The 113,903-nt window shown below is 66.0% G+C and carries 106 protein-coding genes and 4 tRNA genes (2 of these 110 cut by a window edge); 40 read left to right on the top strand and 70 right to left on the bottom strand.

The features are described 5' to 3' along the window. The 3 genes from OY559_RS05355 to OY559_RS05345 all read left to right on the top strand — a co-directional run. Positions 1–1,396 carry the 3' portion of a M13 family metallopeptidase gene (locus OY559_RS05355; protein ID WP_277729931.1) on the top strand. The gene continues 686 nt to the left of window position 1, outside the view, so 1,396 of the gene's 2,082 nt are visible here — the last part of the coding sequence; its start codon lies off the left edge, out of view; the stop codon is at positions 1,394–1,396. Between the two features lie 186 nt (positions 1,397–1,582). Beyond that, on the top strand, positions 1,583–2,839 hold the full coding sequence (locus OY559_RS05350) for an aminopeptidase (RefSeq protein ID WP_277729035.1): 1,257 nt from the start codon (positions 1,583–1,585) through the stop codon (positions 2,837–2,839). Between the two features lie 169 nt (positions 2,840–3,008). After that, the gene (locus OY559_RS05345; RefSeq protein WP_277729034.1) at positions 3,009–5,027 is read left to right on the top strand and encodes a M13 family metallopeptidase; all 2,019 of its coding nucleotides are present in this window, start codon (positions 3,009–3,011) and stop codon (positions 5,025–5,027) included. A gap of 72 nt (positions 5,028–5,099) precedes the next feature. On the opposite strand, the gene OY559_RS05340 is transcribed toward OY559_RS05345, so the two are convergent. Next, positions 5,100–5,750: a rhomboid family intramembrane serine protease gene (locus OY559_RS05340; RefSeq protein WP_277729033.1), complete on the bottom strand. Its 651-nt coding sequence runs from the start codon at positions 5,748–5,750 to the stop codon at positions 5,100–5,102. Positions 5,751–5,794: 44 nt separating this feature from the next. Next, entirely contained in the window at positions 5,795–6,133 is a 339-nt protein-coding gene (locus OY559_RS05335; protein WP_277729032.1) for an MGMT family protein, read from the bottom strand. 41 nt (positions 6,134–6,174) lie between these two features. On the opposite strand from OY559_RS05335, the gene OY559_RS05330 reads away from it, so the two are divergent. Further along, the gene (locus OY559_RS05330; protein WP_142123758.1) at positions 6,175–6,585 is read left to right on the top strand and encodes a hypothetical protein; all 411 of its coding nucleotides are present in this window, start codon (positions 6,175–6,177) and stop codon (positions 6,583–6,585) included. Positions 6,586–6,698: 113 nt separating this feature from the next. Here OY559_RS05330 and OY559_RS05325 read toward each other — a convergent pair whose 3' ends face one another. Next, complete coding sequence (locus tag OY559_RS05325) at positions 6,699–7,820, bottom strand: inorganic phosphate transporter (protein ID WP_277729031.1); 1,122 nt, start codon at positions 7,818–7,820, stop codon at positions 6,699–6,701. A gap of 12 nt (positions 7,821–7,832) precedes the next feature. Next, complete coding sequence (locus tag OY559_RS05320; RefSeq protein WP_277729030.1) at positions 7,833–8,459, bottom strand: DUF47 domain-containing protein; 627 nt, start codon at positions 8,457–8,459, stop codon at positions 7,833–7,835. A 331-nt stretch (positions 8,460–8,790) separates the two neighbouring features. Here OY559_RS05320 and OY559_RS05315 point away from each other — a divergent pair, with 331 nt between their 5' ends. Continuing rightward, positions 8,791–10,074: a hemolysin family protein gene (locus OY559_RS05315; protein WP_277729930.1), complete on the top strand. Its 1,284-nt coding sequence runs from the start codon at positions 8,791–8,793 to the stop codon at positions 10,072–10,074. Position 10,075: 1 nt separating this feature from the next. Beyond that, entirely contained in the window at positions 10,076–10,699 is a 624-nt protein-coding gene (locus OY559_RS05310; protein ID WP_277729029.1) for an exopolysaccharide biosynthesis protein, read from the top strand. A gap of 119 nt (positions 10,700–10,818) precedes the next feature. On the opposite strand, the gene OY559_RS05305 is transcribed toward OY559_RS05310, so the two are convergent. The 3 genes from OY559_RS05305 to OY559_RS05295 all read right to left on the bottom strand — a co-directional run bounded on the left by OY559_RS05305 (position 10,819) and on the right by OY559_RS05295 (position 14,722). Continuing rightward, positions 10,819–12,939 (bottom strand): putative bifunctional diguanylate cyclase/phosphodiesterase, encoded by a 2,121-nt coding sequence (locus tag OY559_RS05305; protein WP_277729028.1) that lies wholly within the window; start codon positions 12,937–12,939, stop codon positions 10,819–10,821. Further along, positions 12,936–13,829, bottom strand: a complete 894-nt coding sequence (locus OY559_RS05300; protein ID WP_277729929.1) for a phosphate/phosphite/phosphonate ABC transporter substrate-binding protein — start codon at positions 13,827–13,829, stop codon at positions 12,936–12,938. The genes OY559_RS05305 and OY559_RS05300 overlap by 4 nt, the downstream gene beginning before the upstream one ends. Positions 13,830–13,915: 86 nt before the next feature. Continuing rightward, positions 13,916–14,722, bottom strand: a complete 807-nt coding sequence (locus OY559_RS05295) for an RNA methyltransferase (protein ID WP_277729027.1) — start codon at positions 14,720–14,722, stop codon at positions 13,916–13,918. A gap of 95 nt (positions 14,723–14,817) precedes the next feature. On the opposite strand from OY559_RS05295, the gene OY559_RS05290 reads away from it, so the two are divergent. Then, complete coding sequence (locus OY559_RS05290; protein WP_277729026.1) at positions 14,818–15,639, top strand: inositol monophosphatase family protein; 822 nt, start codon at positions 14,818–14,820, stop codon at positions 15,637–15,639. A gap of 163 nt (positions 15,640–15,802) precedes the next feature. Here the strand turns inward: OY559_RS05290 and secF are convergent, their stop codons facing one another. The 7 genes from secF to OY559_RS05255 all read right to left on the bottom strand — a co-directional run bounded on the left by secF (position 15,803) and on the right by OY559_RS05255 (position 22,294). Beyond that, complete coding sequence (gene secF, locus OY559_RS05285) at positions 15,803–16,777, bottom strand: protein translocase subunit SecF (RefSeq protein ID WP_277729025.1); 975 nt, start codon at positions 16,775–16,777, stop codon at positions 15,803–15,805. A gap of 13 nt (positions 16,778–16,790) precedes the next feature. Continuing rightward, the gene (secD, locus tag OY559_RS05280) at positions 16,791–18,674 is read right to left on the bottom strand and encodes a protein translocase subunit SecD (protein ID WP_277729024.1); all 1,884 of its coding nucleotides are present in this window, start codon (positions 18,672–18,674) and stop codon (positions 16,791–16,793) included. Between the two features lie 101 nt (positions 18,675–18,775). Next, a complete protein-coding gene (gene yajC / locus OY559_RS05275) occupies positions 18,776–19,114 on the bottom strand; it encodes a preprotein translocase subunit YajC (protein WP_192200526.1) in 339 nt (112 codons plus the stop codon). A 303-nt stretch (positions 19,115–19,417) separates the two neighbouring features. After that, complete coding sequence (tgt, locus tag OY559_RS05270) at positions 19,418–20,554, bottom strand: tRNA guanosine(34) transglycosylase Tgt (protein ID WP_277729023.1); 1,137 nt, start codon at positions 20,552–20,554, stop codon at positions 19,418–19,420. Continuing rightward, positions 20,551–20,763 carry a hypothetical protein gene (locus OY559_RS05265; RefSeq protein WP_277729022.1) on the bottom strand — a complete coding sequence of 71 codons (213 nt, stop codon included), beginning with the start codon at positions 20,761–20,763 and terminating at the stop codon, positions 20,551–20,553. The genes tgt and OY559_RS05265 overlap by 4 nt, the downstream gene beginning before the upstream one ends. Beyond that, complete coding sequence (gene queA / locus OY559_RS05260; RefSeq protein WP_277729021.1) at positions 20,760–21,809, bottom strand: tRNA preQ1(34) S-adenosylmethionine ribosyltransferase-isomerase QueA; 1,050 nt, start codon at positions 21,807–21,809, stop codon at positions 20,760–20,762. Before queA ends, OY559_RS05265 begins: the two co-directional genes overlap by 4 nt. Positions 21,810–21,862: 53 nt before the next feature. Next, complete coding sequence (locus OY559_RS05255; protein WP_142123745.1) at positions 21,863–22,294, bottom strand: Lrp/AsnC family transcriptional regulator; 432 nt, start codon at positions 22,292–22,294, stop codon at positions 21,863–21,865. A 119-nt stretch (positions 22,295–22,413) separates the two neighbouring features. On the opposite strand from OY559_RS05255, the gene OY559_RS05250 reads away from it, so the two are divergent. Next, positions 22,414–23,910, top strand: a complete 1,497-nt coding sequence (locus OY559_RS05250) for an aminotransferase class III-fold pyridoxal phosphate-dependent enzyme (protein WP_277729020.1) — start codon at positions 22,414–22,416, stop codon at positions 23,908–23,910. A 131-nt stretch (positions 23,911–24,041) separates the two neighbouring features. On the opposite strand, the gene OY559_RS05245 is transcribed toward OY559_RS05250, so the two are convergent. From OY559_RS05245 to OY559_RS05235, 3 genes are all read right to left on the bottom strand, one after another. Further along, positions 24,042–24,632 (bottom strand): inorganic diphosphatase, encoded by a 591-nt coding sequence (locus OY559_RS05245; RefSeq protein ID WP_277729928.1) that lies wholly within the window; start codon positions 24,630–24,632, stop codon positions 24,042–24,044. Positions 24,633–24,765: 133 nt separating this feature from the next. Continuing rightward, the gene (locus OY559_RS05240; RefSeq protein ID WP_277729019.1) at positions 24,766–26,130 is read right to left on the bottom strand and encodes a purple acid phosphatase family protein; all 1,365 of its coding nucleotides are present in this window, start codon (positions 26,128–26,130) and stop codon (positions 24,766–24,768) included. Positions 26,131–26,150: 20 nt separating this feature from the next. Then, positions 26,151–27,227 (bottom strand): phytase, encoded by a 1,077-nt coding sequence (locus OY559_RS05235; protein ID WP_277729927.1) that lies wholly within the window; start codon positions 27,225–27,227, stop codon positions 26,151–26,153. A 256-nt stretch (positions 27,228–27,483) separates the two neighbouring features. Here OY559_RS05235 and OY559_RS05230 point away from each other — a divergent pair, with 256 nt between their 5' ends. Then, positions 27,484–29,859, top strand: coding sequence for a TonB-dependent receptor plug domain-containing protein (locus OY559_RS05230; protein WP_277729018.1), 2,376 nt, complete (start codon positions 27,484–27,486; stop codon positions 29,857–29,859). Between the two features lie 111 nt (positions 29,860–29,970). Next, entirely contained in the window at positions 29,971–30,603 is a 633-nt protein-coding gene (gene upp / locus OY559_RS05225; protein WP_277729017.1) for a uracil phosphoribosyltransferase, read from the top strand. 85 nt (positions 30,604–30,688) lie between these two features. Here upp and OY559_RS05220 read toward each other — a convergent pair whose 3' ends face one another. From OY559_RS05220 to rsmD, 6 genes are all read right to left on the bottom strand, one after another. Next, positions 30,689–31,579: an MBL fold metallo-hydrolase gene (locus tag OY559_RS05220; protein ID WP_277729016.1), complete on the bottom strand. Its 891-nt coding sequence runs from the start codon at positions 31,577–31,579 to the stop codon at positions 30,689–30,691. Positions 31,580–31,729: 150 nt separating this feature from the next. Next, on the bottom strand, positions 31,730–33,472 hold the full coding sequence (gene ggt, locus OY559_RS05215) for a gamma-glutamyltransferase (protein ID WP_277729015.1): 1,743 nt from the start codon (positions 33,470–33,472) through the stop codon (positions 31,730–31,732). Between the two features lie 49 nt (positions 33,473–33,521). After that, entirely contained in the window at positions 33,522–33,770 is a 249-nt protein-coding gene (locus tag OY559_RS05210) for a YfhL family 4Fe-4S dicluster ferredoxin (protein WP_055940809.1), read from the bottom strand. A 191-nt stretch (positions 33,771–33,961) separates the two neighbouring features. Continuing rightward, positions 33,962–34,456 (bottom strand): hypothetical protein, encoded by a 495-nt coding sequence (locus tag OY559_RS05205; RefSeq protein ID WP_142123738.1) that lies wholly within the window; start codon positions 34,454–34,456, stop codon positions 33,962–33,964. Positions 34,457–34,502: 46 nt separating this feature from the next. Further along, complete coding sequence (gene coaD, locus OY559_RS05200) at positions 34,503–35,012, bottom strand: pantetheine-phosphate adenylyltransferase (protein WP_277729014.1); 510 nt, start codon at positions 35,010–35,012, stop codon at positions 34,503–34,505. Continuing rightward, complete coding sequence (gene rsmD, locus OY559_RS05195) at positions 35,009–35,653, bottom strand: 16S rRNA (guanine(966)-N(2))-methyltransferase RsmD (RefSeq protein WP_277729926.1); 645 nt, start codon at positions 35,651–35,653, stop codon at positions 35,009–35,011. The genes coaD and rsmD overlap by 4 nt, the downstream gene beginning before the upstream one ends. 243 nt (positions 35,654–35,896) lie before the next feature. Here rsmD and htpG point away from each other — a divergent pair, with 243 nt between their 5' ends. After that, the gene (gene htpG / locus OY559_RS05190) at positions 35,897–37,795 is read left to right on the top strand and encodes a molecular chaperone HtpG (protein WP_277729013.1); all 1,899 of its coding nucleotides are present in this window, start codon (positions 35,897–35,899) and stop codon (positions 37,793–37,795) included. Positions 37,796–38,006: 211 nt separating this feature from the next. Here htpG and OY559_RS05185 read toward each other — a convergent pair whose 3' ends face one another. Further along, positions 38,007–38,306 carry a hypothetical protein gene (locus OY559_RS05185; protein ID WP_277729012.1) on the bottom strand — a complete coding sequence of 100 codons (300 nt, stop codon included), beginning with the start codon at positions 38,304–38,306 and terminating at the stop codon, positions 38,007–38,009. A 123-nt stretch (positions 38,307–38,429) separates the two neighbouring features. Between OY559_RS05185 and ftsY the strand changes: the two genes are divergently transcribed. Genes ftsY through OY559_RS05170 form a run of 3 tightly spaced genes read left to right on the top strand, consistent with a single transcriptional unit; the run spans position 38,430 to position 40,935 of the window. Next, a complete protein-coding gene (gene ftsY, locus OY559_RS05180; protein WP_277729011.1) occupies positions 38,430–39,623 on the top strand; it encodes a signal recognition particle-docking protein FtsY in 1,194 nt (397 codons plus the stop codon). Continuing rightward, positions 39,613–40,662, top strand: coding sequence for an A/G-specific adenine glycosylase (gene mutY, locus OY559_RS05175; protein WP_343228763.1), 1,050 nt, complete (start codon positions 39,613–39,615; stop codon positions 40,660–40,662). Before ftsY ends, mutY begins: the two co-directional genes overlap by 11 nt. A 3-nt stretch (positions 40,663–40,665) precedes the next feature. Next, a complete protein-coding gene (locus OY559_RS05170) occupies positions 40,666–40,935 on the top strand; it encodes an oxidative damage protection protein (RefSeq protein ID WP_142123731.1) in 270 nt (89 codons plus the stop codon). A gap of 90 nt (positions 40,936–41,025) precedes the next feature. On the opposite strand, the gene OY559_RS05165 is transcribed toward OY559_RS05170, so the two are convergent. Continuing rightward, entirely contained in the window at positions 41,026–41,481 is a 456-nt protein-coding gene (locus OY559_RS05165) for a DUF6491 family protein (protein ID WP_277729009.1), read from the bottom strand. 179 nt (positions 41,482–41,660) lie between these two features. On the opposite strand from OY559_RS05165, the gene OY559_RS05160 reads away from it, so the two are divergent. Beyond that, positions 41,661–41,736: transfer RNA gene (locus tag OY559_RS05160), tRNA-Phe, on the top strand. A 92-nt stretch (positions 41,737–41,828) separates the two neighbouring features. Here OY559_RS05160 and OY559_RS05155 read toward each other — a convergent pair. Further along, positions 41,829–42,683, bottom strand: coding sequence for a PA4780 family RIO1-like protein kinase (locus tag OY559_RS05155; RefSeq protein ID WP_277729008.1), 855 nt, complete (start codon positions 42,681–42,683; stop codon positions 41,829–41,831). Between the two features lie 95 nt (positions 42,684–42,778). Here OY559_RS05155 and OY559_RS05150 point away from each other — a divergent pair, with 95 nt between their 5' ends. Then, positions 42,779–43,489: an rRNA pseudouridine synthase gene (locus OY559_RS05150; RefSeq protein WP_277729007.1), complete on the top strand. Its 711-nt coding sequence runs from the start codon at positions 42,779–42,781 to the stop codon at positions 43,487–43,489. A 147-nt stretch (positions 43,490–43,636) separates the two neighbouring features. Here OY559_RS05150 and OY559_RS05145 read toward each other — a convergent pair whose 3' ends face one another. Continuing rightward, the gene (locus OY559_RS05145) at positions 43,637–43,897 is read right to left on the bottom strand and encodes a hypothetical protein (RefSeq protein ID WP_277729006.1); all 261 of its coding nucleotides are present in this window, start codon (positions 43,895–43,897) and stop codon (positions 43,637–43,639) included. A 342-nt stretch (positions 43,898–44,239) separates the two neighbouring features. Here OY559_RS05145 and OY559_RS05140 point away from each other — a divergent pair, with 342 nt between their 5' ends. Beyond that, the gene (locus tag OY559_RS05140) at positions 44,240–44,650 is read left to right on the top strand and encodes a hypothetical protein (protein WP_277729005.1); all 411 of its coding nucleotides are present in this window, start codon (positions 44,240–44,242) and stop codon (positions 44,648–44,650) included. A gap of 13 nt (positions 44,651–44,663) precedes the next feature. On the opposite strand, the gene OY559_RS05135 is transcribed toward OY559_RS05140, so the two are convergent. The 4 genes from OY559_RS05135 to OY559_RS05120 all read right to left on the bottom strand — a co-directional run bounded on the left by OY559_RS05135 (position 44,664) and on the right by OY559_RS05120 (position 52,541). Next, positions 44,664–45,179 carry a Rid family hydrolase gene (locus OY559_RS05135; RefSeq protein ID WP_277729004.1) on the bottom strand — a complete coding sequence of 172 codons (516 nt, stop codon included), beginning with the start codon at positions 45,177–45,179 and terminating at the stop codon, positions 44,664–44,666. Between the two features lie 324 nt (positions 45,180–45,503). Beyond that, positions 45,504–46,967, bottom strand: coding sequence for an MFS transporter (locus OY559_RS05130; protein ID WP_277729003.1), 1,464 nt, complete (start codon positions 46,965–46,967; stop codon positions 45,504–45,506). A 124-nt stretch (positions 46,968–47,091) separates the two neighbouring features. Then, entirely contained in the window at positions 47,092–49,635 is a 2,544-nt protein-coding gene (locus tag OY559_RS05125) for a glycoside hydrolase family 3 protein (protein WP_277729002.1), read from the bottom strand. A gap of 131 nt (positions 49,636–49,766) precedes the next feature. Further along, a complete protein-coding gene (locus OY559_RS05120) occupies positions 49,767–52,541 on the bottom strand; it encodes a TonB-dependent receptor (protein WP_277729001.1) in 2,775 nt (924 codons plus the stop codon). Positions 52,542–52,753: 212 nt separating this feature from the next. Between OY559_RS05120 and OY559_RS05115 the strand changes: the two genes are divergently transcribed. The 5 genes from OY559_RS05115 to dxs all read left to right on the top strand — a co-directional run bounded on the left by OY559_RS05115 (position 52,754) and on the right by dxs (position 59,382). Beyond that, on the top strand, positions 52,754–54,205 hold the full coding sequence (locus OY559_RS05115) for a glycoside hydrolase family 30 protein (protein WP_277729000.1): 1,452 nt from the start codon (positions 52,754–52,756) through the stop codon (positions 54,203–54,205). 82 nt (positions 54,206–54,287) lie between these two features. Next, positions 54,288–54,761, top strand: a complete 474-nt coding sequence (locus tag OY559_RS05110) for an LEA/WHy family protein (protein WP_277729925.1) — start codon at positions 54,288–54,290, stop codon at positions 54,759–54,761. Between the two features lie 42 nt (positions 54,762–54,803). Continuing rightward, a complete protein-coding gene (locus OY559_RS05105) occupies positions 54,804–56,600 on the top strand; it encodes an acyl-CoA dehydrogenase C-terminal domain-containing protein (RefSeq protein ID WP_277728999.1) in 1,797 nt (598 codons plus the stop codon). 94 nt (positions 56,601–56,694) lie between these two features. Continuing rightward, positions 56,695–57,348, top strand: coding sequence for an HNH endonuclease (locus tag OY559_RS05100; RefSeq protein WP_277728998.1), 654 nt, complete (start codon positions 56,695–56,697; stop codon positions 57,346–57,348). 126 nt (positions 57,349–57,474) lie between these two features. Continuing rightward, a complete protein-coding gene (gene dxs / locus OY559_RS05095; RefSeq protein ID WP_277728997.1) occupies positions 57,475–59,382 on the top strand; it encodes a 1-deoxy-D-xylulose-5-phosphate synthase in 1,908 nt (635 codons plus the stop codon). Positions 59,383–59,403: 21 nt separating this feature from the next. On the opposite strand, the gene OY559_RS05090 is transcribed toward dxs, so the two are convergent. From OY559_RS05090 to uvrB, 13 genes are all read right to left on the bottom strand, one after another. Continuing rightward, positions 59,404–60,426: a TraB/GumN family protein gene (locus OY559_RS05090; protein WP_277728996.1), complete on the bottom strand. Its 1,023-nt coding sequence runs from the start codon at positions 60,424–60,426 to the stop codon at positions 59,404–59,406. Between the two features lie 89 nt (positions 60,427–60,515). Continuing rightward, complete coding sequence (locus tag OY559_RS05085; RefSeq protein ID WP_277728995.1) at positions 60,516–60,986, bottom strand: cupin domain-containing protein; 471 nt, start codon at positions 60,984–60,986, stop codon at positions 60,516–60,518. Positions 60,987–61,088: 102 nt separating this feature from the next. After that, positions 61,089–61,165, bottom strand: a tRNA-Pro gene (locus OY559_RS05080). Between the two features lie 86 nt (positions 61,166–61,251). Next, positions 61,252–61,608 carry a MerR family transcriptional regulator gene (locus OY559_RS05075; protein WP_055936060.1) on the bottom strand — a complete coding sequence of 119 codons (357 nt, stop codon included), beginning with the start codon at positions 61,606–61,608 and terminating at the stop codon, positions 61,252–61,254. Then, on the bottom strand, positions 61,589–61,888 hold the full coding sequence (locus OY559_RS05070; RefSeq protein WP_055936063.1) for an integration host factor subunit alpha: 300 nt from the start codon (positions 61,886–61,888) through the stop codon (positions 61,589–61,591). Before OY559_RS05070 ends, OY559_RS05075 begins: the two co-directional genes overlap by 20 nt. A gap of 58 nt (positions 61,889–61,946) precedes the next feature. Next, positions 61,947–64,340: a phenylalanine--tRNA ligase subunit beta gene (gene pheT / locus OY559_RS05065; RefSeq protein WP_277728994.1), complete on the bottom strand. Its 2,394-nt coding sequence runs from the start codon at positions 64,338–64,340 to the stop codon at positions 61,947–61,949. Between the two features lie 71 nt (positions 64,341–64,411). Then, a complete protein-coding gene (pheS, locus tag OY559_RS05060) occupies positions 64,412–65,407 on the bottom strand; it encodes a phenylalanine--tRNA ligase subunit alpha (protein WP_277728993.1) in 996 nt (331 codons plus the stop codon). Positions 65,408–65,596: 189 nt separating this feature from the next. Then, the gene (gene rplT, locus OY559_RS05055) at positions 65,597–65,956 is read right to left on the bottom strand and encodes a 50S ribosomal protein L20 (protein ID WP_142123715.1); all 360 of its coding nucleotides are present in this window, start codon (positions 65,954–65,956) and stop codon (positions 65,597–65,599) included. Positions 65,957–65,966: 10 nt separating this feature from the next. Beyond that, on the bottom strand, positions 65,967–66,164 hold the full coding sequence (gene rpmI / locus OY559_RS05050; RefSeq protein ID WP_014160066.1) for a 50S ribosomal protein L35: 198 nt from the start codon (positions 66,162–66,164) through the stop codon (positions 65,967–65,969). 355 nt (positions 66,165–66,519) lie between these two features. After that, positions 66,520–67,002 carry a translation initiation factor IF-3 gene (gene infC / locus OY559_RS05045; protein ID WP_277729924.1) on the bottom strand — a complete coding sequence of 161 codons (483 nt, stop codon included), beginning with the start codon at positions 67,000–67,002 and terminating at the stop codon, positions 66,520–66,522. Positions 67,003–67,092: 90 nt separating this feature from the next. Continuing rightward, the gene (gene thrS, locus OY559_RS05040) at positions 67,093–69,000 is read right to left on the bottom strand and encodes a threonine--tRNA ligase (protein WP_277728992.1); all 1,908 of its coding nucleotides are present in this window, start codon (positions 68,998–69,000) and stop codon (positions 67,093–67,095) included. A 258-nt stretch (positions 69,001–69,258) separates the two neighbouring features. After that, positions 69,259–69,333, bottom strand: a tRNA-Val gene (locus OY559_RS05035). A 75-nt stretch (positions 69,334–69,408) separates the two neighbouring features. Beyond that, positions 69,409–71,430, bottom strand: coding sequence for an excinuclease ABC subunit UvrB (gene uvrB / locus OY559_RS05030; protein WP_277728991.1), 2,022 nt, complete (start codon positions 71,428–71,430; stop codon positions 69,409–69,411). 114 nt (positions 71,431–71,544) lie between these two features. Here uvrB and OY559_RS05025 point away from each other — a divergent pair, with 114 nt between their 5' ends. Then, the gene (locus OY559_RS05025) at positions 71,545–72,150 is read left to right on the top strand and encodes a GspH/FimT family pseudopilin (RefSeq protein WP_277728990.1); all 606 of its coding nucleotides are present in this window, start codon (positions 71,545–71,547) and stop codon (positions 72,148–72,150) included. Between the two features lie 70 nt (positions 72,151–72,220). Further along, positions 72,221–72,297 (top strand) — tRNA-Asn (locus OY559_RS05020). A 121-nt stretch (positions 72,298–72,418) separates the two neighbouring features. On the opposite strand, the gene OY559_RS05015 is transcribed toward OY559_RS05020, so the two are convergent. The 6 genes from OY559_RS05015 to OY559_RS04990 all read right to left on the bottom strand — a co-directional run bounded on the left by OY559_RS05015 (position 72,419) and on the right by OY559_RS04990 (position 78,830). Beyond that, positions 72,419–72,826 carry a type IV pilin protein gene (locus OY559_RS05015; RefSeq protein ID WP_277728989.1) on the bottom strand — a complete coding sequence of 136 codons (408 nt, stop codon included), beginning with the start codon at positions 72,824–72,826 and terminating at the stop codon, positions 72,419–72,421. A 4-nt stretch (positions 72,827–72,830) separates the two neighbouring features. After that, the gene (locus tag OY559_RS05010) at positions 72,831–76,328 is read right to left on the bottom strand and encodes a pilus assembly protein (protein WP_277728988.1); all 3,498 of its coding nucleotides are present in this window, start codon (positions 76,326–76,328) and stop codon (positions 72,831–72,833) included. Between the two features lie 147 nt (positions 76,329–76,475). Continuing rightward, a complete protein-coding gene (locus OY559_RS05005; protein WP_277728987.1) occupies positions 76,476–77,009 on the bottom strand; it encodes a pilus assembly PilX family protein in 534 nt (177 codons plus the stop codon). A gap of 5 nt (positions 77,010–77,014) precedes the next feature. Beyond that, entirely contained in the window at positions 77,015–77,881 is an 867-nt protein-coding gene (locus OY559_RS05000; RefSeq protein ID WP_277728986.1) for a prepilin-type N-terminal cleavage/methylation domain-containing protein, read from the bottom strand. Further along, positions 77,878–78,372 carry a type IV pilus modification protein PilV gene (pilV, locus tag OY559_RS04995; RefSeq protein ID WP_277728985.1) on the bottom strand — a complete coding sequence of 165 codons (495 nt, stop codon included), beginning with the start codon at positions 78,370–78,372 and terminating at the stop codon, positions 77,878–77,880. Before pilV ends, OY559_RS05000 begins: the two co-directional genes overlap by 4 nt. Next, entirely contained in the window at positions 78,363–78,830 is a 468-nt protein-coding gene (locus OY559_RS04990; protein ID WP_277728984.1) for a GspH/FimT family protein, read from the bottom strand. Before OY559_RS04990 ends, pilV begins: the two co-directional genes overlap by 10 nt. A 248-nt stretch (positions 78,831–79,078) precedes the next feature. Between OY559_RS04990 and OY559_RS04985 the strand changes: the two genes are divergently transcribed. Then, entirely contained in the window at positions 79,079–80,146 is a 1,068-nt protein-coding gene (locus tag OY559_RS04985) for a sensor histidine kinase (RefSeq protein ID WP_277728983.1), read from the top strand. Here the strand turns inward: OY559_RS04985 and ppnN are convergent. The 5 genes from ppnN to grxD form a co-directional block, all read right to left on the bottom strand. Continuing rightward, positions 80,128–81,510 carry a nucleotide 5'-monophosphate nucleosidase PpnN gene (gene ppnN, locus OY559_RS04980; RefSeq protein ID WP_277728982.1) on the bottom strand — a complete coding sequence of 461 codons (1,383 nt, stop codon included), beginning with the start codon at positions 81,508–81,510 and terminating at the stop codon, positions 80,128–80,130. The genes OY559_RS04985 and ppnN overlap by 19 nt on opposite strands. A gap of 124 nt (positions 81,511–81,634) precedes the next feature. Further along, positions 81,635–84,865 carry a TonB-dependent receptor gene (locus OY559_RS04975; protein WP_277728981.1) on the bottom strand — a complete coding sequence of 1,077 codons (3,231 nt, stop codon included), beginning with the start codon at positions 84,863–84,865 and terminating at the stop codon, positions 81,635–81,637. 263 nt (positions 84,866–85,128) lie between these two features. Next, the gene (locus OY559_RS04970; RefSeq protein ID WP_277728980.1) at positions 85,129–85,731 is read right to left on the bottom strand and encodes a YhgN family NAAT transporter; all 603 of its coding nucleotides are present in this window, start codon (positions 85,729–85,731) and stop codon (positions 85,129–85,131) included. Further along, positions 85,728–86,474 (bottom strand): SDR family NAD(P)-dependent oxidoreductase, encoded by a 747-nt coding sequence (locus tag OY559_RS04965; RefSeq protein WP_277728979.1) that lies wholly within the window; start codon positions 86,472–86,474, stop codon positions 85,728–85,730. Before OY559_RS04965 ends, OY559_RS04970 begins: the two co-directional genes overlap by 4 nt. Then, positions 86,471–86,791, bottom strand: a complete 321-nt coding sequence (gene grxD, locus OY559_RS04960) for a Grx4 family monothiol glutaredoxin (RefSeq protein WP_142123702.1) — start codon at positions 86,789–86,791, stop codon at positions 86,471–86,473. The genes OY559_RS04965 and grxD overlap by 4 nt, the downstream gene beginning before the upstream one ends. A gap of 157 nt (positions 86,792–86,948) precedes the next feature. Between grxD and OY559_RS04955 the strand changes: the two genes are divergently transcribed. Further along, positions 86,949–87,527 carry a superoxide dismutase gene (locus OY559_RS04955; RefSeq protein ID WP_277728978.1) on the top strand — a complete coding sequence of 193 codons (579 nt, stop codon included), beginning with the start codon at positions 86,949–86,951 and terminating at the stop codon, positions 87,525–87,527. A gap of 79 nt (positions 87,528–87,606) precedes the next feature. On the opposite strand, the gene OY559_RS04950 is transcribed toward OY559_RS04955, so the two are convergent. Then, positions 87,607–88,749: a 5-(carboxyamino)imidazole ribonucleotide synthase gene (locus tag OY559_RS04950; protein WP_277728977.1), complete on the bottom strand. Its 1,143-nt coding sequence runs from the start codon at positions 88,747–88,749 to the stop codon at positions 87,607–87,609. Beyond that, positions 88,746–89,255 (bottom strand): 5-(carboxyamino)imidazole ribonucleotide mutase, encoded by a 510-nt coding sequence (gene purE / locus OY559_RS04945; RefSeq protein ID WP_277728976.1) that lies wholly within the window; start codon positions 89,253–89,255, stop codon positions 88,746–88,748. The genes OY559_RS04950 and purE overlap by 4 nt, the downstream gene beginning before the upstream one ends. Before the next feature lie 62 nt (positions 89,256–89,317). Between purE and OY559_RS04940 the strand changes: the two genes are divergently transcribed. Genes OY559_RS04940 through OY559_RS04930 form a run of 3 tightly spaced genes read left to right on the top strand, consistent with a single transcriptional unit; the run spans position 89,318 to position 90,793 of the window. Next, positions 89,318–89,587: a Trm112 family protein gene (locus tag OY559_RS04940; protein ID WP_277728975.1), complete on the top strand. Its 270-nt coding sequence runs from the start codon at positions 89,318–89,320 to the stop codon at positions 89,585–89,587. Beyond that, positions 89,584–90,450 (top strand): carboxylating nicotinate-nucleotide diphosphorylase, encoded by an 867-nt coding sequence (gene nadC, locus OY559_RS04935; RefSeq protein WP_277728974.1) that lies wholly within the window; start codon positions 89,584–89,586, stop codon positions 90,448–90,450. Before OY559_RS04940 ends, nadC begins: the two co-directional genes overlap by 4 nt. A 7-nt stretch (positions 90,451–90,457) precedes the next feature. Then, positions 90,458–90,793: a DUF3301 domain-containing protein gene (locus tag OY559_RS04930; RefSeq protein WP_277728973.1), complete on the top strand. Its 336-nt coding sequence runs from the start codon at positions 90,458–90,460 to the stop codon at positions 90,791–90,793. A gap of 43 nt (positions 90,794–90,836) precedes the next feature. Here the strand turns inward: OY559_RS04930 and OY559_RS04925 are convergent, their stop codons facing one another. The 6 genes from OY559_RS04925 to OY559_RS04900 form a co-directional block, all read right to left on the bottom strand. After that, the gene (locus OY559_RS04925; protein WP_277728972.1) at positions 90,837–91,289 is read right to left on the bottom strand and encodes a ClpXP protease specificity-enhancing factor; all 453 of its coding nucleotides are present in this window, start codon (positions 91,287–91,289) and stop codon (positions 90,837–90,839) included. 70 nt (positions 91,290–91,359) lie between these two features. Further along, entirely contained in the window at positions 91,360–91,995 is a 636-nt protein-coding gene (locus OY559_RS04920) for a glutathione S-transferase N-terminal domain-containing protein (RefSeq protein WP_142123694.1), read from the bottom strand. A gap of 186 nt (positions 91,996–92,181) precedes the next feature. Next, on the bottom strand, positions 92,182–92,928 hold the full coding sequence (locus tag OY559_RS04915; protein ID WP_277728971.1) for a cytochrome c1: 747 nt from the start codon (positions 92,926–92,928) through the stop codon (positions 92,182–92,184). Continuing rightward, positions 92,921–94,180 (bottom strand): cytochrome b, encoded by a 1,260-nt coding sequence (locus OY559_RS04910; RefSeq protein WP_277728970.1) that lies wholly within the window; start codon positions 94,178–94,180, stop codon positions 92,921–92,923. The genes OY559_RS04915 and OY559_RS04910 overlap by 8 nt, the downstream gene beginning before the upstream one ends. Positions 94,181–94,183: 3 nt before the next feature. Beyond that, positions 94,184–94,795: a ubiquinol-cytochrome c reductase iron-sulfur subunit gene (gene petA, locus OY559_RS04905; protein ID WP_142123691.1), complete on the bottom strand. Its 612-nt coding sequence runs from the start codon at positions 94,793–94,795 to the stop codon at positions 94,184–94,186. Between the two features lie 167 nt (positions 94,796–94,962). Next, complete coding sequence (locus OY559_RS04900) at positions 94,963–95,865, bottom strand: lytic transglycosylase domain-containing protein (protein WP_277728969.1); 903 nt, start codon at positions 95,863–95,865, stop codon at positions 94,963–94,965. A 215-nt stretch (positions 95,866–96,080) separates the two neighbouring features. Here OY559_RS04900 and miaB point away from each other — a divergent pair, with 215 nt between their 5' ends. Next, a complete protein-coding gene (gene miaB, locus OY559_RS04895; RefSeq protein ID WP_277728968.1) occupies positions 96,081–97,517 on the top strand; it encodes a tRNA (N6-isopentenyl adenosine(37)-C2)-methylthiotransferase MiaB in 1,437 nt (478 codons plus the stop codon). Positions 97,518–97,523: 6 nt separating this feature from the next. On the opposite strand, the gene OY559_RS04890 is transcribed toward miaB, so the two are convergent. From OY559_RS04890 to OY559_RS04870, 5 genes are read right to left on the bottom strand one after another with little or no spacing between them, the layout of a single operon-like run. Then, entirely contained in the window at positions 97,524–97,955 is a 432-nt protein-coding gene (locus OY559_RS04890) for a hypothetical protein (RefSeq protein WP_277728967.1), read from the bottom strand. A 36-nt stretch (positions 97,956–97,991) separates the two neighbouring features. Further along, positions 97,992–99,077, bottom strand: a complete 1,086-nt coding sequence (locus OY559_RS04885) for an ABC transporter permease (RefSeq protein ID WP_277728966.1) — start codon at positions 99,075–99,077, stop codon at positions 97,992–97,994. Beyond that, complete coding sequence (locus tag OY559_RS04880) at positions 99,074–100,000, bottom strand: ABC transporter ATP-binding protein (RefSeq protein ID WP_277729923.1); 927 nt, start codon at positions 99,998–100,000, stop codon at positions 99,074–99,076. Before OY559_RS04880 ends, OY559_RS04885 begins: the two co-directional genes overlap by 4 nt. Before the next feature lie 31 nt (positions 100,001–100,031). Further along, positions 100,032–100,946 (bottom strand): HlyD family secretion protein, encoded by a 915-nt coding sequence (locus tag OY559_RS04875; protein WP_277729922.1) that lies wholly within the window; start codon positions 100,944–100,946, stop codon positions 100,032–100,034. Positions 100,947–100,980: 34 nt separating this feature from the next. Further along, a complete protein-coding gene (locus OY559_RS04870) occupies positions 100,981–101,712 on the bottom strand; it encodes a TetR/AcrR family transcriptional regulator (protein ID WP_277728965.1) in 732 nt (243 codons plus the stop codon). A 103-nt stretch (positions 101,713–101,815) separates the two neighbouring features. On the opposite strand from OY559_RS04870, the gene OY559_RS04865 reads away from it, so the two are divergent. The 10 genes from OY559_RS04865 to OY559_RS04820 all read left to right on the top strand — a co-directional run bounded on the left by OY559_RS04865 (position 101,816) and on the right by OY559_RS04820 (position 112,100). Next, positions 101,816–102,157, top strand: coding sequence for a hypothetical protein (locus OY559_RS04865; RefSeq protein ID WP_277728964.1), 342 nt, complete (start codon positions 101,816–101,818; stop codon positions 102,155–102,157). Positions 102,158–102,187: 30 nt separating this feature from the next. Further along, the gene (locus tag OY559_RS04860; protein ID WP_277728963.1) at positions 102,188–103,174 is read left to right on the top strand and encodes a PhoH family protein; all 987 of its coding nucleotides are present in this window, start codon (positions 102,188–102,190) and stop codon (positions 103,172–103,174) included. A 94-nt stretch (positions 103,175–103,268) separates the two neighbouring features. Then, entirely contained in the window at positions 103,269–103,757 is a 489-nt protein-coding gene (ybeY, locus tag OY559_RS04855) for an rRNA maturation RNase YbeY (protein ID WP_277728962.1), read from the top strand. A gap of 4 nt (positions 103,758–103,761) precedes the next feature. Further along, on the top strand, positions 103,762–104,352 hold the full coding sequence (locus OY559_RS04850) for a hypothetical protein (protein ID WP_277728961.1): 591 nt from the start codon (positions 103,762–103,764) through the stop codon (positions 104,350–104,352). 38 nt (positions 104,353–104,390) lie between these two features. Continuing rightward, positions 104,391–105,266, top strand: a complete 876-nt coding sequence (locus tag OY559_RS04845; protein WP_192200443.1) for a CorC family transporter — start codon at positions 104,391–104,393, stop codon at positions 105,264–105,266. Positions 105,267–105,312: 46 nt separating this feature from the next. Continuing rightward, the gene (locus tag OY559_RS04840) at positions 105,313–106,437 is read left to right on the top strand and encodes a lipoprotein N-acyltransferase Lnb domain-containing protein (RefSeq protein WP_277729921.1); all 1,125 of its coding nucleotides are present in this window, start codon (positions 105,313–105,315) and stop codon (positions 106,435–106,437) included. Positions 106,438–106,482: 45 nt separating this feature from the next. Further along, positions 106,483–108,510: a glycoside hydrolase family 97 protein gene (locus tag OY559_RS04835; protein ID WP_277728960.1), complete on the top strand. Its 2,028-nt coding sequence runs from the start codon at positions 106,483–106,485 to the stop codon at positions 108,508–108,510. 149 nt (positions 108,511–108,659) lie between these two features. Continuing rightward, complete coding sequence (locus OY559_RS04830; protein ID WP_277728959.1) at positions 108,660–109,673, top strand: magnesium and cobalt transport protein CorA; 1,014 nt, start codon at positions 108,660–108,662, stop codon at positions 109,671–109,673. Between the two features lie 111 nt (positions 109,674–109,784). Beyond that, positions 109,785–111,872: a carbon starvation CstA family protein gene (locus tag OY559_RS04825; RefSeq protein WP_277728958.1), complete on the top strand. Its 2,088-nt coding sequence runs from the start codon at positions 109,785–109,787 to the stop codon at positions 111,870–111,872. Positions 111,873–111,875: 3 nt separating this feature from the next. Next, positions 111,876–112,100 (top strand): YbdD/YjiX family protein, encoded by a 225-nt coding sequence (locus tag OY559_RS04820; protein ID WP_142123676.1) that lies wholly within the window; start codon positions 111,876–111,878, stop codon positions 112,098–112,100. Positions 112,101–112,242: 142 nt separating this feature from the next. Here OY559_RS04820 and OY559_RS04815 read toward each other — a convergent pair whose 3' ends face one another. Both OY559_RS04815 and OY559_RS04810 read right to left on the bottom strand, forming a co-directional pair. Further along, positions 112,243–113,502 carry a DUF819 family protein gene (locus OY559_RS04815; RefSeq protein ID WP_277728957.1) on the bottom strand — a complete coding sequence of 420 codons (1,260 nt, stop codon included), beginning with the start codon at positions 113,500–113,502 and terminating at the stop codon, positions 112,243–112,245. Positions 113,503–113,570: 68 nt separating this feature from the next. Continuing rightward, positions 113,571–113,903 carry the 3' end of a S9 family peptidase gene (locus tag OY559_RS04810; RefSeq protein WP_277728956.1) on the bottom strand. Its footprint extends 1,734 nt past the window's final position, so only the last 333 of its 2,067 coding nucleotides appear in the window; its start codon lies beyond the right edge, outside the window; it ends in the stop codon at positions 113,571–113,573.

Genomic DNA, 113,903 nt, shown 5'->3' with positions numbered 1-113,903 from the left:
CGCGGCCGATGCGCAGAAGCAGGCCGCCGACATCATGGCGTTCGAGACGCGCCTGGCGAAGGTATCCAAGTCGAACGAGGAAATGTCGCGCGACGTGTCGCTGTACTACAACCCGGTGACGCTGGCCGATGCGGACACGCTGACGCCGAACTTCTCGTGGACGAAATTCTTCGAGTCGCAGGGCGTGGCACCGCAGGAGAAGTTCTCGCTGGCCGTGCCCGCCTTCCACCAGGAAGTCAGCACGATGCTGGGCGACACCGATCCGGCTGCGTGGCGCGCCTACCTGCGCTTCCACACCATCGATGGCGCGTCTCCCTACCTGAGCGACGCCTTCGCCAACGAGAACTTCAACTTCTACGCCAAGACGCTGCGCGGCCAGAAGGAGATCGAGCCTCGCTGGAAGCGCGTGCTGGGCACCATCGAGAACCAGAGCGGCGAAGCGCTGGGCCAGATGTACGTGAAGGTGGCCTTCTCGCCGGAGTCGAAGGCGAAGATGGAAACGCTGGTCGCCAACCTGGGGACCGCGCTGAAGGCCCGCATCCAGAACCTGGAATGGATGAGCGACGAGACCAAGGCCAAGGCGATGGAGAAGCAGGCCGCCTTCACCACCAAGATCGGCTATCCGGACAAGTGGCGCGACTGGACCGGCCTGTCGACCGGCCGCGACAGCTACATCGGCAACGTGATCTCGGCGATGGCGTTCAACTACAAGTGGAACCTGGGCAAGATCGGCAAGCCGGTGGACCGTACCGAATGGGGCATGCCGCCGCAGATGGTCAACGCGTACTACAACCCGCTGCAGAACGAGATCGTGTTCCCGGCCGCCATCCTGCAGCCGCCGTTCTTCGACCCCAATGCGCCGGATGAAATGAACTACGGCGGCATCGGCGCAGTGATCGGCCACGAGATGACCCACGGCTACGACGACCAGGGCAGCCGCTTCGGACCGAGCGGCAAGTTCGAGAACTGGTGGACCCCGGCCGACGCCAAGGGCTTCTCGTCCCGCACCGACAAGCTGATCGCGCAGTTCAATGACTATCGCACCAGCGACGGCCAGAAGATCAACGGCAAGCACACGCTGGGCGAGAACATCGCCGATCTCGGTGGCCTGGCCACGGCTTACGACGCGATGAAGGCGGCGGCCGGCGATACGCCGGATCCGAAGACCGACGGCCTGACGCGCGACCAGCGCTTCTTCCTCAACTGGGCCACCGTGTGGCGCCGCAACTTCACCCCGGAGGAACTCAAGAACCGCATCGCCACCGACGAACACGCCCCGGCGCAGTTCCGCGCGATCGGTGCGCCGTCGAACCTGCCCGCATTCGCGGCGGCATTCTCGTGCAAGGCAGGTGATGCGATGGTGCGCAGCGGCAACCAGCATGTCGTGATCTGGTAAGCCCCGCATAATCGCGCAATGCAGGAAAGGCCCGGCGATGTCCGGGCCTTTCCTTTTGCGCATCCGCGGTTACGGTCCGCCCGACGGTCGGCCGTTCGACGGTGCTCCGGGCGTCCCCCCCAGTGCTGGCCACGCATCGAGGGGGCGTTGCACGGCTGTGCTTCCATCCATCGAAGGAGGACTGCCATGACCCGTCTCACCGTGTCGATACTGGGCGCCGCGATCGCCTGCGTCGTGCTGGCCGCGTGCCAGAAACAGGAAACACCGCCTCCTGCGGACACGCAGGCCACAGCCGAACCCGCCACCGACATCCCCGCCGAACCCGCCGCCCCGCCGGTCGACCTGGAACAACTTGCCCAGCGCCTGGTCGCCAGCGCAGCGGTGAAGGAAGGCGATGCCGTCATCATCGTCGGCAGGACCCACGATGCCGAACTGCTGGAAGACATCGCGCTGCACGTACGCCGCGCGGGGGCTTTCCCGATGATCGAGTACACCAGCGACCGGCTCGCCAAGCGGATGTTCTTCGATGTACCGGCGCAGTTCGACAGCCAGGCACCGGCGCTGGATCTGGCGCTGTCCAAGGTCTTCGACGTGGTCATCTCGTTGAGCAACGGCACCTCGGAAAACCTGTTCGAGGGCGCCGACCCGCAGCGCGTGGCGGCACGCGGCAAGGCCGGGGAAGCCATCGGCCAGGCGTTCATGAAGGAGAACGTGCGCCAGGTGGAGATCGGCAACGGTCTGTATCCCACGCCATGGCGCGCGCAACGGCTGGGCATGTCCGAAACCGAACTCGCCAGGACGTTCTGGGAGGGCGTCAACGTGGATCACGCCGCGCTGCAGACGCGTGGACAGGCGGTGAAAGGCGCGCTGGCCGCCGGCAACGAACTGCACATCAGCCACCCCAACGGCACCGACTACCGGATGCGGATCCAGGGACGCCCGGTGCTGGTCAGCGATGGCGTCATCTCGCCAGAGGACATCCGCAGCGGCGGACCTGCACTGCAGGTCTTCCTGCCCGCCGGCGAGGTCTACACCACGCCCGTCGCGGGCACCGGCGAAGGCCGCATCGTCGCCAGCCGCGACTACTTCCGCGGGCAGGCCATCGATGACCTCGCCGTGACCGTCGCCGGCGGCAAGATCACCGCACTCACCGGGACAGGGCCCGGCTTCGCGGCACTGAAAGCCGAGTTCGATGCAGTGGGCGATGCCCGCAAGAACGAAGTCTCGTTCTTCGACATGGGCATCAATCCGAACGTCAAACTGCCCTCCGGCAGCCAGGTGGGCAACTGGGTGCCGGCCGGCACGGTGACCCTGGGCCTGGGCAACAATCTGTGGGCTGGTGGCGACAACGCCATCACGTACGGCATGAACTTCTTCCTGCCCGGCAGTACGGTGACATTGGATGGCAAGGTCATCGTGGACAAGGGCCAATTGACCTTGTGAGGTCGCAGGTGGGCGGCCGCGCGGACGGCCACCCACCGTTGCATGCGCGCTCTGTGACACAGCGCATGAATCCGTCGCCAAGGCCGTTGGCAGATGTGGGGAAACGTGACCGGGCAGATGGGGCACGCTTGCTAGAATCGCCCGACCCCTGAACCCCTGGATTCTCCTGATGCCCAGCCCGCGCCCCGCTCTCGGCCGCCCCACCCTGATCGCCTTCGCCCTCGTCATCGCACTGGGCGCCCCCCAAGCCGAAGCGCAGCGCAAGAAGCGCGCGACCACCCCTGCCGTGAGCGCGCAGTGCACCGACTTCTACGCCGCCACCAATGCGGACTGGCTGAAGAAGAACAGCCTGCCTGCCGGCGTCGGCAGCGTCAGCGTGCTGGGCGCCTTCCGCGAGCGCACCCTTGAGCAGCAGCGCGCCCTGCTGGATGGCGCCATGAAGGCACCGCAGGGCAACGTGCAGAAACTGCTCGGCGACTTCTGGGCCAGCGGCCTGGACGAAGCCGCCGTGGAAGCGGATGGTTCCAGGCCTATCGCGCCGCTGCTTGACCGCATCAACGCCATCAAGAAGCCCAAGGACGTAGCGCCGGCCATCGCCGCGCTGCACCAGGTCGGCGTGCCGGTGACCTTCAACTTCAGTCCGGACGTGGACCTGCAGGCACTGGACCGCCACATCGGCTACTTCATGCAGGGCGGCCTTGGCCTGCCCGACCCGGCCTACTACACCCGCACCGATGCCGACACCCGCGAACTGCTGGGCCGCTACCGCACCTACGTGAAGCAGGTGCTGGCCCTGACCGGTACGCCGGCCAACAAGCTGGATGCCGAATCCGCGCTGGTCATCGACCTGGAGACCAAACTGGCGCAGGTGTCCAAGCCATTGGTGGACCTGCGCAGCCCGTTCGCCAACTACGCTCCCGTGCCCACGAAAGATCTGGGCAAGCAGTACCGCAACCTGCAGCTGGATGCCTTCCTCAAGGTGCAGGGCGTCACCGACGACACCGTGTCGATGGCCGACCCCGCACTGTTCAAGCGCCTCGATGGCCTCGTCGGCAGCCTGAAGCCGGACCAGTGGAAGGCCTACCTGCGCTGGCGGGTGGGTGATGCGATGGCACCGTACCTGGCAAAGCCCTTCCGCGATGCCGAATTCGAATTCCGCGGCCGCGTGCTGCGTGGCGAAGCCGCCCCGGCACCACGCTGGCGCCAGGTGCTGGATGCCATCAACCTCGCTGCCGGTCCGATGCTGGGCAAGGAGTACGCCGAGCGCTACGTGCCCAGCGAGCACAAGCGCCGGGCCGAGCAGATCGCCGGACAGGTGCGCGATGCACTGGGCCGCGGCATCGAACGCAGCACCTGGCTGAGCGACGCCGCCAGGACCGAAGCCAAGGCGAAGCTGGACAAGCTGAAGATCGAGGTCGGCACGCCCAGGCGCGACCTGGACTACAGCGTGCAGCCGATGGGCCGCGGCAGTTTCGGCGGCAACATGCTGATCGCCTCCACCTGGCGCCATCGCGAGGAGATGAAGCGCATCGGCAAGGGCAACGCCGACCGCCGCTGGGACGTGCTGCCACAGCAGCCCGCGCTGGCCTACGACCTGGCCCAGAACCGCTTGATCGTGACCGCCGCCGTGCTGCAGGAAGAGATCTTCGACGCAAAGCAACCGGCTGCCGTGCAGTACGGCGCGTTCGGCGCACTGGTCGGCCATGAGCTGAGTCGTGGTTTCGATGGCAAGGGCCGGATGGTCGATGCCAAGGCCCAGTTGCGCGACTGGTGGAGCGCAGCCGATGTGGCCGCATGGAATGCGCTGGGCAGCAAGGTGGCGACGCAGTACGGCGCTTACGCATACCCGGGGCTGAAGAACGTCAAGGTCAACGGCACGCTGACCCAGGACGAGAACCTGGCCGACCTGGCCGGCGTGGAACTGGCGTGGGATGCCTTCACCACCGCCGAACCGCAGGCCAATGCCGCCGCCAGGCAGTCGTTCTACAAGGCATGGGCCACGCTGTGGGCGCAGAACCTGTCGGAAACCGAGGCCGCCCAGCGCGCGGCCGTGGACGTGCATGCACCTGGCCAGTGGCGCGCCAACGGTCCGCTGACCCAGCAACCGGCCTTCGCCCAGGCCTTCACCTGCAAAGCGGGCCAGCCGATGCAGGCGAAGGAAGCGGACCAGGTCCGGATCTGGCGCTGAGCCTCACCCTGGCAAGACAGGAAAACGGCGCGGAATTCCGCGCCGTTTTTCTTCATCCCCTTCCGGTACGGCCTATTTGACGGCGCGCAGATGCGGCGGCTTGGGCTTGCGCGGTCCCTTGCGGAACGGCGGCTGGCCACGCCAGTAGCGGATCATCAGCCACCCGAACAGCATGCCGCCGAGATGCGCGAAATGCGCCACGCCAGGCTGCAGGCCGGTGAAGCCGAGCACCAGGGCGAGGACCGCATAGAAGATCACCAGCGTGCGTGCCCGTATTTCCATCGGCAACGGGAACATGATCATGCGCTGGTTCGGAAACAGCATGCCGTAACCCAGCAGCAGGCCGAACACGCCACCGGACGCACCGACCGTGCGATACGGCAGCGCACCGGACGACACCATCCACCATCCCACGACCAGCTGCAGCAGGCCCGCGCCCACGATGCACACCAGGAAGAAGGTCAGGAAGCGCCTGGGGCCCCATGTCTGTTCCAGCGACGACCCGAACATGTACAGCGCCAGCATGTTGAACAGCAGATGCGTCAGGCCGCTGGTGTCGTGGAGGAATCCGTACGTCAGCAATTGCCAGGGCATGAAGCCGTGGCCTACCGGCCACAACGCGAACCATGCCTGGAACGCATTGCCCAGCATGAGCTGCAGGAGGTAGACGCCGACATTGGCGATCAGCAGGTTCCGGGTGACGGGAAGCAAACGGGGAAACATGGGAAACCTCATGACGGTCAGCTCACATCATAAGGGGCCGCGTGTCACCGCGCGCCAGGTCCCCACAGGGCGGCATCGAGATCGTCTTCCCTGCGCGGGCGTTTCACTCGTCCGTTCTCCACCTTCACGCCTTCCGCACGCAGGCGCTGGCTCTGTTCGCGGAACGCCTTCGAGCCTTCCGGGAATGCGATGCGGCCATCCGACCGCAGCACGCGGTGCCACGGCAGCGTGGCATCGTCGTTCTGGCTGAGGATGCGTGCGGTCAAGCGCGCACGGCCGGGCAATCCGGCACGGTGCGCCACTTCGCCATAACCCGCCACCTGCCCGCGCGGAATGGCGCGGATCGCGGCCAGGATGCGATCTTCGGGAGACTTGGCGCTCATGGCGGATTAGCATAGCGGCATCGGCAACACGGGAGTACACCATGCAGAACTTCGAACAGGTGCGCGGCCACCTGCATTCCTCCGGCTACAAGGTGGCGATGCACGACGCCTACGTGGCCTGCGTGGAACTGTCGCTGGACAACGGCAAGCGCCACCAGTCCATCTTCCTTTCCGAACTGGGCAACGACGACGAACGCGGCTACCTGCGCGTGAGCACGGTGATCGCACCGATGACCGGCATCGACGCCAAGCGCGCCCTGAAGTTCAACTGGCAGAGCAGCGTCGGCTATCTGGCCATCGGCGAACTCGACGGCGTGCCCTACCTGCAGTTGTGCGAGAACCGCCCGTACGAAAGCCTCAGCCCTGCGGAAGTGGATCGCCTGGTGCTGGAGATCGGCGGCCTCGGCGACAGCATGGAGCGCGCGCTCTCTGCGGAAGGCGACCTGTTGTAGGGCGGGCCCAGGCCCGCCATCGCGGAGCAAAAAAGCGCCGGAAGAACCGGCGCTTTTTCGTTTCCCCCGGCGCTCGCACGTGGTGGGCCGAGGCCCACCCTACGACGCGTGCCTCACGCCCAGCCGATCGCTTCCAGCAGGCGCAGCAGGCCGTAGGCGATGCCGCCGGCGGCGGGAATCGTCAGCACCCACGCCCACAGGATCCTCTCGATGACACTGAACTTCAGCGCGCGAGGATTCTTGGCGAAGCCCACGCCCATGATCGCGGTAGAAATGCTGTGCGTGGTCGAGACCGGCATGCCGAAGTGCGCGGCCACGGTGAGGATGGTGGCCGAACTGGTCTCCGCGGCGAAGCCATTGATCGGGTGCAGCTTCACCATCTTGTGCCCGAGGGTCTTGATGATCTTCCAGCCGCCCGACGCCGTGCCCAGGGCCATCACGATGGCGCAGGTGATGACGATCCACATGGCGATGTCCTGCTCGCCCGCGGCGCCGGGATGCAGGAACGCCAGCCAGCCCGGCAGGTCGTCCAGCGCACCGCTGGCTTCGGCACCGAACAGCGTCAGCGCGATGATGCCCATCGTCTTCTGCGCATCGTTGTGGCCATGCGCATAGCCCATGTAGGCCGCCGACAGGATCTGCGCCTTGCCGAAGAACCTGTTGACGAAGTGCGGACGCGCCAGCCGTCCCAGCCAGCCGCCCGCCCGCGACAGCATCGCGATCAGGCCCCAGAGCGCCACCATCACCAGGATGCCGAGCAGGAAGCCCGCCACCGGCGAAGTGACCATCGGCAGCACCACCTTCCACAGGATGCCCTTGTTCTTGGTCCAGTCGCCCACCGTCTCGGACCAGATCAGCGCCGCCCAGTCGTTGTGGGCGGCGGCAAGCGCGGCCCCGCACAGGCCACCGATCAAGGCGTGCGACGACGACGAGGGCAGACCCTTCCACCACGTGATCAGGTTCCACACGATGCCGCCGAGCAATGCGCACAGGATCACCTGCGAGGTCACCTGCACCACGTCGGTGTTCACCAGGCCGGACGCGATCGTCTTGGCCACTGCCGTGCCCATCAACGCGCCGACCAGGTTCATGCCGGCGGCCAGCATCACCGCCTGGCCAGGTGACAGCACCTTGGTGGCGACCACGGTGGCGATGGAATTGGCGGTGTCGTGGAAACCGTTGATGAACTCGAAGACGAGCGCGGCCAGGATCACCACCAGCACAAGGGTAAGCATGATGGAGACCCGTCAGCTGTTCTTGAGGACGATCTGGTACGCCACCACGCCGGCTTCACGGCAGCGGTCGATGGCCTTTTCCAGGATCTCGAAGAACTCCTTCAACAGGAACATCTGCAGGTGGTCCAGGCGGCCGGAGTAGATGTCGCGGTACAGCTCCAGCATCAACCGGTCGGCCTCGTTCTCGATCGCGCGCAGCTTCTCGTTGAGCGAGGTCATGCGATCGATGTTCATCTTCTTGATTTCGTGGACCATCTCCACCACCACGCTGGCCGCCTGTTCCAGCATCGCCGCGCGTGGCGCGAAGTCGATCCCGTCCAGGTGCTGGAGGGCCAGCGAATAGCGGTCGGCGAACTTCTCGACCTGCTTGGGGATCTTGTACAGCGCCGACCCCAGGGCTTCGATGTCCTCGCGCTCGATCGGCGTGATGAAGCTGTCCACCAGCGCCTTGCCGATCTTGTCCGAGGCCGCGCGCTCGCGCAGGCGCGCCAGCTTGAAGGCATCCAGCGCCGGCTGGCGGTCGGTGGCCTTCATCATGGTGTGCAGGGCCTTGGTGCTGTCGTGGGCGGCTTGGGCGGCCTCGTCCAACAGCGTGTAGAACTGCTGGCCGGAGCCGAAGATCGTCTGGAGGGAGAACATCGGGCGGTCCCACCGTCACGGGATGGACGGCTTCAGGGGCGGAATTATGACCGTTTCATGACGCCCCGCGACAGCCCGGCGGCGCAAAGGCCGGGACACGGGGGCCTGCATTGGCCGAATGCCTCGTTCAGGTTCACGCCTCGGCCCGCCGGCCGTTTGCTAAACTCGCCACGCGCCTCCGGGTGCACCCTATGGACGACGACCCTACTTCCCCCCACTGTCCCCGCGACAGATCCCCCCGCCCGCCGGCCCTCCCCGCCCTGAACGGAGGTTGCCGTGCTTGAGCTAATTGTCGTATTCGCCTTTGGTCCTGCTGAACGGCTTCTTCGCCATGTCCGAGATGTCGGTCATGACCTCGCGCAAGAGTCGCCTCAAACAGATGGCGCAGACCAGCCACCGCGCCCAGCGCGCGCTGGACCTGTCCGAGAAGCCCGAGAACTTCCTGTCCACGGTGCAGATCGGCATCACGCTGATCGGCGTGCTGACTGGCCTGTTCGGTGGCGAAGCCATCGGCATGGCCATCGCCGACCGGCTACAGGGCGTGTTTCCATCACTCGCGGCCAGTTTCACCCTTGTGGGTGAGCCACAGCCTTGGTCGGAGCTGATCGGCAAGACCCTTGCCGTCGCGCTGATCACCTTCCTCACGTTGATCTTTGGCGAACTGGTACCCAAGCGTCTTGCAATCACGGCGCCGGAAACGATCGCCGGTGTCGTCGCGGTGCCGATGGGCTGGCTGGCGAAAGCCGCCTTCCCCTTTGTCTGGCTGCTCTCCCACAGCACCCGCTTGGTTCTGCGCCTGCTGGGTCTGGGCAAGGACCAGGTATCCACCATAAGCGAGGAAGAAATCCGCATGCTGGTGTCCGAAGGACACGAGGCCGGCGTGATCGACGTCGACGAGCGCAACATGATGAATCGCGTACTGCGCCTCGGCGACCGTACCGCCGACAGCCTGATGACGCCGCGCAAGAAGATCACATGGCTGGATGCGTCGGCGTCGTACGAGGAGAATCTGCAGACGATGCACGAGTCCGCGTTCTCACGTTTCCCCGTGTATCGCGGCAACGACCAGGACGTTATCGGCGTGCTGGAAGTGAAGTCGCTGCTGGACCGTTTCGGCATCGACAAGCCCGATCTTTTCATCAAGCTGCGCGAGCCGCTGTTCGTCTCCGAATCAACCCATGCGATGAAGTTGCTGGAGATCTTTCGCGAAGAGCAGCAGTCGCTGGCGCTGGTCGTGGACGAATACGGCGAGATCCAAGGTCTGGTCACCCAGAGCGACCTGATGGGTGCCGTGGTCGGCCGCCTGCAGGCCAGCGAGAACACCGAGGATGCGCCGCTGGTGGTGGTGCGCGACGATGGTTCGCTGCTGGTGGACGGATCGCTGCCGAACGATGACCTGCGTGAGCTACTCGGCGGCGTAGCCCTGCCGGACGATGACGAATACAACACCGTCGCCGGCATGATGATCGAACGCTTCGGCCGCATCCCGCATGTCGGCGAACGCCTGGACTGGGCGGGCTGGCGTTTCGAAGTGGTGGACCTGGATGGTGCGCGCATCGACAAGCTGCTGCTGCAGAAGCTGCCGGAAACCGACGGCGAAGACCTGGCCGTCTGACATGGCACCCGATGCGACACCCCATACCAGCACCGTCGCCCTGCTGGACGGCTTCGCCACCGGCGATCCAGACGATGTACTGCGCCTGGGCGACCTGCTGAAGGACTTCGGTCCCGCCGCCTTCGGCATGCTGCTGTTCCTCGGCGTACTCCCCGCCTTCATCCCGGTCCCGGGCGTGGGCGGCGCCATCGGCGGCCCGATGGTCATCCTGGTGGGCGTGCAGCTGCTGCTGGGCATGCGCAAGTTGTGGCTGCCGCAGTTCCTGGCCCGCCGTGGTCCTCATCGCAGCGCGATGATGCGCTTCCGCCAGCGCATGGCACCGTGGCTGCACCGACTGGAGAAGCTGGTGCGCCCCCGCATGTCCGCATTCCTGGACAACCGCATCGCGCTCAGTTTCACCGGCCTGCTGCTGATCCTGCTGGGCCTGCTGCTGGCGCTGCCCATTCCGTTCACCAACTACGTGTTCGGCATCCTGCTGCTGCTGTTCGCTTTCGCACTGCTCGAACGCGACGGCGCGCTGCTGCTGGTGGCCTGGGTGACGGGCAGCATCGCGGTCATCGTGTTCGGTTTCCTGTCCGGCAACCTGGTCGAATCGCTGACCGCACTGTTCGCGCGCTGGTTCTGAGTCTTCAAAGTCGGGCAATGATGTGGATCGGGATGCTGGTGTGGGAGCGACGTAAGTCGCGATTGCCTGTCGACGCCGATAAAAGCTCGCGACTCACGTCGCTCCCACAGGAAACAACTTCAGGCCACGAGCTGCGCGAATTCGGCCGCTGTGACCGGATACCCCAGCCAGTAGCCCTGCGCCAGGTCGCAGCCGCGCTCGCGCAGCAGGTTGAACTGGCCTTCCTTCTCCACGCCCTCCGCCACCACGGTGATGCCGAGCGAATGCGCCATCGCGATGATGGCCGTGGTCAGCGCGAGATCGTCGGGATCGCGCAGCATGTCGGCGATGAAGCTGCGGTCGATTTTCACGCCATCCACCGGCACGCGGCGCAGATGGCTCAGGCCTGAGAAACCGGTGCCGAAATCGTCCAGCCAGACCTTCACGCCGGTGCGATGCAGCGTGGCCAGCAGCGCACTGGCGTGCGCTTCGTCGCTGATGACGGCGGTCTCGGTGAGTTCCAGATGCAGACGCGACGCCGCCAGACCGGTGTCGCGCAGGCACTCCGCGACCACCTCGGGAAGATCACCGCTGCGCAACTGGCGCGGCGACACGTTGACCGAGACGAACAGCGGATCCAGCGCGTCACGATCGGTACCCCAGCGCGCGGCTGCCGTGCAGGCAGCACGCAGCACGCGGGGGCCGATGCTCTCGATCAGGCCGCTCTGTTCGGCCACGTCGATGAAGACGGATGGCGCCACCATGCCCAGTTCCGGATGCTGCCAACGCAGCAGCGCCTCGGCACCGACGATGCGGCTGTCCGCCATGCGGAACACAGGCTGGTACATCAGGCTCAGTTCGCCCCGTTCCCACGCGCCACGCAGTTCCTGCTCCATGCGCACGCGCCGCTCCACGGCCTGGTCCATCGCACGGCTGTAGAAGCGGTAGCAGTTCTTGCCGGCCACCTTGGCCTGGTACATCGCGATGTCGCCGTTCTTCATCAGCGCGGTCGCACCGGAGGCGTCTTCCGGGAACAAGGTGATGCCGATGGAGGTGCCCAGGAAAACCTGGCGATCCTGCACCACGATGGGACGGCCCAGCTCGGCCACGAGCTTCTCCGCCAGGCGCGTGGCGCTGCCGCGCACATCGCCGTCCTGGATCAGGATCACGAACTCGTCGCCGCCGAAGCGGGCGAGCAAGGCATCGTCGCCCCCCATCTGCTCCACGGCATCGCGGATGCGGTGCGCGAACAGTTGCAGCACTTCATCGCCCGCTTCGTGACCCAGGGTGTCGTTGACGCGCTTGAAATCATCGATGTCGGCGAACAGCAGGGCCAGCTGCCGCCCCGCACCCCGCAGCATCATCAGTCGGTGATCGAGGCTTTCCCGGAACGCCAGCCGGTTGGTCAACCCGGTCAGCGAGTCGGTGTACGCCATGCGGCGCACATCGCGGTCGTGCCGCGCGATGCTGTCGCTCATGGTGCCGAATGCACGCACCAGTTCGCCGACTTCGTCCTGGCGTTCGCTGGTCATGCGCTCGCCGTTGTAGTTGCCCACCTCGATGTCATGCGCCGCGCGCGCGAGTTGCCGGACCGGACGGATCAGCGTGCGCTGCACATACAGCATGGTCGCCACGCAGGCCGCGACCAGAGCGGCCAGCAGCAAGGCGATCCAGCCGAGGTGGCGCGCGCCGAGTTCGTTGAGGCGCGCCCGCGCGGCCGCGATGGCCTTCTCCTCGTACGCCCGCACGGAGGCCACCGAGTACCCGACGCGTACCCCGCCGATGCGTTCGCTGCCGATCATGATGGGTTCGGACACGTCCACGATCTGCGCCGACCACTGCGTATGCATGCTGCGCGCGTTGACGGCCTCGTAGGCCAACGGGTCGGTCATCGTCTGCCCATAGACGGCGATGTCCGCCGTGCCGTCATGGATGATCCTGCCCTGGTTGTCGTACACCAGCACGTAACTGACGTCAGGCTCCTTCTGCGCCGAACGCACGATGCTGCCGATGGCGTCCAGATCGAAGTAGTACAGCGGGTTGGCCAGCGCATCCCCCAACTGGTCCACCGTGGCCTCGCCGTGCCGGCGCAGGCTGTCCTCGACCATGCCATGCATGGCGTCGCGCCCGAGGTCGGCGACTTCCTGCTGCATCATCTTCTGGCGCTGCAGCAGCGTCGCGAGCAGGGCGATGACCACGACCAGCATGATCGCCATCGCCGCCAGGAAGCGCGCCTGCAGGCCGAAGCGTAGCGCTCTCACTCGACCTGCTCCCTGACGCGCGCGACGCCACGGCGCAGGTTGTCCAGCGCCTGTTGCGATGCCGGATCCACCGGCAGGAAGCGGGTGGTGCGGAAAAAGACGTTGAGCGCGTCGCGGGCAGCAGGATCGTTTGCGGCTTCCAGCAACACCTCGCGCAGGCGTGTTTCCACCCTGGGATCAAGGTCGCCGCGCACCATCTCGAGTGCGCGCGGGAAATCCTGGGTTTCGTGGATCACGCGGAAGTCGCGCCTGAAGCCCGGTGGCATGCGGCGCACATCGTCCCAGTCCAGGTTGCTGACCACGCCGGCATCGACCAGGCGTTTGTGCACCCAGGCCGCGATGTTGAGCTCGGACCTCGCGAAGACATAGCCCACCGAATCGGCAGACGGACGATCCATGGGGGAGAGCAGGATCTCCATCCGCTGGCCCGCTTCCATCAGGGCCACGGAGGGCGCGAAATAGGCGCTGGTCGATGCGGTGTTCTGGAAGGCCACCGTGCGGCCCTTGAGATCGGCCAGCCGCTCCAGCCCGCTGTCGCGGCGGACGAAGAACACACCGTGGTAGCGGCTCACGCCCCCGCGTTCGGTCAGCAGCATCGGGCGCGCGCCTGCGCGCTCCTGCAACCGCATGCCGGTGCCCGCCGTCTCGGTGACCCAGTCCACCCGGCCGCGGCGCAGGTAGCTGGTCATCTGCTGGGCATCACGCGCCATCAGGATGCGGCCTTCAGTGATGCCCACGTCGCGCATCCGCGGCACCACGTAGTCGAGCAGCGGCTTGAGCTGCTCGTAGTGGGCCTTCGGATCGTCGCTGATGCGTCCCAGGACCAGGACGCGTTCGTCTCCGGCAGCGCTGGCCGGCGTGATGCTTGCGGGTAGCGATGCTGCGCCGATCACGGCCAGCGCCAGGCTGAACCAGGTTGTACGCAACGATAGACGCCCGCCAGAACGATGGCGGCAGCCTATCGGAAAACGTGAGGTTAAGACAGTGATCCGGATCCGCCAACGCCCGCCAAGCGCGCCATGCGCTGGGCATCGGCGAGGATGCCGCGCAGCAGGCGGACCTCCTGTTCGTTCAGGTCGGCCTTGGCGAACAGGCGACGCAGCTTGCGCATCGCGGAGTCGGGCGTGCGCCCTTTGTGGAAGTCGATCGCATCCAGCGTATCGGCCAACTGGGCGAAGAACCCTTCCATGTGCGCGTGGCTTGCGGGGATGTCGTCCGGGTGTACCGGGAAAGCCGCTGTCGCCGGCGCCCCGTCCAGCAATGCCATCCTCAGCTCGTAGGCCAGCACTTGCACGGCCGCGGCCAAGTTGAGCGAGCTGTACTCGGGATTGGCCGGGATATGCACCGCCGCATGGCAGAGCTGCAGTTCCTCGTTGCTGAGCCCGGTGCGCTCACGGCCGAACACCAGCGCCACCTCGCCCCCTGTCGCGGCCCGGCCGACCGCGAGTGCAGCTGCCTGCCGCGGCGGATGTTCTTCCAGTTGCACGCGTCGACTCCGGGCGGTACAGCCCAGGACCAGCTGGCAGTCGGCCACGGCCTCGGCCAGCGTTGCCACCACGGCGGCATCGGCCAGCAGGTCGTCGGCTCCGGCCGCACGCCGGTATGCCTCTTCCGCGGGGTAGTTCTCGGGCGCCACCAGCACCAGCCGCGCCAGGCCCATGGTTTTCAGCGCGCGGGCGGCCGCACCGATGTTGCCGGGGTGCTGGGTGCCCACCAGCACCACGCGCAGGCGGGCGGAGGCGGCCAGGGAAACGGGATTGGAGAAGGAAACGGGCGTGTTCATGGGGGCAAATGGTAAACTGCGCGGGCCGGTCTACGCGCCGTGCTGCTCTTTTCCACTTGTTCGCCCCACCCCACGCCTGTCCGAGGTTCGTTCGCATGCAGAAGCCCGTCGTCACCGTCATGACCAAGGCAGCCCGCCTGGCAGGCAACGTGCTGTTGCGCAGCATCAACAAGCTGGATGCACTCAACGTGGTGCAGAAGGAGCGGATGGATTACGCGAGCGAAGTGGACGCCGACGCCGAGAAGGTGATCATCAAGGAACTGCGCCGGGCCTACCCCGATTACGGTTTCGTCGGCGAGGAAAGCGGCGCCCAGATCAACGGCCGCTACACCTTCGTCATCGACCCGCTGGATGGCACCAGCAACTACCTGCGCGGTTTCCCGCACTACTGCGTGTCCATCGCCCTGGTGGACAACGGCGAGCCGACCGATGCGGTGATCTTCGATCCGCTGCGCAACGACCTGTTCACCGCCAGCCGCGGCGCCGGCGCCCAGCTCAACGAACGCCGCATCCGCGTGGCCGACCGCAAGGAACTGGCCGGCACCGTCATCACCACCGGCTTCCCACCGCGCGAGCGCGCCCGCGCCGGAGCACAGCTGGAATGCGTGCGCGAGCTGCTGGTGCACGCCGAGGACATCCGTCGCACCGGATCGGCCGCACTCGACCTGGCCTACGTGGCCTGTGGCCGCGTCGATGCCTATTTCGAGGCCGGCGTGAAGGACTGGGACATCGCCGCCGGCGTGTTGCTGGTACGCGAGGCCGGCGGCAAGGTCTGCGATTTCCGCGGCGCCGCGCTGGGCAAGATCGACGGCCGCACCGCCCTGCCCCGCCAGATCGTGGCCGGCAACCTCAAGATCGCCGAGGCGCTGCAGAAGACCATCGTCGGCTCGGGTTACGCGGCGGCGTTCAACGGCTGACAGTAACCCTTGTAGGAGCGCCCCTTGGGCGCGATGCTGTTGCAAATGCCCGGGTGAAGCATCGCGCCCAAGGGGCGCTCCTACGGGCATCCACCAGACGTTTGGGTGACCACGAAAAAGGCCGCGCAATGCGCGGCCTTTTTCTTTCCGTTGAACGTCCCGCTTACGGACGACGCGCCAGCAGCGCCTCGTCCTTCGCCTTCGGCATCAGGTCCTGCTTGGTGACCGTCAGGAAGCCGATGGTCAGCAGCGGGCACGCCACGAAGATCGACGAGATCGTACCCAGCACGATGCCGATCATCTGCGACAGCGCCATGCCTTCCAGCGAACCGCCGCCATACAGGTACAGCGCGAACACGGTCAGGAACGCCACGAACGACGTGATGATCGTGCGCGACAGCGTCTGGTTGATCGAGCGGTTCAGGATTTCCATCGGCTCGGCGCGCAGATTGCGGAAGTTCTCGCGCACGCGGTCGAACACCACGATCTTGTCGTTGATGGAGAAACCCATCACCGACAGCAGGCCGGCCAGGATGGTCAGGTCGAACTCGATGCCGCTGAAGGCGAAGAAGCCGGCCACGATCAGCACGTCCGCCAGGGTCGTGATGATCGCCGAGACCGCGAACTTCCATTCGAAGCGCACGGCGATGTAGATCAGGAAACCCACCACCACGAACAGCAGCGTATACAGGCCATTGAGCGCGAGTTCCTTGCCGACCTGCGGGCCGACGAACTCGCTGCGCATCACGGTCGCCGTGTTGCCTTCGCTGGAAGCCAGGCGCAGCACGTCCTGCGCGGTGCGGTCGCTGGCCTCGGCGCCGACCGCCGTGCCGGCGTCCTCGCGGGGCTGCAGGCGCACCAGCAGGTCGCTGCCGGTACCGAAGGTCTGCACCTGGGCGCTGCCATAGCCGCCGGCCTCCAGGCGCTCACGCACGCTGTCCACGTTCGGTGGCGTCTGGAAGCGCAGTTCGACCACCGTGCCGCCGGTGAAATCCAGTGCGAAATTGAAGCTCTTGAACGCGATGGCGCCGATCGCGGCGATGGCGAGCAGCGCCGCGATGCCGATGGACACCCAGCGCACGCGCATGAAGTTGAAGTTGGTGGTGTGCGGGATCAGCCGCAACGGGAAAAGGCTCATCTTCTGTCTCCCGTCAGATGGCGATGGACTTGATCTTGCGGCGGCCGCCGTAGATCAGGGTGGCGATGCCGCGCGACACGGTGACCGCGGTGAACACCGACGTCAGGATGCCGATGACCATCGTCACCGCGAAGCCCTTCAAGGGTCCGGTGCCGAAGGCGTACAGCGCCACGCCGGCCAGCAGCGCGGTCATGTTCGAGTCGAAGATGGTGCCCGACGCCTTGTCGTAACCGGTCGCGATGGCGGCCTGGGGAGGCACCCCCGCCCGCAGTTCCTCGCGTATGCGTTCGTTGATCAGCACGTTGGCGTCCACCGACATGCCGATGGTCAGGGCCAGGCCGGCGAAGCCGGGCAGCGTCATGGTGGCGCCGAACAGCGACATCACCGCCACCACCATCACCAGGTTGAGCAGCAGCGCGATGCAGGTGATCAGGCCGAACATGCGGTAGTAGACCAGGAAGAACGCCAGCGCGAAGACGAAGGAGAACACCACCGCCTTGGTGCCGCGCGCGACGTTCTCGGCGCCCAGGCTGGGGCCGACCACGCGTTCTTCGATGAAGTCCATCGGCGCGGCCAGCGAGCCGGCGCGCAGCAGCTTGGCCAGGTTGTCGGCCTCGGTCTTCTCCAGGCCGGTGGTCTGGAAGTTCTTGCCGAACACGCCGGCGATGCGCGTCGGCGCCAGCGCTTCCTCGCGCACGCGCACGCTGCGTACTTCCTTGCCGTCGACCATGGTCACGGTCGGCACGCGTTCGATGTACACCACGGACATCAGCTTGCCCACGTTGGCGCTGGTGTAGTCGAACATGCGCTGGCCGGCGATATTGTTGAGGGTGACGTCCACGGCCGGCAGGCCGTTGTTGTCCACGCCGACGCGGGCATTGACCATTTCGTCGCCGGACGCCAGCACGCGCTTGTTCAACAGCACCGGACCGGCGTTGTCGCGCAGCTGGTAGACCTTGGCCTCCGGCGGGATGCGGCCGCTGGCCACGGCGTCGGCGGCATTGCCTTCCACCACGGCGCGGAATTCCAGCGTCGCGGTCGCGCCGATCAGGCGCTTGGCCTCGGCCGTATCCTGCACGCCGGGCAGCTGGACGACCACGCGGTCGTTGCCCTGGCGCTGGATGATCGGCTCGGCCACGCCGATCTCGTTGATGCGGTTGCGCAATGTGGTGAGGTTCTGTTCGATCGCCTCGCTGGCGATCTGCTCCAGTTCCGCCTGCGGCAGGCCGATGGTGATCTGCTGGCCCGCGGCCTGGTAGGTCAGGCCCGAACCCGTGGCCAGCGTGCCGGCCGTGTTGCCACGCGAACTGAGGGTCTGCGCCAGTGCCTGCTGCGCGGCGGCAACGTCCTCGCCATCCGCCAGCGTCACCACGATGCTGTTGTTGGGTCGGCGTTCGACCGAGGTATAGCGGACGCGCTTGTCGCGCAGGGTGACCCGGGTGTCTTCCAGATAGCCGTCGACACGCTTGTCCAGCGCCGCCTTCTGGTCGACCTGCAGCACGAAGTGCACGCCGCCCTGCAGATCCAGGCCCTGCACCATCGGACGCGCGCCGATGTTGCCCAGCCAGTCCGGCACGGTGGATGCGAGACTCAGCGCGACCAGGTAGTCCTGGCCGAGCGCCTCGCGCAAGGCATCGTTGGCCGTGGTCTGCGCTTCCAGGCTGGGCAGGCGCACGAGCATGCTGGCGGCCTCGGTATCGACCTCCCTGGCCTGCACGCCCGCATCCTTCAACGCGGCATCCACGCGGCTGCGCAGGGCGGCGTCGATGGCGAAGCCGCGGTTGGCGGTGATCTGCACGGACGGATCCTGCGGATACAGGTTGGGCAGCGCATACAGCGCGCTCGCCAACACGACGATCAGGATCAGGACATATTTCCAGCGTGGGAATTCAAGCATCGTGGCGACCCGCGCAAGCCCTTCCCGGGCACGCGCTCAACAGTGGTTCGGAACAACGGGAATCCATCCCGCCGCAGGCGCGGCGGAACGGAAGAAGCGGATCAGGCGGACTTCAGCGTGCCCTTGGGCAGCACGTTGCCCACGGCGGCCTTCTGCACGCGCACGCGCACGTTGTCGGCCACTTCCAGGGTGACGAAGTTGTCGCCGATATCGGTGACGGTACCGGCGATGCCGCCGGAGGTGATGACCTCGTCGCCCTTGGACAGCTTGTCCAGCATCGAGCGATGTTCCTTCGCGCGCTTCATCTGCGGGCGGATCATCAGGAAGTACATGACGGCGATCAGGGCGATCGGCATCAGCAGGCCGAAGCCACCCATGCCCTGCGGGGCCGGCGCGGCCTGCGCGAACGCGGGGGCGATGAAGAAATCAAGCAGATTCATGGACTTGTCCATTGGGTATGAAAAGCAGCCGGGGATTATGCCACGCGTCGGGAAGCCCCGCCCGGACTTCCCCATCGGCCCGGACCGGAAAAGACCGCATCGGCGCCGGATGGTTCCCGGCCGATGATGGAAACCGCCCTGCGCCGGGGCGCCATCGGCCCGTCAGCGATGCTCGTTTGCCTCCTGTAGGAGCGCCCCATGGGCGCGATGCTCTTCCGGACCGCCCAAGGAGAGCATCGCGGGCATGGCCCGCTCCTACAAAGCCTCCCGAATGACGCATGCGGGCGCGACCCCGGTACGCGACTAGGGCGCCGGATCGATCCCCCGGGCCGCATAGAAGGCAGCCCGGAAATCCGAGAATCGCCCTTCCGCGATGGCCGCCCGCATTTGCGCCATCACCTGCTGGTAGTACCAGAGGTTGTGCAGGGTGCCGAGCATCGGGGCCAGCATCTCGTTGCAGCGGTCCAGGTGGCGCAGGTAACTGCGGGTGAAGCCGTTGCGGCAGGCATAGCAGCCGCAGCCGGGCTCGATGGGCTGCAGATCGTGTTCGTACTTGGCGTTGCGGATGCGGACTGTGCCGAACGAGGTGAAGTAGTGGCCGTTGCGCGCGTTGCGGGTCGGCATGACGCAGTCGAACATGTCCACGCCGCGCGCCACCGCCTCCACCAGGTCTTCGGGCCGGCCGACGCCCATCAGGTAACGGGGCTGGTCCGCCGGCAACTGTGGACAGGTATGTTCGAGCGTGGTGTTGCGCTCCTGCTCGGTCTCGCCGACCGCAAGGCCGCCGATCGCGTAACCATCGAAGCCGATCGCTTTCAGGCCATCGGCCGAACGCGAGCGCAGGTCATGGTGTACGCCGCCCTGCACGATGCCGAACAGCGCCGCGTCGTTGCCCTCGTGGGCGCGCTTCGAGCGTTCCGCCCAGCGCAGCGACAGTTCCATCGAGCGCTCGATCACCCGCGGATCCACCGGCTTGCCGTCGACGGTCACCGGCGGGCACTCGTCGAAGATCATCACGATGTCCGAACCCAGCACACGCTGGATGTGCATGCTCTCCTCGGGACCCAGGAACACCTTGCTGCCATCGACCGGCGAGGCGAAGGTCACGCCCTGTTCGGTGATCTTGCGCCGGTGCGCCAGCGAGAACACCTGGAAACCGCCGGAGTCGGTGAGGATCGGCTTGTTCCAGCGCGCGAACCCGTGCAGGCCGCCATGCGCGCCGATCACGTCCAGGCCCGGCCGCAGGTACAGGTGGAAGGTGTTGCCGAGGATGATCTCGGCGCCCAGGTCTTCGACATGCTCGGGCAGGATGCCCTTCACCGAGCCGTAGGTGCCCACCGGCATGAAGGCCGGCGTCTCGATGGTGCCGCGCGGAAACGTCAGCCGGCCACGGCGCGCGGCGCCATCGGTGGTCAGCAGGTCGAAGGACATGCGGCTCATGCGGCCAACCCCGCGTCGTCATGCTCCCGCCCGTCATACCTGCATCCGCCGCTCCCCGCGCCGTCATTCCAGCGCAAGCCGGAATCCATCTTGATGTTTGCTTCTACCAGCAACGGCAACATGGATGACCCGCCATTCGGCGGTTGAAAGCCCGGCTTGCGCCGGAATGACGGTGTTGATGATGTCGTGGCGACGCCGACATAGCTCATTTGTTGCACTCCGGGAACAACAGCATCGCGTCCCCATACGAAAAGAACCGGTATTGCTCGCGGACCGCGTGGGCGTAGGCCGCCATGATCCGGTCCTTGCCGGCGAATGCGCTGACCAGCATCAGCAGCGTGCTTTCCGGCAGGTGGAAATTGGTGACCATCGCATCGACGCTGCGGATGCGGTAGCCGGGGAAGATGAAGATCTGCGTCTCGCCCGCGAACGGCTGCAGTTCGGCGCCGCCTGCTTCTGTACGGTGTGTGGCCGACTCCAGCGCGCGCACGACGGTGGTGCCCACTGCGATGACGCGTCCGCCGCGCGCGCGCGTCGCGCGGACCTGCTCGACCAGCGCCGCGCCGACGTTGAGCCACTCACTGTGCATGTGGTGCTCGTGGATGTTGTCCACGCGCATCGGCTGGAAAGTGCCGGCGCCCACGTGCAGCGTCACGTGGCCGAATTCCACGCCGCGTTCGCGCAGCGCCGACAGCAGCGCATCATCGAAATGCAGACCGGCGGTGGGCGCGGCGACCGCGCCCAATTCGCGCGCGAAGACCGTCTGATAGCGCTCATCGTCGTCCCTGCCGGGATCGCGCTGGATGTAGGGCGGCAGCGGCAGGCGCCCGGCCGACAGCAGCCAGCTCTCCAGCGAATCCGGGACGTGGAAGCGCAACTGGTAGAACTCGCCGTCGCGCCCCATCACTTCCGCCTCGCCGCCGGCATCCAACTGGATGCGGCTGCCTGGCCTGGGCGACTTGCTGGCGCCGATCTGCGCCCGCGCGGCGTTCTCCGGCAACAGGCGCTCGATCAGGATCTCCACGCGTCCGCCGCTTTCCTTCTGGCCGAACAGGCGCGCGGGAATCACGCGAGTGTCGTTGAACACCAGCAGATCACCGGGCTGCACCCATTCCGGCAGGTCGCGTACATGGCGGTCAGCGAACGGCACATCGCCTGGCGGCACCACGAGCAGCCGGCTCGCGGAACGCTCGGGCAGCGGCGCCTGGGCGATCAGCGCCTCGGGCAGGTCGAAATGGAAATCGGACTTCTTCACGGTCGGGGCCTTGCGGGGGCGTGCATTGTACGGGAGCCCGCCGGGACGCCCCGTCAGCGTTCGAACTTGGTCGACAGCACGATCGACGAGGTGGTGCGCTCCACGCCGTCGAGCGCACCGATACGATCGGTCAGCACATCCATGTCGCCCACCGTCGGCACCGCGCCGATGGCGATCAGGTCGTGGCTGCCGCTGACCGAATGCAGCACGCGCAGCTCCGGCATCGCGCGCAGCGCCGCGACCACCGAGGTCATCTGCTTGGGATGCACGGCGATCATGATGTGCGCACGCAGGTGGCTGCGGTCGTATTCGTCATGGACACGGACGGTGTAACCGCTGATCACGCCCTCGCGCTCCAACCGCTCGATCCGGCTCTGCACAGTGGTCCGCGACAGGTTCAGCCGCCGCGCGATCTGTGCCGTGGAGGCACGTGCGTTCTCACGGAGCATTGAGAGCAGTTGCTGGTCGGCGTCAGTGAGCTTCATTGAACAGGCGCGATTCGTCGAATCGACGAAATATCCTCCAAATCCGCGCAGTTCACAACTGTCAAACGACGAATTAATCCCGATAATACGGGTTTGCCGTTTCCCGCCGGAGGATTGCCATGGCCCTGATCGACCATCTCGCCCCGTTGCGCGCCCACCCGGGCCAGCGCCTGACCCGCGGCCTGGACGATGCCGCCATCGAACGCCTGGCCAAGGGCCATCCGGACCTGGCGGCCGTCATCGAGGCCGCCGCCGCAGAACATGCGCGACTGAAGGACGAGTTCGCCGAACTGTTCGACCTCGACGAAGCCGAGCAGCTGCGCGCCGTGCAGGCCGGCTACGTCAACTTCTACGCCGAAGACGCCATCAACCCCTACATTGCGCTGGCTGCACGGGGCCCGTGGGTGGTCACGCTCAACGGGGCGGTGCTGTACGACGCGGGCGGCTACGGCATGCTCGGCTTCGGCCATACCCCGGCCGCGGTGATGGAGGCGATGGCCCGCCCGCAGGCGATGGCCAACATCATGACCCCCAGCCTGTCGCAACTGCGTTTCGACCGCGCCCTGCGCAAGGAGATCGGCCACACCCGCGGGGGCTGTCCGTTCGCGAAGTTCCTGTGCCTGAATTCCGGCTCCGAGTCCGTCGGCCTGGCCGCGCGCATCGCCGACATCAACAGCAAGCTGATGACCGACCCGGACGGCCGCCACGCCGGCCGCACCATCAAGCGCATCGTGGTGAAGGGCAGCTTCCACGGCCGCACCGAACGCCCGGCGCTGTATTCCGATTCCTCGCGCAAGTCCTACCAGCAGCACCTGGCCAGCTACCGCGGCGAGGATTCGGTCATCGCCATCCCGCCGTACGACGTGGACGCGCTGAAGCAGGCCTTCGCCGATGCGGAGACCAAGGGCTGGTTCGTCGAAGCCGTGTTCCTGGAGCCGGTGATGGGCGAAGGCGACCCGGGCCGCTCGGTGCCGCCGGCGTTCTACGCCGCCGCGCGCGAACTGACCCGCAGCCACGGCAGCCTGTTCCTGGTGGATTCGATCCAGGCCGGCCTGCGCGCGCACGGTGTGCTGTCCATCGTCGACTACCCGGGCTTCGAAGGTATGGACGCGCCGGACATGGAGACCTATTCCAAGGCGCTCAACGCTGCGCAGTACCCGCTGTCGGTGCTGGCGGTGAACGAGCGTGCCGCCGGCCTGTATCGCAAGGGCGTGTACGGCAACACGATGACGACCAATCCCCGCGCACTGGACGTGGCCTGCGCAACACTGGCCCAGCTGACCCCGCAGGTGCGCGAGAACATCCGCAAGCGCGGCGTCGAAGCCGTGCAGAAGCTGCAGCAACTGCAGGCGGAGCTGGGCGGCCTGATCACCAACGTGCAGGGCACCGGCCTGCTGTTCTCGTGCGAACTGTCGCCAGCCTTCAAGTGCTACGGCGCCGGCTCCACCGAGGAATGGCTGCGCCAGCAGGGCCTGAACGTCATCCACGGCGGTGCCAATTCGCTGCGCTTCACCCCGCATTTCGCCATCGACGGCGAGGAGCTTGACCTGCTGGTCGGCATGGTGGGCAAGGCGCTGCGCGAAGGCCCGCGGATCAGCCAGGCCGCGGCGGCCTGACGTCCGCCAGCGCTTCATGAAAAAGGCGAGCTCCGGCTCGCCTTTTTTGTTGTAGGAGGGGCTTCAGCCCCGACCGCCGCCCGACGAAGAGGTCGGGGCTGAAGCCCCTCCTACAGCCGCAAGCGACCTTTTCAGTCGTTCGCCGACTGGACGAAGCGCTCCAGCGATTCGCGGATCAGCGCCTTCGCTTCCTTCGCATCGCCGTAGCCGTTGAGCTGCACCGGATTGCGACCCTTCGGCAGGTCCTTGTAGACGCGGAAGAACGCCTCGATGCGCTGGCGCTCGATCTCCGGCAGGTCGGCAAGATCGCGGATGCCGACGTAGGTCGGGTCGACCTTGTCGGTGGGCACGCCGATGATCTTCTCGTCGTGCTTGCCGTCGTCGAGCATACGCAGCACGCCGATCGGCCGGAACTTCACCAGCACGCCGGGATGCAGCGGCTCCCGCGTCAGCACCAGCGCGTCCAGCGGATCGCCGTCGCCGGCCAGCGTGCGCGGCATCGAACCATAGTTGGCGGGATACGCCACCGGCATCGACTGGAAGCGATCGACGAAGACCAGCCCTTCGTCGTTGATCTCGTACTTGGTGAAGCTGCCCGCGGGAATCTCCACGGCCAGAAGCACTTCCTCCGGCGCGGCCTTGGGCTGCTGGGCGAGGAACGGATGGCGGATGTGCGCTTCGCGCGCGAGGGCGTTCCCCACGGAGAGGGCAAGCAGGAACATCAGGCAGACGAAACGCATGGAACACCTCGTGTAGGAGGGGCTTCAGCCCCGACCGGTGGGTGGAGAAGGTTTGGCTGTCGGGGCTGGCTTTCAACAGCCGAATGGCTGGTCAGCCCCTCCTACATGAAGCGACTCATTCCCAGCACCGATCGGTGCGGCCCTTCAGGGTCTCGGCACGGGTGCAGGTGCGTTCGTCGATGCGGCCTTCCGCGTGCTCGACGAGCTGCTTGCCCGCCACGCCATCATCGACGAGGTCGAAGGCATCGTAGAGGCGACCCGTCGCCGTGCGCGCTTCGTAGCGCAGGCGCGGACCGTCGAAGCGCAGCACCTGGAACAGTTGCGTATCTTCCGCGACCGGCCGCATGGTCTTGCGCGCTTCATCGGAGAGCCGGTACTGCTTGGCGCCAGTGACCGACACGACGAAAACGGGTGTGGGCACTTCGTTCTTCAGGCGACCGTACACATGGTCATGCCCCTGCAGCACCAGGTCGACCTTGCGCTTGCGGATCACCGGCAGCAGGTGCCGGCGCAGCAGCACGTTGTCGCGCCCCTCGCGTGGCGAGAAGAACGGCTGGTGCGTCAGCACGATGCTCCAGCGCTTCGGATTGCTGGCAAGGACACCCTCCAGCCACGCCGCCTGCGCCTTCGCCGTGCCCAGGTCGAGCGCGGAGGTGCCGTCGATCACCACCACACGCACATCCTGATAATCGAACCAGTACGTGGTCTGCTTCGCCTGCGCCACGCCATTGCCCGGCAGCGCGAACGTCACCGGCCAGTGCGCACCCAGCACGCGGCGCTCCTGCGGCGTGTCCTCGAACTCCTCGAAGTACTCGTGGTTGCCCGGCGCCGGCGCCACGACCAGCGAGGTCGGCAGCACTTCATTCGCCTCGAACCATTCGCCCCACTCGGTGTCGTCCTCGCCATCGCCGCCGCTGACCAGGTCGCCGGCGAACAAGGCCAGACGCGCCTCGGGCGCGGCCCGCATCGCTTCGCGGACGACACGGGTGGTCAGGCTGACGTTCTTGTTCTGGGTGTCGCCGAAATACAGCAGCGTCAGCGGCGCGTCTACCGCGGCAGCAGTACGGGTGTGGTGCCAGGCGCTCCAGGTGCGGTCGCCCTGCACGCGCCACGCATACAGCGTGTCCGGTTGCAGGCCATCGACGTCCGCGCGATGGTGATGGGCTTCGCCGTTTTCGGTCTTCAGCGGCGTGCTCGTCGCGTTGATCCGGCGCGGCTCGCCCATGTCGGGCGAGTCACCGGCGACGACGATCTCGAGCACGGGCGCATCGACCTTCGTATCCGTGCGCCATGCCACCGAGAAGCCGGAGGCGGCCTCCTGCGCCGGCGAGGCCACGATCCGGTCCGGAAAGCCGCTCGGCGCATAGCGCACCACGCCCTTCGGCACGCGCGTGTTCGGCTCGGGCTGGCGTGCCGTCGCTTCCTGCGCGAGCGGTGCCGCACAGGTCCCCAGCAACAGCACGGCCAGCACCCACTTCATCCCCGCATCCCCTGCCCGTCTCATTCGGCGCGGCACTCCGGCAGCGACAGAGCCTTGGCGATGTCGCGCCAGTCGAACGCGGCCACCGCCTGGTCGTCGTCGACGGCGTAGAACGCGCCCTGCGGGAAGCGTGCGTCGGCGCTCTGGTCCAGCCACACGCCATCGGTGTTCGCGGTCTTGTTGCCGGCGAACGCACCCTTGTAGGCCAGCGTCACGCGATCGAACACATGGAACACGCTGCGGTCCTTGAACTGGTCGGTGGCGATCCAATAGCCAGCGCCGCCCGCGCACTGCGCCAGCGCCATGCCCTCGGCCTGCGCCTTGAACAGGTCCGCGCCGATGTCGCGACCGCGATAGGTGCCGTCCAGGCCGTATTCGCGCAGGCGAGTGCCGACGGCGACATCCTCTTCGGCCAGCAGCAGGCGGTCGTTCGCCGCATCGCCGAATACGGACTCCGCGATGCGGATCGCGCCGGCTTCCCCGGTGTCGCCGAACGTGCCGGCGAGTACTGCCTTCCAGCCGCCCTCGGCGCGCTGCAGGTGGTAGCGCTTGAAGCGCTGGCCCAGTTCGGCCAGCGGTGGCGGCACGTCCTCGTTCTGCGGCGACATGTAGTTGTCACTGACGACGACCTCGTAGGCATCCTTCTGCGGGCGCACCCACAGCCCGTACGGCTGCTTCAGGTCTTCCGTGCCGAAGACGAGCAACGGCTTGAAGTCCGGCAGCTGGAACACCTGCACGCGCCGGTTGTCGCGCTCGACCACCAGCACCAGGTCGTCGATCACCGCGATACCGTTGGGCCGCTGCATCTGCCCGAGTTCGCTACCCGGGCCGGACACCGTGCGCAGTTGCTTGCCCGTGCTGCCGTCGTAGACGACCAGGCGGTGCGTGTCCTTGGCGGTGGCGATCAGCCAGCGCGTGCCATCGGCCGCGCGCCAGCTGGCGGGCGAATCGACGTTCTCCGCCGGCGTCGCCGGCGTGATGAAGGCTTCCGGTACGACGACGTGCGCGATCTTCGCCTCGCTCAGCAGTGGGTCCTTCTCGACGTTCTCGTCGGGCTCCTTTTCGCGCGCGGGTGTCTCTGTCGCCGCGGCGGGCACCGCAGGCGCATCGGGTTTTCCACCGCAGGCGGCGAGCAGGAGAGGAATCGCAAGCAAGACAAGGCGTGGTTTCACCGGTATCCCCATGACATGAAGGCGTCAACAAACTGCCATGTTCTACGCAGGCGCCATGACATTTTCATGTCAGCGCACTACACACGGATACCTGTCACCGCGCTGGAACCTGCCTGTCATGTTGCCGCCATGTGACGTGCTTACAAAGTCCCGTTTACTTTCGTCACGGGGACGACACACGATGAAACGCAATGCCTTGGCCGCCTCGCTCTCGCAGGTGCTGTTCTGCGCGGCCCTGCTGCCGGCCAGCTTCGCCGCCACCGCCCAGAACCAGGCGCCGGATGCCGGCGTCGCGGGCGATCCCAAGCAACTGGACACCGTGGTGGTGCAAGGCGAGATCGCCTACCGCGACCGCACCGATGACATCGCGCCCACCCTGGTCTACGACCTGGAATACTTCCAGCGCTTCGAGCCGAACACCGTCGGCGACATGTTGAAGCGCGTGCCCGGTGTCGGCTTCGTCGGTTCGGACATCATGGAATACGACGGCGTGCAGCTGCGCGGCCTCGGTGGCGGTTACACGCAGGTGCTGATCAACGGCAAGAAGGTGCCGGGCGCCGGCGACGACCGCTCGTTCTACGTCGACCGCATCCCGGCCGAAATGGTGGACCACATCGAGATCAAGCGCAGCGCCAGCGCCAACCGCAGCGGCGATGCTATGGCCGGCGCCATCAACATCGTGCTGCGCGATGCCTATGAATTCACCGGCAGCTACATCCGCGTCGGCGTGAACCGCTGGGACGATGGCGAGGTCAACCCGACCTTCGGCGCCGTGACCTCGTTCGAAACGCTCGGGGGCCGCCTGTTGGCCGGCATCAACGTGCAGGACCGCTATCGCGCCAAGACCAAGCGCTCCGACCGCTTCACCGACAATACCCAGGAAGAAAAGGTCAGCTGGGAAGACCAGACCGAAGTGAAGGATGGCCGCGACTATTCGGCCAACCTGTCCTACACCGCGGACGTCGGCGACACCGGCCGCTTCAGCATCGATGCCTTCTACGTCAAGACCGATCGCGACGTGACGGAAGTGTCGTTCGAAGAAGAGCTGGACGACGATGAGACCATCAACCTGCGCGTACCCGGCCGTGACCCGTACGACCAGAAGAACTACGGCATCGGTGCCGAATACACGTTCGACATGGGCGGCGGCACCACCGCCGTAAGCGTCGACTACGCCCGTTTCGAGAACTCGCAGGCGACCACCGAAGGCGAACACGTCTACGTGAGCGGCGCGGAGAACTGGGACGACACCTGGAGCATCCCTGCGGACGCGGAGTGGGACGAAACCGCCTACGAAGCCGAATCCGTGACTGCCAAGGATGCGGAGACCGGCTTCCGGCTGACACACGCGCGCCCGCTTGGCGGCGCCGAGCTGGAATTCGGCGTGGACTATCGCACCAAGAAGCGCGAAGGCCTGCTCGTGAGCTACGAGTGGGAAGCCGAGGAGGAAGACGAGGCCCCGGCGTCCCTGGCGGACTATGAGCTGGACGGCAGCGTGGCTTCGGTGATCGAGGAAAAGCGCCTTGACCCTTACATCATGCTCAGCAACAAGGGCGAAGCCTTCTCGTGGGAAGCCGGCCTGCGTTACGAGACCACCAAGTCGGAAGTGGAATACCTCGAGGACGAGGAAAGCGAAGGCCGCGTCAGCAAGGACTACAACGAACTGCTGCCGTCGGTGAACCTGCGCTGGAACCTGGGCGATGCGGACCGCATCAGCCTGTCGCTGGCCAGGACCATCAAACGTCCGAACTTCAACGAGCTGCTGCCGGCCCTGCTGGACGGCGAGTTCGGCGACAACGACTACATCGGCAACCCGGAGCTGGATCCGGAAACCGCCAACGGCCTCGACCTCGGCTTCGAACACCGCCTCGGCCGCAAGGGCGTGGTCGGCCTGAACTTCTTCTACCGCGACGTGAAGGACCTCATCGAGATCGTCAACACCGGCGAGCCCAGCGAAGAGATGCAGGACACCTGGGAAGAGATGATCGAGGACGGCGACGCCGTCGACCTGGCCGATGCGATGGCGCAGGAGCCTGCATCGAGCTGGCTTTACACCTCCTCCAATGTCGGCGATGGCAAGGTCTACGGCTTCGAGTTCGACGTGTCCACGCCGCTGTCCGCCATCGGGCTGGAGAACACCGGCGTCTTCGCCAACTACTCGTGGGTGAAGTCGAAGGTCGACGATTTCCTGGGCGAGCGCCGCTTCAACGACCAGGCCAAGTCCGTCTACAACATCGGCTTCATCCACGACCTGCCGACCCTGGGGGCCAGCTTCGGCGCCACGTACCGCAAGCAGGGCGATGCCTACGCGCGCGTGCTGGGCGAGGAAGCCATCATCCGCTACGGCGGCGAACTGGACGTCTTCGTCGAGAAGCGCTTCGGCACGAACGTGTCGGTGCGCCTGAGCGCCAACAACCTGCTGGATGCCAGCAAGGACGAGTTCTTCGACAAGTTCAACACCCTGCAGGACCAGATCGACCGCGACTACGACGAGTACGAGCTGGAAACCGAAGAAGCAGGCCCGAGCTACCAGCTGGTGATGCGCTGGGCGTTCTGATCCGTAGCGCCTCCACGCTCAGGCAGAAAGCCGGCTCGCGCCGGCTTTCTGCTTTGTGGGACCACCGGGTTTGATGCAGACTTCCCGCATCGCCTGCCGCCCTGCCCCGCCATGAAGACCGTCGAAGTCCGCCACCCCCTCGTCCAGCACAAGATCGGCCTGCTGCGCAACGCCGGCCTCAACACCAAGGATTTCCGCGAACTGGTCACCGAGCTGGGTACGCTGCTGGCCTACGAGGCCACGGCCGATCTCGAACTCACCACCGAGACCATGGCCGGCTGGGCCGGACCGGTCGACGTGAAGAAGATCGCCGGCGCCAAGATCACCCTGGTACCGATCCTGCGTGCCGGTCTGGGCATGCTGCCAGGTGTGCTGGCGCTGATCCCCACCGCGCGCGTCAGCGTGGTCGGCCTGCAGCGCGACGAGGAAACGCTGCAACCCGTGCCCTACTTCGAGAAGCTGACCGGGCGCCTGGAGGAACGCGACGCGCTGATCCTGGACCCGATGCTGGCCACCGGCGGCACCCTGATCGCCACCATCGACATGCTCAAGCGCGCCGGCGCGAAGCGGATCAAGGGCATCTTCCTGGTCGCCGCACCGGAAGGGCTCAAGGCACTGGAAGCGGCGCATCCCGATGTCGAGGTCTACACTGCCGCCGTCGACGAACGACTCAATGACAAGGGTTACATCCTGCCGGGCCTGGGGGACGCAGGTGACCGCATCTTCGGTACGCGGATCGGTTGAAGCCCTCTGCTGGTGTGGGAGCGACGTCAGTCGCGACGACAAGCCACCGCGTCGCGACTGACGTCGCTCCCACTTTCCTGCCGGTTCACGCCGCCAGCGTACGCGCGTGCAGCTCGGTGACCTCGTGGGCGACGCCAAACTTGCCCTTCTCGTCGCGCGTGACCTGCGCCAGTGCGCAGCCCGGGTCGTGGGTGAAGAACAGGTGGACGTTGCGGGCGAGCTTGTCGTCGAGGAAGGCGCGCTTCTCGTCGATCAGCAGTTCGGCGTTGCGGTCGTAGCCCATGGTGATGGGCACGTGCACCCAGGACCGGCCGGGAATCAGGTCAGCGCAGAACACCACGCCACCGTGCGCCTGTCCGTCCACCCTCTCCGGTCCGACGATCTCCGCCAGCATCAGGCCCGGCGTGTGGCCGTCGCTGAAGGTGAAGCGTACGGATTCGCCGAGCACGTTTGAGTGGTCGCTGGATACGAGTTCCAGTCGCCCACTCGCTTCCAGCAACGGCTGCAGTTCGGGAATGAAGCTCGCGCGATCGCGCGGATGCGGCTTCAGGGCACGCTGCCAATGGTCGGCACCGACGACGAACGTCGCGTTGGGGAACAGCAGTTCCGGCGCCTTGCCGTCCTGCCATGGCGCCAACAGGCCACCGGCGTGATCGAAGTGCAGGTGGCTGAGCACCACCACGTCGATGTCCTCGTGCGAGAAGCCGGCCGCCTGCAGCGAATCGAGCAGCACGTGGCGGTCTTCCTGCACGCCGAAGCGGGCGCGCATCTTCGGCTCGAAGAACGCGCCGATGCCGGTCTCGAACAATACCGTCCTGCCGTTCAGCGGCTGCACCAGCAGCGCGCGGCAGGCCAGCTCGATGCGGTTCTCCGCATCAGGCGGAGACCACTTCTCCCACATGGCGCGCGGCGCGTTGCCGAACATCGCGCCCCCATCGAGTTTCTGGGAATTGCCCAGCAGCGACCAGAGTTTCATGGGGCGATTCTACGCCCGACGGAGCCTCGGGACATTCCCGGTCCGACCCCCACCGTGCCCGCCCGCTGTAGGAGCGCCCCGTGGGCGCGATGCTTTCCCGCATCGGACAAAAGAGCATCGCGCCCATGGGGCGCTCCTACAAGCCCGGAATCAGCGTGTCGGCTCCGACTCCACCACCTTCGCCGCACCCACCGGATTGCGCGGGTCGCTGCCACCGTGCAGCGTATTGGTCGTCCTGTCCCATTCCACCGTCTGCAGGTTACCCCAGACATGGCTGGAACCGCGGCCGCCCTGTGCACTGTTGCCTGGCACCTTGAATTTGTGACCCATCGCTTCCAGCGCCTGCTGCGACGCGGGACTCAGTGCGTCGGTCTCCATCTCGATCAGGTCCGGCATCCACTGGTGATGGAAGCGCGGCAGGGCGGCGACCGCCTGCGGATCCAGACCGGCGTCGTAACCCAGCACGCCCAGCAGCACCATGGTGATGATGCGGCTGCCACCCGGCGTGCCCAGCACCGCCACCTTGTCCGGCGACTCCAGGAAGGTCGGCGTCATCGAACTGAGCATGCGCTTGCCCGGCTGCGGCGCGTTGGCGTCGTAGCCCATCACCCCGAAAGCATTCGGCGTGCCGGGCTTCAATGCGAAATCATCCATCTCGTTGTTCAGCAGCACGCCCGTGCCCGGCGGCACCAGGCCCGAGCCGTACAGCAGATTGACGGTCTGCGTGCCGGCAACGCGGTTGCCCTCGGCATCGATGATGGAGAAATGCGTGGTTTCCTCGTCTTCCAGCGGCGTCTGCTGGCCCGACAACTGGTCGCTGGGCGTCGCCTTCTGTGGGTTGATCGTCGCGCGCAGGCCGGCCGCGTAGTACGGGCTGGTGAGCGTCTTCATCGGGATCTGCACGAAGTCCGGATCGCCGAGATAGAAGGTGCGGTCACGGAAGGCGCGGCGCATCGCTTCGACGATCAGGTGCGTGCGCTGCGCCTGATCCAGCTTGGACAGATCGTAGGCATCGAGGATCTGCAGCATCTGCGTCAGCGCCACGCCGCCGGACGACGGTGGCGGCGCGGTCGTCACCTGCCAATCGTTGTATTCGAACGTCAGCGGCTCCCGCTCGCGCACCGTGTAGCCGGCCAGCTCCTTCGCCGTCCACTGCCCGCCTTCGGCCTTCACGCCGGCCAGCAGCAGCTTCGCGGTCTCGCCCTTGTAGAAACCATCGAAGCCCTGTGCAGCCAGACGCTCAAGCGTGCGGGCCAGATCGGGTTGCCTGAAGACATCGCCTTCCTTGATCGGCTGTCCGTTCGCGAGGAAGACCGCGCGCGTGCCCTTGTACCGTTCCATCACCTCACGGCGCGCCTGGTATCCGCGTGCCATGCGCGCGTAGACCGGGAAGCCCTCGCGTGCAGTGCGGATAGCGGGCGCCAGGGATGTCTTCAACGGCAGCTTGCCGTACTTCGCCGCCAGGTGGACGAACGCGGCAGGCAGCCCGGGAATTCCCGCGGCCCACGGGCCGTTCTCTGCGCGATCGCGGTTGAAGTCGCCATTCGGCAACAGGTACTTGTCCGGCGTAGCCGCTGCGGGTGCGGTCTCGCGCGCATCGATGAAGACGTCCTTGCCGGTCTTGCCTTCGTGCAGCAGGAAGAAGCCGCCGCCACCCAGTCCGGAACTGATCGGCTCGACCACCGACAGCGTCGACGAGACCGCGATGGCGGCATCGAAGGCGTTGCCGCCCTGCGCGATGACATCGAGACCGGCCTGCGTGGCAAGCGCGTGCGCGCTGGCGATGGCCACGCCCGGGGGATGCGGCGCAGAAGTGCGGGAAGCATCGGCCGCCCACGCGGCAGGCGCGAAGGCGACGACGAACAGCAATGCGAAAAGACGGCGTTGGATCACGATCGCTCCTGTTGCGGAAACCGGCACGAAGCGATGACGCGCGAGGGGATCAGCCGGCCTGCAGCCGGAGCATCTTCGCCAGCAATGCTTCGTGGGTCTCAGGATACGCCGGATCGGGGTCGATGCACTCGACCGGGCACACGACGACACATTGCGGTTCGTCATGATGGCCGACGCATTCGGTGCAGCGCGCCGGATCGATCACATAGATCGTCTCGCCCATCGAGATGGCCTGGTTGGGGCAGGCCGGCTCGCAGACATCACAGTTGACGCAGAGTTCGTTGATCTTGAGGGACATCTTGTTCCGTCATCCCCGCGAAGGCGGGCACCCAGTGACTTTCGACGCGGCATTCGTCGGAAGTACCAAACCCGGCGTCCAGTCGCTGCAGGCTGGCTGCGATGCGCGACTGAAAGTCACTGGATCCCCGCCTGCGCGGGGATGGCCTTTCCGCCAAGGCGTGGCCGCCGGAGCGGCCACGCGCGGAAAGGTCACTTGGCTTCGACGAACACGTACTCGGCGCTGCTCGGAGTGACGGCGGCCTTCACGCGCTCGCTGTCTTCCGCCTTGCCGATGAAGAGGATGCGCACGCCCTTGAACGTATCGGCTTCCACGCCTTCGAACGCGGCCACGGCCAGGTCGGCGATCTTGACGCTGGAGGGCGAGCCGAACGCGATCAGGTTGCCGCTGGTCACGCCGCGCGCCACGGCGCCCTTGGCCTGCTCCAACTGGCGGCCATACTTGGCCTCGAACTCCGGGTCGGTCTCGGCGGGCAGGTAGTACACGTACGGCGTGTTGGTGATCGTGCCCATGTTGGCGTCGACCACCTTGCTCAGGTACTCCTTCCACGCGCCATCTTCGGTCGTGGTCGGTGCGACCAGGGCGACTTCGGCCGGTTCGGCCGGGGCTTCATCCTGCTTCTTGCACGCCGCGAACGGCAGCACGAGGCAGGCGGTGAGCAGCATGCGGGTTGCGATGTTCTTCATGGGTGTTCCCCCTCCTGTTGGATCTGTTGTCGGAATCGCGGCGCGCTCAGGCGCCTTGTCTTTGTTTCTGCCATTGTGCCTTGAGCGCGGCAACGACGGCCGGCGGCACGAAACCGGACACGTCGCCGCCCAGCCGGGCGATCTCGCGCACCAGCGACGAGGAAATGAATCCGTACTGCTCGGCCGGCGTCAGGAACAGCGTCTCGACCTCGGGGATCAGGTGGCGGTTCATGCTGGCCAGCTGGAACTCGTACTCGAAGTCGGACACCGCGCGCAGGCCACGCAACAGCACGCCGCCGCCCACGTCCTTCACGAAGTGTGCGAGCAGGCCGTCGAAGCCCTGCACTTCCACGTGCGCGTGCTTGGCCACGGCTTCGCGGGCCAGCGCGACGCGCTGCGCCAGCGGCAGCGCAGGCCCTTTGCCCGGGCTCTCGGCCACGCCGATGATCACGCGCTCGAACAGCGGCGCAGCGCGGTCGATCAGGTCGATATGGCCATTGGTGATGGGGTCGAACGTGCCGGGGTACACGGCCGTCCGGGTGCGCGCCACAGTCATTCAGTCGTCGCCGGCGGATCGTCGGGGCGCAGTGTAGCAGTGGGCTGCGCGCCCGGGGTCCGGTACAGCGCATAGCGGACCTCGCGTGTCCGACCCTCGCGGTGCAGCGCCCAGGCCGGCGGGACCCCCGGCTGGACGTCCGCCGGCGATTCCACGTAGACCCAGGCACCGGGCGCCAGCCTCGGCGCCAACCCGTCCAGCGCGCGCGCCCACAGGCCATCGGCGAAGGGCGGGTCCAGGAATACCAGGTCGAAGGCGTCCCCACGGCCGTCCAGCCACGCCAGTGCGTCAGCCGCATGTACCTCGGCGGGCGCGGACAGCTTCGCCGCCGCCTCGCGCAGCGCCTCGGCCAGCCCGGAGTCGCGCTCCACCAGCACGGCGTGCGCCGCGCCGCGCGACAGCGCCTCCAGCCCCAGCACGCCGGTACCGGCGAACAGGTCGAGCACGCGCGCGTCCGGCAATGCCGGCATCAACCAGTTGAACAGGGTCTCGCGCACGCGATCGCTGCTGGGCCGCAGACCGGGACGGTCCGGCACCGCCAGCTTCGTGCCACGCCACCGCCCACCGATGATCCGCACCTGGCCGGTGCCGCGCGGCGCGGAGGCGGAAGTTGAAGAGAGGCGACGAGCGTTGCGGGCCATCAGGAAGCCGGAGAACGGGATGCCACGCATGATACGACCCCGCAGGAAGGGCTTCAGCCCCGACCACGCCCAACAGGCGGTACGCCCTGGAACGGTGAATGCCTGGCGCACGTTCCAGAGCACAGTCGGGGCTGAAGCCCCTCCTGCAGGGCATCGCGGGTTGAAATCGGCGGCCATACCCATACACCGGGATGCATCGGCCGCGCCTGCGGCCCGCACACCGATCCAAGGAGCACGTCCACGATGACCATCGAAACCCGCAAGGAAACACTGGGCTTCCAGGCCGAAGTGAAGCAGCTGCTGCAGCTGATGATCCACTCGCTGTACTCGAACAAGGAGATCTTCCTGCGCGAGCTGGTGTCCAACGCCGCCGACGCCGCCGACAAGCTGCGCTTCGAGGCGCTGAAGGAACCCGGCCTGATCGAGGAAGATCCCACCCTGCGCATCCGCATCGGCTTCGATGCCGCCGCGCGCACGGTGACCATCGACGACAACGGCATCGGCATGAGTCGCGATGAAGCCGTCGCCCATCTCGGAACGATCGCGAAGTCCGGCACCGGCGACTTCCTCAAGGCGCTGTCCGGCGACCAGAAGAAGGACGCCAACCTGATCGGCCAGTTCGGCGTGGGTTTCTACAGCGCCTTCATCGTGGCTGACCGCGTGGACGTGTTCAGCCGTCGCGCCGGCCTGCCCGCCAGCGAAGGCGTGCACTGGTCAAGCGCCGGCGAAGGCGATTTCGAGGTGGCCACGGTCGACAAGCCCGAACGCGGCACACGCATCGTGCTGCACCTGAAGGAAGGCGAGGAAGGCTTCGCCGATGGCTGGAAGCTGCGCGGCATCGTCAAGAAATATTCGGACCACGTCGGCCTGCCGATCGAGATGCCGAAGGAGCACCACGGCGAGGACAAGCCGGCCGCGCCGGAATGGGAGGCCGTCAACAAGGCCAGCGCACTGTGGACGCGCGCCAAGTCCGAGATCAAGGACGAGGAATACACCGAGTTCTACAAGCACATCGCCCACGACTTCACCGATCCGGTCGCGTGGAGCCACAACAAGGTCGAGGGCAAGCTGGAATACACCTCGCTGCTGTACGTGCCCGGTCGCGCGCCGTTCGACCTGTACCACCGCGACGGCGCCAAGGGCCTGAAGCTGTACGTGCAGCGCGTCTTCATCATGGACCAGGCCGAACAGTTCCTGCCGCTGTACCTGCGCTTCCTGCGCGGCGTGGTGGATTCATCCGACCTGTCGCTCAACGTCTCGCGCGAGATCCTGCAATCCGGCCCGGTGGTCGACTCCATGCGCTCCGCGCTGACCAAGCGCGCACTCGACATGCTGGAGAAGCTGGCCAAGGACAAGCCCGAGGACTACAAGGCGTTCTGGACCAACTTCGGCCAGGTGCTGAAGGAAGGCCCGGCCGAGGACTACGCCAACCGCGAGAAGATCGCCGGCCTGCTGCGCTTCGCGTCCACCCACGACACCTCCGGCGCGCCCAGCGTGTCGTTGGCCGACTACGTGGGTCGCCTGCAGGAAGGCCAGGACAAGCTGTACTACCTGACCGGGGAATCGCATGCGCAGATCAAGGACAGCCCGCACCTGGAGATCTTCCGCAAGAAGGGCATCGAGGTGTTGCTGCTCACCGACCGCATCGACGAATGGCTGATGGGCTACCTGACCGAGTTCGACGGCAAGTCCTTCGTCGACGTCGCCCGCGGTGATCTGGACCTGGGTGCGCTGGACAGCGAGGACGAGAAGAAGGCGCAGGAGGAAAGCGCGAAAGCGAAGGAGGCCCTCACCGGCCGCATCAAGACCGTGCTGGGCCCGGACGTGGCCGACGTGCGCGTCTCGCATCGCCTGACCGATTCGCCCGCCATCCTCGCGATGGGCCAGGGCGACCTGGGCGTGCAGATGCGCCAGCTGCTGGAAGCCAGTGGCCAGACGGCACCGGAGAGCAAGCCCGTGTTCGAATTCAACCCGGAGCATCCGCTGATCGCGAAACTCGATGCCGAGAGCGATGCGAACCGCTTCAACAACCTGACCCGCGTGCTGTTCGACCAGGCTGCGCTGGCCGCGGGTGAGAGCCTGAAGGACCCGGCCGGCTACGTGAAGCGGCTCAATGCGCTGCTGCTGGAGTTATCGGCGTAAGCGACGCCTGCTGTTGCTGCCCTCTCCCCGCGCAACGGGGAGAGGGTGCCGAAGGCGGGTGAGGGGCAAACGGAGACAAGACGCATTGAGCGCCGACAACGTGCCCGCGCGAGCGAGGCTGTCGCCTCAGCAGCGTCTCCGCGCGAAAAGCGCCCCTCATCCGCCCTTCGGGCACCTTCTCCCCGCAAGCGGGGAGAAGGGATCGTATGCGCTACGCCCTGACGTCCAGCAGGCTGCCCAGCGTCTGATCGGCCACTTTCAGCACGAACAGGTTCGCGCCGGCCATCGCCTTGTACGTCAGCATCGCGGCCACGTCTTCGAGCGGGGCGGCGGGATCGGCAGGCGCCTCGACCACGCGCGCGGACACGCCACCGGCCTCGGCCGACGACAGCGCCACGCCCTGCCGCGCCGCGTCTGGCGTAGCCAGGTTGGCGATGTTGTGCGCTGCGGCCTGCATGCCGAGCGAGGCGGCGCGCAGGCCGGAAGCAGCGATGCCGGCGATGGGGGTCATGCGATGACTCCACGGGGTTTCCAGCCTCGATATCGGCCGCCGCCGGCCCCACTTTAGCCCGGCGTCCACGGCCGCCCGACAGCCGGGTGGTAGCATGTCGCCCTCTTCGAGATACCCCCTGAAATGATCGGTTTTTTCCGCCGCAAGAAGCCCCAGGACGGCCCGGACGCCGCCCAGACCCGCCCCAGCACCGAAGAACTCGCCGCCGCCTTCCCGCGCGCGCCGGGCGAGATGCTGCCGACGGACGCACCCCCGGCCGCCGCTGCCGTAGTGGATGAAGCGGTATCGAAGACGGACGCGCCCAACGACGATGCCAGCGCCCTGTCCGAACCCGCCGCTGCTGCATCACGAGCAGATGAGCCGGAACCCGCCGATGCCGCGCCCGCCGCGCCGGCCGGCAAGTCAGGCTGGCGTGACCGCCTGCGCCGCACCAGCGCCGCGCTCGGCCTGGCCGGCCTGTTCACGCGCAACCCGCGCCTGGACGACGACCTGCTGGACGAGATCGAAACCGCCCTGCTGACCGCCGACGTGGGCGTGCCGGCCACCACCGCCATCATCGAAGACCTGCGCAAGCGCATGAAGGAGCGCGAGTTCGCAGACGCACAGGCCTTGCTGAAGGCGCTGCGTGCCGACCTGATCGCGCTGATCACGCCGGTCGCCAGACCGCTGGTGATCGACACCAGCCGCAAGCCGTTCGTCGTGCTGACCATCGGCGTCAACGGCGTGGGCAAGACCACCACCATCGGCAAGCTTGCGCGCCGCTTCAAGCAGGACGGCCACAGCCTGATGCTGGCCGCCGGCGACACCTTCCGCGCCGCCGCCGTCGCGCAGCTGCAGACCTGGGGCGAACGCAACGGCGTGCCCGTGGTCGCACAGGGCCAGGATGCGGATCCGGCGTCGGTTGCCTTCGACGCGCTCCAGTCGGCCAAGTCGCGCGGCTTCGACGTGCTGATCGCCGACACCGCGGGCCGCCTGCATACGCAGACCGGCCTGATGAGCGAACTGGGCAAGATACGCCGCGTGCTCGGCAAGATCGACGAGAGCGCGCCACACGAAGTGCTGATGGTCATCGATGGCACCACCGGCCAGAACGCGCTCTCGCAGCTGCGCCAGTTCCATGCCGCCGTCGGCGTCACCGGCCTGGTGGTCACCAAGCTGGATGGCACTGCCAAGGGCGGCGTGGTGTTCGCGCTGGCGCGCGAGTTCGGCATCCCGATCCGCTACGCCGGTATCGGCGAGCGCGTGGAAGACCTGCGCGTGTTCGATGCGGAAGCCTTCGTCGATGCGCTGTTGCCGGAAGCGCTGGGTGCCGGCTGACACCTTCGCCCAGCGCCTGCTGGCCTGGTTCGACCGGCACGGCCGCCACGACCTGCCCTGGCAACATCCGCGCACGCCTTACCGCGTTTGGCTGTCGGAAATCATGTTGCAGCAGACACAGGTGGCCACGGTCATCCCGTACTTCCTGCGCTTCGTCGAGCGCTTTCCCACCCTGCCCGACCTGGCCGCGGCTTCCACCGATGACGTGATGGCGCACTGGGCGGGGCTGGGCTACTACGCCCGCGCCCGCAACCTGCATGCGGCGGCGAAGGCCTGTGTCGCGCAGCATGGCAGCGACCTGCCACACGATTTCGACGCGCTGCATGCACTGCCCGGCATCGGGCGCAGCACCGCGGGCGCCATCCTGGCACAGGCGTGGAACGACCGTTTCCCCATCCTCGATGGCAACGTCAAGCGCGTGCTGTCGCGCTTCCACGGCATCTCCGGCTGGCCCGGCCTGCCGGCGGTGGAAAAGCCATTGTGGGCACTGGCGGAAAGGCACCTTCACGACGTGCCCGACGGCCGCCTGGCCGACTTCACGCAGGCGCAGATGGATTTCGGCGCCACGCTGTGCACGCGCACCAGGCCAACCTGTGCGATGTGCCCGCAGCAGGACGACTGCGTGGCGCGCCGCGATCGCCTGGTCGACAGGCTGCCCACGTCCCGTCCCTCGAAGATGCTGCCGGAGCGGGAAGCCGTGGCGTTGTGGCTCGAGAACGCCGACGGCGACATCCTGCTGCAACGGCGTCCGGAAACCGGCATCTGGGCGTCCCTATGGACGCTGCCGCAGGCGGACACCGACACAGGCATGCGCGACTGGTTCGCGCACGAAGTGCAGGGGTATTACGACGATGCCGAGGAACTTCCGGTGGTGGTGCACACCTTCAGCCACTACCGTCTGCATCTGCAGCCGATGCGGGTACGCGGGGTCGCCCTGCGCGGCAGGGTGCGCGACAATGACGATCTGCGATGGGTCGCGCGCGGCGAACTCGCCAAGCTGGGCCTGCCCGCGCCGATCCGCAAACTGCTGGGAAATTGACCGATGTCGCGCACCGTCTTCTGCCAGTACGAACAACGCGAAACGGAAGGGCTCGACTTCGTTCCCTACCCCGGCGACCTGGGCAAGCGCATCTACGCGAACATCGGCAAGCCGGCGTGGGCGGCCTGGCTGGCTCACCAGACCATGCTGATCAACGAGAACCGGCTGTCCCCGCGCGATCCCAAGCATCGCGCCTTCCTTGAAGTGGAACTGGAGAAGTTCCTGTTCGGCGGCGGCGCGGACAAACCGACCGGATACGTGCCGGAGTCCTGAACTGCGCCACCCCTGCTGTCCTGCCGGGACAGCGTGGTCCGGCATCGCGTCACGGGACGAGGCCAGGAAAGCGACAGCTTTCCTGCGCAATCACCGCTTTCCAGCTTCCCGCTCCACGGCCGCGGCTTCGCGCAGTTCCTTCTGGCTGGCGCGCAGGGCCTTCACGTCCAATGGCCTGATGGTCTCGATGCGGCAGGGAATATTGATGCTGGAGGTGCCAGCCCCCAAGGGGATCACGTCGTCGAACTTTGCCGACACCCGACTGCCGAACTGGGTCACGGATATCGCAGTGGCATAGTCCAGGTCCTGGCAGGGGCCGGACAGCTCCAGCAGATACCCTTCGCTGGGCTTGGTCCATACGGCGAGCGCACCATCGCCCAGCGGCGTCCAGCCATTGAGCCTGCCGAAATACTTGAAGTCCTTGACCGGCTCCCCGGCATGCCCGCGGTAGAAGGCGAGTTTTTCGGCATCGGTCTGCTGGCCGTCGGTCGCGCAGGCGACCAGTCCGGTCGCGATCAGCAGGGCGAAAGGAATCAGGCGTTTCATGGTCGTCCTCTGTCGGTGCGCTGAGAGGCGCACTCCCGAGGTGCATGATGCCCCCGCCCGGCGCAGCCTGCGGCGGCCGTCGGACCCGCCATTCAGGGGCTGTCCGGCTTGCCATCGCCTCCACCGGTCCGTATCATTGCCGCTCTTCGCGCCGGCACTGCCGCACCGCGACAGATCCTGGCCTGGTAGCTCAGTTGGTAGAGCAGCGGATTGAAAATCCGCGTGTCGGTGGTTCGAATCCGCCCCGGGCCACCATTCATTCCGAAGGGCCTGCCGCAAGGCGGGCCCTTTTGTTTTACCTGCGCCCAGGGCTGCGCTGACGCGCCCGATCCCGCACCCTCATCGTGTTACTCCGCAGCGGCCGCTTCCCTGCCCTGCTGGCGGATGATCGCTTCCTGCCGCGCGTCCTCGATGGCGTGCCGCACGCTGTCCACATCCACGCGCGACGCGTCGTGGGCGAACAGGCCGGTCAGCTCCGTATCCGGGCGCAGGGCGCCTGCTTCGTACAGCGCCCACATCTCCTCGCCATACCAGGTATCCAGCAGCTCCGGCGCGTAGCGGCCCAGGCGCGCCGTCAGGGCATTGACGTCGCGCAGCAGCAGGCGACGACTGGCGTTGTTGCCGGCGGCGCTGACCACCTGCGGGAAATCGATGATCACCGGGCCTTCCCCGCCGACCAGCACGTTGTACTCCGACAGATCCCCGTGGATCAGACCGGCACACAGCATCTTGACCACCTCGCGCACCAGGAAGCGGTGGAAGTCGCGTGCCTGCTCCCGGGTGAGGTCCACCTCGCCCAGGCGGGGCGCGGAGTGGCCGGTGGCATCGGCGACAAGTTCCATCACCAGCACGCCGTGCACATAACCGAACGGTTCGGGCACGCGCACGCCGGCATCGCGCAACTGGTACAGGGCGTCGACCTCGGCGTTCTTCCATGCCACTTCCTGCTGCTTGCGCCCGTAACGCGTGGCCTTGCCCATCGCACGCGCCTCGCGACTGCCGCGGACCTTGCGGCCTTCCTGATACAGCGTGCGCTGCTGGAAACTGCGCTGCGCCATGTCCTTGTAGACCTTGGCGCAGCGGACTTCCCCGCCCGCCTCCACCACATAGACGGAAGCTTCCTTGCCGCTCTTCAGCGGGCGCAGCACGCGGTCGATCACACCATCATCGATCAGCGCTTGCAGTCCTGGGGGCGTTTTCATGCGGTCCTGGCGGGAAATGAAGATGATCGACGAAGATTCGACGCGGGGCGTCCCCGCTATCTTTACACTAGCCGCCCTGAAACGCCGGTGTTCCCATGCCTGAACCCATCCGCCTTGCCAAGCGTGTCGCCGAACTCACCGGCTGTTCGCGCACGGAGGCCGAGCAGTACATCGAAGGGGGCTGGGTCACCGTGGACGGTGAAACGGTGGAGACGCCGCAACACCCGGTGACCACCGAGCGGGTGGAGATCGATCCGGCTGCCGAACTCACGGCCACCGAGCCGGCCACCCTGCTGCTGCACAAGCCTGAAGGCATGGCCTGGCAGGATACGGCCGCCCTGGCCACCCCGGCCACGCACCTGCCCGGGGACGACAGCGGCGTGCGTGCGCTGAAGCGCCACTTCCATCGATTGACCCCGCTGATGCCGCTGGATACCGAAGCCAGCGGACTCATGGTGCTGAGCCAGGATGGCCGCGTGTGGCGCCGCCTGACCGAGGACTATGCGGAGATCGAGCAGGAGTTCGTGGTGGAAATCCGCGGCAACACCGACCCGTACACCCTCAGCAGGATCGGCCACGTGGCCACCTACCAGGACCGTGGACTGGCGCCCTGCAAGGTCAGCTGGCAGAACGAGGTGCGGCTGCGTTTCGCGATCAAGGACGTACAGCCGGGCGAACTGAGCCATCGCTGCCGCGCAGGCGGGCTTGAGGTCGTATCGATCCGGCGACTCAGGATTGGCCGCATTGCGCTGTCGAAGATGCCGGTGGGCCAATGGCGCTATCTGCCGGTGGGTGCGCGCTTCTAGGCTTGCATCACGGGACCGGCGGCTCGCCGCGACGCCGGACGCCCTGCAAACGGCTATCCGCACCAGCAATACGCGGCCCCGGGTCGGCGGCTATCCCACTCGGCGCACCAGGTCGGGCCTGACAGACGGCAGAGCGCTGGCACGGGATTACGAGCGCGGGGTTGCGTTGCGCGCACGCAGGGCGCGACTCGGCGCATCGCGATCCATCTGCAGTGCATCTGCGTGCGACGCCTCATCGCGCTCGCAGGAGATGCAGTCGCGCGGTTGCTGCGCCTGCACCCCGCCCGCCTCGCAGTGCGACAGGGCCCGGTCCGGATTCCTGCCATTGCCATGGAACCAGGCCGCCAGCAGGATGACGGCAGCACTGCACACCCCGGCGATGAAACGGGAGTTCGCGTCGAGCGGCATGGTGGGAAAGTCCTTGGGAAGTTCGGGTGTCCAGGGCGGGCACTGTGCGTGCGCAGGCCGGGCGTCGAGATCAGATATCGCCGCACGCGGTCCGATCCGGACAACGGCGAACCCCATCGTCGACCACGGGAGGGGCGCAACGCTCTCCGGACTTTTGCGCAAGGCGGGTCGTACCCGATCAACCCGGCTCAACGCGCCCATCGTGGAGTTCCAGCTCCACCCTCCGGTATCGCCCCACTTTGCCGCATCGGGCCATTCGAGCCCTCATGCCACCGCGCCACGCAGAATCCGTCATGCTCCGCCTATCCTGCGTAGCTCCGTTCCCGACGTTTTCCGATCTCCATGACGAACGCCCCTGCCTCCGCCCCCTACGCTGTCGGCCAACGCTGGCGCTGTCGTGGCCGCGGCGCCAGGGAGACGCCGGTACTGACGATCAATCGCATCGATCCACACCCGCTGGGTGGCGAGATCCTGCACGTCAGCGTGAGCGAAGCGCGCATCCGCCACCCCGGTCTGCCTGCCGGCGTCATCACCACCTTCGCCCATCTGCCGATCATCGGCCAGGTACTGGAACGCAGCGGCGCCGAACGGGTCGGCCAGGGCGCCATCGACCCGGCCTACCTGGACGGCTACGGCGAGTGGAAGCAGGCCTTCGATGCCGGCCAGGCCGGCTCCTACGGCATCAGCCTCGCGGAGATCCTGGATCTGATCGAAGACATGCTGGCCAAGCGCAGCGGCTCGGCGGCGCGCTGACGCCAGCACGCACTCAGGGCGTAGCCGGGCGCGGCTTCGGCTTCGGAATATCCGCCTTCGGCGCACGCCCGGATCCGATCATCGCGATCGCGCGCATCTCCACCACCGCACCGGGTGCGAGCAGCGCGCTGGTGCCGACCGCACTCCACGCGGGGTAGTTCGCAGGGAAGAACTCGTGGTGGATCGGGGCGAAGCGGGCGAACTCGGCCTGGAAGCTCTGTGGATCAGTCGGGCCGGTGTGGAAGGTCGTCAGTTCCACGACGTCGGCGTAGGTCGCGCCGGCCTGTGCCAGTTGCTTTCCCAGCCCAACGAACATGCGGCGCACCTTCTCTTCGTACGTCCCCGGACCGGCGGCGGGAATGCCGGACACGATCACCATGTCGCCCACTTTCACCACGGGCGTGTAGTGCCAGTCGTGGTAAGCCGCTTCGTGGCCGGGAGTGGCGAAGTGTTCGCGCGTCGGGGCTTCCTGCGCCGTGGCGTGGAAGGCAACAAGCGATAGCAGCAGGCATGACAGGCGCGGCAACATGTGCGTGACTCCGGAGGAAGTTTCACAGTCTTGCTCCGCCCGAGGCCTGCGCCATGTCCCATCCGTCACGCCGCCGGCCCGTCCATCCTCAATGGCCGGCACGCAGCGATCGCACTTCATGGAGTCCCCCCAACAGTCTCCATCGACGCAGCCGTCTGCGTCCTTCGTCGCCATGCCTGCCCCGGAAGCCAGATCCAGGAGGGCGATGTTGCTCCTTTGCGCGCGAGGGCAAAGGGACGGCAACCAAAAAGAAAAGCCACCGGGCTGGAGAGTGGCCCGGTGGCTTGGGGATGCGCGCCGGCCTCTCTCCGGCGCGCACCGCACTCAGTGGCCGCTGCCCGCGGCGAGCTTGTCCAGGTCGATGCCCTGGTTGCGCAGCGTACGGGTCGCGGCGATGGCGTAGAACGCCAGATACGCAAAGCACGCCACGCCGACGATGAAGCTGTAGTGGATGCCGACCTTGTCCGCCAGCGCTCCCTGGGCCCAGCTGACGATGCCGCCGCCCATGATCATCATGATCAGCAGACTGCTGCCCTGGTTGGTCTTGTTGCCAAGGCCCGTAATGGCCAGGGCGAAGATGCACGGCCACATGGTGCTGCAGAACAGGCCGACGCTGATGAAGGCCACCACGCTGGTCCAGCCGGTGGTGAACATGCCGATCAGCAGCGCCGCGATGCCGCAGAGGGCGAAGTACAGCAGCATGCGGGCCGGGTTGCCCCCGCTGGCCAGCGTCGCCAGGATCATCAGCACGATCACCGCGGCGTAGCCGAAGAACTGCGACGGGTCGTGGCCGGTGATCGCGTTCACCGCCAGGAACACGCCGAACGCCAGGTACGGCAGGATCAGCATCAGCATCTTCTTTGCGCCTGCACCGATATCGAATGCACCGGCCGCGCCGCTCCAGCGGCCGATCATCAGGCTGGCCCAGTACAGGGAAACGAAGGGCGCGATCATCGAGGTATCGATGCCCAGCCCTCCCTTTTCTACGGGCAGCTCCAGATAGGCCGGCAGGTTGTCGATGGTCGAGACCTCGACACCCACGTAGAGGAAGATGGCGACCATGCCCAGCACCAGCTGCGGATACGAGAGCGCCGACTTCTTGTGGATCAGCTTGCCACTGTCCTGGGCTTCGCTTTCGGACAGTTTCTCCAGGTCGATATGGTTCGGGACCGACGAGAACTTCAGGAAGATCGCAACCAGGATGAAGGCCGCGCCGAGCACCAGATACGGCGTCTTGACGCTTTCAATGCTGGCCTCGGTGTTGCCGGCCGTGACGCTGCCGAAGATCGCCACGCTGACCAGCAACGGCCCGATGGTGGTGCCGAAGTTGTTGATGCCGCCCGCCAGGGTCAATCGCTGCGCGCCGGTCTTGGGGTCGCCCATCACGATGGCCAGCGGATTGGCAGCGATCTGCTGCAGCGAGAATCCCAAACCGACGATGAAGAGACCCGACAGCATCAGATTGAACGAACCCGTGTTGGCCGCGGGATAGAACAACAGCGCGCCGAGCGCCGAGATCACCAGGCCCAGGCAGATGCCGTTCTTGTAGCCGATCTTGTTGAGCACGTCCTGGCCCATCGACTTCGAGATGGCGACATAGATCAGCGACCCCACGGTATAGGCGACGTAGAAGGCCAGCGCCACGTACATGCTCTGCGCCTGCGTCAGGTCGAACGCTTTCTTGAACACCGGTATCAGGATGCCGTTGCTCGCCGCAACGAAACCCCAGAAGAAGAACACGGTGATCAGCACGCCGAACTGCGACCATCGGGTGGTTTGTGTGGTCATGGATTGGTATGCCTGCTGGTATGGGATCCGGACGGAACGGCCAGCCTACGGGGCGGCCGCGCGATTGCAACTTGCACTGCGTCAGCGCCCCACGGTGGTGCCGCGGGGCGCTGCTGGAGCCGTCTTACTGCGCGCACTTCACCGCATCGGCAGCGTCGGCCGCGCCGGCGACCACCTGGATGTTGGTGAAGGCCGCGGCGAATGGCGCGTCGGCGGTGATGCTGAAGGGCGTATCCACACCGCTCAGGTCCGCGCCCAGCTTGCCGAAGCACGCCAGCGGCACCTTGACCGTCTGCTTCCTGCCGACGGCATCCCCGGAGAAGGTCGCGGTGAGGTCCAGGCTGGCGCCGCAGTTCGCACCACACCGGACGGTGAACTGCACCGGCTTGGTCGGCGCTTGCCTGACGATCACGTCGAACTGCACGGCACCGCGTGCGGTCGCCATCGCGGCGAGGTTGTTCTTCGACGGATTGCGGGCGAAGAATCGCGCCGGTGCGAGCCAGGTCACTTCCTTGGCATCCTGCTGCGTGTTGACCTGCACGGTGGCGACCTGCAGCGCGGGCTTGGCCTGCGGCCAGTGCCGGGTCGCGTTCATGTCCGACCCCACGGCCTGTTCGTCGCTGCCTGCGCCCATCTGCAGGGTGAAGGGTGCGACGTCGGACTGGTTGAACACGCCCATCGCGGTGGCTTCACCGCAACTGGCCGCACTGTCTTCCGGCAGCTTGCCGACAGTGCTGTTGTCGCCATAGCGCAAGCCGGTATCCAAGGCGAACTGCGGCGTGCTGCCGGATTTCGGACAGGCCGCGGCCGGCCACGGGAAGGTCAGCTTGCCTTGGAAATCATGCGCCGGTTTGCCGTCCGCACCCGCGACCAGCACATCGGTGACGCCCTTGCCTTCCGTGCCCGGCAGCCACGCGGCGACGAAGCTGTTGGAGAGGTTGATGAGGTCGTTGGCGTACAACGCGCGGCCGGACAGGAATACGGTGACGACGGGCTTGCCGCTGGCCGCAGCCGCCTTCAGCGTGGCCAGGTCTTCCGGATGACGGCGGCTGTGCGCCATCGTGTCGGAAGGCACGATGTCGCCATTGGTCTCTGCATACGGCGTCTCGCCGATCGCGGCCACGATGACATCGTAGCTGGCCGGATCCACGCCTTCGGCACTGTCGCGCAACAACACGTTCGCCTCGCCCAACTGCTCGCGCAGGCCGGCGGCGATGCTGTCGGCATTCGGGAAGTCAGCGTTGGTGTTGTCGGTACCCTGCCATGTCAGCGACCAGCCACCGGTCTGGTTGGAAATGCTGTCGGCGCTCTTGCCGACCAGCAGCACGCGCTGGCCCTTCTTCAACGGCAGCGTGCCGCCGTCGTTCTTCAGCAGCACCAGCGACTCGCGCGCGGCGCGACGGGCCAGCTCACGATGTACCAAGGCCTCCGGCTTCCCAGCGTACTGGCTGGCCGATGGCTTGTGGTCCCACAGCCCGGCGCGCAGCTTGACGCGCAGGATGCGGGTGACGGCGTCGTCGATGCGCGCCTGCGGGATCTCGCCCGACTTCACCTGCCCGATCGTGTTGGTGATGAAGGACTTCCATTTGTCCGGCACCATCACCATGTCGATGCCCGCATTGATCGCTTGCGGGCAACTGTCGTCGCTGCAACCGGTGACCTGGCCGATGCCGTTCCAGTCGGAGACGACGAAGCCATCGAAGCCCATCTTCTCCTTCAGCGCCACCGTCAGCAGGTCGCGCGTGCCGTGCATCTTGCCGTAGTCCTTGCCTGCGGCGACGTCGTTCCAGCTGTTGAACGACGCCATCACGGTCTGCACGCCCGCCTCGATGGCGCCGTAGTAACCCTGCCCGTGGATATTGATCATCTGCGACTGCGTCACCGTCGCGTTGCCCTGGTCCTTGCCGCCATCGGTGGCACCGTCGCCGATGAAGTGCTTGGCGGTCGCGACGACATTGCCGTCCTTGTCCAGCACGCCCTGCATGCCCTTGACATAGGCGGCGGCGTACTCGCGGATCAGTGCCGGCTGCGAAGAGTAGCTTTCGTAGGTGCGCCCCCAGCGGGCATCCTGCGCCACGGCGACAGTCGGCGCGAACGTCCAGGCCACGCCGGTGGCGCGGGTGGACTGGCCGGTGGCTTCGGCGATGCGCTCGATCAGTTCGACATCATGCGCGGCACCCAGGCCGATGTTGTGGGGGAAGATGGTCGCGCCGTGGACGTTGCTGTGGCCGTGCACGGCGTCGGTGCCCCAGATCACCGGCACCGGGATCTTCGCATCGGTGGACATCGACGCGTCGTAGTAGGCATCAGCCAGCCTGACCCAATCCTCGACCCTGGCGTGCTTGTTCATCGCAGGCCATGAGCCACCGCCATTGAGCACCGAGCCGATGTAGTACGTCCGCACCTCGGCCGGCGTGATCGACTTGATCTCCGGCTGCACCATCTGGCCGATCTTCTGCTCCAGCGTCATGCTGGCGAGGATTTCCGCCGCACGTGCTTCCACGGCAGGATCCTTGGCGAAACGGCTCTTCAGCGCCGGCCAGTCCTTCAGTTCCGCGGCATCGCTCACAGTCGCATCGGCGGGCTTCTGTTCGGGCTCTTTCTTGGCCGTACACGACAGGCAGGCCAGCAGACTGGCTCCCAGCAGGGTCACTCGGATCGGATTCACTCGCTTCTCCCTTGGATGAAGGCGCTGACGACATCCCCGACAGGATCCGCGCCTTGACGAAAAGTCCGACGGGACGCAGGGCCAGGCCCCGCATCCCGTCAGGTACTGCGGCTATCGACGGACAGGCGCGGTCACAGCTTGTAGCGGAAGCCCAGCAGATACTGGCGGCCGTACTCGGTGTACTCCTCCGGGAAGAACAGGTCCGGATGCGTGCCGGAACTGACTTCGGTACGGAAGGGCTCGTTGTTGACGTTGTTCACCTGGAACAGGATCGACAGGCCCGACAGACGGCTGGATTCCGGGAAGTCGTAGCCCAGCTGCAGGTCGATCGTGCGCTCGTTCAACGTGTAGCGGTACGTGCGCTGGTTGAAGATCGAGCCGTACTCGCCGCGGTACGGGTCGCGGAAGCGCTGGCTGACACGCGCCGAGAAGCCGTGCTTCTCGTAGTACACCGTGGCGTTGGCGACGATCTTGGACAACCCCGGGAACGTGTCGGTGCCCGAACCGATGCCCGGGCCGTCAGGATCGATCGACGACTCCGTGTACGACGCGTTGAGCAACAGGCCGAATCCGTCGAGCGCATCGTGGATCAGCTCGCCGCCCAGTGCGGTGGAGAACTCGTAGCCGCGCATGTAGCCGCCGGTGCCATTGGCCGGCGTGGAGAACAGACCCATGTTGGACGCCGGCGGCTCATCACCCTCGTAGTCGTAACCGGAGAAGTCCCATGGGATCTCGCGCGTATAGATGTACGAATCCATGTCCTTGTAGAACGCAGCCAGCGCGACATAACTCGCTTCGCCGAAGTACTTCTCGATCGAAAGATCGTAGGCGTTGGCGCGGTACGGCTCGAGCGCCGGATTGCCACCGCTGCCACGCCATTCGGACGGACCGCCCTGCGACGTCTGCACGTAGACACTGGCGCGGGCGCCCATGTCGTTGATGCGCGCGCGCATCATCTCCCGGGCGGCACCGAAGCGCAGGTTCCATCCGTTGCCGAAGTCCGCCACCAGGTTGAGGCTGGGCAGGATGTCGCCGTACGACGCACCCGCAGTGCCGGCCACGAGCGCCTGGCCGTTCTCGTTCTGCTGGACGACGACGCCTTCGGACGTCTGCTCGGTGCGGATGTACTGCACACCGGCATTGCCGCGCAGGCGGACCGCATCGGTGAGGTCCATGTCGAGGTTGGCCTTGAAGTAGAACGTCTTCACGTCCTCTTCGGTGATCGCGTCCTTCTGCAGGTCGTCATTGGACTCGCTGAGGTACACGTCGTAGTAGCGTGACAGCAGGGCGCGCGGATCGTAGGTGATGACGCGGCCCATGCCGGCGAACCCGAGATCCGTCGGCGTGGACAGCAACGACGGATCGATCAGTGTCGGCGTGCGACCGGGAAGGTCGGCGAAGTAGACCTCCGCACTCTTCTCCTTGGTGCGCTTGCTGACGTGGACGCCGGCATCCCAGCTGCGCAGGAAGTCGGACGACTCGATGACGTGGTTCACGGCCACGCGGAATGCCTTCATCTCGTCCTTCTGGTGGCTGTCCTCCAGGCGGCCGTCATGGCCCCAGTTCTGCGGGTCGCGCAGGTACACAGCGGCGGGATCCGCCATGTCCGGCAATGCGTAGTAGCCATACCCGGGCGAGAGGCGCGCGCGGAAGTCGGCAGACACGCCGCCCAGGCGGCCCGCATAGGTCTCGAGTTTCGAGTCCTCGACCTTGGCGCGCGAGTAGCTGAGGTCGGTGGCCAGCGTCCACGTCTCGTTGAGCTTGAACTCGTTGTTCCAGCCGGCCGAGAACAGACGCGACTCACGGGTGTTGTTGTCGTTGCGGATCGCCGGCTGGATGCCGTTCAACGTGCCGCCGGTGACCACCGGCGTGCCGTGGTAGTCCGTCGTGCTCACGTTGCTGTAGCTGACCGCGCCGCCGTTGAACCAGGGGTCGTTGCTCCACATCGCACCGCGCATCCACTCTTCCTGGTCGAAGCGCGATGCGTACACGTCCAGCACGCTGTGCCAGCGGTCATTCGGCTTGAACTCCAGCACGGCCATGACGCCATCGCGCGTGGTGTCGCGCGATTTCACCCAGGCTTCGGCACCCTGCAGCGCGATCGCATCTGCAGGCTTGCCGGCCTGCGGCGCGCCCCACATGTCGGTGTTCGCCCACCACCACGACTTGTAGTGCTTTTCCTGGAAAGGCGCATCCATGCGCGCCACGCCGATCGCGAAGCCCACGGTATCGTTGGCGAACTGGTCGACATACGAGGCCGACACGCGGTAGCCCTTGTTGTTGCCGCCTTCGGTCAATTCGTCGAACGAGTTCACCTCGCCCTGGCCGGTGAACACGATGCGTTGCTCGCCGAACGACAGCGGGCGGATCGACTGCAGGTCGACCGTGCCGGAAATGCCCTGGCCGATCAGCGATGCATCCGGGGTCTTGTACACCGTGACGCCATTGATCAGCTCGGCGGGATACTGATCGAGTTCGACGCCGCGGTTGTCGCCGGTGGTCACCTGCTCGCGGCCATTGAGCAGCGTGCCGGCGAACTGTTCGGACATGCCACGGATGTGGATCACCTGTCCGCGGCCATCGAGACGCTGCATGGTCAGGCCCGGCAGGCGCGAGATCGAGTCCGCGATGCTGATGTCGGGCAGCTTGCCGATGTCTTCGGCAGAGATCGCCTCGACGATCGAGGCGGACTCGTTCTTGGTCTCCACCGCGTTGGCGATGGCGGCACGGATGCCGGTGACTTTCACGGTATCCAGGGTTTCGACGGTCTGCTCGGCAGGAGAAGCTGCCTGCTGTGCGCTCGCGAGGCCCGGCAATGCCAGCGCCAGGCAGCAGGCAGCGGCCAGATGATGTTTGCGCAGCGCGCGACGCGAGGATGGATTTGCGATGTGGTTCAAGTGCTTCATCTGGTCCCTCTCCGACCACTGTTGACAGCGCTGTCATATAGAAGCTTCAATGCACTGTCAACAAATTCCTAACAAACGTGACATATGGGCGCATGCAGGATCGGTTTTCCTTGTCGCGCGGCCATGCGCCTAGAAAATTGCGCTGCGCTGCAGCACCCACTTTGCGTGGACTCCGGGAGGGGTTCGCGTATCCCCAGCGAGAGGATCCCGCCATGACACGACAACGCATCCGACGACTTCGCCGCGCCTGCCTGACGTCCGCCCTTGCACTCATGTTCGGCCCGTTGGCGCACGCACAGGAGGTCTCGGTGTGGATCACCACGGCGGACCACGAGATCGCGCTGTCGCCGTCGACACCTGCCCGGTTCCGCGACGCTGCGTCGGCGGGAAAGTCTGGAATCCTGATCGATGACGCACAGCGATTCCAGGAGATGGTGGGTTTCGGCGCCTCGCTCACCGATTCATCCGCCTGGCTGATCCAGCACAGGCTCAACCAGCGGCAACGCGATGCCCTGCTGGAGGAACTGTTCGGCCGCGACGGCAATGGCCTGGGCTTGAGTTTCTCCCGGCTGACCATCGGCGCATCGGATTTCTCGCGGCACCACTACAGCCTGGCGGATGCACCCGACGGCAAGCCGGACCCCGGACTGAGGCATTTCAGCATCGACGAGAACCGGAGCGACGTGATCCCGGTGGCGCGCGCGATGCTCGCCATCAATCCGCAGCTGAAGATCATGGCGTCGCCGTGGAGCGCGCCCGGATGGATGAAGGACACCAACAGCCTGATCCAGGGAACGCTGCTTCCGCAGTACTACGATGCGTTCTCGCGCTACCTGCTCAGGTACGTGGATGCATACGCCGGGGAAGGCATACCGATCTTCGCGCTGACCGTGCAGAACGAGCCGGATTACGAGCCGAAGGACTATCCCGGCATGCGGTTGAACGCGCCGGCACGCGCGCGCCTGATCGGCGACCACCTGGGTCCGATGATCGCGGCGCGCGGCAATGGCCCGTTGATCTTCGACTGGGACCACAACTGGGACAAGCCGCAGGAACCGCTGGGCGTGCTGGCCGATGCGAAGGCCAATCCGCACGTCGCGGCGGTGGCATGGCATTGCTACGGCGGCGACGTGGCCGCGCAGTCGCCGGTGCATGATGCGTTCCCCGACAAGGACGCCTACATGACCGAATGCTCCGGCGGCGACTGGGAACCGGTGCGCAGTGGCGGCCTGCCCCTGCAGATGAAGAACATCATCATCCGCAGCGCACGCCACTGGGCGCGTGGCGCGCTTTTCTGGAACCTGGCGCTGGACGAGAACAACGGACCTTACGCAGGGGGCTGCCATACCTGTCGCGGCGTGGTCACCATCGATTCGCGTACGGGTGCGGTCACCCGCACCGACGAGTACTACGCGCTGGCGCACGCCAGCCGCTTCGTGCGTCCGGGCGCGCACCGGGTCGCCTCCAGTGAGGCAGCCGACGACCTCGACAACGTCGCGTTCCGGAATGCCGACGACGGTTCGCTGGTCTTGCTGGTCGCCAATTCCGCGGAGCAGTCGCGCCGCTTCAGCGTCGGACAGGAGGGACGGGTGTTCGACTACACCCTGCCCGCACGCAGCGTCGCCACGTTCGTCTGGAAGCCTGACGCAGTGCAGCACGACTGATCCGCCTCCTGCCCGGGGACTGTCATCCCCGCTGCCATACGCCGTAGTATCCTGCCGCATTCCCTCACGGAGCGGCGGCATGATGCGACGTACTTCCCTGCTGGCACTGCTGGCGGCCACGGCCCTGTTGGGCGGTTGCGGCGATGGCATGGTGCGGCGCGTTTCCGATCCCGCGGTCAGCGTGCAGCAGCTCACGGTGAAGGCCGACGGCCAGTGGTCCGTCGACCTGCGCCTGCAGAACTACAGCAGCATTCCCATGCGGTTCGACTCCGTCGACATGGACGTGCAGGTCGGCGACCAGAATGCGGGCAAGCTGCGCGCTACGCCTGGCCTTTCCGTGGGCCCCGAATCGGCCGACGTGGTCACGGTGGCATTCGCACCCAGCAGCGCCGGCCGCATCGTGGTGGCCGACGCCCTCGCCGGTCGCCGCGCCCTGCCCTACACATTGAAGGGCAGCGCCAGCGCGACACCGGAAGAAGCGAAACCCCGCACGTTCGACATCGACACCCGCAACACCCTCAACCCTGTCCCCGGCCTGGATGGCGTGCTGCGCTGAGCGCCGCCCCGCCCGCCCCTACACGTCTTCTCGAGAACCTGCATGCCTGCGTCCTACAAAGCCCCCCTGACCGATCTCCGCTTCGCCCTGTACGACGTGCTTGGCGTGGAACCCCTGTTCCAGCGCCTGGGCTACACCGAGGCGACCCGCGACATCCTCGATGCCGTTCTGGATGAAGCCGCGCGCTTCGCCGAAACTGCGCTGGCACCCCTCAACAGCATCGGCGACGAAGTCGGCAGTACGCTCGACAAGGCCACCGGCGAAGTCACCACGCCGCCGGGTTTCAAGGAGGCATACACGCAGTTCGTCGAGGGCGGCTGGACCGGGCTGACCTCGTCGCCCGAGTTCGGCGGCCAGGGATTGCCGCACACGATGGGCGTGCCGCTCAACGAACTGGTCAACGCCAGCAACCTGGCCTGGGGCAACTTCCCGCTGCTGTCGCACGGCGCCGTGGAAGCGCTCAAGCACCACGGCGAGGCATGGCAGCAGGAGGTCTTCCTGAAGCCGCTCGTGGAGGGCCGCTGGACCGGCACCATGTGCCTGACCGAGCCGCATTGCGGCACCGACCTCGGCCTGCTGAAGACCAAGGCCGAACCGGACGCCGATGGCAGCTACGCCATCACCGGCACCAAGATCTTCATCACCGCCGGCGAGCACGACCTGACCGACAACATCGTGCACCTGGTGCTGGCGAAGCTGCCGGATGCACCGGCGGGCGCGAAAGGCATCTCGTTGTTCGTCACGCCGAAGTTCAAGGTCGCGCGCGACGGCACGGTCGGCGAACGCAACTCGGTGGCCTGCGGCTCGATCGAACACAAGATGGGAATCAAGGCCTCGGTCACCTGCGTGATGAATTTCGACGGTGCGCAAGGCTACCTGGTAGGCCAGCCCCACAAGGGCCTGCAGGCGATGTTCACCATGATGAATACCGCACGCCTCGGCGTGGGCCTGCAAGGCGTCGGGCTGAGCGAACGCGCCTACCAGAATGCATTGCGCTACGCGCGCGAACGCCTGCAGACGCGCTCGCTCAGCGGCCCCAGGTTCCCCGACAAGCCGGCCGATCCGATCATCGTCCACCCCGACGTACGCCGCATGCTGTTGACGATCAAGTCGCTGATCGAAGGCAGCCGACTGCTCGCGCTGCACGCCGGTACGCTGATCGACATCGCCAACCACGCCGAAGACCCTGCCGAACGCGAGCGCGCCGACACCCTGGTGAGTTTCCTCACGCCCATCTCGAAGGCATGCCAGACCGAATGGGGCATCGAGAACACCTACCACGCGCTGCAGTGCTTCGGCGGCCACGGCTATATCCACGAACACGGCATGGAACAGCTGGCACGCGATGCGCGCATCACCACACTGTATGAAGGCACCACCGGCATCCAGGCGCTCGACCTGATGGGGCGCAAGACCGCGTCCACGCAGGCCGCCGGCCTGAAGCTGTTCCTGGCGGACGTGCATGCCTTCGTCCAGCAACACAAGGACGATGCGTCGCTTACCGAGTTCATCGACCCGCTGCAGCAGAAGGCCGCCGAATGGGCCGGCCTGACGAAGAACGTCCTGCAGCGAGCCGCCGCGAACCCTGAGGAGATCGGCGCGGCCAGCACCGACTACCTGTTCTATTCCGGCTACGTCGTGCTGGCCTACTGGTGGGCGCGCAGCGTGGCCGCCGCCGATGCCTCGACGCACGGCGATGCGTTCAAGCAGGCCAAGCGCGAAACTGCGCGGTTCTACTTCGCCCGCATCCTGCCGCGCACCCTGGCCCACGCCGCCGCCATCGAATCCGGCGCGGACACGCTGATGGCCATGGACGAGGCGCGCTTCGGCGAGGCGTAATCCGGCCCACGAGGAGCGCGGACAACGCGCTCCTCGTGTGAAAAGCCACGCGCGATACACATTTCGTCAACATTTGGGTATAACCTGCTCCTCCATGGAAGCAGACAGAGCTCAGCTTCACCTGGTCAAGACCGGTTCCCTCCCAACGCCGGTCCCGTCTCCGTCGTCGCCCCGTCCCCACCCCGCCACCCTGCGGCTGCTGTCGCTGGACGCGCATGGCCGCGTGCTCGACTGGATCAACTGGCAGGATGCGACCTGCCTGTACGCACGCGGCGCGGTCGCATGGACACTGGGCGACCCCTGTCTGCATGTGCACGGTGGCATCTCGCGGCTGACCGGCGAACAGAGCCTGATCGAATTGCATCCCATCGTGGCCTCGCGCGGCCACGCCCGTGCGCATGCCCTGTCGCCCACGCCGACGCTCACCAACACCGCCCTGTTCGCCCGCGACGCGCACCTGTGCCTGTACTGCGGCCACGAATACTCGCGCCCGCACTTGACCCGTGATCATGTGCTGCCGCTGTCCAAGGGCGGCCGGGACATCTGGGAAAACGTGGTGACCGCCTGCTTCACCTGCAATTCGCGCAAGAGCAACCGGACCCCGCAGCAGGCGCACATGCCGCTGCTTGCCGTGCCATACCGGCCCAGCTGGATCGAGCACCTGATCCTGTCGAACCGCAACATCCTGGCCGACCAGATGGCTTTCCTGAAGGCCCAGCTGCCGAAGAAGTCCAAGCTGTCCGCCTGAGCGGGGCCAAGCCCGGCCGCGACCTTGCTGAACCGCCCCGGCCGGCCCCATGCCGGCTTCACGTGCTTGCTTGCCCCACTTCACATCAGGGGGGGACAATAACGGCTCAGAACAAGCCTGCTGCCGATGATCGCCCCCGACCGCTACCCCCGTCTGTCCCGCATCCATGTCCCGGCCGACCTGCGCCAGTTCGATGAAGCCGAACTGCCCGCCATCGCCGAGGAACTGCGAGGCTACCTGATCGAGTCGGTCGGCAAGAGTGGCGGGCATTTCGGAGCCGGCTTGGGCGTGATCGAACTGACGGTCGCGCTGCACTACCTGTTCGACACCCCGCGCGACCGCCTGGTGTGGGACGTAGGGCACCAGACCTACCCGCACAAGATCCTGACCGGCCGCCGCGACACCATCCACACGGTAAAGCAGAAGGACGGCGTGGCGCCGTTCCCGAAGCGCGAGGAAAGCGAGTACGACACCTTCGGCGTGGGCCATTCGTCCACCTCGATCTCCGCCGCGCTCGGCATGGCCATCGCGCTGCAACAGCAGGGTGACGACCGCAAGGTGGTCGCCGTGATCGGCGATGGCGCGATGACCGCCGGCATGGCCTTCGAGGCGCTCAACCACGCTGGCGGCATGGAGCCGGAGCCGAACCTGCTTGTGATCCTCAACGACAACCAGATGTCGATCTCCGAGAACGTCGGCGGCCTGACCAAGATGCTGGGCCGGCTGAGCAGCAGCCGCACGCTCAACGCGCTGCGCGAGGGCGGCAAGAAGCTGCTGGGCGACAAGAAGAAGCCGCCGGCGCGCTTCATGCGCCGCTGGGAAGAGCACTGGAAGGGCATGTTCGTGCCGTCCACGCTGTTCGAGCAGATGGGCTTCCACTACACCGGGCCGATCGACGGGCACGATGTCGAAGCGCTGGTCGGCGCGCTCAAGACGCTGAAGACCCTCAAGGGCCCGCAGCTGCTCCACATCCTGACCACCAAGGGCAAGGGCTACGAGCTGGCCGAGGGCGACCAGATCGGCTACCACGCGGTGGGCCCGTTCGATCCGGAGAAGGGCCTGGTCAGCAAGGGCGGCGCGAAAAAACCGACCTACACCGACATCTTCAGCGACTGGCTGTGCGACATGGCCGCCGCCGAACCGAAGCTGCTGGGCATCACCCCGGCGATGCGCGAGGGCTCCGGCCTCGTGCGCTTCAGCAAGGAATATCCGGAACGCTACTTCGACGTCGCGATCGCCGAGCAGCATGCGGTGACGCTGGCGGCCGGCATGGCCTGCGAAGGCAGCAAGCCGGTGGTTGCGATCTACTCGACGTTCCTGCAGCGCGGTTACGACCAGCTGGTGCACGATGTGGCCATCCAGCAGTTGGACGTACTGTTCGCCATCGACCGCGGCGGCGTGGTCGGTCCCGACGGCGCCACCCACGCCGGCAACCTGGACCTGAGCTACTTGCGCTGCGTGCCGCACATGGTGGTGATGGCGCCTGCCGACGAGAACGAATGCCGGCAGATGCTCAGCACCGGCTATCACTTCAATGGGCCGGCGGCAGTGCGTTATCCACGCGGCACCGGTCCCGGCGTGGCGCTCGAATCGAACCTCGACACGCTGCCGATCGGCAAGGCCGACCTGCGCGTACGCGGCAGCCGCGTGGCACTGCTCGCCTTCGGCTCCACCGTCGCCGCCGCCGAGCAGGTCGGCCGCGAGTTGGGCCTGACCGTGGTGAACATGCGTTTCGTGAAGCCGCTGGATCGCGACCTGGTACTCGAACTGGCGAGGACCCACCAGGGGTTCGTCACCATCGAAGACAATGTGGTGATGGGCGGCGCGGGCTCCGGCGTCGCCGAACTGCTCAGCGCGGAAGACGTGTCGCTGCCGGTGCTTCACCTGGGCCTGCCGGACGAATTCCAGCACCATGCCAGCCGCGAAGATCTACTGGCTGAAGCCGGCATCGACGCCACCGGCATCCGTGCCGGTGTGCTGAAGCGCTGGCCGGCGCTGGCCGCCACGCAGCCGCCGAAGACCGCCGCGGGCTGACCGCCACGGCGGGGCGCCGCGTCATTCCGGCGCTTCCACCTCGTAGCCCTTGGCTTGCAGCGCGGCGAGGTAGCCGTCGGGCTTGACCAGCTGCCAGACGGGCAACGTGGCGAACGTGATCCGGTTCTTCGCCAATGCGCCTTCGGCCACCTCCATCCAGCGCGCCTGCATGCGGGCCTCGACATCGGAGATGCCGCGCTTGCGCGCCGTTTCGGTGCTGAACCAGGCGGTGGCGCACGCTTGCTGCCAGTCCTGGCGCGAACTCGAGCGCAGCGCGGGCCAGTCGCCGACGGCCCACGCATTCGCGCGCGCCGCCACCTGCGGCAGATCGCGCTCGATGACGTCCAGTGTCTTGCCGAAGCAGACCAGATCTTCGGGCCTGAGCGTTTCCTTGCGGAAATCCGCCAGCGCCGCACGTGGATCATCCAGCTTGAGCTTCAACAAGGTAGGGGTGCGCTTCATCTTGCGCTGTTTCAGCGCCGCGTCGATGACCGGATCAATGACACCGCCTTCGCGCAGTCCGGAATCCGACAACGCTTCGTTGTAGAGCTGATAGGCGGCGATCAATGGGCGCTTCTTCTCTATCCCGCCATCGCGCCCCATGTAGCGCTGCTTGAGCGAACTCCAGCGCGCGTAGAGATCCGCGGGCAGGACATCCTGCAGTTTCCGACCGTCCGGATTCCTGGAAGCCTTCATGGCCGAGGGCAACAGCGTCAGTCCCCGGAAGAATCCGACATCGGCATCGACGGTGATTCCGGGCGAAGCCAGGACTTCATCGGCGATCTGCAGGACCTGGTCGACTTCGTCCGAACGCCAGGTGATGCGCTTCGGCAGCGGTGATTGCGTGCCCAGCACGTACAACAGATGGTCGCCATGGCGCACCTTCCACAGCCCTGGCCCGGGTTGCACACCGGCCACGACCACCGCATCCATCTCGATCACGCCATCCTCGGCTGCGGTCGATGCCTCCCCGGCTTCCTGCGCACCTGCACACGGCACGAGCAACGACAACGCGCACAGCACCCCATAAAACGGCAGACGCATCCGGAAGACTCCATGCAGAAGGATCCGCCGGAGTGTGCCCGCTGCAAGCCGGCATGGCGCGCGACGGCGCGCGGCCGTGGGGGAGTTGTTCAGGCGACCTTGCCGCCGGCCTCGCGCAGCGTGCGCGCGACGTCGCTGCCGCTCTGCATCAGCTCGAAGCCTTTCCAGCTGAAACCCGGCGACACGGAGCAGTCGACCAGGGTGAAATCGCCAAGCGAGCGGGCGCTCTGCCAGACACCGGCGGGCACCACCTGGCTGGACTGCCCACCCCTGGCCGAGGTATCCAGTTGCACGCGGGTCAAGGTGCGCTGCTCAGGGTCGAACATCGACAGTTCCATCGCACTCCCTTCATGCCAGTCCCAGACCTCGGTCGCGTCGACACGGTGCCAGCGTGTCACTACGCCGTGCGGCAGCAGGAATTTGATGGCGGTGAGCGTGGGTCGCTCGATCCCGTTCACCTCGGTGCGTTTGGTCGACTCGTAGACACGACGAAAGTGCCCGCCCTCGGGATGCGGCACCAACTGCAACGTGCGGATCAGCTCTTCGCTGCGTGGATGCATGGGCCTTCCTGTAGACGGCGTCCGGGAGTTGCCGTCGCCAACGGCGCACGACAGGCACAAAAAAGCCCACGCGACAGCGCAGGCTTGATGTCGAACCGCGATTGGTCGGGACGGCCGGATTTGAACCGACGACCCTCTGCCCCCCAGGCAGATGCGCTACCAGGCTGCGCTACGCCCCGAATCTCGCGGATCGGCCCGCCTTGCGACGGGCCGCGCATTATAGCCGGAATTCTTCGGCGACTCCCAGCAGGAGCGCCGTGGTGCCTCAACGGCGTAGCAACTGGAGGATTTCCTCCAGCTCCATCCGCACCTGGCGCACGATCTGCGCGCTCATCGCGGATTCCTGTTTCGCACCTTCACCCTCCAGACGCAGGCGTGCGCCGCCGATGGTGTACCCCTGCTCGTAGAGCAGACCCCGGATCTGGCGCACCATCAGCACGTCATGGCGCTGGTAGTAGCGGCGGTTGCCGCGGCGCTTGGCGGGCTCCAGGCTGGGAAACTCGGTTTCCCAATACCGCAGCACGTGCGGCTTGACGTCGCACAGTTCGCTGACCTCACCGATGGTGAAGTAGCGCTTGGCCGGGATCGGCGGAAGCTCGCGGTTACTGCCCGGATCCAGCATAGGTCTCCACCCGCTCCTTGAGTTTCTGGCCCGGCCGGAAGGTCACCACCGTCCTCGCCGAGATCGGGATCTCTTCGCCGGTCTTCGGGTTCCGCCCCGGGCGCTGGTTCTTGCGGCGCAGGTCGAAATTGCCGAACCCCGACAGCTTCACCTGCCGGCCCTGTTCCAGGGCCTCGCGCAGCACGTCGAAGTAGGCGTCGACGAACTCCTTCGCCTCGCGCTTGTTCAGGCCGACTTCGTCGAACAGACGTTCGGCCATCTCCGCCTTCGTCAATGCCATGGATACTGCGTCCCCATTGCGGCCGTCGCCGGCCCCGCCACTGTCTTCTTCATCCGGTTCAACCGCGGATCCTCGCCCCGTGCACGCTGTCGATCGCGGCCACGACATTCGCCACTACCTGCGCCACATCGGCTTCAGTGAGAGTGCGTGAGTTGTCCTGCAAAATCAAGCCCATAGCGAGACTCTTTTGACCGGATTCGACCCCCTGCCCGACGTACCGGTCGAACAGCTGGACATCGCGCAGCAGCGGGCCTGCGGCGCTCCTGACCGTCGCCGCCAAGGCGGACCACGAGACCTCCTCGGCCACGACGAACGCGAGGTCCCGGCGGACGGACGGATAGCGCGACAACTCCGCCGCGCGCGGCACCGCCCGTGCGGTCAACGGCGCCAGATCCAGTTCGAACGCGACCACGTCGGCATCCAGGTCCAGCTGGCGCTGCAGGCGCGGATGCAGCTGCCCGATCCAGCCGATATGGACTCCATCGCGGTAGACGTCGGCCGACCGGCCGGGATGGCCGTGGGCTGTGCGCGAGGGCCTGAATTCGAGGCTGGCGCCCGCCAGTGCCGCGACGCTTTCCAGGTCGCCCTTGAGGTCGTGGAAATCGGCCTTGCGTGCCGGCACGCCCCATTGCTCCACCATCGCGTCACCGGTGATGGCGGCCGCGATGCGCAGCGACTCGACAGGCGCATCACCCGGCTGCGCCGGCGCATGGAAGACGTTGCCGATCTCGAACAGGCGCACGCGGCCGGCTTGCCGCGCGGCATTGCGCTGCACGGCCGCCACGACGCCAGGCAGCAGCTGCGTACGCATGATCGCCAGTTCCGCGCTCAGCGGATTGGCCAATGGCACGGCACCGTCCGCCGCATCCCAGTACGACAGCCACTGTGCGTCGACAAAGGCGAAATTGACCGTCTCGAAATAGTCGCGCGCGACCAGCTGGCGACGCACCATGCCGGACTCGACCCGGGTCTCGCTGGGCGCCGCGATACGGGTCGCGCCACCCGGGAGCGTGGTGGGTATGCGGTCGTAGCCGTGAATGCGCGCCAGTTCCTCGATCAGGTCCTCCTCGATGGCGAGGTCGAAGCGCCGGCTGGGCGGCACCACGCTCCAGCCCTCGGCGACGGCGGCCGCCTGCAGGCCCAGGCCGCGCAGGATGCGTTCGATGTCCGCATCGGGAATCTCGACGCCCAGCACACGCGCCACGCGCCCACGGCGCAGCAGGATCGCGGTCGGCCTGGGCAGATGCTCGGGCAACACGGCCTCGGTCGTCGGCCCGGGAACGCCCCCGGCGATGTCGAGGATCAGGCGGGTGGCGTACTCCAGCGCGATACGCGGCAGTTCCGGATCGACGCCACGTTCGAAGCGATGGCCGGCGTCGGTGTGCAGGCCCAGCTTGCGGCTGCGTCCTATGATCGCGGACGGAATCCAGTGTGCGGCTTCCAGGAACACGTTGCGCGTGGCGTCGGTGACGCGGGTATCGAGCCCGCCCATGATCCCGCCGAGCGCGACCGCGCGGGCGCCGCGGCCACCCCGGCCATCCGACACGACCAGGAAGTCGTCGTCGAGCGCCACGGTGCGGCCGTCCAGCAGTGCGACCGTCTCGTCCGCGCGCGCGGCACGCACGACGATGCCGCCTTCCAGTGCGTCCTTGTCGAACGCGTGCATCGGCTGGCCGAGTTCCAGCATCACGTACTGGGTCACGTCGACCAGGAAGCTGATCGGACGCACTCCGCTACGGCGCAGTCGCTCCGCCATCCATACCGGCGAAGGCACGGTAGCGTCCACACCTTCGATCACGCGGCCGACGAACCGGGGCACGCGCGCGCCGGCCTCCAGTTCGACGCTCAGTTCGGACGGGCTCTGTGCCGGAACGGGTGTGGCGTCGAACGGTTTCACTTCGCTGCCCAGCGAGGCTGCGACGTCGTAGGCGATGCCGCGCACGCTGAAGCAGTCAGCACGGTTCGGCGTCAGCTTGATCTCGATGCTGGCGTCGGGCAGCTGCAGGTAGTCGGCGATGGGCGTGCCCACCGGTGCGCTGGCCGGCAGTTCCAGCAGGCCGGACGCGTCGGCATCGATGCCCAGCTCCTTGGCCGAGCACAGCATGCCGTTGGATTCCACGCCGCGTAGCTTGGCCGCCTTGATCGCGATGCCGCCTACGTTGGCACCGACCATTGCCAGCGGCGCCAACAGGCCCGGGCGCGCGTTCGGCGCACCGCAGACGATCTGCAGCAGCCCGCCTTGGCCGGCATCGACCTGGCAGACCTGCAGGCGGTCGGCTTCGGGATGCCTGGCGCATTCCACGATGCGCGCCACCACCACGTTCGCAAGGCCGTCGCCCAACGCGGTGACCTCTTCGACTTCCAGGCCGATCGCGGTCAACGTCGCGGACAGTTCATCGCGGGTGGCCTGAGTGGGGACGTGGCTGCGTAGCCAGTTTTCAGAGAACTTCATCGTTCGTGATCCGTAGGGCGGGCCCGGGCCCGCCGTCTTCAAGAGTCAGGTGTCGTAGTGCCGCGGGAGCGCTACGCGAACTGCCGCAGGAACCGCACGTCGTTCTCGAAGAACGCGCGCAGGTCGTTCACGCCGTAGCGCAGCATCGCGAAGCGTTCCACGCCCAGGCCGAACGCGAAGCCGGTGTAGCGCTCCGGATCGATGCCGCAGTTGCGCAGCACGTTCGGGTGGACCATGCCGCAACCCAGCACTTCCAGCCAGCGCGTGCCGCCGTCGGGCTGCTGCCAGGCGATGTCGACTTCGGCGCCCGGCTCGACGAACGGGAAATAGCTCGGGCGGAAACGCATCTCGAAGTCGCGCTCGAAGAACGCGCGCACGAACTCGGCCAGCGTGCCCTTGAGGTCGGCGAAGGTGGAGTGCTCGTCCACCAGCAGGCCTTCGACCTGGTGGAACATCGGCGAATGCGTCTGGTCGCTGTCGCTGCGGTAGACCTTGCCGGCGGCGATCATGCGCAGCGGCGGCGTGTGGGCATCCATGTAGCGCACTTGGACGCCCGATGTGTGCGTGCGCAGCAGGCGACCGTCGCCGAAGTAGAACGTGTCGTGCATGGCGCGCGCCGGATGGTGCGGCGGGAAGTTCAGCGCCTCGAAGTTGTGCTGGTCGTCCTCGATCTCGGGACCGTCGGCCAGTTCGTAGCCCAGGCGGCCGAAGATGTCAGCGATGCGTTCGAGCGTACGGCTGATCGGGTGCAGCCCGCCGCGCGTACCGTTGCGGCCCGGCAGCGTGACATCGACGGTCTCGCCGGCCAGGCGCGCGTCGAGCGCGGCGTCTTCCAGGACCGCCTTGCGGGCGGACAGTGCGTCGCCGATGGTATCGCGCGCACGATTGATCGCCTCGCCCGCCGCCTTGCGCTGGTCGGCAGGCAACGCGCCCAACTGCTTGAGCTGTGTGGTGATGCTGCCACTCTTGCCCAGGAGGGCGACGCGCAACTGCTCCACCATGTCGGGTGTCTGCGCAGCGGCGATGTTGGCCAGCGCTTGCGTGGAGAGGGATTCGATATCGCTCATTGGAGGCCCATGAGAGGTGCCATCTTGTGGGAGCGACGTCAGTCGCGATGGGGCATCCGGACGCCCTCATCGCGACTGACGTCGCTCCCACAAAACAGAAACCACAAAAAACAATGGGGAAGGACTCGCGCCCTTCCCCACGTGTTCCCGGCGCTGGACTGCCGGAGTTCTGTACGGTGGAGACGCGGCTTACGCCGCGAGTGCGCCCTTCGCCTTTTCAGCCAGGGCCGCAAAACCCACCGCGTCGTGCACGGCGATGTCCGCCAGCACCTTGCGATCCAGGGTGATGCCGGCCTTCAGCAGACCGTTCATGAAACGGCTGTAGCTGAGGCCATTCATGCGGGCCGCCGCGTTGATGCGGGTGATCCACAGCGAACGGAAGTTGCGCTTCTTCTGCTTGCGGCCGATGTAGGCGTACTGACCCGCCTTGATGACCGCCTGCTTGGCGACGCGGAACACCTTGCGACGGGCGTTGTAATAGCCCTTGGCCAGGTGGAGGACTTTCTTGTGACGGCGACGCGCCGTCACGCCACGCTTAACTCGTGCCATGTCTCAGTCCTCAGAGGTAGGGAAGCATGCGGTTCAAACGGCCGCTGTCCTCGGCGCGAATGATATTCGTCGCACGCAGGCCGCGCTTACGCTTGGTCGCCTTCTTGGTGAGGATGTGGCTACGGTTGGCGTGGCCAGCCTTGAACTTGCCGGATGCGGTCTTGCGAAAACGCTTCGCCGCCGCCCGGTGGGTCTTGATCTTGGGCATTGCTATGTCCTTGACGGGTTTATGTCACTGATCGGGGCGGCGCCCTTTCAATGCTTTGCGGCTTTGCCGCGAAGCATTGAAAGGCCACTCTTTCCATCCATGCCCATATCGGCTTGTAAGTCGTTGATTCCAGAGCGGAACCCCCGACGGGTCCATCGGCTGCGAACAGCCTCCCGGCGTACCGGGCCGCGTATTATGCCCGCTGCCGTTTTTTCTTGCAAATCCGGCTACTTAGCTCTGCAGCCAGAAGGCGGAAAAGCGAAAGGCGCCTTGCGGCGCCTTCCCCTCACCCTTTGCCCTCTCCCCGCACGCGGGGCGAGGGGAACGGGTGGCGTCGGCGGCGGAGCCGCCGACATCATTTCTTTTTGGGGGCGATCATCATGACCATCTGGCGGCCTTCCAGGCGCGGACGGGACTCGATGACGATCTCGTCGCCCAGCTCGGCCTCGATGCGCGCAGCCATCTCGCGACCCAGCTCCTGGTGGCTCATCTCGCGGCCACGGAAGCGGATATTGACCTTGACCTTGTCGCCCTCTTCCAGGAAGCGGCGGATGTTGCGCATCTTGATCTGGTAGTCGCCCTCGTCGGTGACGGGGCGGAACTTCAGTTCCTTGATCTCGACCTGCTTCTGCTTCTTCTTGGCCTCATTGGCCTTCTTCTGCGCCTCGAACTTGAACTTGCCGAAGTCCATGATCTTGCAGACAGGCGGCTCGGCGTTGGGCTGGATCTCAACGAGATCCAGTCCTTCGTCTTCCGCCTTGGCCAAGGCTTCGTCGCGCGTGAGCACGCCGATCATTTCGCCGTCCGAACCGATCACGCGCACGCGCGGCACGCGGATCTCGTGGTTTTTGCGGTTTTGCTTGTTGTCAGGGATGCTGATGTTGCAGTCTCCAGGGAGGGGTGCGCCGGCCTATCGGGCCGGAACCAATTATCGCGCGGCGTGCTCGTTCCGCAAACGTTCGGCGAAGGCATCGACGGACATGCTGCCCAGGTCTTCACCGGAACGCGTGCGCACGGCGACGGCGCCATTCTCCTTCTCGCGGTCTCCGACCACCAGCAGGTATGGCACCCGCTGCAGCGTGTGCTCGCGAATCTTATAGCCGATCTTCTCGTTCCGCAAATCCGCCGCGACCCGGAAGCCTTGATTTGAAAGGGTTTTCCGGACCTCAGCCACGTAATCGGCCTGGGCATCGGTGATATTCATCACCATGGCCTGCTCGGGGGCCAGCCAGGACGGGAATGCACCAGCATGGTGCTCGATCAGGATGCCGATGAACCGCTCCATCGAGCCCACGATGGCCCGGTGCAGCATGACCGGATGCTGGCGCTGGCTGTTCTCGTCCACGTACTCGGCGCCCAGGCGGCCCGGCATCATGAAATCGACCTGCATCGTGCCCAGCTGCCAGGTCCGGCCGATGGCGTCCTTCAGGTGGTACTCGATCTTCGGGCCGTAGAAGGCGCCCTCACCCGGCAGTTCCTGCCACTCCACCCCGCAGCTGCGCAGGGCGGCACGCAGGGCGGCCTCGGCCTTGTCCCAGGTGGCGTCGTCGCCCAGGCGCGACTCGGGGCGCAGGGCGATCTTGATCTGGATGTCTTCGAAACCGAAGTCCGAATACACCTTCAGCGCCTGCTGGTGGAATGCCGTGACCTCGGCCTCGATCTGGTCTTCCGTGCAGAAGATGTGGCCGTCGTCCTGGGTGAAGCCGCGCACGCGCAGGATGCCGTGCAGCGCACCCGAGGGCTCGTTGCGGTGGCAGGCGCCGAATTCGCCGTAGCGGATCGGCAGGTCGCGGTAGCTGTGCAGGCCCTGGTTGAACACCTGCACATGCCCCGGGCAGTTCATCGGCTTGACCGCATAGGTGCGGTTCTCCGATTCGCTGAAGAACATGTTTTCCTTGTAGTTGTCCCAGTGGCCGGACTTCTTCCACAGGGCGACGTCGAGGATCTGCGGGCAACGCACTTCCTGGTAGCCGCTGTCGCGGTAGACCTTGCGCATGTACTGCTCGACCACCTGCCAGATGGCCCAGCCCTTGGGATGCCAGAACACCAGGCCGGGCGCCTCTTCCTGCAGATGGAACAGTTCCTGCTGCTTGCCGATCTTGCGGTGGTCGCGCTTCTCGGCTTCCTCGATGCGCTGGATGTAGGCCTCCAGCTGCTTCTTGTCGGCCCAGGCAGTGCCGTAGATGCGTTGCAGCTGTTCGTTCTTGGCGTCGCCGCGCCAGTAGGCGCCGGAGATGCGGGTCAGCTTGAATGCCTTCAGGAAGCGCGTGTTCGGCACGTGCGGGCCGCGGCACATGTCCACGTATTCCTGGTGGTAGTACAGGCCCATGGCCGTCACTTCCGGACCCATGTCGTCGATCAGGCGCAGCTTGTAGTCTTCGCCACGGGCCTTGAAGACCTCGACCACCTCGGCGCGCGGCGTCATCTTCTTGATGACGTCGTAGTCCTGCGCGATCAGTTCCTGCATGCGCTGCTCGATCGCCGCCAGGTCCTCCGGCGTGAACGGGCGCTCGCTGTGGATGTCGTAGTAGAAGCCTTCGGCGATGACCGGGCCGATCACCATCTTCACGTCCGGGTACAGCTGCTTGACCGCGTGGCCGACCAGGTGCGCACTGGAATGCCGGATGATCTCCAGGCCTTCCTCGTCCTTCGGCGTGATGATGCGCAGCGAAGCGTCATGGTCGATGACGTCGCTGGCGTCGACCAGTACGCCGTCGACGGCGCCGGCCACGGTGGCCTTGGCCAGCCCGGCACCGATGGACTGCGCCACCTGCATGACGGAAACGGGATTCTCGAACTCGCGGCGGCTGCCGTCGGGGAGCGTGATGGTGATCATCGGTAGGGCTATCCGGTTGCCTGCGAACAGGGCTCTGGCATTGGAAAGTCCGGCCATGGATGGCCGGGCTCTTGTTCAGGGACGAACGAATGACATGAAAAAAGCGCCACGAGGGCGCCTACGGGATGCAGTGCCTCGGGCAGTACCAGGTTCAGGCGTTGGTAGTGCTCATGTCGCACGCTCGGCCGGCGTTTCCGCGGGCCACCTCGTGATGCTGCAGATGGCGACAAAGGGAATCGATGCCACGCTGTGGAAGCGTGGTGGGCGGTACAGGGTTCGAACCTGTGACCCCTACCATGTCAAGGTAGTGCTCTACCGCTGAGCTAACCGCCCGGTCTGCCCTTTGCAGGGGCGCGAATTCTATCCCGGATACGGGGTCGCCGACAACCGGGCCACGATTTCCATCGCTCAGCCGCCCAGGCTGGCTTCCTTCAGCCGCTGGATCTGGTCGCGAAGGCGCGCCGCATCTTCGAATTCCAGGTCACGGGCGTGCTGGTACATCTGCTGCTCCAACACCTTGATGCGAGCGACCGCCTTGGCCGGATCCATCACCCCGTACTCGGCAGGCTCCTCGGCCACCCGGCGCGATTTGCCCCTTCCCGCCTTGCCCTCGCCGGCCGCCTCGCTGCGCGCGCCCTCCAGAATGTCGACGATGGGGCGCGCCACCGACTTCGGCGTGATGCCGTGTTCGAGGTTGTATTCCACCTGTTTCTCACGGCGCCGGCCGGTTTCGTCTATGGCGGCCTGCATCGACCGGGTCATGCGGTCGGCATACAGGATCGCCTTGCCGCGCAGATTGCGCGCGGCTCGGCCGATGGTCTGGATCAGCGAGCCGGTGGAGCGCAGGAAGCCCTCCTTGTCCGCGTCCAGGATCGCGACCAGCGACACCTCGGGCATGTCCAGGCCCTCGCGCAGCAGGTTGATGCCGACCAGCACATCGAACTTGCCCAGGCGCAGGTCGCGGATGATCTCTACCCGTTCGACCGTATCGACGTCCGAGTGCAGGTAGCGCACCTTCACCCCGTGCTCGCCCAGATACTCGGTCAGGTTCTCCGCCATGCGCTTGGTCAGCGTGGTCACCAGCACGCGGTCGCCCCAGGACACACGCTCGTTGATCTGCGACAGCAGGTCGTCCACCTGCGTGCCGACCGGACGGATTTCGACTTCAGGATCGATCAGGCCGGTGGGGCGAACCACCAGTTCCACGATCTCGCCGTTGGATTCACGCAACTCGTAAGGGCCGGGTGTCGCCGAAACATAGATGCTGCGGGGCGAACGGGCCTCCCATTCCTCGAAACGCAGCGGCCGGTTGTCCAGCGCAGACGGCAGGCGGAACCCGAACTCCACCAGCGTTTCCTTGCGCGACCGGTCGCCCTTGTACATGGCGCCGATCTGCGGAATGGTCACGTGCGATTCGTCGATCACCAGCAGCGCATCGGCCGGCAGGTAGTCGAACAGGGTCGGCGGCGGTTCGCCGGGCGCCTTGCCGGTCAGGTGGCGCGAGTAGTTCTCGATGCCGGAACAGAAGCCGACTTCCGCCATCATTTCCACGTCGAACTGCGTCCGCTGGGCCAGCCGCTGCGCTTCAACCAGTTTGTTCTGCGCGTAGAGCTGCTCCAGACGGTCCTTCAGCTCGATCTTGATGGTATCGATGGCGGCCAGCACACGCTCGCGCGTGGTGGCGTAGTGCGTCTTCGGGTAAACCGTATAGCGCTGCAGCTTGCGCAGCGATTCGCCCGTGAGCGGGTCGAACAGGCTCAGGCCCTCCACCTCGCCATCGAACAGTTCGATGCGCACTGCCTCGGCATCGCTTTCCGCCGGATGCACGTCGATGATCTCGCCGCGCACGCGGAACGTGCCGCGCTGCAGTTCGTACTCGTTGCGGGTGTACTGCAACTGGGTCAGGTGACGGATCAATTCGCGCTGGTCGATGCGTTCGCCCAGCGACAGGATCAGGCGCAGCGACAGGTAGTCCTCGGGCGCACCCAGGCCGTAGATCGCGGACACCGTCGCCACCACCAGCGCATCTGGCCGGGACAGCAGGGTCTTGGTCGCCGCCAATCGCATCTGTTCGATGTGCTCGTTGATCGAGCTGTCCTTCTCGATGAAGGTATCGCTGGACGGCACGTAGGCTTCGGGCTGGTAGTAGTCGTAATAGCTGACGAAATACTCCACCGCGTTGTGCGGGAAAAAGGCCTTGAATTCGCCATACAGCTGCGCGGCCAACGTCTTGTTCGGCGCCATCACCAGGGTCGGCTTCTGCACCTGCTGGACCACGTTGGCGATGGTGTACGTCTTGCCGGACCCCGTCACGCCCAGCAGGGTCTGCTTCGCCAATCCCGCCTCGAAGTTCTGCACGAGCCTCTCGATGGCCCGCGGCTGGTCACCGGCGGGGGAATACGGAGAAACAAGCTGGAAACGATCAGTCATCGCGCGTTGCCGGGAAGTCGACTGTTGAGTATAGCCGCGCAGGCGTGACGGCCCTTGCGGCGATTTCCTACACGCGGACAGGCACCGCCCTGATAGCGTGCCGCCGCTTGGCGGATGACTGTGGTAGCCGTCAATTGGGACAAGGAGTCTTTGATGGCATGGATGCCCTCTTCTCCCGGATACGGGACCCGCACGTGCGGGAACAATGGCAGGACGGGATTCACTCTGGTCGAGCTGTCGGTCTGTCTCGCCGTCCTGACCATGCTGGTCGCGATCGCCCTGCCGTCGTTCCAGCGATTCCGCGTGCGCCAGCAGGCAACGGCGACCATGCACCTGCTGACCTCGCATTTCGCGTCGGCCCGGATGGCCGCCATTGTCCAGGGGGTGCCGGTCGTGGTCTGTCCGAGCGCGGGCGATGGCCGATGCAGCCAGGACAGCGACTGGAGCGGGCACTGGTTGGCCTTCCGCGATCCGGATGGCAACCGTCAACCCGACGAGCAGATCGACATCTACCGGAACGATGCCGCTCCATCGGATCCGAAGATAAGGATCGTATCCAGCAACGGTCGACGTTTCCTGCGCTACCAGTCCTCGGGCCTGAGCTACGGCACCAACCTCACCGTTCGCGTCTGTCATGACGGCCTGGTAGCCGGAAGTGTGGTCGTGAACAGCACCGGCCGTGCCCGCACGGTCCGCGGCGACATGAGCACCCCCTGCTGAGGCCCGACCCGGGCTTGCAGATCATGGGAGACTTGTTCCCGCCTCACCGGCTGGCTACAATACGCGCCCCGCCCGAATAGCTCAGCCGGTTAGAGCACTTGACTGTTAATCAGGGGGTCGTTGGTTCGAGTCCAACTTCGGGCGCCAGACTCAAGAAAAAAGCCGCATCGTCGATGCGGCTTTTTTTATACCCCGGTTACGTAAACGCAAACTTCAGCCGGGTCGCACATCTATGGCGGTGGAACACCACCAGCCCCATGATCGCAACTTACCAGCAACCTGCCGTGCCTGGCGTCCTGTCGCCAGCCTGGTTGAGCGTCAGCGTGCCGCAGCTGTCCCCGGATTGCCTGCCAATAGGCGTGGCGCTCAAGGTGTAGGTCCTCGCTGCGGCGGCTGCAGGGACGACAGTGTAGAAATCCGCAGTATCGCCATCGCATGCAAATGCGGCGGGCGCATCCTCGTACGACAATTCCGTGGTGTAAAGACGCTCCATCTGCTGCGCAGCCTGCAGCAGGCACGCAGTACCCGCTGCGCGCCTGCTCTTGCGAAGATGTTCGTTGTAACTTGGCAGCGCGATCGAGGCGATGATCGCCATGATCGCGACCACGATCATCAACTCGATCAGGGAAAAGCCCTGGGCATCGCCACGCGACGCGCCGCTCTTGAAAGTAATCATTGCGTCAGTCTCTCCTGATCTCTCGCCAAGATGCACGGTCCCAACGCGGAGTGCTGGTCCGCGGAGACCGCAGATCACCACCACCCGTGCCGCCCACCACAACCAATCCACGCAACAGGTTGGGCAATGTCGGCATACCGATGCCCACATTCACCGAACCCACGGGCAGATTGTCTCCGCCCACCGCGGCGTCGTCCGTATGGCCGTCTCCGTCCAGGTCGAAGTAGGACCCACCCGCACTGGTGCCAGTGAAGGCGTCCAGTGCATTGATGAAGCCCGTGCCATCCGCATCGCACGCATTGCCTGTCGGCACCATGCTGGCCGTGACCAGGAACGTCGAGACCACCTGGGCGTCCTGCACGATGCGCTCGCCTGCCACCGGCAGATCGATGAACCAGCCCTTGGACGTCGCAGGCAAGCCCGTCCTCGCTTCGAACGCCCGCACGGGATAACCGTTGACGGTGTCGCCCGTCACGGCGATGGTGCGCTGGGTCAGGCTCGAGCGGCTGTATGCCGCATCCTCATCCATCACCCCATACATGCTCTGCACAGACGTGCTGGTCGAGTCCGCGTCACTCGCAGTGAGATAACGGCCCGTTCCGAAGAACACCCAGCGCTTGTTGGTCCTGGGATTGGTGGCAACGGCAACACCCGCGGTGATCGGTTGGGCGTTGCCATCCGGATCCTGGGCACTGAAGAGGCGAGCCACGCTCCACGAGCCGGGCGTACTGTCGCTCAGGTTGAACTTCCATACGTTACCGAGCATGTCGCCCGCGTAGACATAGGCCAGCGTCCTGCCATCTGCACCGTACACACCGGTGGGCGCGAAGAGGCCATTCGGTGCGAGCGCCGAGCCTACGCCCGTATCGATCTCGCGAATCACGGCGCCTGTTTCGGCATTGAGCACCACCAGCACCGCACGCTCGTTGGTGCTGTTGATGCCATTGCCGATGATGGCCGCAGTGCTGCCGCCCTGCACCCGGGCAAGAATCGGCTTGCCCAACACCAGCCCCATGTTGGACTCCGGCGTCTCCGCGAGTTCCCACTTGTGGATGCTGTCGGCCGTGGCCGCCGCAGGCGCTGACACGTCGAGTGCGTAAACGCCCTTGCCACCCTTGCCCAGCGTGCCGACCAGGATATTCCTGCCAGGCGTCAATGAGCGGCTGGTGACGCTGATGGGACCGTCCACGAAGAACTTGTGGGTGTAGTCCCCGCGACTGAGGGTCGACAGGTTGCCCATGTTCACGATTCGCGGCACATAGGCGAACTGCTCGACGCCCGTGCGCGCGTCGAACGCATGCAGCATGCCGTCGTTGGCGCCCACGTACAGCGTGTTGGTGTCCTTCACGTAGGCTGGCGACGAGCCGACGATGTCGCCAAGGACGGACGTGCGGTTGCGCAACAGCCCGCCATTGCGTTCTTCCTGCGTCGCGTCGCCCTTGATGTAGTTGGCGTTCTGCTCGCCCGTCGCCGGGTAGTTGACGGGTCCGCCGGTACGGGCGAGCGCAGCTGACTGCGTGCCGCTCGGGAATGTCGTGCCGGCCGTGCCGGTACTGGTGAAGACCTTGCGCGTGGTCCAGGCGGGTATCGAAGACGTCCAGCTGATCGTGCCGGATACACCGCTGGTGGTCACCGGACGCGCCGTCAGCTGGCCAGTCCATACGCCGGAGACATAGCTCGCGTTGAACACCTGGGAACCGGTATCGAGCGATACGGAGTTGGCCGCGACGTTGGAGAAGGAACTCGTGCGCTGGGCGATCGCGGCCAGCGCCTCGCCAAGGCCCGCGGTGAACTCGGACGGGTTCGACGCAGAGACAAACGTACCTCGCCCGTTCACGGCCGCGTGCAGCAGATCGTCGATGCGATCGGCGTCTTCCGTATCGGTGGGGTCATTCCAAGTCGCATTTGCGGGCACCGCCGCGACACTCGACCAGCCTTTTCGGCCACTGAGACCGATGGAAATGCCGAACGTGACCATGTGCTGCCAGAACGCCGGGTTTGCGGCGGTGGGTGGCACATTGTTGGTCATGTGCGACTCTGTTCGCAGGTCGGTCTTCCAGTACTTCATCGCCACGTCGGCCAGGGTGTTCGAATAGGCATCCTGATACGGCGCACCGGGCGAGTACTGGAAGCTCTGATTGTTAGGACCAGTAATGGCGTCGCCGGCAGCGTTGTCCTGGTTTCCGGCATCGATGTCGACATTGTTCCAGTAGCCGTCGGTCGTCAGGATGGCGAAGTTCTGGCGGCACGAATACTGATTCACGCCGGATTGCGGTCCATAGGGGCCCGACTGCGCGTTGCTGCTGAAGTACTGGCCCGCGCCGTCCAGGGCGCCATGCAGGGGCGTACCGTTGTAACCGATGACGTTCTGCAAGCGGCTGTACCATGTCGAACGCGAGGTGGTCACCACGTCCCCCGTGCTGTCGACAAACCGACCATCGTTGCCGTCATTGACGGGAATGTCGAAACGGCTTCCGCTACGGTCCCAGATGGTCCTGAAGCCGGCGCGCACCTTGCTGTCCAGGGAAGAGAACGCCTCGCTGGCGCCCGCCTTCGCAGCCTTCATGCGGCTCCGGTGATAGGAAAACCAGGTGGCGTAGTTGGTGTGCTCAGCCGTGACCGTACGCCCTGTTGGCGTCGTGTTCGACTGGCAGTTGATCCAGCCCGAACCGCTGGTGGCGCCATCGCAACTGTTGGTGGTGTAACGGATCGCGCTGAGCCGGTAGGCCGTGCTGCGGTCGTTGTTACGTTGCACCCACACGTGGTACTGGCCCGACGCGGTCGGGTTGACGGTACACAGCGCGTTGTTGCCCTTGCCCACCGTGCCGGTGCATACCTGCACGCCACCGGGACTGTAGACCCAGTAAGTCAGATTCCGCGTGTTGTTGCCCGTTTCCGTGTTCTGGATGGTGACCTCGAGCACCACATTTGCCGTCACCGTGGCCAGCGCATGATCCACCGCAGTGTTGTTGCCCAGCGTCCCGGAATACGGCGTAGCCCCATTGATGGCAACGTTCTGCTGGTTGGACCGGACAACATTGCCGTATTCCGAGCGAATGACGTCTCCGCCCGTAACGTGATACCGGTAGTAGTTGACGCCCACATCAAGATAGGCGGCATCCGTGCGCGACGTGTCCTTGGGGGCATAGAACACCTGGTCGCCACCGCACACCTGGCTGCCACCACTACTCAACTCATCCGTGGTGGCATTGCTGTTGTAGTTGTATCGACGGCAACTGGAGGCATCGCCAAGATTGATGGTGCCGCCGCCCACCAGATTGAAGCTACCGTACGCGGCCGTGAAGCTCGTGCCGCCTGTCATGCGAGTGCCGTCCGCCCTCATCCACGGCAGATAGGTCACCGTCGGGTTGTAGTACAGCGTATTCCGTGTATACGCGCGACTGGCCACGTTCGGTGTGCCCGTGCTCGGCGGGTTTTCCGGCATGCTCGTGAACGCCATCGACCCCGAATCGTCGAGGATGAAGAGGACGTTCGGCGCCACACGGCTGGCCGTGGTCAGCGGATCCTCCGGGATCGCGATGCCGGCATTGACCGGCAGCGCCAGAAGGGTTGCGATGAAAGCCGCCGGAGCCGCCCACCATTGGCGCGTGGCGCCAGACGACTTCTTGATTCGAATGTTCTTCATGGCTCAGGTCCCCGGTTCCGGGATGCGGCTTACGATATTGGCTTGGACCATCACATCCGCACGGCCGACACCTCGGCTGCGGGCGGTGACGCGATACATCGGACTTTGACAATCGACCGAGGGCGGAAGGGTGTCGCAGGCGCCCTTGTAGCCCGGCCCCACACCGAGATACTCGATCCAGTACTCGGGGGCCGCATCCGCCAATCGCACTTCGTCATATGCCCCAGGAGGCACTGGCACCCATACCGGATCCGAACCGGTGGGGCAGATACCATTGGCACAGTTAGCAGGGGTGGGGATCTGCGTGTCCCAGTTGCCCGCTCCCAGCACTTGGTCCTGCGCAAAGCGGAGCGCCCCTTCGGCTGCCTGGAAACCGAGGCTGCGGTCGCGCAGATTGGCGCTCATCCGTTCCTGCATGGCGGAACTGCGCATGATCACGATGCCCAGGATCGACATCACGATCAGCAGGATCAGCACGACGATCAGGGCGACACCCTGCTGACCCCGCGCCGCGGACACCGTCGGGATTCGACTCACGGAATTCATAGGGTACGCCCTCTCAGGCTGACGACATTCGACGACTGACGTGTAAGTGCCCTGCCCTCCACGTCCTGCCCTGTGAGCGTCATGGTGACGCGCACGGCCACCACGTCCACCCAGTTGCCGGGCGCGTTGGTGTACGCATTCGCACCGGACTCCAGGTACTCGAAGGCGAGGTTCTGGATGCCCTCTGCGACCTCTTCACCCGCGCCGCCGGAGCGGCTCACGTACAGAGAGCTGCCTCCTCTGGGATTGGCGGCAACAAACCAGCGGACATCGCGCATGCGCGACAGCACGACGGCGGCCGGCGGTGCGAACTCGTCTTCGCTGGGGTTGTAGCCATCGGGCAGGGCCGCGAAGCCGACCGTCATTCCCGCCACGCTGTCGGCGCGCACCAGATGGGTCTTGCGCGCATTGCACAACAACAGGATGTCGCCGACATCGAAGGCCTCGTCGGCCGCATCGAGTTCATCCGGATCCAGGCTGACGGAGGTGCTGGTGGACGCCAGCACCCGGTACGCTGTGTCGTCGCCCGACATCACTTCGAGCTCCGTGTCGCTGCCTGCAACCGGCGCGTCACGGAAGCTGTTCGCTTCGGCGCTGCCGCCTTCGACGACGGAGAAATTCGAGCACGCGGTACCCCCGGCTGCGCGGATGTCGCGCGACATCAGTTCGAAGGCGATGCGGGCGTTCTCCTGGATGCGGTTGAGGCCCTCGTTGGAGCGATAGGTCGTCTGGTTGGACTGCAGGATCGCCAGCGCAGCGCCTGCCACCAGCAGACCCAGCACCATGGCCACCATCAGTTCGATGAGACTGAAGCCCGCTTCCCGGTGCGGCAATGCCCCCATCCTGTTGCGAACCGGCTTCATATCGTGGTCCTCGTCACAACCTGCCGCGTGTTACCGCCACCGGCGCGCGAGTCGTCCCACTGCACGGTGATGACGCACGCCGCGGGGCAACCCGTTATCTGGCCGCAGACCGTGGGATCGTCAGCATCCGCACCGATGGTTGTCTTCATCGAGGTGATCCAGTCACTTACGTCCTCCTGCGCGAGGCTGCCGCCACCCGCCGCCGCACAGACCATGCCGGCCGTGTTGTAGTTTGCGGCGTTGATCCGGTTGGCCCGCATGGCCTCCAGGATCGCCGAGGTCTGGATAACGGCCTGGCTGCTTTCAAACGAACTCTGGCCACCGCGCAATGCGATGGATTGCATGGCCGCGACGCCCAGCAACCCGATGCTGAGGACCACCACGGATACCAGCACCTCGATCAGGCTCACGCCGCGCGCGTTGCGCAGCCCGCCACGTGGCGCGCGCAGGCGTCGGTCTGCTTTGCAGGAATCACCACGCTTCATGGACATGCACCTCCACCATTGTTCCGTCCTGCCAGCACTGCGCCGCTGACAAGCACCGTGATGACGCGCTGATTGTCTGCAGGCTCGTCGGTGGGAATGCACACCGTCAGGTTCTGCTGCGCGGCGATGAGGCCGGCGGAGTTGAAGCGGATCCCCGCGGCAGGCCCGCTGATCTGCAACCCATTCGGCAGCGTCCCGCTGCGCACGACTTCAATGGCCGCGTCCTGGTTGTTCTGTCCCGCGATGATCCAATTGGCCCAGTTGGCGCCATTGGTGCAGGCGAGGCCGTCGGCGCTGCCACACACGGTCACCGGCGCGCTGCGCCGGACGGCCTCGGCACGCGCGAGCTGCAGCGCGGCCGTCAGCTCTCCTGCCGTGCTGCTGAGCCGGTTGGAGTTCATCAGCGTCACCATGGCCGGGGCTGCCACGGCCGCGAGCAGGGCGACCACCGCGATGGTGACCATGAGCTCTATCAAGGTGAAGCCCCGCATGCGCCTGGGCGCGCAAGGCTTGCACCGGTTGCGGTCGGATGGACACGGGACAGGCATATCACTCCCCTTGTAGTCGAGCCAAGCTAGCCCGCGTGCCCCTGCCCGCACCAGCGTTTCCAGAATGAACGGCGGAATCCGGGGCCCGAAAGGCAAGTGATGCGCGAACCGCACGGTACCTTGCGGCATCATGGGCCGGACACACCCGCCACCCGAGCGAGCCCATGCCGCCCCGTTCCCCCACCCTCCTCAGTCCCCTCGACACCCTGTGGCAGGCCAGGACGCTGATCTGGATTCTGTTGACGGGGGAGACGTTGGCGGCGGTACTGGCGGCGGCGCCAGGGCTGGAGGCGGACCGCCTGACCTATTTCGGCGTGGCGTCGCTTGTCATCCAGTGGGTCGCGCTCGCGTCGTTGGGCCTGCTGTATATGCTTCGCCACAGACTCGCCAGGATGCGGCCACCTGTCGTGGCCCAGATCGGACTCGGTGCGCTACTGCTGAGTACATGGATCGTGCTGGGAGCCGGCTGGCTGGCGATGCGAGGGCTCGCGCTGGCGCCAGACGAAGGCTGGATGCGCTTTTCGCTTCAGGTCACGGCGATCTCCCTGATCGTGGGCCTGCTTGGCCTGGGCGCCTTCCAGGCCCAGTGGCGGGCAAGGCAACTCGCCGTCAACGCCGAACACGCCAAGCTGCAGGCCCTGCAAGCCCGTATCCGCCCGCATTTCCTGTTCAACACCCTCAACACCGGCATCTCGCTGCTGCACGCAAAGCCCGACACTGCAGAACGGCTGCTACTGGATCTTTCGGACCTGTTCCGGGCCGCGCTCTCGACGCGGGACACGATCCTCCTTTCCGAAGAGCTTTCCCTCGCGCGGCGCTATCTGGAGATCGAACAGCTCCGGCTGGGTGATCGCCTGCGCCTGACCTGGGAGCTGCCCGAGACGCTGCCCGACATCAGGGTTCCGACGCTGTCGATCCAGCCACTCGCGGAAAACGCCATCCGGCATGGCATCGAGCCCTCCACGCATGGCGGAGAGCTGAGCATCCGGGTCGAGGTAGGACCCACGGAACTCCTCGTATCTGTGACCAACACCCTGCCCGTCGACTCCGCGCGGGTCGCGACGGGCCATCAGGTGGGACTCAGTTCGGTGCGCGAGCGCATCCATGCACTGACCCACGGCATGGGCGGCGTCAGCATCAAGACGGCGGATGGCTGCTACCTGGCGACCATCCGCATGCCCTACGACGCATCCGTCATTGATGGTCCAACGCCTCAGGTCACCACGCGATAGCAAGGCTTGTACTCGCCGGCGATCTTCATCCGCCGCTGTTCGACGAACGCGCGCAGCAGGGCGTCCAGCGCCTGCATCATCGCCGCGTCGCCGTGGATCTCGAACGGGCCGAACTCTTCGATCCGGCGCATGCCATCTTCCTTCACGTTGCCGGCCACGATGCCGGAGAAGGCGCGACGCAGGTCGGCGGCCAGGTCGTGCACCGCGCGTCCCGGCCGCAGTTGCAGCGCTGCCATCGCTTCATGCGACGGGACGAACGGCTGCTGGTAGTCCTCGGGGATCTGGATGGCCCAGTTGAAGAAGAACGAATCCTTGTGCTCGATGCGGTACTCGCGCACGCGGCGGACGCCCGCGATCATCTTCTTCGCGACGGACACGGGGTCGCCGATGATGATCTCGTAGCGCTCGGCCGCCGCATCGCCCAGCGTCATGCGGATGAACGTGTCGATCTGCTCGAAATAGGGCGCCGCGATGGTCGGCCCGGTCAGGATGAGCGGGAACGGCAGGTCGGCGTTCTCAGGGTGCAGCAGGATGCCCAGCAGATAGAGGATTTCCTCTGCCGTCCCCACGCCGCCGGGGAATACGATGATGCCGTGGCCGATGCGGACGAACGCCTCCAGGCGCTTCTCGATGTCCGGCATGATGACCAGGTGGTTGACGATCGGGTTCGGCGATTCGGCGGCGATGATGCCTGGTTCGGTCACGCCGATGTAACGGGTCTTGGCGCGGCGCTGTTTGGCATGCGCGATCGTCGCGCCCTTCATCGGCCCCTTCATCGCGCCGGGCCCGCAGCCGGTACAGATGTCCAGCCCGCGCAGGCCCAGCTCGTAGCCGACCTGCTTGGTGTAGAGGTATTCGTCGCGCGAGATCGAATGACCGCCCCAGCAGACCACCAGGTTGGGGTCGCTCGGCTTCAGGATCCGCGCGTTGCGAAGCAGGCCGAATACCGCGTTGGTGATGCCCGCGGAAGACTCCAGATCGGTCGCGTACTCCGGGCCCAGCTCGATGGCGGTGTACGCCAGGTCGCGCACCACCGCGAACAGCAGTTCGGCCACGCCGCGGATGATTTCGCCATCGACGAAGGCCATCGAAGGCGCGTTGATCAAGTCGATGCGCACGCCGCGATCCTGCTGCAGTACCTGGATGTCGAAATCCGGATACAGATCACGCGCGGCGCGCGGATCGTCGGATGCACTGCCGCTGGTCAGCACCGCCAGCGCGCAGCGGCGCAGCAGTTCGTGCATGCCGCCGGAGGAAGCGTCACGCAGGCGCGCCACTTCGGCGCGGGAAAGCACGTCCAGGCCACCGCGCGGGTAGATCCGCGCGTCCTGCACCGGCAACGCCCTCGATGCCGTTTCACTCATGGGAGTTTCCTGTCTTCGTTCGTCAGAGGCGGGACTTTAGCGCAGTCCCCGGGGCCTGAGGAGCCCGTCCAAAAGAAAACGGCCGGGTTTCCCCGGCCGTTTCCAGTATCGACATGCAGATGGATCAGAACTTGTAGCGGAAGCCCAACTGCAGCGACCACTGGGACACACCGGTATTGAAGCCGTCGGCATCGCCGTTGGCGACCGAGGGCGAATCCGGCGAGGTGAAGTTGTACACGTACTTGCCCTGGTACATCCCCGAAACCGATGCCACGCGCTGATTGGCGAAGAAGCCGTAGTCGTAGATGTGGCCCCAATCCTTGTTCAGCAGGTTGCCGACGTTCTGGATGTCAAGCCAGATCTCCGACTTGTGGCCCTTGAAGAAACCGGGAAGCTCCTGCGAGATACGCACGTCGAAGGTGTTGACCCAGGACGCACGACCCGAGTTCTGCGGTGCGTACGTACCAGCAAAACGGCCCAGCTGCGGGTTCTTGGCCAGCCAGTCGAAGAACGCCTGTTCCATCGCGGGGTTGGCCGTGAATACACCTGCGCTGCTGAGCGAGCCGAACAGCACATCGCCCTGACCCGACGGCACGTAGAAGAGGTCGTTGGCGGAACGATTGTCACCGTTGGCGTCATTGAAATAGACGTAGCTGAACGGACGGCCGCTACGACCTTCGTACACCAGGCCCAACTCGGTCTTGTAGTCGCCGAAGAAGTTGTGACGCCAGTTCAAGGTGCCGAGGATGCGGTCCTTGATTTCATAACGCGACGTGGCGAGGTTCTCCTCGTTCGCATCGAACTGGTAGGTGTAGTTCCAGCCGGACGTTGCGGTGGAGCTCGTCAGACCCGCCACTTCCTCGGCGTTGGTGTACGTGTACGCCAGGCTCCAGGACCAGTCGCTATCCGCCATCCAGGGCCTGTCCAGGCCAACGGTCAGCTGTTCGGTGTGACCCTTGTCCGTGGTGTCGAGCAACAGTACCGAGTCGAAGCGGCGATCGCGGTTCGAGCGGTTGTTGCCGGAACTCCAGGGACGACCCACGTTCGAGGTAGCGTAGAACAGATCGCGGCCATCCTGACCTTGCATCGTCGGGGCGCCCAGGTTGAGGTTGCGATAGAACAGGGCACTCTTCACGCGGGTGGCCAGAATTTCGGCCGATGCCACGATCCCGTACCACGGCAGCTCATGTTCGAACGCCAGGTTCGCCTTCCACACGGAGGGCTGCTCGAAGTCGGCCGCGACGAAATTGACGTTCTGCAGCGCGGCGGTCGGATTCGTGGGTACCGGCTGGTTCAGACCGTCGCCACTGAACGGCAGGTCCTCCCAGTTCTCGGCCGAATTGAGGCGCTGCGAGTACTGGATGTAGTTGAAGCCGGTCGTGTTGTAGGCATTGCTGAGCCAGACCTGCGGGGACTCACCCTGGAACAGGCCGAAACCGCCACGCAGTTGCATCGGGCGGTCGCTGTCGAACGTATAGTTGAAGCCGAAGCGCGGCTGCACCAACCAGTCACCCGACAGCACCTTGCTGTTGTCGTAGCCGAACACCTGCTCGGCCAACGCGTTGTACTGCGGCACCTTGTTGACGTCAGGCTTGTCGGCGCGGAGGCCGAAGGTCAGTGTCAGGTTGTTGTTGACGTACCACTGGTCCTGCAGGAACAGTCCGTAGGACTTGTACTTGTAGGCTGCGGCCACGGAATCGAAGCCCAAGCCAGGCTGTGGCGTACGGACGTTGTAGGTGCTCCAGCGACCCGCGGCGAAATTGTCCAGACCCCAGAATTCATAGACGCCGTAAAGCTGCGGGCCGTAGATGTTGTAGATGTCGTTGGTGCTGTAGTCGACACCGAACTTGAGGTCGTGATCGCCGAGGGTCAGCGTACCGGAACCGAACGCGTTCCACGTCTCCGTGTACAGGGCGTTCTGGTGTGAATTGACCTCGGTACCCAGGTACAGGGAGTCGCCGGCAAGCGCGTCTTCCGTACCACCGAAGTAGATGCGGACGCTGGGCGCCGTCGTCGGCGTTTCACGCACGGCCGAGTAGTCGCGGTACGAAACCTTGAACTCGGTGGAGAAGTTGTCGGTCCAGTCACTGAACAACTGACCAACGTAGCTTTCGACCGACTTGACGTGCTGGTACCAGTAGGAACTCAGCGACACCGAGCTGCTGCTGATGCCGTTGACGCGCAACTTGCTCTGCTCGAGGTTGCTGTAACGCAGGCTGGCGCGATGGTTGTCCGTGATGTTCCAGTCAAGCTTCAGCGCGTACTCTTCCAGATCGGTATCGCCCGCACTCGTGAGGCCGCCGGCATCGAAGCCATAGCTCTGTGCGATCTGCTGTGCACGCGTGATGTCGTCCATGTCGATGACCGCATTGGCCTTGCCAAGGGCGCTGCCCGCGATATCCGCACCTGGCGCTTCCTGCTTGAACTTCTCGTAGTTGGCGAAGAAAAACAGCTTGTCCTTCACCAGCGGGCCACCGAAGGTCGCACCGTAGGTCTGCTCCTTGGTGAAACCGTTGAACGTGGCGCCGGTCGGATCGTCGCCAAACCACTCGCCGTCACGATAGGTGCCGTATACCGAACCGTGGAACTCGTTCGTGCCCGATTTGGTCACCGCGTCGACCACAGCACCGGTCGCGCCGGTGATGGTCACGTCGTAGCTGGCCAAATCGATGTTGATCGCCTCGATGGCATCCATCGCGACCGGCTGGCGGCGGGTCGGCATGTTGTTGCCTTCCAAGCCGAAGGTATCGCTGGCGGACACGCCGTCGATGCGGATCGCGTTATAGCGCGGATTCTGGCCGCCGGCACTGATGCCGCCTTCGGCGCGATTGACGTAAGCGACACGCGGGTCCAACCGCATGAAGTCCTGGATGTTGCCGTTGATCGAGGGCAGGGCTTCGATCGTCTGGCGATCCACATTCGTACCGGTGCCCATCTTGGTGGCGCTGAACACTTCCGACCCGCCGGCGAAGCCAACAGCGGTCACGGTTTCCAGGGTCGCGACATCGCCGGTCAATGCCGCATTGACCGTGCTTACCTGATTCAGTCCCAAGTAAACGCCGTCCTCAGTCTTGGTGCCAGCGCCGGCCTTGTTCACCGTGATCTGGTAAGGACCGCCCACACGCAGGCCGCGCGCGTTGTAGCGGCCGCTGGCATCGGTGGTGGCGCGGCTGACCGTACCGGATTCGACGTGGGTGATGGTCACCTCGGCGCCAGCGACGGGCTGGCCGCCGTTGTCGGTGACCAGGCCGCCCACGCCGGCCGTGGTGCTCTGCGCGAAGGCAGGCGCGGCAGCGAGTGCGACGACGAGGCCAAGGCTGAGCTTGGACAGGCGAAGACGACGGGATTGGTTCATCGGATAAACCTCGGTACGGGAGTGATGTGGCGAAGCTGGCTGACGAGACGTGCGGAACCACCCGGTGGGGGTCGGTTCTGAAGGGCGTGCTAGGGGTTCCCATGGCCCACGCGGCGTCCGCGGAGGTTAATAACAGGTTAACACGATAGGACCATTTTGTGACCGCGGCATGACAATCTTTCGCAGTGCAACATGACAGTCGGGCCGCCAACGCGCGGCGTTCCGCGGCGTCGTGGCGGCGACCTTCACCGGGGGGACGGCGGTCAGATGTTGGGCGGGGTCAACTTGAGGTAGGTGCCGATGCCGTCCAGGACCATTTGCACGGAAATGGCGACCAGAAGCATGCCCATTAGCCGCTCGATCGCGGTCAGTACGCGCCGGCCCAGCCACTTGTACAGGACGGTCGCGGAAAACAGGATCACTGCCGTCGCGCTCCAGGCCAGCAATAGGGCCAGGCTCCAGTCGCCGAGCCGCGAAGGGTCGTTGCTGCCCATCAACATCACCGCCGCCATGCCCGACGGCCCGGCCACCAGCGGGATCGCCAGCGGCACGATGAAGGGTTCGCCGCCGGGGAGTTCGCCCATCAGGCCCTCGGGCCGGGGAAAGATCATCCGCACGCCGATCAGGAACAGGACGATGCCGCCGGCGATGGCGACCGACTCCTGGCGCAGGTGCATCATTTCCAGCGCGTACTTGCCCCCCCACAGGAACAGCATCAGCACGACCAGCGCGATCAGCAACTCGCGCACCACCACGATGCGCTGGCGACGCGGTGGCAACGGCTTGAGCACGCTGAGGAACACCGGAATGTTGCCCAGTGGGTCCAGGATCAGGAACAGCAGCAGGGCCGCCGACAGGACGGTCATGCCCGTACCTTCCATATCTGCCCCCTGTGTGCTGCGCCGGCGGATGACAGCAGGGTGACGCAGGCCGCTGCGTAATCGGTGGCGTCCCGGGCCTGCGCATCGTTGTCGTCGGCATACGCGCGCGAGCGCAATGCCGTCCGCATCGGTCCCGGCTGCAGTGCGGCGACACGCACGCTGCTGCTGGCAAGTTCGGCGTGCAGCATGCCCACGAGCGATGTAAGCCCATGCTGGGCCACGCCATACGCACCCCAGTACGCCTGCCCCACCCGCGCAAGATCGTCGACGCTGAAGACCAGCGCCGCGTCGTCCGACTGCTTCAGCAGGGGCAGGCAGGCCTGCGACAGCCACCAGGGTGCGGTCAGGTTGACGTGCACGACGCGCGCAAATGCTGCAGGGTCGGTATGTTCCAGCGGCGTCAGTCCCTTGAACTCGGCGGCGCAATGCAGCACGCCGTCCAGACGACCCAGCTCGGCGTGCAGGCGATCAGCAAGCTCGGCATAGTCGTCGGGCGTCGCACCTTCCAGATCGAGCGGATACAGCAAAGGCTCCGCGCCCACCTGCGAGACGGCGTCGTAGATCCGGTTCAACTTCGGCACCTTGCGGCCCAGCAACACCACCGTGGCGCCCGCTTCCGCACAGGCGACCGCTGCCGCACTGCCCAGCCCACCATGCGCGCCACTGACCAGCACTACGCGCTGGTCCAGGGCGCGGGGTACACGCTTGGGCAACCCGATCAGGCTCACTGCGACAGCGCCTCGGCCACGATCCGCTGCAGTTCGCCGGACTCGTGCAGCTCCAGCGTGATGTCGCAACCGCCGATCAGTTCGCCATTGATGAAAAGCTGGGGAAACGTCGGCCAGTTGGAGAAGCGCGGCAGGTTGGCGCGGATCTCGGGCTCTTCCAGCACGTTGATGGTGTAGACATGCTCCGCGCCTGCTTCGCGCAACGCGTGTACCGCACGACTGGAGAAGCCGCACATCGGGAACTGCGGCGTTCCCTTCATGAAAAGGACGATCGGGTGGCCATCCACTTCGGCCTGGATGCGTTCCATCACCGGCATGCTGATTTCTCCTTCCTTGACGGTTTGGCAACCACCGTCGGGTACACTTTCGGTCCGTTCCGCCGGCTTCGCCTGCGGATTGCATAGTGTAAGCCCTCGCATCGCCCCGACGGTGCCAGCACACCCTTTTTACCCGCCTAGCGTAAGGAACCGAGCCATGGCCATCGAACTGCCCCCCCTGCCCTACGACCGCACCGCGCTGGAACCGCACATCTCCGGCGAGACGATCGACTTCCACTACGGCAAGCACCACAAGACCTACGTCGACAACCTCAACAAGCTGATCGACGGCACCGAGTTCGCCGATGCATCGCTGGAGGAGATCGTGCGCAAATCGCAGGGCGGCATGTTCAACAACGCCGCCCAGGTCTGGAACCACACGTTCTACTGGAACTGCCTCAAGCCCAATGGCGGCGGCGAGCCGACCGGCAAGCTGGCCGAGCTGATCAACAAGGCCTTCGGCGACTTCGCCAAGTTCAAGGAAGAATTCACCAAGACCGCCATCGGCACCTTCGGGTCAGGCTGGGGCTGGCTGGTGCAGCGTCCGGACGGTTCGCTGGCCCTGGCCAGCACGTCCAACGCCGCCACCCCGCTGACCGGTGAGGACAAGCCGCTGCTGACCATCGACGTGTGGGAGCACGCCTATTACATCGACTACCGCAACGCGCGACCGAAGTACGTCGAGTCGTTCTGGGCGCTGGTGAACTGGGACTTCGTGGCCGGCAACCTGCGCTGATCCACAGGCTCCGCTTCGAAGCAGAAACGGCCGGGGAGACCCGGCCGTTTTCGTTTCCATCCCTGCAGGAACCGCCAGGTCAGGCGGACAGTCGCCCCACGACAGGAGCCACCTGCGCTTCGCGCCCCAGCGCCGAACCCACGCGGCGCAGCGCTTCGGCCAGGATGGCGGCATCGTCGGCACGCAACGTGGCATGGCCGACCTTGCGCCCGCCTCGAGGCTCCTTGCCGTAATCGTGCCAATGCCCGCCCGCCTCCTGCAGGACTGCGCCGGACGCCGGCATTTCACCGATCCAGTTGAGCATGCACGCATGGCCAAGGACCTGCGTGTCGCCCAGCGGCAACCCGAGTACCGCACGCAGGTGGTTCTGGAACTGCGAGGTTTCCGCACCTTCGATCGTCCAGTGCCCGGAGTTGTGCACGCGCGGCGCCATCTCGTTGGCCAACAGCGCGCCGTCGCGATAGAACAATTCAAGTGCGAACACGCCGACGTAGTCGAGCGACTCCGCCAGCCGACGCGCGTGTGCGCACGCGGCCCCGGCCAACGCGGCGTCGACGCGTGCAGGCGCCAGGCTGGCGGACAGCACACCATCGACATGCCAGTTCTCGGTCATTGGCCACGTGCGTACCTCACCGTCACGACTGCGTACGGCGATCACCGACAATTCCCGCTCGAAGGGAATGAATGCCTCGACGATCAGGCCAACGGTCTCGGCCTGCGCGCCAAGCGCCTGCCAGGCCGCGTCGACGTCCGCCGGCGACTTGATGCGGAACTGGCCCTTGCCGTCGTAGCCCAGCCTGCGCGTCTTGAGGATGCACGCACCGCCCAGTTGCTCGACCTCCGCCTGCAGCTGTGCGTGCGTTTCGATGTTCGCGAAGGCGCCAACCGGAATCCCGAGTTCGCGGAACAGCGTCTTTTCCACCAGTCGATCCTGCGCGACAGCGAGCGCACGCGGATTCGGGAACACCGGAACGCGACGGGCGAGCCACTCGGCGCTCTCGGCCGGCACGTTCTCGAAATCGAACGTGGCCACGTCGACTTTCGACGCGAACTCGGCCAGGGCGGCTTCGTCGCGGTAGTCGCCGACGAGCAACGGAGCGAACTGGCCGGCGCACGCATCGGCCGCCGTATCCATCACCAGGAAGCGCAGGCCCAGCGGCGCGCCGGACAGTGCCAGCATGCGCGCGAGTTGCCCGCCGCCGAGGATACCGACCGTGGTCATAGCGGCTGGCGGGGATCGTCGTGCGCCATCACATCCTCGGTCTGGCGCGCACGGAAGGCGGCAAGCGCGGCGCCGATGGCCGGATATCCGGACGCCAGCAGGGCGGCGGCGAAGAGGCCTGCATTGGCGGCGCCTGCATTGCCGATCGCGAATGTCGCCACCGGTATACCGGCCGGCATCTGCACGATGGACAGCAGCGAGTCCATCCCGTTGAGCGCCTTCGATTGCACTGGCACGCCAAGCACCGGCACCGCCGTCTTCGCCGCCAGCATGCCCGGCAGGTGCGCAGCGCCACCCGCCCCGGCGATGATCGCGCGCAGCCCGCGTGATGCGGCCGAGTCCGCATATGAGAAGAGGACGTCCGGCGTGCGGTGTGCCGATACCACCTTCACTTCGTAGGGAACGCCCAGCGCATCCAGTTTCTGCGCGGCATGCTGCATGGTCTCCCAGTCCGAGCGGGAACCCATCACGATGCCCACCACGGGGCTGGAAACGCTGGCGGTCATGGCCGTCCTCAGTCGCAAAGACGTATTCTACCCTCCTGACCGAACCGCTGATCGAGTCCCCCATGGATCGCAAACTGCTCGACCTCCTCTGCTGCCCTGCCACCCGCCAGCCATTGGCCATGCTCGACGCCCGCAGCCTGGACACACTCAACCATGCGATCAGTGCGGGACAGGTCAAGCGTGCCGACGACACCGCCCAGACCGAACCCCTGCGCGAGGCACTGGTCACGCATGACCGCAAGATCGTCTACCGCGTCGAGGACGGCATCCCCGTGCTGCTGGCGGAAGAAGCGATCGCCACCGCGCAGGCCAGCGACTTCGCCAGCCGATGAGCGCGCGCCCGACGCCACCCGACGCGGGCGTGATTGCCGACGACGTGGCGCGTGCGCTGGCCGAAGACGTCGGCAGCGGCGATGCCACGGCGGCCCTGCTTCCGGACGTCGCCGACATCGCCTACCTGCTGTGCAAGGAAGAGGCCGTCATCGCCGGCCAGCCCTGGTTCGATGCCTGCCACCGCGCGCTCGATCCACAAGTACGCATCGACTGGCGTTTCCAGGACGGCGACCGTGTGCCGGCCGGCACGGTGCTGGCCACGCTGGAAGGTCGCGCACGCGCGCTGGTAACTGCGGAGCGTTCGGCGCTCAACTTCATGCAGACGCTGACGGGAACGGCCACGGTGACGGCCGCTTACGTCGACCTCGTGCGCGGTACCGGCTGCACGATCCTGGATACGCGCAAGACCCTGCCAGGCCTGCGCCAGGCGCAGAAGTACGCGGTCCGCTGCGGTGGCGGGCAGAATCACCGCATGGGTCTGTACGACGCCGTGATGCTGAAAGAGAACCATGTCCGCGCGGCGGGGTCGCTTACCGCTGCGATCCGCGCGGCACGCCATCTGCACCCTTCGTTGCCGCTCATCGTCGAGGTGGAGACATTGTTGCAGCTGGATGAAGCGCTGGCGGAAGGCTGCGACCGCATCCTCATCGATGACTTCGATGCAGGTACGCGGCGCGAAGCGGTCCGCCGCGCCAAATCAGCGCCGTATTCCGGGCGCATTCCGCTGGAGGTCTCCGGCGGGGTCGATCTGGGCACGCTGCGTGGCATCGCCGCAGATGGCGTGGATTTCGTTTCCATCGGCGGACTGACCAAGCATGTCCGTGCCATCGACCTGTCGATGAAACTCGGCCCCGCGCCATGAGGCCGGCATGTCTCCGTTGAGCGCCTTGTTGTGGTTGATCGCCGCAGCGGCGGCGTTCGCCTACTGGAATGCGGCGCGCGCCGCCGCCGAGCGCGCCGGCGCACTGGGCCGGAACGCCTGCCAGGCAGCCGGGGTCATCTGGCTGGACCAGAGCGTCCACGCGAACGGGCTCCGCCTGCGCCGTGGCGAAGATGGCTGGCTGGGATTCGAGCGCTGCTTCCGCTTCGAGTATTCCCACGACGGCGTAGATCGCCACGTGGGCCGCCTGGTGCTGCGCAAGGGCGAACTGGTCTCGTTCGTCGGGCCGGTGGCGCGCTCCGTGGCGCCACTCGATCTGCACTGACTTCGCTGCGCGGGTTCGTCGGCAGATCCGCGCGGACGCCGAACTACTTCACCACGCGCAGGAACGGCGGGCGCTTGCCGGCAGGCGGCGGTGCGTCGTCATCGGGTGGCGTGTCCGGAGCGGACGGCGGGTCATCGTCACCACCACCGGCATCGGGATCGTGTGCCACGTCGTCGGGCAACGCCATGCCCTGCCCGGTTTCGCGCGAGTAGATCGCCAGCACGGCGCTGACCGGCACGTACACGGCCTGGCTGACCCCGCCGAACCGCGCAGTGAAGCTGACGGCCTCGTTGTCGATCAACAGCCGCACCACCGCACGTTCGGCGATGTTCAACACCACCTTGCCTTCCTTCACTGCACTGGCCGGCACCTGGACACCCGCCTGCGTGGCGTCCACCAGCAAATGGGGCGTCATGCCGTTGTCGGCGATCCATTCGTTCAGCGCCCGCAACAGGTACGGGCGATGGCTGGTCATGCGGGGCGTGGCGTCAGTCATTTCGCGTCTCGGCTGCCGGTCGCTGGGCTGTCCTGCAATGCCTGCGAACCAAGCCTTGCTCGGATCCCGGTCAGGCCGGGATCTCGCGCAGCTTCCTCTCGGCATCCGTCAGGCTGCGCAGGAAACCGGGATGGCGGAAGATACGGTTGCCATAGTCCTCGATCGCCTTGCCGTCCTTCGGCAGCGGCACATCGAGCGAAGGCAGGCGCCAGATGATCGGGGCCATCGCACAGTCGGCCAGGCTCATCTCGGGGTTGAGGAAGAACTTGCTCGCCTTGAACAGCGGCACCGAGGCGGTCAGCAGTTCCTTCAGGCGCTTGCGGCCCGCTTCGACCTGCTGCTTGTTGCCCAGCTGGATGGCCTGGACCTGGGGGACCCAGTCGTGCTCGATGCGCAGCATCGCCAGGCGCAGGCGCGCACGCGACAGCGGGTCCACCGGCATCAGGGGCGGATGGGGATAGCGCTCGTCGAGGTACTCACTGACGACGGAGGCGGCGTACAGGACCAAGTCGCGCTCCACCAGGGTGGGCACGGAATGGTAGGGATTCAGATCGATGAGGTCTTCGGGCGGATTCTGCGGATCCACCGGCACGAGGTCGTAGCTGACACCCTTGGCGGCGAGCACCAGCCGCACGCGGTGGCAGAGCACGTCATCGGTGGAAGAAAACAGCGTCAGTGTATTGCGCATACGTGGACTCGCAGCCATTCACGGCTCTCCGACGATCGGAATCCGCCGATCGCACCGACGCCGCCAGCCCCTTGCTGACGGTCGCCACGGTCCCTGAGTGTGCAATCCCTGCCGAAAAAAGCCAAGCAACCCCAGGCCCGGCCATTTCGTCTGCGGTGCGGGCACGGAGGCCCTGCACCGCTGCAGTGGATGCGCGGACGGTCCTTAGTGGACGTCCTTCCAGTACTCCTGCTTCAGCAGGTAGGCCAGGAACGTCAGCGCCGCCAGGAACAGGATCACCCACACGCCGATGCTCTGGCGCTTCAGGGCCGCCGGCTCGCCGACATACTCCAGGAAGTTGGTGATGTCGCGCGCGGTCTGGTCGAACTCCTGCGCGCTCTGGCGGCCGGCCTGCGCCACCTTCAGACCCTCGACGTGGCGCTCGCCGGTGGCCGGATCGACCGGGCCGAATTCGGCGTGCTGCAGGCCCTGCAGCTCCCACAACGGGTTGGGCATCGAGGCGTTGGGGAACAGCTTGTTGTTCCAGCCCAACGGGCGCGATTCGTCCAGGTAGAAGGACTTCAGGTAGGTGTAGATCCAGTCGCTGCCACGCACGCGCGAGATCACGCTCAGGTCCGGCGGCATCTTGCCGAACCACTTCTCGCCGCCCGCGGCGGGCATGGATACCTGCACCTGCTCGCCGAACTTGGCGCCGGTGAAGTTGAGGTTCTTCATCACCTCGTCTTCGGTCAGGCCCAGATCCTCGGCCATGCGCGAGTAGCGCATGTACTTCAGCGAGTGGCAGCCCGCGCAGTAGTTCATGTACAGCTGCGCGCCGCGCTGCAGCGAGGCGCGGTCGCTCAGGTCGTTGCCGGCCTGGAGCGTGGCGCCGCCGCCGGCAGCGAAGGCAGTGAACGAGATCAGCAACCCGCTGGCGAAGACAGCTAGGCGAGAGGCGAAAGTCTTAGTCATGCGTCGTCACCCGCTCGGGCACTGGCTTGGTCTTGTCGATCTTGGTCCAGATCGGCATGGTCAGGAAGAACAGGAAGTAGAACGCGGTCAGGAAGCGGCCGATGATGGTTTCCACCGGGTCCGTGCCCGGGCCGGCGCCGATCTTGCCCAGCCAGACGAAGCTGATCGCGAACAGGCCCAGCAGCACCTTGGACATCAGGCCACGGTAGCGGTAGGACTTCACCTTCGCGCGGTCCAGCCAAGGCACCAGGAACAGGATCGCGATGGCGCCGAACATCACCAGCACGCCACTGAGCTTGTGCGGAACCACGCGCAGCATCGCGTAGTAGGGCGTGTAGTACCACACCGGCTTGATGTGCGCCGGCGTGACCAGCTTGTTGGCCTCGGTGAAGTTGTCGTGCTCCAGGAACCAGCCGCCCATCGCGGGCGCGAAGAACACGATGAACGCCGCGATGATCAGGAAGCCGCCGACGTAAAAACCGTCCTTGACCGTGTAGTACGGGTGGAACGGCACGCCGTCCGCCGGGGCGGTCGGCGACCAGCGGTTGCCCTTCGGGCCCTTCTTGATCTCGACGCCATCGGGGTTGTTCGAGCCGACTTCATGCAGCGCGAAGATGTGCAGCACCACCAGCAGCAGCAGCACCAGCGGCAGCGCGATGACATGCAGCGCGAAGAAGCGGTTGAGCGTGGCGTCGCTGGGCAGGTAGTCGCCCATGATCCACTCGGTCAGGCCGTTGCCGATCACCGGAATGGCGCCGAACAGCGAGATGATGACCTTCGCGCCCCAGAACGACATCTGGCCCCACGGCAGTACGTAGCCCAGGAAGGCTTCGGCCATCAGCACCAGGTAGATCAGCATGCCGAGGATCCACACCAGCTCGCGCGGCTTCTGGTACGAGCCGTACATCAGGCCGCGGAACATGTGGATGTAGACCACGATGAAGAACAACGAGGCACCGGTGCTGTGCATGTAGCGGATCAGCCAGCCCCACTCCACGTCGCGCATGATGTATTCGACCGAGGCGAAGGCTTCCGCCGCGCTCGGCTTGAAGTGCATCGTCAGGAAGATGCCGGTCAGGATCTGGTTGACCAGCACCACGATCGACAGCACACCGAAGATGTACCAGATGTTGAAGTTCTTGGGCGCGTAGTACTCGCTCATGTGCTTGCGGTACACGGGCATGAAGCCCGGCGCGCGCGCGTTGAACCAGTCCATCACGCCATCGGCGGTGCGGGTAATGATGTTCGCCATGGCTTATGCGCCCCCCTGCGGGTCGAGGCCGACGACGATGGTCGTGTCGTTCTCGTAGTAATGCGGCGGCACCACCAGGTTGGTGGGGGCCGGCACGCCCTGGAACACGCGGCCCGCCATGTCGAAGCGCGACTTGTGGCAAGGGCAGAAATAGCCGCCCTTCCAGTCCGGGTCGTACGGCTCGGGCTTGATCTCGGCCGCCATTTCCGGCGAGCAGCCCAGATGCGTGCACAGGCCGACCAGCACGGAGATCTCCGGCTTCAGCGAGCGCGTCTCACCCTTGATGTACGACGGCTGCTGGTCGAGGTTCTGCGATTGCGGATCGCGCAGGTTCGCATCCAGGGTCGGCAGCGCATCCAGGATCGCCTTGGAGCGCTTGACGATCCAGATCGGCTGGCCGCGCCACTCCAGGATCAGGCGCTGGCCTTCCTGCAGACCGGTCAGATCGGCGGTCACCGGGGCACCGGCCAGCTTGGCCCGGGCGCTCGGATTCCACGACTTGATAAAAGGTACAGCTGCAATACCGGCACCCACTGCACCCACCACAGCGGTGGTCGCAGTCAGGAACCGGCGTCGGCCCGTATTCACAGGCCCATTGACCCCATCGATGGCCATCCGGCACTCCGCAAAACAATCAGGTAGCTAAAAAGGCTGCCAAGGCCGCACCCGAAACGCCGGTGCGGGCCGCATAAAGACGGCAAAGTGTAACGGATGGCTTAATGAGCCGACAACGGCTGCCGTGGAATCAATGGCTTGCATGCGCCCAAGGCGCCCGCCACGGCTCAACGCGCGGCGACGGCCTGCCGGTAGCGATCGGCCAGCACGGCCACGCGCTGTACGTAGCGCTGGGTTTCCTTGTACGGCGGAACGCCGCCATGGCGGTCGACCGCACCCTCGCCGGCGTTGTAGCCGGCAGCGGCCAGGGTCAGGTTGCCGTTGAAGCGCTTCAGCAGCCAGGACAGGTACTGCGCACCGCCGCGGATGTTCTGTGCGGCGTTGTAGGAATCGGTGACGCCGAACCGGCGCGCCGTGGCCGGCATCAGCTGCATCAGGCCCTGCGCGCCGGCATGCGACAGCGCCATCGGGTTGTAGGACGATTCCGCGTGCATGATCGCGCGCAGGATGGATTCCTCCACACCGAATTCGCGCGATGCGGCGGCGATCTCGGCCTGGAAGGCGGAGGTGTTCAGCCGCAGCCGTCCGAAGTCGACGCTCGGATTCCCGCACGCGAAGCAGGTTTCGATGTAGCTGTACTTGATGGTGCGCAGGCTGGCGACCTGGGTGCCACCGCGGGGGCGCGTGCTGGTGTAGTGACGCACGCCGTCCTTGATGTAGGAGTAGACCTGCCCGCTGACCACGCGGCGCGGACCGCTGGCCGGCGCGGGGACGGACGCGGCTGGCACCGCCGCCGGAACGACGGCGCTGGCCGAATCGGACAGGGCAGGCGCGTTGGCCGCCCCCACCGCCGGCGTGGCGACGGCGGGCCGTGACACGGCGGAGACCTGCGTCGGCCGGTTGCGGTCCGGGGTGTAGCGGCTGACCACTTCGCAGCTTGCGCCACTGACGCGCTTGCTGACGTAGTTCGGCACACCGTCATTGCCGGTGCACTTGTACAGCGTGCCCGCGCTGGCCGACAGTGCGGTCAACGCGGTCAGCACGGCCAGAAGCGTCAGAGTCCCCCTCATGCCGCGCAGTGTCCCGAATTCCCGGGGGATTGCCAAGTCCTTGTCCAACAAAGGTTTCCTCCAATCTGTGCGGCCGGTCGGAGTTCCGATGGCCGGACGCCGGCCGCTGCATGCCGGGCTGTTGTCCCCTATCAACGCCGGCCATGGCAGGGACCGGCCGTCGCGCAGCGCGTAAACTACGCGTCCTGCCCGCCCACCCGACTGGAATAAGCGCCATGACCGGGACGCAAGCCCCTGCACTGCCGACCACGGCCGGCCCCGCCGTGACCGACCCCGCCCTCGTTCCGCTGCCCGTCGGTCGCCCCCGTGCGCCCGATCAGGTCCGCGGGAAGCTGTACATCAAGACCCACGGGTGCCAGATGAACGAGTACGACTCGGCCAAGATGGCCGACGTGCTCGCCGCGTCCGACGGACTGGAGTTGACCGACAACCCCGAGGAAGCCGACGTGGTGCTGGTCAACACCTGCTCCATCCGCGAGAAGGCGCAGGAAAAGGTCTTCAGCCAGCTCGGCCGGTGGAAGGCACTGAAGGCCGGCGGCCGCGACGTCATCATCGGCGTGGGCGGCTGCGTGGCCTCCCAGGAAGGCGAAGCCATCGTCAAGCGCGCGCCCTACGTCGACCTGGTGTTCGGCCCGCAGACCCTGCATCGCCTGCCGGAGCTGATCCGCGCGCGTCGCGAGCAGAACAAGCCCCAGGTCGACATCAGCTTCCCCGAGATCGAGAAGTTCGACCGCCTGCCCGAGCCGCGCGCCGAAGGCCCCTCGGCGTTCGTGTCGATCATGGAAGGCTGCTCGAAATACTGCTCGTTCTGCGTGGTGCCCTACACCCGCGGCACCGAGGTCAGCCGGCCGTTCGAGGATGTGCTGGTGGAAGTGGCGCAGCTGGCGGCGCAGGGCGTGCGCGAGATCAACCTGCTGGGCCAGAACGTCAACGCGTATCGTGGCCCTTATGGTGATGGCGAGATCGCCGACCTGGGCCTGCTGATCCGCACCATCGCCGAGATCGACGGCGTCGGGCGCATACGCTTCACCACCTCGCACCCGCTGGAGTTCAGCGACTCGCTGGTGGACGCCTACCGCGACGTGCCGCAGTTGGCCAATTTCCTGCACCTGCCCGTGCAGGCCGGCAGCGACCGCATCCTCTCTGCGATGAAGCGCGGCTACACCGCGCTCGAGTTCAAGCAGAAGATCCGCAAGCTGCGCGCGGTACGCCCGGACATCTCGATCAGCTCGGACTTCATCGTCGGCTTCCCGGGCGAAACCGATGCCGATTTCGAGAAGACGATGAAGCTGATCGAGGACGTGGGCTTCGACCAGAGTTTCTCCTTCATCTACTCGCGCCGCCCCGGCACACCGGCGGCCGACCTGGAAGACGACACGCCGGACGCCGTGAAGCACGCGCGCCTGGACCGCCTGCAGCAGCACATCAACGCCTACGCCGCAGGGATCTCGCAGCGGATGGTGGGCACGGTGCAGTCGGTGCTGGTGGAGGGGCCTTCGAAGAAAAATCCGAACGAGTTGACCGGCAAGACCGAGAACATGCGCTCGGTGAACTTCCCCGGCCATCCGCGCCTGGTGGGCCAGTTCGTCGACGTGGTGATCACCGAGGCGCTGAGCAACTCCCTGCGCGGACGCGTCGCCGGCGCCGACTGACGTCGGTCAGCCGACAGCGGGCAACGGCACGCCGTCGCGCTCGTTGTCCCAGATCATGTGGATGATCTTCCAGCCCTCCTCACCCTTGTAGAGCTGGATGCTGTTGATCCCGCGCCGCTCAGGCGCGGCGTCGCCCGGAGCTTGGCGCGCCTCATAGGCGCTCCACACGTGGGCGATGTTGCCGAACACGCGGATTTCGCGCCCGGTCTCGACTTCGAAGAAGTCCATGTCCGCCAACAGCGCGTCGGCGTTGGCGCGGTATTCCGCCAGCGAGAACGACAGGCGCCACGGTGCGCCCTGCGCATCCACACCCGTGCGGATCTGCCGGCAGTCGGGATGGAAGACCGCGTCCTGCGTCGACCAGTCGCGCGGACCGGCAGGGCCGGAGATCATCGCGTACATGGCGTCCACCACCGCGCCGATCGACGCTTCGTCCATTGCCGCACTCCAGGGTCGGGATGAAGCGCCAGCCTATCAGTCCAGCCGCTTGCGGAACCGCAGGATCGCCGCCGTCATCATCACCGCGGTGAAGGCCAGCAGCGCCAGTACGTCGGGCCACAGTTCCCACAGGCTTGCGCCACGCAGCATCACGCCGCGGATCAGCCGCAGGAAGTGCGTAAGGGGCAGTGCCTCGGCGATCCACTGCACCACCTTCGGCATGCCGGCGAACGGAAACATGAAGCCGGACAGCAGGATCGAGGGCAGGAAGATGAAGAACGTCATCTGCATGGCCTGGAACTGCGACTGCGCGCGGGTGGAAATCAGCAGGCCCAGCGTCAGGTTCGCCACGATCAGCAGGCACGCGGCGATGTAGACATGCAGCAGGCTGCCACCCAGCGGCACCTGGAACAGCCACATGCCCAGCGCCAGCACCACCGTGGTCTGCACCAGCCCGATGGCCACGTAGGGCAGTACCTTGCCTATCATCAGCTCGGCGCTGCTGACCGGCGTGGCGATCAGCAGTTCCATGTTGCCGCGCTCGCGCTCTCGCACGATGGCCACGCCTGTGAACAGCACCATGGTCATGGTCAGGATCACGCCGATCAGCCCGGGCACGATGTTCACTGCCGAGCGCCGCTGCGGGTTGTAGAAGCCGACCACGCTGATGGTGCGCGTCGCCAGCGGCCCGCTGCTGCCGTCCAGCGGCATCTGCGCAAGTTGGGCGGCGGCGCTCTGCACGGCGTTGTCGCTGCCGTCGACGAAAATCTGCACGGCCTCACGACCTTCCGCGCGACGGCGCTCGTAGTCCGGCGGGATGACGATGCCGATGCTGATCTCGCCGCGGCGCATGGCCTGGACGAGTTCCTGCGGCGTGGCGGCTTCCCGGGTCGGCGTGACCACGCCGGTGGCGACGATGTCCATCACCAGCGCGCGCGATGCCGCGGTACGCGCCTGGTCGGCGATACCGGCGGACAGGTCGCGCAGGTTGGTGTTGATGGCATAGCCGAACAGCAACAGTTGCATCACCGGGATGCCGACGATCATCGCCAGGGTGATGCGGTCGCGCCGCATCTGCCGCAGTTCCTTGACCATCACGGCCATCAGGCGGCGGAACTTCATGCGGCCTCCTCGCGGGCCGGCTGGCCGCGCGTGGCGGAGACGAAGACGTCCTCCAGGTTGGCCGGTGCGGCGGACACGTCCGCGCCGATGCCGGCCGTGCGCAGGCCATGTGCGATGCGGTCCGCGGCCTGTCCGTTCTCGGCCAGCAGTACGCGCAACAGGTTGCCGATCTGGGCCACGCTGATCACGCCGGGCAGGCCGACCAGGACTTTCTGCGCCTGCCGCGGATGCGCGGCTTCGACCACCAGCGTGCGACCGGCGAGTTCACCGGTCAGCGCATCGGGCGTGCCGTCCGCCACCAGCACGCCGCGATCGAGGATGGCGATGCGGTGGCAGCGCTCGGCTTCGTCCATGTAGTGCGTGGACACCAGCAGCGTAGTACCCGCGTCGGCGAGTTCGAACAGCTTCTCCCAGAAGTCGCGACGCGACTCCGGATCCACCGCACTTGTCGGCTCGTCGAGGAACAGCAGTTCCGGCTCGTGGATCACCGCGCCCGCCAGTGCAAGGCGCTGCTTCTGTCCACCGCTCATCGTGCCTGCGAGTTGCTTCTGCCGGTCCTGGAAGTGGTACTGCTCGACCAGCGCGTCGATCCGCCGCCGCGCCTGCGCGCGCGGGATGTCCTGCACGGCGGCGAGGAATTCCAGGTTCTCGCGCACGGTCAGGTCCTCGAACAGCGAAAACTTCTGGGTCATGTAGCCGATGCGCGTGCGCAGTTGCTCGGCCTGCTCGGGGATGCGCAGGCCCAGCACTTCGATGTCGCCCGCGGCAGGGGTCAGCAGCCCGCACAGCATGCGGATGGTGGTGGACTTGCCGGAGCCGTTCGGACCAAGGAAGCCGTAGACATTGCGCCGCGGCACGTCGAGGTCGACATCGTTCACCGCCACCAGCGCGCCGAAGCGCTTGGTCAGTCCGCGGACGCGGATCGCAAGATCGTCCCGCCCTTGCAGGAGGGGCTCACTGCGCTTCATCGGACACCACCTGCAGGGGCGCACCCACCGGCAGACCGGCTGCGTCCCTGCCCAGGCTGATTTCCGCCAGATAGCTCAGGCGCTCGGCGTCCTGGCCGGTCAGCGCGAAGTACGGGGTGAAGCTGGGCTCGCTGCGGATCATGCGCACGCGCCCTTGGTAGATCGTGTCCCCACCATCCAGGCGCACCCTCGCCGTGTCGCCGACCTTCAGCCGGTTGCGCATGGCCTGCGGCAGGTAAACGCGCGCGTAGGGCGCCTCGCCCACCAGCATCACCGCGAGCGGCGCGCCCACCGGTGCCTGGTCGCCAAGCTTGTACGGGAGGCTGTCGATGCGGCCCGCGCGCGGTGCGGTGATGTTGAGTTTCTCCAGCGTCACCGCCTGCACCCGCGCCTGGGCGTCCGCCGAGGCGACGGCGGCTTCGCCCTGCGCGACCTGTTCGACACGCGTGCCATGCTCCAGCTCCAGCAGCGCGGCCTGCGCCTGCCGGACCTGGGCCTGCGCGCTCTGCGATGCGGCGCGTGCGCGATCCACTTCGGAAGCCGCGACCAGCCGCTGCCTGCCCAGCGGCTGCAGGCGCGCATAGTAGGCATCCGCATCGCGGACCTGTGCCTGCGCGGCGGCCAGGCTGGCGCGGGCCTGCGCGATGGCCTCGCGGCGTGGGCCGGCCCGCAGTTCCGCCAGCGCCCCGCGGCTCTGCGCGGCCTGCGCCTGCGCGGCCGCCAGCTGCGACTGGGTGCGGGTCAGTTCCAGTTGCAGCAACGGTGCGCCTGCCGCCACCTGCTGTCCTTCGCGCACATCGACCCGCACGATCTTCTCGGTCACCGGCGACGGCAGCGTCACCCGATCCCATTCCAGCGTGCCCAAGGCTTCGGGCGCATCGGCGGCGCAGCCCGCCAGCATCAGGACGGCGGCCGCGAGGGCACCGCGTTGCAGTTCATTTCGCACGGTCAAGCTCCAGTCCACGGTCCAGCAGCACCAGCGTGTGCCGGCGCAGGTCGTTGAAATCGATATCGTCGGCGCCGAAAAGCTGGCGCCAGATCGGCGCGCTGGCCATCGGGAACATGGTCAGCCCGATCAGCGACACCATCAGCAGGCGCGGGTCGAGATCCGGATTGAGTTCGCCCGCCTGCTGCGCGGCGGCGAAGCGGCCCGCCATCATCTTCGGCAGCATCGGGCCGACCTGGCTGATCATCATCTCGCGCAACGCGCCGCCTTCGCACAGGATCTCGCGTACCCACAACGTCGGCAGCCAGGGGTGCTGCGCAACCACGCCGCCGATGCCATGCACGAAACCTGCGACCAGGCTCGCAACGTCACCCTCGGCCTGCATCACCGGCGCGCGCATCTGCCCCACGACGGGCAGCAGTCGCTCGGCCACCACCGCTTGCTGCAGTTGCGCCTTGTCGCCGAAGTAGTAATGCACCAGGGCCGGCGTGACGCTGGCTTCCGTCGCAATGTCGCGCAGCGAACTCGCAGCGATGCCCTTCCTGACGAAGCAGGTCAACGCGGCGTCGAGCAGCGTGGCGCGCAGATCGGCCGATTCGGAGGTCGGGCGCCGTCCGGGGGCGCGCTTGCGCGCGGGCTTCTTCAACGTCGCGCCCGGCGTGGTGCCCTGCGCGGATCGTGGTGCACGGATGGTTCCGGCGGGTGGCTTTGGGGTCGTCATGCGACATATTTAATTTTATGATTAATTAAATCGCAAGACCGATCCGACGAACGGCATTGGCTGGCCGGTTCCGGGGCGCCGGGTTACGCTGCCGCCCCGCCTTGTGTTTGCAGGAACAGCCGCCATTTCCACCGATAACGTCCAGTTGTGGGTGTTCACGCTGGAAGCCCGTCCCCTGCCCGACAGTCCCGACTTCGTGGAGGCCGGTGGTGCTTTCATCACCTGCTACCTGCGCCCCGCTTTCACGCCGGACCCCATGCGCCGCGCGGTGGAATTCGTCCGCGAGCAGGGTTGGGAAGTCATCGCGGTGGAGGACGAGCCCCTGCAGATCGAGCGTCACGACGCGCCGGAAGCCGAACACTTCGACCAGGCCCTCGTCGATGACGAGGTCTATGTCTTCCACCAATGGCCGGTGGACGACGCGGGCGACGAGACGCGCCACTAACCGCTATTGCCACGAGTATTCCCCCGGCCCATGACCGTTCCCAGCAAACACGAATTCACCCTGGAACCCGAGAACATCGAGCGCCTGGCCAACCTGGCTGGCCCGTTCGATGCGCACCTGCGCCAGATCGAACTGCGCCTGGGCGTGGAGATCGCCAATCGAGGCGCCATCTTCCGCGTCACCGGGCCGGAGAAGTCCGTCGCCGCCACGGAAAAGCTGCTGCACGCCCTATACGAAGAAACGGCGGGCGAGACTTTCGACAGCGAGGCGATCCACCTGCGCCTCAACGCGGCCAATGTCGACCGCATCGCCGACGAGGACTACCAACCGCAGGACGTGGCCATCAAGGTCAAGCGCGGCACCGTGCGCGGTCGTGGCGCGAACCAGGCGAAATACCTGCATGCCATCGCCACCCACGACATCAACTTCGGCATCGGGCCGGCCGGCACCGGCAAGACCTTCCTCGCCGTCGCCAGTGCGGTGGAAGCGCTGAACGAATCGCGTGTGCAGCGGCTGATCCTGGTGCGCCCGGCGGTGGAGGCCGGCGAGAAGCTCGGCTTCCTGCCTGGCGACCTGTCGCAGAAGGTCGACCCTTACCTGCGCCCGCTGTACGACGCGCTGTACGAGATGCTGGGCGTGGAGAAGGTGGTCAAGCTGCTGGAGAAGAACGTCATCGAGATCGCCCCGCTGGCCTACATGCGCGGCCGCACGCTCAACGACGCGTTCGTCATCCTCGACGAGGCGCAGAACACCACCATCGAACAGATGAAGATGTTCCTCACGCGCATCGGGTACGGCAGCACCGCCGTCGTCACCGGGGACCTGACCCAGATCGACCTGCCCAAGCACCAGAAGTCCGGCCTGAAGGATGCACTGGACGTCCTGCACGGCGTGGACGGCATCTCGTTCAACTTCTTCACGAGCCGCGACGTGGTGCGTCACCCGCTGGTGGCGAAGATCGTGCGGGCTTACGATGCGCGGGACGGCAAGGATTCCGAAGTCGGGCCGGCCGCGTGATGACCGTTGCGTCGAGCTTGCTCGACTGGTTTGCTTCGCGGGATGATGACGCCATGAGCAGTCGAGCAAGCTCGACTCTACCGAGGCACACCCCATGACCCAAGGTCCCGTCCGTCTCGAAGTCGCCGTGAATTACGCGTTGCCGCGTGCGGGCATCCCGTCCGCCGTGAGTTTCCGCAAGTGGGTGGCGGCGGCGCTGAAAGGCCGCATCCGCGAAGCGGACCTCGCCATCCGCATCGTCGACAGCAAGGAAGGCCGCGCGCTCAACCGGCATTACCGGGGACGCGACTACGCCACCAACGTGCTGAGCTTCCCGGCCGAGATGGCCGAGGGCGTCAAACTGCCCAAGGGCGTGAAGATGCCGCTGCTCGGCGACCTGGTGATCTGTGCGCCGGTCGTGGCACGCGAAGCGAAGGAGCAGAAGAAGCCGCTGGCGGCGCACTACGCGCACATGACCGTGCACGGCGCATTGCACCTGTTGGGCTGGGACCACGAGGACGACAAGGAAGCCGAGTGCATGGAACAGCTGGAACGCGAGATCCTCGCCGAACTCGGCATCGCCGATCCCTACGCGGAAGACTGACCGCATGCTGCGCACCCTGCTGTTCGTACCGACACTGGCATTGACCCTCCCCATGTCTGCCGCCGCGCAGGATGCGCGGCCGGACCTGCCCGCCCTGATCGAGTGCCGGAGCGACATCGCCCGGTTGACCGCGCTTGCGCCCGCGCTGGAGGATCCGCTCAAGGCGGTCGCGCTGGGCTGGCAGCCGCTGCCGCAGGCGAACATGTTCATGACCGAATACCGGTTGGCCAGGCCGATCCGCGTCTTCGGGCACGAGACCGACCACATCGCATTCTCCGGCGGCAGCGCGATCGCGCTGCTCGACCTGCCCGATCCCCGGCCGCTGGCGAAGCAACTGGCACTCGAAACCGCCATCGACACCCCCGCCAAGGCGATGTTCGGCAAGGAACTGCGCAGTGAGGAAACCCGCGACACGACGTCAGGCAAGCTGCTGATCGAATCGGTGGTCTTGAACGTCAGCAACGTCGCCTCGCACCCCGGCAAGACACTGGTAGGCTGCAGCTACAGCCTTGACCTGCCGGAGGAGGCGCCCGGGGACGAAGCGGCGCCGTCCGCCGGGTCCGCACCGCCTGCGTCCGGCGCCCAACCGGGTTAGACTGGCCGCCACGCCCCGCGGGCGACCACTCCCCCGAGATGTCAGAAGACGACAGTACCTTCGCGCCGGACGGCTCCGACAAACCTTCGGAGAAACGGCGCTCCTGGCTGGACCGCCTCAGTTCGGCGTTCTCCGGCGAACCCAGCACACGCGACGACCTGGTGGCCATCCTGCGCGATGCGCAGTCCGACGGCCTGATCGGCGGCGATACCCTGAAGATGATGGAAGGCGCCATCGCCGTCGCCGACCTCACCGTGGGCGATGTCATGGTGCCGCGCGCACAGATGGTCTCGCTGCCGGTGGAAGCGCGCTTCCTCGACCTGATGAAAGACGTGGTCGAATCCGGCCACTCGCGCTTCCCGGTGCACGGCGACGACAAGGACGAGATCCTCGGCATCCTGCTGGCCAAGGACCTGCTGCGCGGCGTGGTGGCCGACAATGGCCCCGGCAGCGTGCGGGAACTGCTGCGCCCCGCCGTGCTGATCCCCGAGTCGAAGAAGCTCAACCTGCTGCTGAAGGAATTCCGCCTGTCGCGCAACCACATGGCGATCGTCGTCGACGAGTACGGCGGCGTGGCCGGGCTGGTCACCATCGAGGACGTGCTGGAACAGATCGTCGGCGAGATCGACGACGAACACGATGAAGCCGAAGATGGCGCCGCGCTGATCGCCGCGCAGGCCGATGGCCAGTTCGTCGTGGATGCGCTGACGCCCATCGCCGATTTCAACGAGCGTTTCGGCGCGGATTTCCCCGACGACGAGTACGACACCGTCGGTGGCCTCATCACCGCCGCGATAGGCCATCTGCCGGAGACCGGCGAGGAGCTTACGCTCGGGCGCTTCATGTTCCGTGTCGCCCGCGCCGATGCGCGTCGCGTACACGCCTTCCATGTCGGAGTGCTCGCCGATGCGTAGCGTCGCCACACGCCTGGCGCTGCTGGGCGTGCTGTCGCTGCTGGCCATGACGGCATGGGCCGCACCACGGATCGGCGTGGCGACGATGCAGCCGGGCGAGGTGTTCTTCGAACGCTTCGGCCACAACGCGATTGTCGTCGTCGATCCGGCCAGCGGCGACGCGATCTCGTACAACTTCGGCTTCTTCGATCCGGGCGAGTCCGACTTCGTCGGCAATTTCGCCCGTGGCCACATGATGTACTACCTCATGGCGCTGCCGTTCGAGCAGGATCTGCTGCACTACCGCGACAGCGGCCGCGGCGTCTCGCTGCAGTGGCTGGACCTGGCGCCGGACCAGGCGCAGGCGCTGGCGGATGCGCTGGTTGAACGGGCCAGGCCGGAGAATGCGCGCTACCGCTACGACTACTTCACCTCCAACTGCTCGACACAGGTGCGGGACGCACTCGATGCCGCGCTCGGCGGCACGCTGAAGTCGCAGCTCGCCGGCCGCTCGCGCGGCAACACCTTCCGCAGCGAAGCGGTGCGACTGGCCTCGCCGGCGACATGGATGTGGCTGGGCTTCGACGTGGGGCTGGGACCGTCGGCCGACAAGCCCATGTCGCGCTGGGAAGAGGCCTACGTCCCCATGCGACTGGCCGACAGCCTGCGCGAGGCGAAGAACAGCGCAGGCCGCCCGCTGGTGCAGTCGGAAATGCAGCTGCTGCCGCACCGCATCGCGGCCGAACCGGCGGAAGCGCCGCGTCGATGGCTGCCCTGGCTCGGCGCGGGCGCCGTGGCGGCGTTGCTGATCGGTTTCACCGGTCGCCGCTGGCCGCGTGCCATCGCCGTCGCTGCGGTGCCGTTCTGGCTGCTGTGCTTTGCTGCCGGCGGCCTGCTGGTCTACCTGTGGGGCTTCACCGACCACTGGGCCGCATGGGCGAACCGCAACCTGTTGCTGCTGAACCCCCTCTGCGTGCTGCTGATTCCCGGCGCAATTTCCGTGCTGCGCCGCCGCACGCCGCCCGCCTGGTTCGGCTGGCTGGCATGCGCCATCGCGGGCGGTGCCCTGATCGCCTGGTTCCTGCACTGGCTACCGTTGCGCCTGCAATACAACCAGCCATGGATCGCGTTGCTGCTGCCGGTGCACCTCGCGCTTGCATACGTATTCATGCCGCGACGCTTGTCGCGCTGAGCCCCGCCACGCACGATGCGGCCCTCTGCACACCGCGAGGGTCGCATGCTCCGTTATCTCTTCCCGCTCGTCGTCCTGCTCACCGTTGGCGCGGACGTCGCGCAAGCAGCCCCGGGGCCGCGCGTCGCATCGCCTGACGGCGCCATCGTGGTGGAACTGTCCACCGACAACGACGGGCGCCCCGCTTACGCGGTCTCGCGCAAGGGCCAGCCCGTCATCACGTCGTCGCGGCTGGGGTTCCTGCTGCTGGATGCGCCGAAGTTCGAACGCAACATCGAGATCGTGCAGCCGCGCACGCGCACCTTCGATGAGACGTGGGAACAACCCTGGGGCGAACGCCGCTTCATCCGCAATCACTACAACGAACTGACCGTCACGCTGAAGGAGAAAGCCAAGCCTTTCCGCAGCTTCGACGTGGTGTTCCGGGTGTTCGACGACGGCGTCGGCTTCCGCTACCGCTTCCCGAAGCAGCCCGGACTGGAGCAGGTGAGGATCAGCGAGGAACTGACCGAATTCACGCTCGCGCGCGATGCGACGGCGTGGTGGATCCCCGCTGGCGAGTGGAACCGCGAAGAGTATCTGTACCACCGCACGCCCCTGCAGCAGGTCGGCGATGCGCAGACGCCGATCACCTTCAAGTTCGAGGACGGCACCCACCTGTCGATCCACGAAGCGGCACTGGTCGATTACAGCGGCATGAACCTGACCCGCGTCGAAGATCGCAAGTTGAAGGCCGACCTGACGCCAGGCATCGGCGAAGGCAAGGTGGTGCGCGCCGCACCGTTCGACACGCCCTGGCGCACGCTGTTGCTGAGCGATGATGCCGCCGGCCTGGCGATGTCTTCCCTGACGCTCAACCTCAACGAACCCAACGCGCTCGGCGACGTGTCATGGGTGAAGCCGATGAAGTACGTCGGCGTGTGGTGGGAGATGCACCTGGAGCTGAAGAGCTGGGCGTCCGGCCCCAAGCACGGCGCCACCAACGAGAACGTCCGCAAGCACATCGATTTCGCCGCCAAACACGGCTTCGGCGGCGTGCTGGTGGAAGGCTGGAACGTGGGCTGGGACGGCGACTGGTTCGGCAACGGCGAGGACTTCAGCTTCACCAAGCCGTATCCGGATTTCGACCTGGAAGCACTGAGCGCCTATGCGCGCTCCAAGAACGTCGTGCTGATCGGCCATCACGAAACCTCGGGCAACGCCGCGCACTACGAGTCGCAGCTCGGCGACGCGTTCGACCTGTACCAGCGCGTCGGCGTGCCGGCGGTGAAGACCGGCTATGTCGCCGATGCCAGCCAGGCCAAGGTCACCGGCACCGACGGCAAGCGGCATTACGCGTGGCACGAAGGCCAGGACATGGCGCGCCATCACCTCAAGGTGGTGACCGAAGCGGCCAAGCGCCACATCGCCGTCAATCCGCATGAACCGATCAAGGACAGCGGCCTGCGCCGTACCTATCCGAACTGGATCACCCGTGAAGGCGCGCGCGGCATGGAGTTCAGCGCCTGGGGCCAGCCCGGCAATCCGCCGGAACACGAAGCCAACCTCGTGTTCACCCGACTGCTGGCCGGACCGATGGACTACACGCCGGGCATTTTCGGCATGAAGACGCGCTCCACCGACGGCATCGCGACCACCTGGGCCAAGCAGCTGTCGCTGTACGTGGTGATCTACAGCCCGCTGCAGATGGCGGCCGACCTGCTGGAGAACTACGAGAAGAATCCGGCACCGTTCCAGTTCATCAAGGATGTCCCGGTCGATTGGGACGACACGCGCGTGCTGAACGGCGAAGTCGGCGACTACGTGACCATCGCGCGCAAGGAGCGCGGCGGCGACAACTGGTATCTCGGTGCGCTGACCGATGAAGACGGCCGCACGCTGAGCGTGCCGTTGACCTTCCTCGACGACGGCCGACGCTATACCGCGCAGATCTACCGCGACGGCGACAAGGCGAACTGGAAGACGGCGCCACAGGACATCGTGATCGAGGAGCGCAGCGTGACCCGCGCAGACACGCTGACGCTGAGATTGGCGCCGGGTGGTGGTCAGGCGATCCGCTTCGTGGCGCAGTAATGACGGAAGCTCGTGTGTAGGAGCGCCCTTGGGCGCGATGCTCTTGTGCTGGCATCCATCGGAAAGCATCGCGGGCATGGCCCGCTCCTACACAGCGCAGGACGCAACCGGACTTGCCGCCGCCGCGTGCGTGGCGCACGATTCCCGCCATGAATGACCTCACCGCCGTCGACACGAAACCCGCCCTGCCGCAGTGCGTGATCAACTGCGTGGTCTACGACAAGGGCGGGAAACGACGCGACATCGGCCTGGACGAGATCAGCGACGTGCTCGCCATCGACGACGGCAGCTTCATCTGGGTGGGCCTGTACGAACCGGCCGATGCGATCCTGGAGAAACTGCAGGAAGAGTTCTGCCTGCACGACCTGGCCGTGGAAGACGCGCAGAACGCCCACCAGCGCCCGAAGCTGGAGGCCTACGGCAACTCGCTGTTCGTGGCCGTGCACACCGCGCAGGTCGTCGACGACCGCATCCGGTTCGGCGAAACCCATGCCTTCCTGGGCCCGCGCTACCTGGTGACCGTGCGCCATGGCGCCTCGCTGTCGTACGCGCCGGTGCGCGAGCGCGTGCAGCGCGAAGCCGACCTGCTGGCGCTGGGTCCTTCGTACGGGCTGTACGCGGTGCTGGACTACATCGTCGACAACTACCGCCCGATCATCGACCAGTTCAAGCAGACGCTGGATGCGCTGGAGAAGGACATCTTCGCCGACACCTACCGGCGCGGCACGGTGGTGAAGCTGTACGACCTGAAGCGTGAACTGACCCAGATGCGGCTGGCGGTAGCACCGTTGCAGGACGTGCTGGCGCAGCTGACCCGCTCCCAGAGCGCGCTGATCCCGGAAGAAGTACGCCTCTACTTCCGCGACGTGCAGGACCACGTGCTGCGCGTGAACGAGTACACCGACACGCTCCGCGAGATGTTGACCACCGCACTGAGCGTCAACCTCTCGCTGGTGACACTGGCGCAGGGCGAGACGGTCAAGCGTCTCGGCGCATGGGCGGCCCTGCTCGCGGCACCCACGTTGATCACCAGCTGGTACGGCATGAACTTCGAGCACATGCCCGAACTGGGCGGACGCTTCGCCTATCCGATCCTGATCGCGGGCGTGGCGCTGGCCTGCTTCGGCCTGTACCGCCTGTTCAAGCGCTCGCGCTGGCTCTGAGGCAGTACGCCGTCGCACTGCGACCAAAGTCGAAGGCTGAATCCGGGATTACGGATTGACCGGCCTCCTGCATGGGGCGACCCTTGTCCGGACTTGTCGGAGGGTTGCCGGATGAACGGTTTTTCCAAGATCGGCTGGGCGGCGCTCGCGCTGCTCGGCGCGGTGTGCCTTGGTGTGGTAGCGCTGCGCCAGGGTGAGCAGATAAGCGCGCTGTGGATCGTTGTGGCGGCGGTGTCCATCTACCTGGTCGCCTACCGCTACTACAGCCTGTACATCGCGAAGAACGTGATGGGGCTGGATCCGCGCCGGGCGACCCCCGCGCATCTGAACAATGACGGCCTGGACTATGTCCCCACCAACAAGCATGTGTTGTTCGGCCACCACTTCGCCGCCATCGCCGGCGCCGGCCCGCTGGTGGGCCCGGTGCTGGCTGCGCAGATGGGCTACCTGCCCGGCATGCTGTGGCTGATCGCGGGTGTGGTGCTGGCGGGCGCGGTACAGGACTTCATGGTCCTGTTCATCTCCAGCCGCCGCAACGGCCGTTCGCTGGGCGACCTGGTCCGCGAGGAAATGGGCCAAGTGGCCGGCACCATCGCGCTGTTCGGTGCGTTCCTGATCATGATCATCATCCTGGCGGTGCTGGCGATGATCGTGGTGAAGGCGCTGGCCGAAAGTCCGTGGGGCATGTTCACGGTGATCGCCACGATGCCCATCGCGATCCTGATGGGCGTCTACATGCGTTACATCCGCCCCGGCAGGATCGGCGAGATCTCGGTGGTCGGCATCATCCTGCTGCTGCTGGCGATCTGGTTCGGCGGCAAGGTTGGTGCGCATCCCACCTGGGGCCCGGCCTTCACCTTCACCGGCACCCAGATCACCTGGATGCTCATCGGCTACGGCTTCGTGGCCGCCGTGCTGCCCGTGTGGCTGCTGCTGGCGCCGCGCGACTACCTGTCGACCTTCCTCAAGATCGGCGTGATCGTGGCGCTGGCCATCGGCATCGTCATCGCCAGTCCGGAAGTCACCTCGCTGAAGATGCCGGCGTTCACGCAGTTCGCCAGCACGGGCGACGGCCCGGTGTGGAAGGGCGGCCTGTTCCCGTTCCTCTTCATCACCATCGCCTGCGGCGCGGTGTCGGGCTTCCATGCGCTGATCTCCTCGGGCACCACGCCCAAGCTGCTCGCCAATGAAACGCACGCGCGCTACATCGGCTACGGCGGCATGCTGATGGAATCCTTCGTCGCCATCATGGCGCTGGTCGCGGCCTCGATCATCGAGCCGGGCGTGTACTTCGCCATGAACAGCCCCGCCGCCGCCATCGGCACCACCGCGGTGGACGTAGCCGCGAAGGTCAGCAGCTGGGGCTTCCTGGTGACGCCCGAGATGCTGGAGCAGACGGCCCACAACATCGGCGAAGGCACCATCATTTCACGCGCCGGTGGCGCGCCGACGCTGGCCGTCGGCATCGCGGTGATCCTGCACGACGCCCTGCCCGGCGGCGACGCGATGATGGCCTTCTGGTACCACTTCGCCATCCTGTTCGAAGCGCTCTTCATCCTGACCGCAGTGGACGCGGGCACCCGCGCCGGCCGCTTCATGCTGCAGGACCTGCTGGGCAACTTCATCCCGCCGCTGCGCAGGACCGACTCGTGGGGCGCGAACGTCATCGGCACCGCCGGCTGCGTCGCACTGTGGGGCTACTTCCTCTACCAGGGCGTGGTCGATCCGCTGGGCGGCATCAACACCTTGTGGCCGCTGTTCGGCATCGCCAACCAGATGCTCGCCGGTATCGCGCTGATGCTGTGCACGGTGGTCCTGTTCAAGATGAAGCGCGACCGCTACGCCTGGGTCACCGTCGTGCCGGCGATCTGGCTGCTGATCTGCACCACCTATGCCGGCCTGATCAAGATCTTCGACAGCAACCCGGCGGTCGGCTTCGTCGCCCAGGCGAAGAAGTACCAGGCGTCCATCGCCGATGGCCAGCTGCTGGGTGCCGCAAAGAGCATGAGCCAGATGCACCAGGTGGTGGTCAACAGCTACGTCAACACGGGTTTGACCGTGCTGTTCCTGTTCGTGGTGTTCAGCGTGCTGGTGTATGCGCTGCGGGCGATCGCCAAGGCCCGTCGCAGCAGCGAGCGCAGCGACCGCGAGACGCCGTTCGTCGCGCTGAGCGAAGAACAGCAGAAGGTCTGGCTGTAAGCCATGGGCACGGAACTCGTCCCGCTCTCGCACTTCGCCACGCACAAGCGTGTGTGGCGAAGGCTGGTGCAGACGGCACGGCTCTGCTGCGGCGTGCCGGACTACGACAACTATGTCCGGCACGTACTGGAGAAGCATCCGGACCGGGAACCGATGGACTACAAGACGTTCTTCCGGGAGCGGCAGGAAGCGCGGTTCGGTGGCAGGAGCGGGTTCCGCTGCTGCTGAGGCAAGCAGGATCCGAGGGAAACAAGAAGGGCGAAGCCGTTGGCTTCGCCCTTTTTCTTGGCCTCCTGTAGGAGCGACGTAAGTCGCGACATTGATGTTTCCGGTCGCGACTTACGTCGCTCCTACAGAACTGACATCAGCCCTACCCTGCCATACCGCGCAGCACGATGCCGGTTATGTAGGCGCAATACGTACCCAGCGCATACCCGAACACCGCGAGCAGCACCGCAACCGGCGCCAGCGACGGATGGAATGCGCTGGCGACCACCGGCGCAGACGCCGCCGCGCCGATGTTGGCCTGCGACCCCACGGCGGCGAAAAACAACGGCGCTTTGATCAGCTTGGCGACGATGAAGAGCAGCAGGCCATGGGTCAGGATCCAGATCGCGCCCAGCAGGAACAGCCACGGCTTGTCGACCAGCGCCTTCAGGTCCATGTGCATGCCGATGGTGGCGATGAGCACGTACAGCATCGCGGTGCCGACTTTCGATGCACCGGCGCCCTCCATCTGGCGCGCACGCGTGAAGCTGAGCAGCAGGCCGACCGTGGTGGCGATGACCACCATCCAGAAGAACGTGGAGGTCAGGCTGAAGTCTTCCAGCTTCCATTCGGCAGGTAGCGTCTTGATCCACTCGACCAGCGGCGTGGCAAGGAAATGCGCCAGGCCGGTCGTGCCCAGGCCGATGCCCAGGATGATCATCAGGTCGGTAAGCGTGGGATTGCGTGCATGCTGCGCGTGGTAGCTCTCCATGCGCTCGCGCAGGTCATCGATCACGCGCGTGTCCGCCCCCATCCAGCGGTCGATCTTCGCGGCGCGCGGAATCAGGAACAGCAGGAACGCCATCCACACGTTGGCGACCAGGATATCGACGGCGACGAACTGCCCGAACAGCGTGGAGTCGACCGCGAACACCTCCTTCATCGCCGCCTGGTTGGCACCACCGCCGATCCAGCTGCCGGCGAGCGTGGCCATGCCACTCCAGGTATCACCGCCTACGGTTTCCGGATGGATGATGCCCAGTGCGAGGAACGACACGATGGCGCCCAGCATCACGCCTGCCGTGCCGGTCAGGAACATGATGATCGCCTTGGGCCCCAGCCGCAGGATCGCAACCAGGTCGATGGCAATGCAGAACAGCGCCAGCGAGCTGGGCAGCATGTAATCGCGCGCCATCGCGTACAGGCCCGATGCGTTGCCATCGATCAGCCCGACGCTGTTGTAGATCGCCGGCAGCAGATAGCACATCAACAGCGCGGGTACGACGGCGTAGAACTTCTTCCATACGCCGGCCGGACGCGAGGCGCCCCAGAAGACGAACGCCAGCGTGGCGGCGAGCAGGCCCATCACGACGGCGTCGTTCTGGATCAGTGCAGTGGATGGTGCGGTGGCTTCGATCGCCATCGATCAGGACTCCCCTACGGACTTCGGAAAAGACGATGGCCGGCGCACGGCCGGCCATCGCATGACGCTCAGCGGCCGATGTGCTGCTTCAGCCAGGCATTGACGGTGTCGTGCCACAGGATGCTGTTCTGCGGTTTGAGCACCCAGTGGTTCTCGTCCGGGAAGTACAGCAGCTTCGAGTCGATGCCCTTGCGCTGCAGCGCGGTGAACGTGGACAGGCCCTGGTCCACCGGCACGCGATAGTCCTTCTCGCCCTGCACCACCAGCATCGGCACGCGCCACTTGGCGACGTGGTTGACCGGATTGAACTTCTCGACATTCTCCGGCTTGTCGAACGGCGTGCCGCCGTTCTCCCACTCGGTGAACCACAGCTCCTCGGTCACGTAGCCCATCGAGCGGAT

The sequence above is a fragment of the Pseudoxanthomonas sp. SE1 genome (genome assembly GCF_029542205.1).
Lineage (GTDB): Bacteria > Pseudomonadota > Gammaproteobacteria > Xanthomonadales > Xanthomonadaceae > Pseudoxanthomonas_A.
The sequence above is the reverse complement of the archived record's forward strand: the minus strand, read 5'-3'. Positions and strand labels throughout refer to the sequence as shown.

Excerpts from the sequence above, each read along its gene's own strand:
- OY559_RS05240 (WP_277729019.1), bottom strand. The coding sequence starts at position 26,130 with ATGAAGTGGGTGCTGGCCGTGCTGTTGCTGGGGACCTGTGCGGCACCG.
- nadC (WP_277728974.1), top strand. The coding sequence starts at position 89,584 with ATGAGCGCGCGCCCGACGCCACCCGACGCGGGCGTGATTGCCGACGAC.
- OY559_RS05145 (WP_277729006.1), bottom strand. The coding sequence starts at position 43,897 with ATGCCGCTCGACGCGAACTCCCGTTTCATCGCCGGGGTGTGCAGTGCT.
- coaD (WP_277729014.1), bottom strand. The coding sequence starts at position 35,012 with ATGACTGTGGCGCGCACCCGGACGGCCGTGTACCCCGGCACGTTCGAC.
- upp (WP_277729017.1), top strand. The coding sequence starts at position 29,971 with ATGAAGACCGTCGAAGTCCGCCACCCCCTCGTCCAGCACAAGATCGGC.
- OY559_RS05140 (WP_277729005.1), top strand. The coding sequence starts at position 44,240 with ATGACGAACGCCCCTGCCTCCGCCCCCTACGCTGTCGGCCAACGCTGG.
- OY559_RS05335 (WP_277729032.1), bottom strand. The coding sequence starts at position 6,133 with ATGAGCGCCAAGTCTCCCGAAGATCGCATCCTGGCCGCGATCCGCGCC.
- OY559_RS05170 (WP_142123731.1), top strand. The coding sequence starts at position 40,666 with ATGTCGCGCACCGTCTTCTGCCAGTACGAACAACGCGAAACGGAAGGG.
- OY559_RS05015 (WP_277728989.1), bottom strand. The coding sequence starts at position 72,826 with ATGATTACTTTCAAGAGCGGCGCGTCGCGTGGCGATGCCCAGGGCTTT.
- pheT (WP_277728994.1), bottom strand. The coding sequence starts at position 64,340 with ATGAAGTTCTCTGAAAACTGGCTACGCAGCCACGTCCCCACTCAGGCC.
- thrS (WP_277728992.1), bottom strand. The coding sequence starts at position 69,000 with ATGATCACCATCACGCTCCCCGACGGCAGCCGCCGCGAGTTCGAGAAT.
- OY559_RS04890 (WP_277728967.1), bottom strand. The coding sequence starts at position 97,955 with ATGGACGAAGCGTCGATCGGCGCGGTGGTGGACGCCATGTACGCGATG.
- OY559_RS05130 (WP_277729003.1), bottom strand. The coding sequence starts at position 46,967 with ATGACCACACAAACCACCCGATGGTCGCAGTTCGGCGTGCTGATCACC.
- yajC (WP_192200526.1), bottom strand. The coding sequence starts at position 19,114 with ATGAATCTGCTTGATTTCTTCATCGCCCCCGCGTTCGCGCAGGCCGCG.
- OY559_RS04970 (WP_277728980.1), bottom strand. The coding sequence starts at position 85,731 with ATGACCGTCCTGTCGGCGGCCCTGCTGCTGTTCCTGATCCTGGACCCA.
- OY559_RS05320 (WP_277729030.1), bottom strand. The coding sequence starts at position 8,459 with ATGTTCTCCCTCCAGACGATCTTCGGCTCCGGCCAGCAGTTCTACACG.
- ybeY (WP_277728962.1), top strand. The coding sequence starts at position 103,269 with ATGACCCAAGGTCCCGTCCGTCTCGAAGTCGCCGTGAATTACGCGTTG.
- OY559_RS04920 (WP_142123694.1), bottom strand. The coding sequence starts at position 91,995 with ATGGCTGCGAGTCCACGTATGCGCAATACACTGACGCTGTTTTCTTCC.
- OY559_RS04845 (WP_192200443.1), top strand. The coding sequence starts at position 104,391 with ATGTCAGAAGACGACAGTACCTTCGCGCCGGACGGCTCCGACAAACCT.
- secD (WP_277729024.1), bottom strand. The coding sequence starts at position 18,674 with ATGCTTGAATTCCCACGCTGGAAATATGTCCTGATCCTGATCGTCGTG.
- OY559_RS04955 (WP_277728978.1), top strand. The coding sequence starts at position 86,949 with ATGGCCATCGAACTGCCCCCCCTGCCCTACGACCGCACCGCGCTGGAA.
- OY559_RS05090 (WP_277728996.1), bottom strand. The coding sequence starts at position 60,426 with ATGCGTCTGCCGTTTTATGGGGTGCTGTGCGCGTTGTCGTTGCTCGTG.
- OY559_RS05185 (WP_277729012.1), bottom strand. The coding sequence starts at position 38,306 with ATGACCCCCATCGCCGGCATCGCTGCTTCCGGCCTGCGCGCCGCCTCG.
- purE (WP_277728976.1), bottom strand. The coding sequence starts at position 89,255 with ATGACCGCCAGCGTTTCCAGCCCCGTGGTGGGCATCGTGATGGGTTCC.
- OY559_RS05120 (WP_277729001.1), bottom strand. The coding sequence starts at position 52,541 with ATGAAGCACTTGAACCACATCGCAAATCCATCCTCGCGTCGCGCGCTG.
- OY559_RS05290 (WP_277729026.1), top strand. The coding sequence starts at position 14,818 with ATGCAGAAGCCCGTCGTCACCGTCATGACCAAGGCAGCCCGCCTGGCA.
- OY559_RS05245 (WP_277729928.1), bottom strand. The coding sequence starts at position 24,632 with ATGTTCCTGCTTGCCCTCTCCGTGGGGAACGCCCTCGCGCGCGAAGCG.
- OY559_RS04900 (WP_277728969.1), bottom strand. The coding sequence starts at position 95,865 with ATGAGGGGGACTCTGACGCTTCTGGCCGTGCTGACCGCGTTGACCGCA.
- pheS (WP_277728993.1), bottom strand. The coding sequence starts at position 65,407 with ATGAGCGATATCGAATCCCTCTCCACGCAAGCGCTGGCCAACATCGCC.
- OY559_RS04915 (WP_277728971.1), bottom strand. The coding sequence starts at position 92,928 with ATGACTAAGACTTTCGCCTCTCGCCTAGCTGTCTTCGCCAGCGGGTTG.
- rplT (WP_142123715.1), bottom strand. The coding sequence starts at position 65,956 with ATGGCACGAGTTAAGCGTGGCGTGACGGCGCGTCGCCGTCACAAGAAA.
- OY559_RS05350 (WP_277729035.1), top strand. The coding sequence starts at position 1,583 with ATGACCCGTCTCACCGTGTCGATACTGGGCGCCGCGATCGCCTGCGTC.
- OY559_RS05230 (WP_277729018.1), top strand. The coding sequence starts at position 27,484 with ATGAAACGCAATGCCTTGGCCGCCTCGCTCTCGCAGGTGCTGTTCTGC.
- OY559_RS04925 (WP_277728972.1), bottom strand. The coding sequence starts at position 91,289 with ATGACTGACGCCACGCCCCGCATGACCAGCCATCGCCCGTACCTGTTG.
- OY559_RS05025 (WP_277728990.1), top strand. The coding sequence starts at position 71,545 with ATGACTGTGGTAGCCGTCAATTGGGACAAGGAGTCTTTGATGGCATGG.
- OY559_RS05075 (WP_055936060.1), bottom strand. The coding sequence starts at position 61,608 with ATGCTGGATCCGGGCAGTAACCGCGAGCTTCCGCCGATCCCGGCCAAG.
- OY559_RS05220 (WP_277729016.1), bottom strand. The coding sequence starts at position 31,579 with ATGAAACTCTGGTCGCTGCTGGGCAATTCCCAGAAACTCGATGGGGGC.
- OY559_RS04820 (WP_142123676.1), top strand. The coding sequence starts at position 111,876 with ATGGGCACGGAACTCGTCCCGCTCTCGCACTTCGCCACGCACAAGCGT.
- OY559_RS05205 (WP_142123738.1), bottom strand. The coding sequence starts at position 34,456 with ATGAAGAACATCGCAACCCGCATGCTGCTCACCGCCTGCCTCGTGCTG.
- OY559_RS04885 (WP_277728966.1), bottom strand. The coding sequence starts at position 99,077 with ATGAAGTTCCGCCGCCTGATGGCCGTGATGGTCAAGGAACTGCGGCAG.
- OY559_RS05115 (WP_277729000.1), top strand. The coding sequence starts at position 52,754 with ATGACACGACAACGCATCCGACGACTTCGCCGCGCCTGCCTGACGTCC.
- OY559_RS05150 (WP_277729007.1), top strand. The coding sequence starts at position 42,779 with ATGCCTGAACCCATCCGCCTTGCCAAGCGTGTCGCCGAACTCACCGGC.
- grxD (WP_142123702.1), bottom strand. The coding sequence starts at position 86,791 with ATGCCGGTGATGGAACGCATCCAGGCCGAAGTGGATGGCCACCCGATC.
- OY559_RS04940 (WP_277728975.1), top strand. The coding sequence starts at position 89,318 with ATGGATCGCAAACTGCTCGACCTCCTCTGCTGCCCTGCCACCCGCCAG.
- OY559_RS04860 (WP_277728963.1), top strand. The coding sequence starts at position 102,188 with ATGACCGTTCCCAGCAAACACGAATTCACCCTGGAACCCGAGAACATC.
- OY559_RS05345 (WP_277729034.1), top strand. The coding sequence starts at position 3,009 with ATGCCCAGCCCGCGCCCCGCTCTCGGCCGCCCCACCCTGATCGCCTTC.
- OY559_RS05250 (WP_277729020.1), top strand. The coding sequence starts at position 22,414 with ATGGCCCTGATCGACCATCTCGCCCCGTTGCGCGCCCACCCGGGCCAG.
- OY559_RS04840 (WP_277729921.1), top strand. The coding sequence starts at position 105,313 with ATGACGGCATGGGCCGCACCACGGATCGGCGTGGCGACGATGCAGCCG.
- OY559_RS05165 (WP_277729009.1), bottom strand. The coding sequence starts at position 41,481 with ATGAAACGCCTGATTCCTTTCGCCCTGCTGATCGCGACCGGACTGGTC.
- OY559_RS05315 (WP_277729930.1), top strand. The coding sequence starts at position 8,791 with ATGTCCGAGATGTCGGTCATGACCTCGCGCAAGAGTCGCCTCAAACAG.
- OY559_RS05265 (WP_277729022.1), bottom strand. The coding sequence starts at position 20,763 with ATGAGCTATGTCGGCGTCGCCACGACATCATCAACACCGTCATTCCGG.
- uvrB (WP_277728991.1), bottom strand. The coding sequence starts at position 71,430 with ATGACTGATCGTTTCCAGCTTGTTTCTCCGTATTCCCCCGCCGGTGAC.
- petA (WP_142123691.1), bottom strand. The coding sequence starts at position 94,795 with ATGGCCATCGATGGGGTCAATGGGCCTGTGAATACGGGCCGACGCCGG.
- OY559_RS05110 (WP_277729925.1), top strand. The coding sequence starts at position 54,288 with ATGCGACGTACTTCCCTGCTGGCACTGCTGGCGGCCACGGCCCTGTTG.
- OY559_RS05105 (WP_277728999.1), top strand. The coding sequence starts at position 54,804 with ATGCCTGCGTCCTACAAAGCCCCCCTGACCGATCTCCGCTTCGCCCTG.
- pilV (WP_277728985.1), bottom strand. The coding sequence starts at position 78,372 with ATGTCCATGAAGCGTGGTGATTCCTGCAAAGCAGACCGACGCCTGCGC.
- OY559_RS05325 (WP_277729031.1), bottom strand. The coding sequence starts at position 7,820 with ATGCTTACCCTTGTGCTGGTGGTGATCCTGGCCGCGCTCGTCTTCGAG.
- OY559_RS04815 (WP_277728957.1), bottom strand. The coding sequence starts at position 113,502 with ATGGCGATCGAAGCCACCGCACCATCCACTGCACTGATCCAGAACGAC.
- secF (WP_277729025.1), bottom strand. The coding sequence starts at position 16,777 with ATGAGCCTTTTCCCGTTGCGGCTGATCCCGCACACCACCAACTTCAAC.
- OY559_RS04975 (WP_277728981.1), bottom strand. The coding sequence starts at position 84,865 with ATGAACCAATCCCGTCGTCTTCGCCTGTCCAAGCTCAGCCTTGGCCTC.
- OY559_RS05000 (WP_277728986.1), bottom strand. The coding sequence starts at position 77,881 with ATGAAGCCGGTTCGCAACAGGATGGGGGCATTGCCGCACCGGGAAGCG.
- OY559_RS05340 (WP_277729033.1), bottom strand. The coding sequence starts at position 5,750 with ATGTTTCCCCGTTTGCTTCCCGTCACCCGGAACCTGCTGATCGCCAAT.
- OY559_RS05330 (WP_142123758.1), top strand. The coding sequence starts at position 6,175 with ATGCAGAACTTCGAACAGGTGCGCGGCCACCTGCATTCCTCCGGCTAC.
- OY559_RS04985 (WP_277728983.1), top strand. The coding sequence starts at position 79,079 with ATGCCGCCCCGTTCCCCCACCCTCCTCAGTCCCCTCGACACCCTGTGG.
- OY559_RS05255 (WP_142123745.1), bottom strand. The coding sequence starts at position 22,294 with ATGAAGCTCACTGACGCCGACCAGCAACTGCTCTCAATGCTCCGTGAG.
- OY559_RS04930 (WP_277728973.1), top strand. The coding sequence starts at position 90,458 with ATGTCTCCGTTGAGCGCCTTGTTGTGGTTGATCGCCGCAGCGGCGGCG.
- dxs (WP_277728997.1), top strand. The coding sequence starts at position 57,475 with ATGATCGCCCCCGACCGCTACCCCCGTCTGTCCCGCATCCATGTCCCG.
- OY559_RS04825 (WP_277728958.1), top strand. The coding sequence starts at position 109,785 with ATGAACGGTTTTTCCAAGATCGGCTGGGCGGCGCTCGCGCTGCTCGGC.
- OY559_RS05070 (WP_055936063.1), bottom strand. The coding sequence starts at position 61,888 with ATGGCATTGACGAAGGCGGAGATGGCCGAACGTCTGTTCGACGAAGTC.
- miaB (WP_277728968.1), top strand. The coding sequence starts at position 96,081 with ATGACCGGGACGCAAGCCCCTGCACTGCCGACCACGGCCGGCCCCGCC.
- OY559_RS04990 (WP_277728984.1), bottom strand. The coding sequence starts at position 78,830 with ATGGTCACCATCGCGGTGGTCGCCCTGCTCGCGGCCGTGGCAGCCCCG.
- OY559_RS05210 (WP_055940809.1), bottom strand. The coding sequence starts at position 33,770 with ATGTCCCTCAAGATCAACGAACTCTGCGTCAACTGTGATGTCTGCGAG.
- OY559_RS05135 (WP_277729004.1), bottom strand. The coding sequence starts at position 45,179 with ATGTTGCCGCGCCTGTCATGCCTGCTGCTATCGCTTGTTGCCTTCCAC.
- rpmI (WP_014160066.1), bottom strand. The coding sequence starts at position 66,164 with ATGCCCAAGATCAAGACCCACCGGGCGGCGGCGAAGCGTTTTCGCAAG.
- OY559_RS04950 (WP_277728977.1), bottom strand. The coding sequence starts at position 88,749 with ATGACCACGGTCGGTATCCTCGGCGGCGGGCAACTCGCGCGCATGCTG.
- OY559_RS04850 (WP_277728961.1), top strand. The coding sequence starts at position 103,762 with ATGCTGCGCACCCTGCTGTTCGTACCGACACTGGCATTGACCCTCCCC.
- tgt (WP_277729023.1), bottom strand. The coding sequence starts at position 20,554 with ATGAGCCGCATGTCCTTCGACCTGCTGACCACCGATGGCGCCGCGCGC.
- OY559_RS04835 (WP_277728960.1), top strand. The coding sequence starts at position 106,483 with ATGCTCCGTTATCTCTTCCCGCTCGTCGTCCTGCTCACCGTTGGCGCG.
- OY559_RS05295 (WP_277729027.1), bottom strand. The coding sequence starts at position 14,722 with ATGAACACGCCCGTTTCCTTCTCCAATCCCGTTTCCCTGGCCGCCTCC.
- OY559_RS05155 (WP_277729008.1), bottom strand. The coding sequence starts at position 42,683 with ATGAAAACGCCCCCAGGACTGCAAGCGCTGATCGATGATGGTGTGATC.
- OY559_RS04910 (WP_277728970.1), bottom strand. The coding sequence starts at position 94,180 with ATGGCGAACATCATTACCCGCACCGCCGATGGCGTGATGGACTGGTTC.
- OY559_RS05085 (WP_277728995.1), bottom strand. The coding sequence starts at position 60,986 with ATGCATCCACGCAGCGAAGAGCTGATCCGCACGTTGCAGTTGGTGCCG.
- OY559_RS05310 (WP_277729029.1), top strand. The coding sequence starts at position 10,076 with ATGGCACCCGATGCGACACCCCATACCAGCACCGTCGCCCTGCTGGAC.
- OY559_RS05100 (WP_277728998.1), top strand. The coding sequence starts at position 56,695 with ATGGAAGCAGACAGAGCTCAGCTTCACCTGGTCAAGACCGGTTCCCTC.
- OY559_RS04870 (WP_277728965.1), bottom strand. The coding sequence starts at position 101,712 with ATGACGACCCCAAAGCCACCCGCCGGAACCATCCGTGCACCACGATCC.
- OY559_RS04875 (WP_277729922.1), bottom strand. The coding sequence starts at position 100,946 with ATGCTGGCGGGCTGCGCCGCCGATGCGCCCGAAGCCTTGGGCACGCTG.
- OY559_RS04830 (WP_277728959.1), top strand. The coding sequence starts at position 108,660 with ATGAATGACCTCACCGCCGTCGACACGAAACCCGCCCTGCCGCAGTGC.
- rsmD (WP_277729926.1), bottom strand. The coding sequence starts at position 35,653 with ATGGCCCGCAACGCTCGTCGCCTCTCTTCAACTTCCGCCTCCGCGCCG.
- ppnN (WP_277728982.1), bottom strand. The coding sequence starts at position 81,510 with ATGAGTGAAACGGCATCGAGGGCGTTGCCGGTGCAGGACGCGCGGATC.
- htpG (WP_277729013.1), top strand. The coding sequence starts at position 35,897 with ATGACCATCGAAACCCGCAAGGAAACACTGGGCTTCCAGGCCGAAGTG.
- ftsY (WP_277729011.1), top strand. The coding sequence starts at position 38,430 with ATGATCGGTTTTTTCCGCCGCAAGAAGCCCCAGGACGGCCCGGACGCC.